The organism is Bradyrhizobium yuanmingense (assembly GCF_025200905.1).
GTDB lineage: Bacteria > Pseudomonadota > Alphaproteobacteria > Rhizobiales > Xanthobacteraceae > Bradyrhizobium > Bradyrhizobium yuanmingense.
In genome coordinates this window covers 1,706,211-1,818,989 of record NZ_CP104173.1, presented here as the reverse complement: position 1 = coordinate 1,818,989, position 112,779 = coordinate 1,706,211, and the positions used below count along the sequence as shown (strand labels likewise).

The following is a 112,779-nucleotide window of genomic DNA, read 5'->3' as shown; positions in this document are numbered from 1 at the left end:
AGCTCGCCTCCGCGCACAACATCGCGCTGGTGCCGCAGGGCGGCAACACCGGGCTCGTCGGCGGCCAGACGCCGCACAATGGCGAGGTGGTGGTGTCGCTGCGCCGGCTCGACAAGATCCGCGAGGTCGACACCGCGTCCAACACCATGACGGTGGAAGCCGGTGTGGTGCTGCAGATCGCGCAAGCCAAGGCCTCCGAGGTCGATCGGCTGTTTCCGCTGTCGCTCGGCGCGGAAGGCAGCTGCACCATCGGCGGCAATCTCTCGACCAATGCCGGCGGCACCGCGGCGCTCGCCTATGGCGTCGCGCGCGAGATGGCGCTGGGCCTCGAAGTGGTGCTCGCCGATGGGCGCGTGCTCAATTCGCTGTCAAAGCTGAAGAAGGACAACACCGGCTACAATCTACACAACCTCTTCATCGGCGCCGAAGGCACGCTCGGCATCATCACCGCGGCGACGCTGAAACTGTTTCCGAAGCCGCGGGCGATCGAGACCGCCTTCGTCGGGCTGAAATCGCCGGCGGCGGCGCTGAGGCTGCTCACCATCGCGCAAGGCGAAGCCGCCAATGCGCTGACGAGCTTCGAGCTGCTGTCGGAGCTGGCGGTGGATTTCTCGGTCCGCCACGGCATCGACGTGCGCGATCCGCTCGCAGAGAAGCATCCCTGGTACGTGCTGATGGAATTGTCATCGCCGAGCGAGGATGCCCGCACGCTGGAGACGATCCTCGGCCGTGCCATGGAGGAGGAGATCGTCGACGACGCCGTGATCGCGGCGAGCCTCGCCCAGCGCGGCGCGTTCTGGAAGCTGCGCGACGAGATGTCGGCGGCGCAGAAGCCGGAAGGCGGCTCGATCAAGCACGACATCTCCGTCCCGGTTGCGGCCGTGCCCGAATTCATCGCGGAAGCCGATGCGGCCGTGGTGAAGCTGATCCCCGGCGCCCGGCCGGTGCCGTTCGGCCATCTCGGCGACGGCAATCTGCATTACAACGTCAGCCAGCCGATCGGCGCCGACACCGCCGATTTCCTCGCGCGCTGGCATGATGTGAACGCGGTGGTGTTCGAGATCGTGCTGCGCATGGGCGGCTCGATCTCGGCCGAGCACGGCATCGGCGTGCTCAAGCGCGACGAGCTCCCCGAGGTGAAGGACAAAACCGCGATCGAGCTGATGCGCTCCATCAAGACGATGCTCGATCCGCTCGGCATCATGAATCCGGGGAAGGTGCTGTGAGCGCTTCCCTTGCGATCGATGCGATCACCGATGCCGACGTCGAGGGCGTGGTCGCGCTGTGGCAGCGCTGCGGCCTGACGCGCCCCTGGAACGACCCGCATGCCGACATCGCACTAGCGCGGCGGCGCGACAATTCCACCGTGCTGGTCGGCCGCGACAATGGCGCGATCGTCGCCACCGTGATGGTCGGCCATGACGGCCATCGCGGCTGGGTCTATTACGTCGCCGTCGATCCCAGCTGTCAGAAGCGCGGCTATGGCCGCATCATCATGGCGGCGGCCGAGGACTGGCTGCGAAGCGCCGGGATTTTGAAGCTGCAGCTCCTGGTCCGTCGCGAGAACGCGCAGGCCAACGCGTTCTATGGCTCGCTCGGCTTCGAGCTATCGACATCCCTGATGTTCCAGAAGTGGCTCGACGGCCGTGCGACCACGCCAAGCAATTGAGATCCAGCCATGACCCTTTCCGACCGCGTCCGCATCAAGGACGTCCGCGTGCTCTCGGACGGTTGGACCACGCTGAAGACCACGACCTTCGAATATCGGCGCGCGAGTGGCGAGTGGCAGACCCAGCATCGCGAGACCTATGAGCGCGACAACGCCGCCGCCGTGCTGCCATATAATCTCGCGCGGCGGACCGTGATCCTGGTGCGCCAGTTCCGCCTTCCGGCCTTCATCCGCGGTTACGACGACCTCTTGATCGAGGCCGCCGCCGGCGTGCTCGACAACGCCGAGCCCGAGGAGCGCATCCGCGCCGAGGCGGAGGAAGAGACCGGCTATCGCCTGCACCATGTCCACAAGGTGTTCGAGGCCTTCATGAGCCCCGGCGCCATCACCGAGAAGCTGCATTTCTTCGTCGCCGAATACGAGCCCGAGATGCGCGTCAGCGACGGCGGCGGCCTGGAGCACGAGGGCGAGGACATCGAGGTGCTGGAGCTCTCCATTGACGAAGCTCTCGCGATGATCGCCGACGGCCGCATCATCGACGCCAAGGCGATCATGCTGCTGCAGTATGTGGCGCTGCATGTGTTCAGGTGACCTTGCGGCTGTCCTTCCTTCTCCCCTTGTGGGAGAAGGTGGCGCGAAGCGCCGGATGAGGGGTTCTCTCCACTTGTGAGATCGTTCGTGAGGATGGATACCCCTCACCCGTCTCGCCGCTATGCGGCGATCCACCCTCTCCCACAAGGGGAGAGGGGAGGAGCGCAGCTCGCTCTATCAAGCCTGCAATTCAGACCTGCGCCGCCGCTCCCCCCCGGTTGAGCAACCGCAAAACTATCTCTAGTCTGTCGTCAACCAACAACCAGGAGACGCGCCATGTCCGCTCCGCGCGACGATGAATTCGGCTTTGCGCCCGACTACGATTCCCCCGTCCCCTACATGCAGCGCACCCGGGATTATTACGCGGCGATCGGCTACACCACGCCGTACCGCTGGGCGCATTACACCGAGGCACCGTTCCAGCCGCTGAAAAAAACGCTGGCCCAATCGCGCGTCACCATCATCACCACCGCGGCGCCCTACGATCCGGCCAAGGGCGACCAGGGGCCGGGCGCGGCGTATAATGGCAGCGCGAAGTTTTATCAGGTCTATGACGGCGACACGTCGAAAAAGCACGATCTGCGCATCTCGCACATCGGCTACGACCGTAAGCACACCTCAGCCACCGACAGCGGCACCTGGTTTCCGCTGCCGCAGTTATTGAAGGCATCCGCGGCCGGCCGCATCGGCGAGGTCGCGCCGCGCTTCTTCGGCGCGCCGACCAACCGCAGCCATCGCGTCACGCTCGACACCGACGCGCCGGAGATCCTGGCACGCTGCCTCGCGGACAAGGTCGACGTCGCGGTGCTGGTGCCGAACTGCCCGGTCTGCCACCAGACCACCGCGCTGGTGGCGCGGCACCTGGAGCGCAACGGCATCCCGACCGTGGTCATGGGTTGCGCCAAGGACATCATCGAGCACGCGGCCGTGCCGCGCTTCCTGTTCTCCGACTTCCCGCTCGGCAATTCCGCCGGCAAGCCGCACGACATCGCGTCGCAGGCCCAGACGCTCGAGCTCGCGCTCCGGCTGCTGGAGAGCGCGAGCGGTCCGCAGACCACGATGCAATCGCCGCTGCGCTGGAGCGAGGACGCCTCCTGGAAGCTCGACTACAACAACGTTGCGCAGCTCTCGCCCGAAGAGCTGGCTCGCCGCCGCGCCGAGTTCGACAAGCAGAAGGAGATCGCGCGCGGCAACCGCGCCGCCTGACGTCCTCCAACAACAATAAGCCGAGGGAGAGCGAGGTGACGCGACCGTTCGAGGGCGTGAAGATCCTGGATTTTACGCAAGTGCTGGCCGGCCCCTATGCGAGTTATCAGCTCGCGCTGCTCGGCGCCGACGTCATCAAGATCGAGCGGCGCGAGGGCGAGGACATGCGCCGCACGCCGCTCAGCCGCGAATGGGCCGAGCGCGGTCTGGCGCCGGCATTCCAGGCGGTCAACGGCAACAAGCGCAGCTTGACGCTCGATCTGCAGAACCCGGAGGCGATCGCGATCGTGAAGAAGCTCGCAGGCCGCGTCGACGTGGTCATGGAGAATTTCCGCCCCGGCGTGATGGACAAGCTCGGCATCGGCTATGAGGCGCTGTCCGCGATCAACCCAAAGCTGATCTATTGCGCGGTGTCGGGTTTCGGCCAGACCGGGCCGGATCGCCTGCGGCCCGGCTATGACGGCAAGATGCAGGCGCTGTCGGGGATCATGGCGATCACCGGCCACCCCGAGACGGGGCCGACGCGCGCGGGCTTTGCCGTGTGCGACGTGCTCTCGGGCGCCACCGCTGCGTTCGGCGTGTCCAGCGCGCTCTACCAGCGCGACCGCACCGGCAAGGGGCAGCTGATCGACGTCTCCATGCTGGAGGCGACGCTGGCGTTTCTCTCGGGCCAGATCGCCGACTGGTCGGTCGCCGGACATCGACAGCAGCTATCGGGCAATCAGGCGGTGAGCCGCCGGACCACGGCGAATTTGTTCAAGTGCGGCGACGGCCATATCCTGCTCGCCGTCAACAACGAGAAGCAGTACCGCGCGCTGATGGCTGCGCTCGGCCGCGAGGATACGCTGTCAGATCCGCGCTTTGCCGACTGGTTCTCGCGCAACGAGAACGAGGGCGCGCTGCGCGCCATCATCGAGCAGGCGCTAGCGAAACGGCCGGCACGCGAATGGGAGACGATCTTGGAGGACGCCGGCGCGCCCTGCGCCAGCATCTGGAAGGTCGAGGAGGTCATCGACCATCCCCAAATCAAGGCGCGCGGCGCGATCCAGGAGCTGGACACGGAATACGGCCGCCTGCGCTTTGCCGGCAGCGGCTTCAAGCTGGCCCATGGCGGCGGCAGGCTGGATCGCATGGCGCCGGAGCTGGGCGCGGATACGGACGCGGTGCTGGGCGAGCTGGGATTCGATGCGGCGGAGATCGCGGGCTTGAGGGCGCGGGAGATTGTGTGACGGCAGCGCCTCACACTCAGTCGTCGTCCCGGGGCGCGCGTAGCGCGAACCCGGGACCCATAACCACAGGATCGCGTTTGACGAGACTCGTGGTGAACAGTTTGCGCCATAACCTCATCCTGTGGCTATGGGTCCCGGATCGGCGCGCGCTTTGGGTGCGCTTGTCCGGGACGACAGCGGAGTGAGTGGCGGCACCGCACCTAGAACAACGACCCCTGCCCGTCATCTGATGACGCTGCCGCAGTCTTCCGCACCGCCTTCTTCGGCTTCGCCGCCTCGGCTTCCGCCTCGATCTCCTCCGCACTGATCGGCAGCACGAGCTGCTCGTCGTCATTGGCGACGCGGTTGACGCGGGTGGAGACCGGGTGCCAGGCGAATTCTCCGACGCGCGGGGCCCTCATCAGCGGCAGGATTGCATCGATCTCGTCGCCGTTGCTGTCGAGCCAGCGCTCGAAGTCGCGCGGGCTGATGGTGACGGGCACACGGTCATGCAGCGCGGCGAGATCCTCGCCTGCCCCGGCGGTGACGATCGCGACCGTGTCGAGTTCCTCGCCGTTCGGCCCGACCCAGGTCTCGAACACAGCGGCAAAACCGAGCGGCTCACCGTCGGCGCGGTGGATGAAGAAGGGCTGCTTGCGGCCGGCTTCCGTCTTCCATTCGTAATAACCATCGGCCGGGATCAGGCCGCGCCGGCGGCGAATCGCATTCTTGAAGGCGGGCTTCTCCAGCACCGTCTCGGAACGGGCATTGATCAGGAGCGTGAACCCGCGGGGGTCCTTGACCCAGCCGGGCAACAGGCCCCAGCGCATCAGACGGAAATGGCGCGCGCCGTTCTCGAGCAGCACCACCGGAATCGGTTGTGTCGGCGCGACATTGTACCGGGGCGGGAAATTCGGCTGCTCGACATAGCCGAACAGTTGCCGCAAAGCCGCGGGGGCCGAAGTTATGACGAAGCGTCCACACATCCTTGGAGGCCTATATAGGGTCCGTTCAGGTCCTTTTAACCCCGAACGTTAACACTGCGGCAGATGAGCTCAACGGCCTCCCAACCCGCGCGGACGCATGTACAGACGGGCCCTGAGGCGACCGCCTGGGCCGAACGGCTGCGCGTGGCCAACATCAATCCGCGCACCGGGCTTGCCACCGACTATCTCAACCATTTCAATGAAGCCGTGATGCTGCTCGAAATGGTGCCAGATATGCCGGAATGCGCCGAGGACTTCCTGACCTGGACGCCGCTGTCCTATGCCGAGCATTTCACGGCGTCGAATTTCAAGGCGCGGGATTTGGCGATCGAAGCCTATGAGAAAGCCGATCCCAACGTGCGTGCCCAGTTCGACCACTTGACGGATACCATGACCTCGATTCTGACCGCGGTCGGCTCGGCTATGCGCGAGGTCGAGAAGGACACGACGCGGGTCCGCCTCGCCGAGCAGGCCACGCTTTGGGTCAAGCCCCTGATCGCAGCCTGCGGCGGCATCATCAATGGCGGGGCGGAAGCCGACGTCGACACCATCATGGCGAACTCATCCGGATAGGTGACGCGATTGGCCGCAATCGTCCATCCTGCCCATCCCCAGCTTGCGGTCAGCGCGGCGATCTTCCGCGACGGCAAGGTGCTACTGGTCCGCCGCGCCCGCTCGCCGGCCAAGGGCTTCTATTCGCTGCCGGGTGGCCGGGTCGAGTTCGGCGAATCGCTGCATCAGGCCCTGAGCCGCGAGGTCGACGAGGAAACCGGCCTTTGCATCGAGATCATTGGCCTCGCCGGCTGGCGCGAGGTGCTGCCGGCCGCGGCCGGCGCCGGCCATTACCTGATCATGTCCTTTGCCGCGCGCTGGACGGCCCGGGAGCCGGCGCTGAACGACGAGCTCGACGATCACCGCTGGATCGCCCCTGGCGCCCTGGCAAGCCTCGGCGACCTCAAGCTGACCGGGGGGCTCGAGGAGGTCATCCTGTCCGCTCACCGGCTGCTTGGAGCCTGACCGCCCGCCTTGCGCCAGCCGTCCCGAGGGGGCATACAGCCGCCGATGTCGTCGCGATTTCTGGCCATTTTTGTCCTGATTCTCGCCTGCGCCTCCGTGCCTGCGAGGGCCCAGGACGTGGCGGCGCCGTTTGACGGCGAACTGCAGCGGCTGGCCGAGATCCTCGGCGGCCTGCACTATCTGCGCGGCATCTGCGGGGCCAACGAGGGTAACAAATGGCGCAATGAGATGCAGGCGCTGATCGATGCCGAGACCCCCTCCGGCGAGCGCCGCACCCGCATGATCGCCGGCTTCAACCGCGGCTATAACGGTTTTCAGCAGACCTATCGCAGCTGCACGCCGGCCGCGATGGTGGCGATCCGCCGCTACATCGAGGAAGGCTCGAAGATCTCGCGCGATCTCACGGCGCGCTACGCGAACTAGCTACCCCGTCATTCCGGGGCTCGCGCGCGAGAGCCCGGAATCCATTCATCCACCGTCTCTGATGCCCGATGGATTCCGGGCTCGCGCGAGGCGCGCCCCGGAATGACGGCGCGGTCGACGCATGTGCGGGCCGGGAACCCTGTCATCGACTTTGTTCACAGCCGTTAACCGTTCTTAAAGATGTGGCCTAGCGGTCGTTAACGCCCGTGCTACACCTCTCGCACAGCGCATCGCCGTGGATCGCGCCTCAGCCTGACCGAGTTTCATGAGCCAGCCGATTTCCTACGCCCCCGCCCGCGCGCCGCTGCCCGATCACGAGCAGAAACAGGCCGCACTGAGCTATCTCAACGAGGCCTGGGCCGAGGCGCGTCATGACGGCGTCGACGGCGACTGCCTGGCGCAGGCGAGCCTGTTCGCGGCCCTCGCCGAGCTCGTCGGCACCTATGGCGAGGACGCAGTGGCAAAGTTCGTCGAGGGCTTTCCCGGCCGCATTCGCAACGGCGAATTCTCGGTCGGCATCTGCAGGCAGTAAGCCGTCCTGAAGCAGTAAGCCGTCCTGAAAATGACCCCGCCACGCGGGCGGGGCCAGTTGACGGATGAATGACTCTGCGAAAGGCGTCGCGAAGTCTGCCGCTCTTATCGCACGGAAGCCGTTGCCGGCGGACAAGCATTAATCTCGCGATGACCGGGAGATGTTCCCGACAGAGCCGGGAACGCGCGCCTCAGTCCGTCTCGATCGGCAGCGCCGGATCCCTCGCCCATTCGCCCATCGAAGCGTCGTAGAGCGTCAGCTTGTCGTAGCCGAGCTGCGTCAGCAGCAGGAGGTCGATCGTCGCCGAGATGCCGCCGCCGCAATAAAGAATCACATTCTTGTCGCGCGTGACGCCCTGGGCGGCGAACTTCGCTTGCGCATCCGCAAGATCCGCCAGCGTCTTGTCGGCATTCACGAGTGTGGCTGCGGGAACGTTGACGCTGCCGGGAACGCGGCCCGGCCGGCCATAGCGGCTCGGCTCGAGGCCGCGGTGAAACTGCGGCCCGAGCGCGTTGACGATGATGGTCGCGGGATCGCCGATCCGCGCCAGCACGGCTTCCTTGTCGACGAAGCAGCCTGGGCGCGGCGCCGCCTTGAAGGCCGTCACCGGATAGCCTTTCGGTGCGCCCGTCTCGGTCGGCCGTCCCTCCTGCTGCCATTTGTCGAAGCCGCCGTCGAGCACGTGGGCATCGACGCCGAGCGCGCGCAACATCCACCAGAACCGCGTCGCCCACATTATCGTCCCTATGCTGTAGAGCACGATGGTCTTGCCAGCATCGAGGCCGTGGCGGCCGAAGGCGGCCTCCAGCTGGGCGACATCGGGCATCATGAAGAAGTGTTGCGACGAGGCGTCGGAGAACTCGCCTTGCAGGTCGAGGAAATCGGCGCCGGGGATGTGGCCGGCGGCGAACGTCTTGTCGCCGGGCACGGCGCGATAAGGCACGGCGCTGCCTTCCGGCGCGGGCTCAAGATAGGTCGTGCAGTCGTAGAGGCGAAGGTTGGGATCGCCGAGCATGGCGGCGAGCTGCTCGGTGGCGATGAGGGCGGCGGGTTGGGACATCAGGCTGCACTCCCGTTCGAGAGAAAGTGTAGACCGCCCCTCCCGTCATTGCGAGAGCAGCGAAGCAATCCAGAGTCTTTCCGCGGCGACAGACTGAATTGCTTCGCTGCGCTCGCAATGACGAATGGGGAAGCCCCGTGCGTCCCCCACATCACCCTACTGCTTCAGCGTCTCCAGGAACCGCACCGGCTCGCCCTGCGCGGCCGTCACCAGCTCGCCCTGCCACATCACGCGACGGCCGCGGATAAAGGTGCCGACCGGCCAGCCGGTGACGCGAACGCCGTCATAGGGCGTCCAGCCGGCCTTGGACGCCACCCATTTGTTGGTGATGGTCTCGCTGCGCTTGAGATCGACGATGGTGAAGTCGGCATCGTAGCCGGCGGCGATGCGGCCCTTGCAGGCCATGTTGTAGAGGCGCGCAGGGCCGGCGCTGGTGAGGTCGACGAAGCGCGCCAGCGAAAGCCGACCCGCATTAACGTGATCGAGCATAACAGGCACCAGCGTCTGCACGCCGGTCATGCCGGAAGGCGAAGCGGGATAGGTCTTCTGCTTCTCCTCCAGCGTATGCGGGGCGTGGTCGGAGCCGAGCACGTCGATGATGCCCTGTTCGATGCCGCGCCAAATGCCGGCACGATGATCGGCGCCGCGCACCGGCGGGTTCATCTGCGCCAGCGTGCCGAGCCGCTCGTAGCATTCCGGCGCGACCAGGGTGAGATGGTGCGGCGTCGCCTCGCAGGAGGCGACATCCTTGTGGTCGCGCAGGAACTCGATCTCCTCCTTGGTCGAGATGTGCAGCACGTGAATACGCTTGCCGGTCTCGTGCGCGAGCTTGACGAGGCGCTGCGTCGCCATCAGCGCCGCGGTCTCGTCGCGCCAGACCGGATGCGAGCGCGCATCGCCCTCGATGCGCAGCGATTTGCGCTCGTTGAGGCGGTATTCGTCCTCGGCGTGGAAGGCGGCGCGGCGGCGGATCACCTGGAAAATGCGGCGCAGGCTCTCGTCGTCCTCCACCAAAAGCGCGCCGGTGGACGAGCCGATAAACACCTTGACGCCGGCGCAGCCGGGTGCGCGCTCCAGCACAGGCAGGTCCTGCACGTTCTCGCGGGTGCCGCCGATGAAGAAGGCGAAATCGCAATGCATGCGGTGATGGGCGCGCTTCACCTTGTCGGTGAATTCGGCCTCCGTCACGGTCAGCGGCGAGGTGTTCGGCATCTCGAACACGGCGGTGACGCCGCCCATCACGGCGCTGCGCGAGCCGGTCTCGAGGTCTTCCTTGTGCGTCAGCCCGGGCTCGCGGAAATGCACCTGCGTGTCCATCACGCCGGGCAGGATGTGCAGGCCCTTGCAGTCGATCACCTCGGCGGCCGAGCCTTGCGACAGCGGACCGAGCTCGGCGATGCGGCCGCCCGTGATGCCGATATCCCGCACGCCCTCGCCGTCCTGGTTGAAGACGGTGCCACCCTTCAGGATCACATCGAAACGCTGGGTCATTGGGCCTCTCTCATCCTCAGGGCGCAGGGCTCGAGGTCTTGTCGTTTATGCGTTGCGGGCTTACGTTCCGGAGCAACATGTCGCAAGAGATTTTCGCATGAAATCGGCGTTTCTTCCCGACCGGGGCGTGATCAAAGTCGCGGGTGAGGATGCGCGCAACTTCCTCAATGGCCTCGTCACCACCGACCTGGACAGGCTGAAACCTGGTCTGGGGCGATTCGGCGCATTGCTGACGCCGCAGGGCAAGATCATCGTGGATTTCCTGATCACGGAAGCGTCCGCGGGCCACGGCGGCGGGTTCCTGATCGACTGCCCCAAGGCGCTGGCGGACACCCTCGCCACCAAGCTGAAATTCTACAAGCTGCGCGCCAAGGTCACCGTGGACAAGCTCGACCTCGGCGTGCTCGCGGCCTGGGACGGCGAGCCGACGGCGCAGCCCGACCTTGCCTTTGCCGATCCGCGGGCTGAGGGGCTCGGCTACCGCATCCTGGTCCAGGAAGATCTCAAGCAGAAACTGTCCGATCTCATCGGCGCCGAGCTGGTCGATGCAGCCGAGTACGAGGCGCACCGCATTGCGCTCGGCGTGCCGCGCGGCGGGCTCGATTTCATGTACAGCGATGCGTTCCCGCATGAGACCAACATGGATCGCCTCGCCGGCGTCGATTTCGACAAGGGCTGCTATGTCGGCCAGGAGGTCGTCTCGCGCATGCAGCATCGCGGCACCGCGCGCACGCGCAGCGTGAAGGTGCTGCTCGAGGACGCCTCGCCCGAGCCGGGCACGACCATTCTTGCCGGCGACAAGCCGGTCGGCACCATCGGCTCGACGGCTGGCGGCAAGGGAATCGCGCTGGTGCGCATCGACCGTGTCGCAGACGCGCTCGATGCGGGCCAGCCGCTCACCGCTGGGGGGCTGGCTTTGACACTCGCTGAACCAGACGTCGTTCGCATTCCAGCCAAGCAGCCGACCGCATGAGCCGCGCTGCCCGCTTGCATCCCGATGGTCTGACCCGCTGCCCCTGGCCGGGCGAAGATCCGCTTTATGTCGCCTATCACGACACCGAATGGGGCGTGCCGGAATACGACGACCGCGCGCTGTACGAGAAGCTGATGCTGGACGGCTTCCAGGCCGGCCTGTCCTGGATCACGATCCTGCGCAAGCGCGACAATTTCCGCAAAGCCTTCGACGATTTCCAGCCGGAGAAGATCGCGCGTTACACGCCCAAGAAGGTTCACGCGCTGATGAACGATGCGGGTATCGTGCGCAACAAGGCCAAGATCGAAGGCGCGATCCTGAGCGCAAAGTCCTATCTCGACATCATGGAGAAGGGCCCGGGCTTCTCGAAGCTGCTGTGGGACTTCATGGACGGACGGCCCAAGGTCAACCAGTTCAAGACCACGGCAAGCGTGCCGGCCTCGACGCCGCTGTCGGTACAGATCTCCAAGGAGCTGTCCTCGCGCGGCTTCAAATTCGTCGGCCCGACGATCGTCTACGCCTTCATGCAGGCGACCGGCATGGTCAACGACCACCTGGTCGACTGCCACTGTCATGCGACTTGCAGCAAGACCCAGCGCAAGCTGCGCCTCAAGGCCAAATGACGGCGAAGAAGGCAGCGCGCAACGAAGAGGTCCGCGCCTGGCAGCGCATGCTGTCGGGCCGGCGGCTCGACCTGCTCGATCCTTCCCCGCTCGACATCGAAATCGGCGACATCGCGCACGGGCTGGCGCGGGTGGCGCGCTGGAACGGGCAGACCCTCGGCGCGCACATCTTTTCGGTCGCACAGCATACGCTGCTGGTAGAGACCGTGCTGCGCCATGAGATACCCCGCGTCGACCAGCGCGTCCGGCTCGCGGCCCTGCTGCATGATGCGCCGGAATATGTGATCGGCGACATGATCTCGCCGTTCAAGGCGGTGCTCGACGGTCACTACAAGGCCGTCGAGAAGCGGCTGCTCGGCGCCATCCATATCCGCTTCGGTTTGCCGCCGGTATTGCCTGATGACATCACGCAGGCCATCAAGGCCGCCGATCGCGGCGCGGCCTATCTCGAGGCAACCGAGCTCGCCGGCTTCAGCGCGAGCGAAGCGCGGCGCCTGTTCGGCAAGGATCCGGGTCTCTCCGACAGCGTCCGACGCGACTATCTGACGCCTTGGACCGCGGCGCGGGCCGAGAAGCAGTTTCTGGAGCGGTTTGGCGCCGTGTTTGCGTAGCATTATTCCTTCGTAGGGTGGGCAAAGCGAAGCGTGCCCACCGAACCAAGCGACATGCGCGCAATTGCGAAATGGTGGGCACGGCGCGATGCGCCTTTGCCCACCCTACGAGCGCTCGCTATAATCGGGCGCAAAAAGGTTCGCCATGATCCACGTCTGTTCCCTCGCCGCGCTTCCCGAAACCGTCCGCCTCACCAAGGCCAGCCACGTGCTGACCGTGATGGCCAATGTCGAGCAGGTCGCGCGTCCCGTGTCGGTGCTCCCGGCCAACCATCTCAAGGTGTCGATGGACGACATCACCGAGGAAATGGACGGCTTCGTCGCGCCGTCGGAGACGCATATCGAGCAGGTGCTCAACTTCGTGCGCGGCTGGGACCGCAGCGCCCCGCTGGTGGTGCATTGCTATGCCGGGATCAGCCGCTCCACCGCCAGCGCGTTCGCGGCCGTTTGCGCGCTTAATCCGAATCGCGACGAGATCGAGATCGCCAGGAAGATTCGCGCGGCCTCGCCGATCGCCTCGCCGAACCGTCGCATCGTCAGCCTCGCCGATCATGCGCTCGGACGCAACGGCCGCATGCTGCGCGCGCTCGACGAGATGGGCCCCGGCGCGATGATGGTGGAAGGCCGCCCCTTCGCGATCGAGCTCGAATGAGGCGGGAGTCGAATAGCAGCTGCGACGGGACTGCACCCCCTCTCCCGCTTGCGGGAGAGGGTTTCTCCGCATTGGGACAACCCCCTAGAGGAGAAAGCCCTCACCCGGCGCTACGCGCCGACCTCTCCCGCAAGCGGGCGAGGTTACAGCGAGCCCGCGGCGAGATCTGTTCAACCAACGAAGATATTCTTTCCGCAACACCTGCGATCGTCATCACATGAGCGACACGCAGCTGACGCCAATCGAAATCGGCCTCACCGCCGCTATCGTCGCGATCGAGAACCACGAGCCGTTGATCCTCACTGCGCATAGCAGCGACGGGCTTGCCGGCCTGCCGTTCGGCCCGTTCGACGCGGTGAGCCATCGCACGTTCGAGATCGGCCTGCGCGCTTGGGTCGAGCAACAGGCGGGGCTGCGGCTCGGCTATGTCGAGCAGCTTTACACGTTCGGCGATCGCGGCCGTCATGCCGAGGCCGGCGACACCGGCGCCCACATCGTTTCGATCGGCTATCTCGCGCTGACGCGCCCGGCGGGCGGCGAGCTCGCGACAAACGCGGCGAGCTTCGCGCCCTGGTATCGCTTCTTCCCCTGGGAAGACTGGCGCGACCAGCCGCCGGCGATCATCGCCCGCGACATCATCCCTGCACTGACCGAATGGGCCGAGGAGGAGACGGCGGAGACGATTCGCGCACTGCCGCGGAAGGATCGCGTGCGGTTCTATTTCGGTCTCGACGGCGCACCCTGGGACGAGGAGCGCGTGCTCGACCGCTACGAGCTGCTCTACGAGGCCGGGCTGATCGAGGAGGCCCGCCGCGATGGCCGTCCTGCGGCATTGGCGCGCAAGACGCTTCCCCCGCTCGGGACCTCGATGCGGTTCGACCACCGCCGGATTCTCGCCACGGCAATCGCGCGGCTGCGCGCAAAGCTGAAGTATCGTCCTGTAGTCTTTGAACTTTTGCCGACCGAATTCACACTCACTGAACTGCAGCACACGGTGGAAGCGATCTCCGGCCGGCACCTGCACAAGCAGAATTTCCGCCGCCTGGTCGAGATGGAAGCCCTGGTCGAACCGACCGGGGTGATGTCGACACAGACGGGCGGACGGCCGGCAGCGCTCTACCGCTTCCGCCGCGAGGTGCTCCAGGAGCGGCCCGCGCCGGGCTTGCGCGTTCGCTCCCGGCGCTAGAGCATGATCCGGAAAAGTGCGTTGCGGTTTTCCAGTAAGATCATGCTCAAGAAATTAAGATCCTGATATCAGTGGTATCGGCCCCTGCCCGCCGATTGCCTGGAGGCTTCATGTTCGACGGCCCGTTTGACGTCTTTGCGCTGATCATTGCGATCATCGCCTTCCTGATCGCGATCAAGGCGTCCAGCCAGGCGACCGAGTTGCGCCGCCGGATCAGTTCGCTCGAAGATATGCTTTACGCGCAGCGGACGGTGCAGCCGCCCCCGCTGATGCCGGCGCAGGCCGAAGCCCCCGCGACGACTGCAGCCGCAGAGCCGCCGCCGCTGGCCCCGGAAGCCGAAACGACGCCGCCTCCGCTCGTCACCGAAGAGATTTCGCCGCCCCCGCTCGAGCCGAGCACGGGCGCCGCTGCGCCCCCTCCGGTGCCGGAGGCAGCACCCGGCTTCGAGGAGCGGCTCGGCACCCGCTGGGTGGTGTGGATCGGCGGGCTTGCGCTCGCGCTCGGCGGCTTCTTCATGGTGCGCTATTCGATCGAGGCCGGTCTGCTCGGCCCCGGCGTGCGCGTGTTCCTCGGCGGCCTGTTCGCCGCTGCGCTGCTTGGCGCCGGCGAATGGACGCGGCGCAAGGAGAGCATCTCAAGCATCGCGGCGCTGCCTATCGCCAACATTCCCGCGATCCTCACCGCGGCCGGCACGGCGGTGGCGTTCGCGACCATCTACGCGGCGTACGCACTCTACGACTTCCTCGTGCCTGCGACGGCCTTCGTGCTGCTCGGCATCGTTGCGATGGGCACGCTGGCCGCAGCGCTCCTGCACGGCCCTGCGCTCGCCGGGCTCGGCGTCGTCGGCGCCTTCGTGACGCCGATCCTCGTCTCCTCCGGCAAGCCGGATTATTGGGCGCTCTACATCTATCTTGCGGTCGTGACGGCCGCGAGTTTCGGGCTCGCCCGCATCAGGCTATGGCGCTGGCTTGCGGTCACGACCATTGCCTTCGCGGTGCTCTGGATCTTCCCGGGTCTCGATACCGAACAGGTGCAGGTCGCGCCGCACGCCTTCCATGCCATCGCCGGCTTCGTGCTCGCCGCACTGCTCGTCGTCTGCGGCTTCATGTTCGGGCCCAGCATGGAGGACGGCGAGATCGAGCCGGTCTCATCGGGCGCGCTTGGCGCCTATTTGTTCGGCGCGATGCTGGTCGTGCTGTCGAGCGCGCATGCGGATCTCGCGCTGATCGCCTTCACGCTCCTCGTCGGCGGCACGCTGTTCGTTGCCTGGCGCGCACCGGCGGCGACCGGCGCGCTAGGCGCGGCCGCGGCGGCCGTGTTCATCGTGTTCGCCGAATGGGCGGTGCGCGCCAACCCCGATATGCTGGTGCTGCCGGGCGGCCCGATGCCCGGCGTCGGCCCGGTCGCGATTGATAGCGCGGTGACGCTGCATCTGGTGACGGCCGCGATCTTCGCCGCCGGTTTCGGCGTCACGGGCTTTTTCGCGCAAGGCCGCTCGAACTCGGTGATCATTCCCGTGGTGTGGTCGGCGGCGGGCGTCGCGACGCCGATCGCCATCCTGGTTGCGCTCTATGCGCGCATTGCCCATCTCGACCGCTCGATCCCGTTTGCGATCCTCGCCGTGCTGCTCGCTGCGGCCTTTGGCGCCGCGACCGAAGCGCTGATGCGCCGCGAAGAACGGCCCGGCGTTGCAACCTCGGTCGCGCTGTTCGCGACCGGTACGCTCGGCGCGCTGGCGCTGGCGCTGACCTTCGCCCTGGAGAAGGGCTGGCTCACCATTGCGCTCGCGCTGATGTCACTCGGCACCGCCTGGATCTCGTTGCAGCGGCCGATTCCGGTGCTGCGCCGGCTGGCTGCCGTCTTCGCTGCGATCGTCACCGCGCGCATCGTCTATGATCCGAGCATCGTCGGCGATGCCGTCGGCACCACGCCGATCTTCAACTGGCTGTTGTGGGGCTATGGCCTGCCGGCCGCCTCGTTCTGGGGCGCGAGCATCTTCCTGCGCCGCCGCGCCGACGATCCGCCGCTGCGCGTGGTCGAGACGGCGGCGATCCTGTTCACCGCGCTGCTCGCCTTCATGGAGATCCGGCACTTTGCGACCGGCGGCCGCATGACCTCACCGCCCTCGCTGCTCGAGTTCGCGCTGCAAGTCTGTGTCATGCTAGCCATGGCAATCGGCCTGGAGCGCCTGCGGCTGCGCAGCCACAGCATCGTGCACAATGTCGGCGCGGTCGTGCTGACGGCGATCGCCGGCCTCATCAGCGTGTTTGGCCTCCTGATCCTGGAGAACCCGATGCTGCTCTCCAGCGTCAATGTCGGCAGCCTCGTGTTCAATCTGCTGCTGCTCGGCTATGCGTTGCCGGCCGTGCTGATGCTGCTGCTCTCCTACGCAGTGGCGGGACACCGCAGTGTCGCATATGCAAACACGATTGCGGGTGGCGCCCTGGTGTTCGCGCTCACCTATGTGACGCTGGAGATCCGCCGCTTCTATCACGGCCCGGTCCTGCTCTACGGTGGCACCACGAGCGCCGAGCAATATACCTATTCGATCGGCTGGCTCGCTTTTGGCGTGGCGCTGCTCGGCGTCGGCATCCTGGTCAATTCGGAGCGTGCGCGGCTGGCGTCCGCTGCCGTCATCGCGCTGACGATCTTCAAGGCCTTCGCCGTCGACGTGTGGACGCTGACCGGCGTCTATCGGGCGCTCTCGTTCATGTGCCTCGGCGTCGTGCTGGTCGCGATCGGCTGGCTCTACCAGCGTATCCTGTTCCGGCGGCAGATCGCACCGCCGCCGGCTGCGCCGCAGACGGGCAGCTAGACTGGATCGTCGGGCGGGCACTCCACCTCTCCCCAGCGGGGAGAGGTCAACAACGATCGAGCGGGTGCCTCTACGCCGCGCGGACCGATTCCAGGAACTGCGCGACCTCGACCTTCAGGCGGGTGCTGTCGGTCGCCAGCGACTTCGCCGCCGACAGCACTTCACTCGAGGCCGAGCCGGTCTCGATCGCACCGCGCTGCACGTTGGTGATGTTGGACGACACTTCCTGCGTGCCGAGCGAGGCCTGCTGAACGTTGCGCGAAATCTCCTGCGTGGCCGCGCCCTGCTCCTCGACGGCGGCGGCGATCGCGGCCGACACCTCGGACAGCCGCTCGATGGTGCCGCCGATCTCCTGGATGGCGTTGACGGATTCTTGCGTCGCCGCCTGGATGCCCGAGACCTGCGCCCCGATTTCGCCGGTCGCTTTCGCGGTCTGCTCGGCCAGTGCCTTGACCTCGGAGGCGACGACGGCAAAGCCGCGGCCGGCTTCGCCCGCGCGCGCCGCCTCGATGGTCGCGTTCAGCGCGAGCAGATTGGTCTGGCCCGCGATGGTGTTGATGAGCTCGACGACGTCGCCGATGCGGGCGGCCGCCTGCGACAGCGCGTTGACGCGCTCGTTGGTCCGCGCCGCCTGCTCGACCGCTTCCGCTGCCATCCGCGCCGAATCCTGCACGCGGCGGCTGATCTCGGTGATAGAGGACGACAGCTCCTCGGAGGCCGAGGCCACCGCCTGGACGTTGGTGGAAGCTTCTTCCGACGCCGCCGCAACGACGGTTGCGAGCTCCTGGCCGCGCTGCGCGGTGCCGCTCAGCGTCGCCGCGGAGGCCTCGAGCTCGGTCGAGGCCGACGACACGGTCTCGACGACCTCCCCAATCATGACCTCGAAATTGCGGGTGATGGCATCGACACGTCGGCCGCGTTCGATCTTGGCCTCGGCGTCGCGCGCCGCCGCAGCGTCGGCCGCCTTCTTGGCGATCAGCGCCTGCTTGAAGATCTGGAGCGCATCCGCCATCGAGCCGATCTCGGTCTTCTCGCCGCGATGCGGCACCTCCACCGCAAGGTCGCCCTCGCCGAGCGACTGCATCGGGCGGATGATCGAAGCGATGCCACGCGAGACGTCGCGCACGAGATAGTAGGCGGCGCCGATCGCGATCACAACGGAGGCCACGATGATCCCGACCAGCACACGGAAGATCGTAGCGTAGCTGTCGGCGGCCTGCTTCGTCTCCAGCTCGGCGCCCTGATTGTTCATTTCGATGCCCTTCTGGAGCAGCGGATCGGCGGCCTGAGCCATCTTCGCGACCTTGGTCTGCAACATCTCGTTGGCATCGGTCGGGAACCGGCCGACACTCTTGCGCGACAGCGCCATTACATCCTGCACGCCGTTCAGGTACTCGGCCCAGGCCTTGGTCCATTGCTCGTAGAGCGAGCGCTCCTCTGCGCGCGTGATCAGCGGCTCGTAGATCTTGCGGGTCTTCTCGATCCGTTCGCGCAAACCTGCCAGGCGCTTCTCGGCAGCCTCCTTGCCTTCGGCAGTATCCTGCATCAGGTGCAGACGCAGCGCGACGCGGAGCTCGTTGATGTCAGCACGCATCGAGCCGAGCGCACGCACGCTCGGCAACCAGCCCTGCGCGATCTCGACCGTATGGGCGTTGATGTTCTGCATCGTGCCGATCGCCATCACGCCGACGCCGGCGAGCGAGAGCACGAGGACCGACAGCACGGTCAGCAGCTTGAAGACGATCGACAATTTCGACATCACGACAATCCCGATGATTACCCGGCAACGCGCACATCATCTGCGCCGCAGACGTCACGACGGACGACCCGGGCGAAGGTCAGTTCAACAAATGCTGGCTGGTTCTTTTCCCGAAGGATTGCGCGCATAATCGCAAACAGGCGTTAACAGGAGGCTACGTAAAAATACGGCTCGTGCGCAGCGATCGTGGTTCGCTGCAACTCTCTGTTGCAGCCGCACCGGCATCTCCCGTTACGATGCGGACGCAAAGGCACGTGTCAGGCCGCGCGGACGGTATCGAGGAACTTTCCGACTTCGAGCTTCAGCCGGTTGCTGTCGCCGGACAGCGATTGCGCGGCGCCCAACACCTGCGAGGATGCCGAACCGGTCTCACTCGCGCCGCGCTGCACGTCGGTGATGTTGGATGACACCTGATGGGTGCCCGTCGCCGCCTGCTGCACGTTGCGGGAGATCTCCTGCGTTGCGGCCCCCTGCTCTTCCACCGCGGCTGCGATGGTCGAGGAGATCTCCGACAGCTTCTCGATGGTGTGGCTGATGTCCTTGATCGCGCCGACCGAATGCTCGGTGGCGGTCTGGATGCCGGCGATCTGCTGGCCGATCTCGCCGGTCGCCTTCGCCGTCTGCTCGGCAAGCGCCTTGACCTCCGAAGCGACGACGGCAAAGCCGCGGCCTGCCTCGCCGGCGCGCGCGGCCTCGATGGTTGCATTGAGCGCCAGGAGATTGGTCTGGCCGGCGATGGTGTTGATCAGTTCGACCACGTCGCCGATCCGCGCCGCAGCAGCGGAGAGCTCCCCGACGCGATCGGTCGTGGTGCGAGCCTGGTTCACCGCATCGCCGGCGACGCGGGCGGATTCCTGCACCTGCCGGCTGATCTCGGTGATCGACGACGACAGCTCTTCGGTCGCCGACGCGACCGACTGCACGTTGGTGGACGCTTCCTCGGAAGCGGCAGCAACCATGGTCGTGAGCTCCTGGCCGCGCGCCGCGGTCGCGGTCAGCGTCGAGGCGGAAGCTTCCAGCTCGGTCGCGGCCGAGGACACGGTATCGACGATCTCACCGATCGCGGCTTCGAAGCTGTCAGCCAGCTTGTGCATCTCGGCCTTGCGCTGCGCGGACGCAATCTGGTCCTGCCTGATCTTGGCTTCGGCGTCCTCGCGCGCCTTCTGCTCCGACACGACCTTGAACTTTTCAACGGCCGCCGCGACGCCGCCGACCTCGTCCTTGCGGCCGAGACCGGGCAGAACCACGGAGAAATCGCCGCCGGCGAGCTTGTCCATGGCGACCGTGAGCGCACGGATCGGCCGCGCGATGGTCAGGAACGACATCAGCCAGGAGCCGACGAGGACGAGCATGGCGAGTGCGCCGACCAGGATCGCAAGCTGCTCGCTCGATCTCATTTGGGCCGCGGCCGCGGAATTCTTCTCCTCGGATTTGTGCCTTGCGTAGTCGGCGATCTGGCCGATCAGCACGTCGAGCTCGCCGGCAATCGGCAGGGTCACCTCGCGTGCGATGCGAACGACGTCTTCATTGAGCTTCGCAGCGCGGGCCGCTCCGTCTGCACCGCTGGCGGCCAGGGCTTCGCCGCGCACGCCGGCGATCTGCTGCGCGGCCTTTTCGTAATTCGCAGCCAGCGATCTCAGTTTCTCCATCCGAGCGCGGTTCTCCGCCTCGTGAGAAAGCTTCAGCATTTCATCGACCAGCGCATTCGTCGATTTTTGCCGGTCGCCCAGATTCTGGACGGCCTTCTGAATGTCAGCCGGGCTATTGGCAAGACGAAGGTCTCGTACCGCAAGCTGCATGCCGCGAACCGCAGCCTCGGCCTTGACTGCGTCGCGCGCGATCTGCTGCTGCGCAAGCGCGCTCTGGCTGCTCTCGCGAATGCCCGCATTGCCGAGCATCTGGCTTGCAATCATGGCCCCAACCAGGAGCACACCGAGCGCCGACGCAATCGCCAGCTTGGTCCCGATCCTCAGATTCTGAACTAGGCTCAACATGGGCATGCTTCCCCCGAAGGAACGCGCAGCCGAGTCATTGTCGGCTTCCCCTGACTGCGCCATTGCCCAAAAAATGAGCTTCTCACATTCCGATTTGGTTAACGAAATCCCTCGCAGAAATACTGACTTTGCACGCTAAATGATTGAGCGCGAAAGGAAACGATCCCGTCATAGTTGTAAATTGCAGCTTCAAGTCGGAGCTAGGACGCTTTACATCCGATGGCCTCGCCGACGAGGCTGATTCGAAAGACCGGCTGCTTGTCCTCATCGAGCAGCTCCATGCACCACTCGGCGTTCGGCTTCAGGCCGCGCGCGATGCCGCTGAGCAGATTGGCGCACACCTCGGTCATCTCGGTCCAGGCGGCTGCGCGATCCTCGAACTCGTACGGCAGGTCGGCGGCGCCGGAATAACGGCCGGTGCTGATGCGGAAGAAATAGAGCGACATGGTTGAACCCTTGCGTGGGACCGCCCCCCGGCGCGCGCAAACTGCGGCCCGAACAGCTACCAAGGCATGAAAGCCGCCGTCCGTATGACTACGGCGCAGGCGGCTTGATGTTCGATGATGCCTTCGACGATCAATGGCGCGGGTTGTCTCGCGCAGGCGAGCTCACTGCGTGGAGCGGCGCAGCTCCAGCGGTCCCTCGTTCTTCGCCGGCTCGGACTTCACCGGCTCGAGCCGGCTGCCCTCGACACGCGGTGTCTCGACGCGCGCGGCTACCTCGGTGGTCGAGGCGGCAACCGTGCCGGTGTGCTCCGGCTTGTGCAGCGAGCGCGGCCGCGCCGCAGCGCGCGCCATCAGCATTTGGTTGCCGCCCTGGTGACGGAAGTCGCAATAGGCGAAGCCCATGCCCGACACCGAGCCGCGGAAGCTGCGATCGTCGGTCTTTTCGAGGTTGAAACAGGGCTCGAACGGAATGCCCTTGATCGAGGCGCAAACGTTCTGGCCGCGGATCTGGAGCGTATTGCCGGGAAGTCGGAGGTGCTTGACCGGGCCCGAGCCCGAGAATTGCACCGCACCGGCGGCGCCGAGATCGTCGAGGATGCGGCCTGCCCCGCGGGTGCCGTCGAAACAGGTGAAGGCGAACACCTTGCCGGCCACGAAGCGGCGCGCCTCGTCGGCGTTCATGCTTCCAGCGATGGCCGGCGCAAACGTCGCTGCCGCCGTGACAGCCCCCAACACAATACGCGCAAGCATGCTCAACTCCGAACCAACCCCCGCAGCGGGCGATGCCTTTATCTCTTTACCCGCTGCTTACCATACGAACCATGGCGAGATTGAAGCAGCTTGGTTGGTAAAGTCTGAACGCCGTCAGACAATTTTTACCACGACGCGGCCGCGAACCTGGCCGGCGAGGATTTTCGCGCCCCAGCCCTGAACCTCGTCGAGCGAAATTTCCTCAGTAATTTCAGAGAGTTTTGTTCTGTCCAGGTCGGAGGCCAAGCGCTGCCAGGCGGCCTTCCGGGGCTCGATTGGGCACATCACCGAATCGATGCCGAGAAGGCACACTCCGCGCAAAATAAACGGCGCCACCGAGGACGGCAGGTCCATGCCGGCGGCCAGGCCGCAGGCCGCGATCGCGCCGCCATATTTCGTCATCGAGAGCAGGTTGGCGAGGGTGGTCGAGCCGACGCTGTCGACGCCGCCGGCCCAGCGCTCCTTGGCGAGGGGCTTTGCCGGCGCCGACAATTCGTTGCGGTCGATGATCTCGGCAGCCCCCAGCTGCTTCAGGTAGTCGGCCTCGGAGGCCCGGCCGGTCGAAGCGATGACGTGGTAGCCGAGCTTCGAGAGCACGGCGATCGCGACCGAGCCGACGCCGCCGGCAGCGCCCGTCACCACGACCGGGCCGCTCTTCGGCGAGATGCCGTGCTTCTCCAGCGCCAGCACCGAGAGCATCGCGGTGAAGCCGGCGGTGCCGATCGCCATGGCGTCGCGCGCCGATAGCCCTTGCGGAAGAGCGACCAGCCAGTCGCCCTTCACCCGCGCCTTCTCGGCATAGGCGCCGAGATGGGTCTCGCCCATGCCCCAGCCGGTGCAGACGACCTTGTCGCCCGCCTTCCACTGCGGATGCGAGGAGGCTTCAACCGTGCCGGCGAAATCAATACCGGCGATCATGGGGAAGCGGCGCACCACCGGCGCCTTGCCGGTGAGCGCAAGGCCGTCCTTGTAGTTCAGCGTCGACCATTCGACACGGACGGTGACGTCGCCCTCCATCAGCTCGGTTTCGTCGAACTGCGCGAGCTGCGCGGTGGTGCCCTTGTCCGCCTTGTCGATCCTGACAGCCTTGAATGTGGCCACGACTGAACTCCCTGACTTTGTTTGTCGGGGATGTTTAGCCGATCAGGCGGGCTGCGCAACCGCCCGCTGAACGGGTTTTTCCACGATCGGAAGATTGATCAGCGCCGAGAGCACGCCGAACAGGATCGAGAGCCACCAGATCGGCGTGTAGGACCCGAACTTCTCGAACACGATGCCGCCGAGCCAGACGCCCAGGAAGCCACCTACCTGATGGCTGACGAAGGCAAAGCCGTAGAGCGTCGCGAGCCAGCGCGTTCCGAACATCAGCGCCACCAGCGCCGAGGTCGGCGGCACCGTCGACAGCCAGGTCAGGCCGGAGATTGCACCGAACGCGATCGCCGAGAACGGCGTGATCGGGAACGAGATGAAAGCGAGGATCGCCAGCGCGCGCGTGAAGTAGATGGCCGAGAGGATGTAGCGCTTGGGAAGGTAGTTCTGGAGATACCCCACGCTGAGCGATCCGATGATGTTGAACAGGCCGATCGCCGCGATCACCCAGCCGCCGGTTTGTGCGGTGATACCGCGATCGACCAGGAACGCCGGCAGATGCACGGTGATGAAGGCCAGCTGAAAGCCGCAGGTGAAGAAGCCCAGCACCAGGAGCACGTAGGAGCGATGACCGAAAGCTTCGGCAAGCGCCTTAGTGATGGTCTGGTCATCCGCGGGCGTTGCGCTGTTCACGCTTGTCACCGGCGGCGTCGAGAGCGCCAGCGAGAGCGGGATGATCAGCAGCATCAGGAAGCCGAACACGGAGAGCGCCTGCTGCCAGCCGAAATTGTCGATCAAGGCAACGCCGATCGGTGCGAACAGGAACTGCCCGAACGAACCCGCGGCCGTGCCGGCGCCGAGCGCGATGCCGCGCTTCTCCGCGGGCAAGAGCTTGGTGAAGGCCGACAGAACCAGATTGAACGAACAGCCGGCGAGGCCAAAGCCGATCATCACCCCGGCGCCGATGTTGAGCGACAGCGGCGTCGAGGAATAGCGCATCAACAGCAGCCCGCCGGCATAGAGCAGCGCGCCGACGCACATCACCCGGAACAGGCCGAAGCGATCCGCGACCGCACCGGCGAACGGCTGGCCCAGTCCCCACAACAGATTCTGCACGGCGATGGCGAGGCCGAACACGTCACGGCCCCAGCTGAATTCGTGACTCATCGGCTGCACGAAGAAGCCGAGCGCCGAGCGCGGACCGAAACCGAGCATGCCGATGGCACAACCACAGAGGATGATGACGGCCGGGGTACGCCAGTTGGAGGAACGCGAGGCCGGAGCGAGCTCGCCGATCTGTGTCGACATGGTTGTCCTCGTCTTGTCCTTGGCGGAGCCGCAAATCAGCAGCCGCGGGACAGCCCGTTTAATGCATATGCATGAAAATCCCAAGGCAAAAACGATTGCATTCCACGAAGAGCTGACGCGGGAGCATTGCGTTTCAATCCGACCTCGCCTGACAGGTGCGCGGTGACGGGAATGTGTGGGGCAGGCCCTAGCGATACTCGCGCGTGCGTGCTATGCCTGATTTACTCATATTGAGTATATATGGCTTCTGTCCGGCCTGCTCGGCCGGTTTTCTCGGGCCCACTATATTCTCAAACTGAGCATAATGCCACGCATAATGGCCACACTTGGGAGGCTTCAATGCCGATCACTGCAATTTACGGTCCCGACGACTTTGCCAACCGGCCGCAAGGCCAACCCACCGTCTCCCCGCGCCCCGTCCCGGTGCCTCCGGGACCGACATGGCCGATGCCGTCCCTGGAATGGTCGCCGGCGGTCGAACGCGCCACCGCGCCGCTCTATGACCGCGTCAAGCACGTGATCCCGCCGATCGAATGGCCGCTGATGGCCCCGACGATTCACGCAATCAACGAGCTCAAGCGCGCGCGGGGCGCAGTCATCCTCGCCCACAACTATCAGGCTCCGGAGATCTTTCACTGCGTCGCCGATATCGGCGGCGACTCGCTCCAGCTCGCGGTCGAAGCCACCAAGGTGAAGGCCGGCATCATCGTCCAATGCGGCGTGCACTTCATGGCGGAGACCTCGAAGCTGCTCAATCCGGACAAGACCGTCTTGATCCCGGATTCGCGCGCGGGCTGCTCGCTCGCCGCCAGCATCACCGGTGCGGACGTGCGGCTGCTGCGGGAGAAGTTCCCCGGCGTGCCTGTTGTCGCCTATGTCAACACCTCGGCGGAGGTGAAGGCCGAGGTCGACATCTGCTGCACGTCCTCGAACGCGGTGCAGGTGGTCGAGAGCCTGAACGCCCCGACCGTGATCTTCCTGCCCGACCGATACCTCGCCACTTACGTGGCGTCGAAGACCGACGTGAAGATCATCGCCTGGAAAGGCGCCTGCGAGGTGCACGAGCGCTTCACGGGCGAAGAGCTGCGGAGCTTTCGCGAGGCCGATCCGTCGGTGCAGATCATCGCGCATCCGGAATGCCCGCCGGACGTGCTGGCGGAAGCCGACTTCACCGGTTCGACCGCGCACATGATCAACTGGGTGCGGGCAAAGCGGCCGCGGCGGCTCGTCATGATCACGGAATGCTCGATGGCCGATAATGTCCGGGCCGAGCTGCCCGACGTGGAGATGCTTCGCCCCTGCAATCTCTGCTCGCACATGAAGCGCATCACGCTCGCCAACATCCTGGAAAGCCTGCTGACGCTTCGCGAGGAGGTGACGATCGACCCCGAGCTCGCGGAACGCGCGCGGCACTCGGTCGAGCGCATGATCAATCTGAGAAATTGAGGGCGAGTAACATGCAACACGGCATCCACGACCGCGCCCGCACCGACGACGTCGTCATCGTCGGCGGCGGCCTTGCCGGACTGTTCTGCGCGCTGAAGCTCGCGCCGCGGCCGGTGACATTGATCTCGGCGGCCCCGCTCGGGCACGGTGCATCCTCGGCATGGGCGCAAGGCGGCATCGCGGCGGCCGTCGCCGAAGGCGATACGCCGGAGGCACACGCTGCCGACACCGTCGCGGTCGGCGGCGGCCTCGTCGACGAAGCCGTTGCGCTCGGCATTGCGCGGGAGGCTGCGCCGCGCATCCACGATCTTCTCGCCTATGGCGTGCCGTTCGACCGCGATCTCGACGGCAGGCTTGCGGTCGGACGCGAAGCTGCGCATTCCGCGAGTCGCATCGTGCATGTGCGCGGCGATGGCGCCGGCGCCGCGATCATCGCGGCCTTGAGCGAGGCCGCGCGCCGCACGCCCTCGATTTGCCTGATGGAAGGCTTCGTCGCCGAAGCACTGCTGACCGAGGACGGCGCGGTCACTGGGCTTCAATTGCGCGAGGCCGGCAATCCTGCGGCACGGCCGCTCGTGCTCGCCTCACGCGCGGTCGTGCTTGCGACAGGTGGGCTCGGCCATCTCTACGCCGTCACCACCAACCCGTCGGAAGCGAGCGGCTCGGGCCTTGCGATCGCCGCCCGCGCCGGCGCCGTGATTGCCGATCCTGAATTCGTGCAGTTCCACCCAACCGCCATCATGGTCGGCCGCGACCCGGCACCGCTCGCCACCGAAGCGCTGCGCGGCGAAGGGGCAACGCTGATCAATGGCAACGGCGAGCGCTTCATGAGCGCCCGCCACCCGCTCGCGGAGCTCGCGCCCCGCGATATCGTGGCCCGCGGCGTGTTCGCCGAGATCGCGGCCGGGCGCGGCGCCTTCCTCGATGCGCGACAGGCGCTGGGCGCGCGTTTCGCGACGAGTTTTCCGACCGTGCATGCGAGCTGCATCGCCGCCGGCATCGATCCCGCGACGCAACCGATTCCGATCGCGCCAGCCGCGCATTACCACATGGGCGGCATCGCGGTGGACGCGCGCGGTCGCAGCTCGATCGAGGGCCTCTGGGCCGCCGGCGAAGTCTCCTCCACGGGCGCGCATGGCGCCAACCGGCTTGCCTCGAATTCGCTGCTCGAAGCCGTCGTCTATGCCGCCCGCATTGCCGATGACATCGCCGGCCGCACTGTGCCCCCGCCGGCACGCCTTCCCGAGTCTTTGGTGACACCACGCGCCGGCACGCCGGATGCTGCGGAGGTGAAGCGGCTGCGCGCAATGATGAGCGCGCATGTCGGCGTGATCCGCGACGGTGATGGGCTTGCGCAAGCCGTGCGCCATTTCGCCAGACTCGAGCGCGAGGCCGGACACGGCGTCCTCGGCAACATGGCGATCTCCGCTCTGCTCGTCGCCGTTGCGGCCTGGACGCGGCACGAAAGCCGCGGTGCGCATTACCGTTCCGATCACTCGGCCGAGAACCCAGCGCTGGCGCAGAGAACGATGACCACGCTCGCCGCGGCGCGCGAGGTCGCGGAGAGCCTCGACGAGCGCCCGCGGCCACGCCTTGTGCAATCCATGATCGCCTGAAGGAGGCCCCATGATCACCCCGACCTCACTGCTCTATCCCGATGCCTTCCTTTCGCCGCTGGCCATCGAGACCGCCGTTGAGCGCGCGCTCGACGAGGATCTCGGCCGCGCCGGCGACATCACCTCGCTGGCGACGATCCCGGAGGCGACGCGCGCGCAAGCCATCCTGGTCGCGCGCCAGTCCGGCGTGATCGCCGGATTGCCGCTGGCGCTCGCGACCTTGCAGAAGCTTTCGCCCGAGATCGAGGTGCGCGCACATGTCCGCGATGCCGCGCGGGTTGCGCGCGGCCAGCACGTGCTGACGATCTCGGGCCCGGCGCGCGCCATTCTCACGGCGGAGCGCACCGCGCTGAACTTCGTCGGCCGGCTGTCGGGCATCGCCACGCTCACCGCGGACTATGTCGCCCGCACCGAAGGCACCAGGATGCGCATCTGCTGCACGCGCAAGACCACGCCGGGATTGCGGGCGCTGGAGAAATACGCGGTGCGCTGCGGCGGCGGCTTCAACCACCGCTTCGGGCTCGACGATGCGATCCTGATCAAGGACAACCACATTGCGGTGGCCGGCGGCATCCGCCCGGTGCTGGAGCGCGCCCGCGCCCATGCCGGCCATCTCGTCAAGATCGAGATCGAGGTCGACACGCTGGCGCAGCTGCGCGAGGTGCTCGAGAGCGGGATGGCCGATGCGGTGCTGCTCGATAATATGGACCTTGCGGCGCTGCGCGAGGCGGTGAGGCTCAACGCGGGCCGCCTCGCGCTGGAGGCGTCCGGCGGCGTCACGCTGGATTCGATCGCCGCCATCGCGGCCACCGGCGTCGACTATGCGTCGGCCGGCGCCCTGACGCATTCTGCGCCGAATTTCGATTGTGCGCTGGACATCGAGGCGTGATGGCACTTCTCGCGTCATGGCCGGGCTTGTCCCGGCCATCAACGTCATGCGTTACGAAGAACGTGGATGCCCGGGACAAGCCCACGGCTGTCCGGTTTAAATTTGGCATAGTCTTAGGCTCATCTGGCGGTCATTTTTGATAATCGGGGGCGGTAGGTCGAGAAGGTGATCGATCCGGCGCCGCTGCATGAGATTTTGAGCGACCAGACGGGTGAAGATCAGAAGGTTCTCGACGCTTTGTTGCGCTTTGTGGGCCGAACGCAAGAGCAGGAAGGCGATCAGCGCGATGGCGATCTGGATGCGCACGGCATTCTCGGACGTGCCGAAGAAGTGACGGATTTTGAGAGTGTGCTTGACCCAGCGGAAGAACAGCTCGATCTGCCAGCGCCTCTTGTAGAGTTCAGCAATTTCGTCGGCCGGGGCATCGAGATCATTGGTCACGATGCGCAGGATCTTGCCAGTCTCGGTGCGAACCGTGATCTCGCGCACCGGATCCCTGAAGGGGTTTTTGCGGGACTTTGCCTGCCGTGCAGGCAACAGACCTATGCGGTCGGAGAGCGCGCAGGAGCCTTCAGGCAGCTTGTTCTCAACTATGTCGCTCAGGGGCGTGTTGACCTTGAGCCGGGTCACCAGGCGGCATCCCGCAGCGTCGAGCTCAGCCCACCAGCCATAGTCGTAGTAGCCGAGGTCGAAGATATAGGTGGCCCCGGGGCGGATCGGCATAGCCTTGGCGACGGTGATGTCGTTGACATTGGCGGGCGTCAGCTCGGCGAAGCTCGGACGCTCACTGTCCGGATTGTAGACGATATGCAGCTTGACCCCATGCACGCCGGAGCAAAACCGCGCCCAATCGGAACTCAGAGAGTTCAGCCGAAAGCCGGTCGAATCGACCAGATACACCGCTTCGGCCACTTTATCGGCAAGATCACGTTCGCAGCGGCCCATCAGCGCCGCCAACAGTTCGGCAAACACCGCGCTGGACCGCTTGGCGTTGGCGTCAGCCAAAGTCGATCGCGACAGCTCTTTGGTTCCGAGATGGTAAAGCCGTGCGGCATGGCTCTCGAAGGATGCTTCGATCGATCGTAGGCTTTGGGCGTCCGAAAGCTGCGCGTACAGCATCGCAACAAACTGATCCTGTGTGCTGAGCCGCCGCACCCGCTTATTGGCCTGGTACCTGTCCACAAGCCGATCCAGAACACCCCACGGCACCAAGTTCAGAATGCCGTGAAATACTGTATTGTGGTGGCGCATGGCGGGACTCTCCTGGCGTGTCTCGAACATTTGGCGATGCTCAAGACCGTAGAAGAATCCACGCCATGCGCCCTGTCCATGAAAATTAAACCGGACAGCCGTGGGACAAGCCCGGGCATGACGATCAACTTGTAGGCGCTACCGCCGCTCGCCCAACTCCGCGGAGCTCTTGGCTTCCTGCGCGAGCGCGGCGGAGAGCGCGGCGGTTTGCGCCGGCGTGCCCCAGCTCGGCAACTCGCTGCCGTCGCCCCAGTTGCGCGGCCGATAGAAGGTGTGCACGCCGGTCTTGTACAGCTTCTTCATCTCGGCGACCCAGGACGGGCGCACCCAGTAGGCGTGATAGTGCGTGGACTTGCCGACCTCGGGCAGCCAGATCTGTCCGTCGAGCATCGCCTTGGAGATCTTCTTGGCGCGCTCCCACATTTCGGGCTCGCGGATCACGTCGGCATTGTTGTCGCAGGCGAAGGTGAACTGGCAGGCCAGGTGACGGTGCTTGTTCTGGTAGACCGCGCCGCACACGGTGTCGGGATATTTGCCGGAGAAGACGCGGTTCATCACCACTTGCGCCACCGCAATCTGGCCGCGCACGGCTTCGCCGCGGGCCTCGAAATAGACGGCTTCGGCAAGACACTTTTCGGACTTGGCGCGCGACTTGTCGTCGAGCGCGAGTCGCTCCGCCGGCGACTTGCCGCGCTGGTTGTCGGCGTTGACCTCGCCCTTCGGCGCGACGCTCTCGCCGCTCTCGATGTCCTTGGCGATCTCCGCCGTCGGCGGGGTCAGCGAGGCCGTCACCTTCATGTCGGGGTCGGGCATCACGATCAGCGGCTCGGCGCCGGGCTGCCAGCTCTCGATGGTCTCGAGATTGCCGCCCAGCGAGGAGCTGCCGAAGAACAGGCTCGATGTCTTGACGCTGAAAGGATCGCGCGCGGGAACAGCCGGCGCCGTGGCGCGCTTCAGCGCTTCTAGCGGCTGCACCGCGAACGCGCGCGCAGCCTCGCTCGCCTGCGGCGGATTGGAATATTGCGGCAGCGGCGGCGCGCGCATCGCCTCCTGCAGCTCGGGATCGAGCGGGGCCGCGGATTCCGGCGACATCGCCGGCGGCAATGCGGCGGTCTTGGCGCCGAACACCGAGCTGTTCGAGGTCGCGGGATCTTCCTTGGCCGGTGCTGCAGCCGGCGCGGCCGTCTCAGGCGACTGCGTCGGCGTGACGATTGCGAGGCGATCGCCCTTCAGGGCGCGATCGACCTTGGGAAAGTCGGATGCGTGGTAGCGCGGCGGTGCCTGAAGCGCCGGATTGCGGCGGATTGCGCCGGTGACGTCGCCGCCGTCGAGGCTCGCGAGCCGAACCATCGCGCTCTGCGGAACCGAGGTGCCGATGGGGCGGGAAAAACTGTAGGTGGCAAGCTGGATCGAGGACGCAGCGGAGAACACCTGCTTCTGCCACCGCTCGGCGACGCCGGGTTGGCGCGCCAGCAACGAGGCAATGTCCTGATAGCCGGTCTCTCTCGGCATCAATGCGAAGATGCAGAGACCGATGCCGAAGGACGCGAACCGCGCGCCCTTCGGATGGTTACGCAACACAGACATCGATACGCTCACGCTACGCTTACGCTGGTTCGATCGAACTCAGTACATCCGTGCAATTCGATCTTTATTGTGAGTATCCAATTTAGGTTGCCGGGGCGTTAATCGGCGTTGCGCAGGCGGCACACTCAAGCGAATGCAGGTGTTTTCACGGGGCGACGTCGCGCATTGGTAAATGCGGCCTCACGTGAAGCGGTAAACATCGGGTCAACGCGAATGGTGAAGGAACTCTTGCGCCCCCGCGTACCATCACGGGAAGCTGTTGGGGGAGCGCCTGTGCGATGACGACGGTTGCGAGGGGCCAACGCGCCCCTCACTCGGCGATCAGCTTCAACCACTCGTCTTCGGTCAGCACCTTGACGCCGTGCTTGTTGGCGTCCGCGAGCTTCGAGCCGGCGCCGGGGCCCGCGACGACGAGATCGGTCTTTTTCGAAACCGAGCCCGACACCTTGGCCCCGAGCCGCTCGGCCGTCGCCTTGGCTTCATCCCGTGTCATCTTCTCCAGCGAGCCCGTGAACACCACGGTCTTGCCGGCGACGGCCGAATTGCTGTTCGGCTTCTCGGCGTCGACGATCTCGACCTCCTTGGTCAGGCGTTCGACAATGCCGCGATTGTGACTCTCGCCGAAATAATCGGCGATGCTCTTGATCACGGTGTCGCCGATCTGGTCGAGCGCGTCCATGTCCGCGATCGCCTCCTCGTCGCCCTTGGCAACCTTGAGGCAGGCATCATGGAAGGCGTCCCACGAGCCGTAGCCGCGCGCCAGCGCCAGCGCCGTGGTCTCGCCGACATGGCGCATGCCGAGCGCGAAGATGAAGCGCTCCAGCGCGATCCTGCGCCGGCTCTCGATGGCGCCGAACAGGTTGCGCACGGAGGTCGCGCCGTAGCCTTCGATCTCCTCGAGCTTGAGTTTTGCGTTGCGCTTCTCCAGCGTAAAGATGTCGGCGGGCTCCTTCACCCAGCCCTCGTCGAAGAAGTACTGGAGCTGCTTCTCGCCGAGGCCGTCGATGTCGAAGGCCCGCCGCGACACGAACAGCTTCAGATGCTCGATCTTCTGGTAGGGACAGGCGAACTCGCCGGTGCAGCGGGCGCGCGAGCCCTCCTCGCCCGTCGCCGTCTCCTCGCGCACGACGTCGGTGTGCAGCGGACACGGGCACTTCTTCGGGAAGTGGAATTCCCTGGCGGTCTTCGGCCGCTTGTCGAGGACGACGTCGACCACCTGCGGGATGACGTCGCCGGCGCGCTGGATCACCACGGTGTCGCCGATCCTGATGTCGCGCCCCTCGCGCAGCACCTCGCCCTTGTTGCCGATGCCCTTGATGTAATCCTCGTTGTGCAGCGTGACGTTCTGCACGATCACGCCGCCGACGCCGACCGGCTCGAGCTTGCCGACCGGCGTGAACGAGCCGGTGCGGCCGACCTGGATCTCGATGTCCCGCAGCACCGTCATGGCGCGCTCGGCCGGGAATTTGTGCGCGATGCCCCAGCGCGGCGTGCGCGAGACGAAGCCGAGCCGCTCCTGCCAGTCGATGCGGTCGATCTTGTAGACGACGCCGTCGATGTCGTAGTCGAGCCGCGCGCGCTGCTCCTCGATCGCATGATGAAAGGCGAGCAGTTCCTCGACCGAGTGACAGAGCTTGGTGAGCGGATTGGTCTTGAAGCCGCAGCGCTCGAACCAGCCGATCATGCCGCTCTGCGTGTCTTCCGGCATCGCGCTCATCTGACCCCAGGCATAGGCGAAGAAGCCGAGGGGACGGGAGGCGGTGATGGTCGGGTCCTTCTGGCGGAGCGAGCCGGCGGCCGAATTGCGCGGATTGGCGAAGATGGTATCGCCTGCCGCCTTCTGCCGTTCGTTGAGCGCCAGGAACGCCTTCTTGGTCATGTAAACTTCGCCGCGCACCTCGCAGATGTCGGGGATGTTGCGGCCCTTTAGCTTCTGCGGCACGTCTTCGAGCGTACGGATGTTGGCGGTGACGTCCTCGCCAACCGCACCGTCGCCGCGCGTCGCGGCGGTGAGGAGCTCGCCACCCTCGTAGCGCAGCGACATCGAAAGGCCGTCGATCTTCGGCTCGGCGGAGAAGTCGATCTTGTCGTCGTCGAGCTTCAGGAAGCGCACGATGCGGCCGACGAAGTCGCGCACGTCCTCCTCCGCAAAGGCGTTGTCGAGCGACAGCATGGGCACGGCATGCGGGACTTTCTTGAAGCGCCCTGACGGCGCGGCGCCGACCTTCTGCGAGGGCGAGTCCGCGGTGACGAACTCGGGAAAACGCGCCTCGATCGCGTTGAGGCGCTGGCGCAGCGCGTCATATTCGGCGTCGGTGACGGTGGGCGCGTCCTCCTGATAGTAGCGCTCGTTGTGCCCCTCGATCTCGAGGGCGAGCCGCTTATGCTCGACCTTGGCCTGCGCCTTGGTGAGCTCGGCGACGTCGCGTAGCGGTGTTGCTTTGGATTTTGCTGCTCTGGCCATGGCGCTTGGATACGACGGAGCGGGCGGGAGGGTAAAGGCTTGTGGAAATCTCGTGCCCCGGGCGCAGCGCAGCGCTCCTTCAGCGGTGCGCTGCAGAGCCGGGGCCCATGTCGCGGCAGGCATTCTGGGTCCCGGCTCGCGCTACGCGCGTCCGGGACACAAGCCTAAGCCGTCGCCGCCTTGAGCAGCCGTTCCGCCGCAGCCCTCGCCTCGGCCGTGATCTCGGCGCCGGCGAGCATGCGGGCGATCTCCTCGCGGCGGTGGTCGGCGGCGAGCGCATTGACGCGGGTGGCGACGCGCTTGCCCTTGTCGAGGGCGTCCTTGGAGATGAGCAGGTGCTGGTCGGCGCGGGCGGCGACCTGCGGGGCGTGGGTCACGGCCATGACCTGGACCTTGCCGGCAAGCCGCGCCAGGCGCCCGCCGATGGCGTCCGCGACCGCGCCGCCGACGCCGGTGTCGATCTCGTCGAAGACGAGCGTCGGCGCCGACCCGCGGTCGGACAGCACGACCTTGAGCGCGAGCAGGAAGCGCGACAGCTCGCCGCCGGAAGCGACCTTCATCAAGGGCCCCGGTCTGGTGCCCGGATTGGTCTGCACCCAGAACTCGACGCGATCGAAACCTTGCGGCCCGGGCGCAGCCTCGTCGGTCTCGACCTGGGTCATGAACCTCGCGCGTTCGAGCTTGAGCGGGGCAAGCTCGGCATTGACCGCCTTGTTGAGCTTCTCGGCCGACTTCTGCCGCGCCAGCGACAGCTTCTTGGCGGCCGCCGCATAGCGGCTGTCCGCCTCGATCGCGGCCTGCTCCAGCTTCTTCAAGCGCGAGGCGCCGGCATCGATCAGGACGACGTCGGCGGCGTATTTGGCGGCCAGCGCGGCGAGGCCGTCAACCGGGGTCGAATATTTGCGAGACGCCGCACGCAAAGCAAAAAGCCGTTCCTCGATGCGCTCGAGCTCGGCCGGATCGAAATCAGTTGCGGCCAGCGCCGCCTGGAGATGCTGATCGGCCTCCTCCAGCGCGTTGATCGCCGCGTCGATTGCCTTTACCGCGGGCTCGACCAGCGCCGGCGAGTTGACGCCGCGGCGCTCCAGCCGGCGCACCGCCGCCGAGAGCGCGGCAACCGGCGAATGATTGCCGCCGACCGCCTCCTGCGCCTCGCGCAGGTCGGAGGCGATCTTCTCGCCCTGCATCATGGTGGTGCGGCGGGAGGCCAGTGCGGTTTCCTCGCCATCTTTGGGCGCGAGCTGCTTCAGCTCGTCGGAGGCGTGACGCAGATAATCGGCCTCGCGCGCCGCGCGCTCCATGGCGGCGCGATGCTCCTCAAGCGCGGTGTTGGCGGTGCGGCGCGCATCCCAGAGCGCTTCGACGGCCGCGACGTCCTTCTCCAGGCCGGCAAAAGCGTCGAGCAGGCGGCGGTGGGTGGCGGCATCGACCAGCGCGCGCTCGTCGTGCTGGCCGTGGATCTCGACCAGGGCGGTGCCGACCGCCTTCAGCGTCTGCACGCTGATCGATTGGTCGTTGATGAAGGCGCGGGTGCGGCCGTCGGCGAGCTGCACGCGCCGGAGAATCATCTCGCCGGTGTCGTCGAGGCCATTCTCGGCCAGTATCTTCGTCGCAGGGTGATTCTTCGGGACATCGAACACGGCCGTGACCTGCCCCTGCTCCGCGCCGTGACGCACGAGGCCGGCGTCGCCGCGGCCGCCGAGCGCCAGCGCAAAGGCATCGAGCAGGATGGATTTGCCCGCACCGGTCTCGCCGGTCAAAACCGCGAGGCCGGAGGCGAATTCGATATCGAGCCGTTCGATCAGGACGATGTCACGGATCGACAGACGCGCCAGCATGGAACCAAATTTCCTAGCCGAGACCCATCTTCTTGAAGGTCCGGCTGATCCAGGACCCCTGATTCTCGCTCGGCTCGAGACCGCCGGATTTTACAAGATTATAGGCGTCCTTGTACCAGCGGCTGTCAGGAAAATTGTGCCCAAGCACCGCCGCCGCGGTCTGCGCTTCGCCAACGATGCCGATCGCCATATAGGCCTCGGTGAGCCGGAACAGCGCCTCCTCGACATGGCGAGTGGTCTGGTACTGGGTCACGACGGTCTTGTAACGATTGATGGCGGCCGTGTAGTCGCGCTTCTGGGCGTAGTAGCGGCCGACATTCATTTCCTTGCCGGCGAGCTGGTCGCGCGCGCCCTCGATCTTGGCCTTGGCCGAGGTCGCATATTCCGAGTTCGGATATTTGCGCACCACCTCTTCCAGCGCAGCGATCGCCTTTTCGGTGCGGGTCTGGTCGCGGCTGATGTCCGGGATCTGGTCGTAATGGGAGGCGGCGATCAGGTATTGCGCATAGGCCGCATCCGGGCTGCCGGGATGCAGCGTGACGTAGCGGGTGGCGGCACCGATGCAACCGTCATAATCGCCGCCCTGATAGGACGCATAGGCCGACATCAGCAGCGACTTGCGGGCCCAGTCGGAATAAGGATGCTGGCGGTCGACCTCTTCGAACTTCTTGTTCGCCGCCTTCATGTCCTTCTTCTCGTTCATGAGGTACAGGCCCTCATTGTAGATCTTGTCGGCGGGCTCCTCGACGAAGGTGTCATCCTTGGCGGTGAACTTGTCCCAGAGCGCGCCCGTGCCGCATCCGGCGAGCGGCAGCGCAAGAACGATGAAGGTGACGGCCTGAATCAGCCCGCGGGCTCGCGACGAGACCGAGAAATATCCGCGCGTCATACGCTGTGCCGACATGAGTTTAAGCCCTGACGCCCTGTGATGCGGTGTCCGCCAGCCCACGAACCCCTCATGGGCGCGAAATGTAACCGTGGTGCCTGCCATGCGACCACGCCGATGTATCCGAAAACGATCGTTAACGAACCGGATAGGGAGGCATTTCGCCCGGATTAAGGCGAACCTGCCGCAATGCTAGCCGATCATGGTTACCAGGAGTTTCCCGGGGGGCCGCCAACCGCGTTCTGAAGGCGGCAGGCCGCGTCAGGACACATCCGGTCCGAAGGCCGCAGCGACCCGGCCGCCGACGATGCCGCGACCGACCTCGCCCACGGCACGCGTGGTGCGGCGGGCAGCCTCGCCCTCGACCACCCGCCAGGCGGTCCGGTCGGCGAGCAGCGCCGTCAGGACGGCGTGGTTGAGCTTGTGGCCGCCACGCACCGAGCGGTAGGCGCCAAGCAGCGGCAGGCCGGCCAGCGAGAGGTCGCCGATCACGTCCAGCACCTTGTGACGGGCGCATTCATCGGCGTAGCGCAGGCCTTCGGTATTGAGCAGCCGCTCGTCATCGAACACGACGGTGTTGTCGAAGGAGGCGCCGAGGGCATAGCCCGCGCTCCACAGCCGCGCGACATCGTTCATCAGGCCGAAGGTCCGAGCCCGGCCGACTTCGCGGCGGAAACCTTCCGGATTGAGGTCGAAGGCGTAAGCCTGCTGGCCGATGACGGGATTGGTGAAATCGATCTCGACCTCGACGCGGAACCCGTTGGTGTGGGGCCTGATCTCGCCGAAGGAGTCGCCGATCTTGACCGAGATCGGCTTCAGAACCTGGATGAAGCGGCGCTGCGCCGGCTGGGTGACGATGCCGGCCTGGTCGATTGCCGCGATGAAGGCGGCGGCGCTGCCGTCCATGATCGGGACTTCGGGACCGTCGATCTCGATGGTAGCGTTGTCGACACCCATTCCCCGCAGTGCAGCAAGGACATGCTCGGCGGTGGACACCAGCGGACCGTTGCGGTCGCCGAGGACGGTGGCAAAGTCAGTCGCAATCACCTGCTCGGCGGTGGCCTGAACTTCGCGGTCACTTCCCTCAAGTCCGGTCCGGACAAAAATAAAACCCGCGTCGACAGGCGCAGGCCCAAGCGTGAGAGTGACAGGAAGACCGGAATGAACGCCCACGCCTGCCACAGAGGCTTGCGCACGAAGCGTTGTTTGCCGGCTAAATTTCATCAGGAACCCGCCCCACTAAGACCCACTGCGACTTATACGAGACCCGCTTGGCCGGCCAGAGCCGACGCTACCGAATCTCCGTATCCCCAAGTCACGGCAAACCATAGTTGCAGCCTCAAACAGCGCCAACTCACGCTTTTTTACCGATTGTTACCCCAAACCTGCCGTATTCGCGCCAAGGCTTAACCAAATTGCGCCGGGTTTCGGGACCGCTATCGGCAGTTCTACTGAACCACCGAAGCCGTAATTAATCATTTAAAATCAGTTGTTTGGCTGCTCAATCCGGACATGCCCGGGACAAAAGGAAAGGTCCCGGCGAGCTCCTCGCCGGGACCTTTTTTTGTCTGCCTTATTGTAACAATCCTCAGGTCGCCTGCCGCCGCAGGAAGGCCGGGATATCAAGATGGTCGTCACCCTGTGGCGCCGGCGCAACAGGCGCGGGGCGGCCATGGACGTCCAGACCCTGCGGCGCGGGACGGCGGGCATACTCCGATACCGGCTCGTTGGACGCGATCTGCTGCGCCACGGTCTTCTGCGGCCTGCGCTCGGGCAGCGGCGGCATGGCGGGACCGGCGGTGCGGGCCGCGACCGGTGGCTCGCTTTCCTCGTCGCGACGGCCGAGGCCGACATTGGCGAGGCGCTGCAGCAGCGACAGGCGGGTCTTCTGCGGGGTCTCCTCCTCAGCCTCGCCGCGGGCCTGCCGAATCTCGGCTTGCGCCGGCATCGGCAGCTCCTCGATTCGCGGCATGCGCGGCGCGCGGGCCGGACGCTCGGCCTGCGGCGGGATGAAGGTATCAGGCGTCATCGGCTCCTGCACCGCGACCGGGGCCATGTCGGCCTCCGGGAACAGGGTCGGCTTCTGCGCGATCGGGCGCACGGTGACGTCGCCATAAGTCTGTGGCGCGGGCGGCTGCGGCACCTCGGAAACGGCAGCGGCGATCGCGGCGAGCGCAGCACGCTCGACGTTCGGACGGGGCGCGGCGGCAGCCGGAGCCGGCGCGGCGGCCGGGGTCTGGGCTTCCAGCTTCTGAGCGCGCTCGGCCAGACGCTGATTGTCGGCACGCAGCCGGGCGGTCAGGTCGGCGAGACGGCTCTCGGCGGCGGCGGCCGGGGCGGCAGCCTGCTGCATCTGCGGTGCCGGGTTGGCGACGGGCGCAGAGGTGGCCTGGCTGTTGCGGGCGATCGCGGCCTGCTCGATGCCGGTGGCGACCACCGAGACGCGGATCAGACCGTCGAGCGCTTCGTCGAAGGTGGCGCCGACGATGATGTTGGCGTCCTGGTCGACTTCCTCGCGGATGCGGGTCGCGGCTTCGTCGACCTCGAACAAAGTGAGGTCCTTGCCGCCGGTGATGGAGATGAGGAGGCCCTTGGCGCCCTTCATCGACGAGTCGTCAATCAGCGGGTTGGCGATCGCGGCTTCCGCGGCGGTCAGCGCGCGCTTGTCGCCGGAGGCTTCGCCGGTGCCCATCATCGCCTTGCCCATCTCGCGCATGACGGCGCGGACGTCGGCGAAGTCGAGGTTGATCAGGCCTTCCTTGACCATCAGGTCGGTGATGCAGGCGACGCCCGAATAGAGCACCTGGTCGGCCATCGCGAAGGCGTCAGCGAAGGTGGTCTTCTCGTTGGCGACCCGGAACAGGTTCTGGTTCGGGATGATCAGGAGCGTATCCACGACCTTGTGCAGCTCGGAGATGCCGGCTTCGGCCGTGCGCATGCGGCGCTGGCCCTCGAAGTGGAACGGCTTGGTCACCACGCCGACGGTGAGGATGCCCATGTCGCGCGCGGTCTTGGCGATGACGGGAGCTGCACCCGTGCCGGTGCCGCCGCCCATGCCTGCGGTGACGAACACCATGTTGGCGCCCGAGAGATGGTCGCGCAGCTCGTCGATCACCTCTTCCGCTGCCGCGGCGCCGACGTTCGGCTGCGAGCCGGCGCCGAGGCCTTGCGTGACGGCCGTGCCCATCTGCACGATGCGCTGCGCTTTCGACATCGTCAGCGCCTGCGCGTCGGTGTTGGCGACCACGAAGTCGACGCCCTGCAGGCCCGCCGTGATCATGTTGTTGACGGCGTTGCCGCCGGCGCCGCCGACGCCGAACACGGTGATCCGGGGCTTCAGTTCGTGAATATCAGGAACATTGATGCTGATGGTCATGGTTGCCTCTCGATCACGCGCGCGTGGGTTCGCCCCGGCCGGTGGCCGCGGGAGTTGGTGAAAATCGAAGATTGCGGAAAGCGGTCATCAGAAGCCCTCGCGTAGCCATCGTCCGACCTTTCCGAAATATCCGCCGGTCCCTGTCTTGATCTGCTGCCGCGTATGCCGCGGTTCGACATGTTCGAGGTGAACATATTGCGGGTAGACCAGAAGTCCGGCCGGCACCGCGAACGCGGCGTTCTTCGCCTCGTTGGGAAGCCGGCCGAAACCGAGCGGACGACCGACCCGCACGGGCCGGCCGAGAATCCGGGTGCCAAGATCGACGAGGCCGGTCAGCTGGGAGGCCCCGCCCGAGAGCACGACGCGGCCGTTCGGCTCTGCGGCGAAGGGCGAATCCTTCAGCTTGTCCCGAACCATTTCGAAGACTTCCTCGGCACGGTGCTTGACGATGTTCGCGATGGTGGCGCGGGAGACGATCTGCGGCAGATCCTGCTCGTCACCGGCTGTCGGCACAGACATCAGCTCACGCGAGTCCGATCCGCCGGTGATGACGGTACCGTATAAGGTCTTGATTCGCTCGGCATCGGCAATGGTCGCCGAGAGTCCGCGCGCAAGATCCATCGTGATGTGTTGCCCGCCGACCGCAAAACCCGCCGCATGCACGAAGCGGCCGCCCGAATAAACGGCAATCGTGGTGGTGCCGGCGCCCATCTCGACGACAGCGGCGCCGAGATCGGCCTCGTCGTCGGTCAGCACCGACAGTCCGGCCACATAGGGGCTGGCTGCCATGGCTTCGACATTGATGTGGCAGCGCTCCACGGCCAGCATCAGGTTCCGCGCCACGGTGGCGTCGCAGGTGACGACGTTCATGTCGACGCCGAACTGGTGCGCGACCATGCCGCGGGGATCGCGGATTCCTTTGACACCATCGAGCGTGTAGCCGACCGGCAGGGCGTGCAGCACGGTCCGGCCTTCGCCGGTGGCGTGGCGCATGCCGGTGGAGGTGACGCGACTGACGTCGGCCGGCGTCACGGCGCCGCCACGAATGTCGGCGGCAGCCTCGACCAGCTGGCCGGCGAGCCGGCCGCCGGAGACCGACAACAGCACGGACTCGACCCGCACCTTGGCCATCTTCTCCGCGAGCCCGACGGCCTGGCGCACCGCCTGCTCGCATTCGCCGAGATCGATCACCGCGCCGGCCTTCATGCCGCGCGCCTGGATCTGGCTGTAGCCGATCAATTCCACCGCATGTGTGCGGCCGCGCAGCGCATCGCTCGGCGGCGACGGCTTCAGCCGCGCGATCATGCAGGCGATCTTGCTGGTGCCGATGTCGAGGCAGGCGACGATGCCGCCGCGCTTGTGCGGCATCGGGCGCGTCTTCGGCGTCTGGGTGCGATCGAGACCGGTCATGCGGAATCCCCGGCCTTCTTTTTCTTCTTGTCCTTGAACAGCTCCTCGCGCGCCTTGGCGGCGTCCTCGGAGAGCTGCACCACCAGCCGGTCCGGCAGGCGCATGTCGACGGCGACGATATCGCGCGAGAACAGCCTGTCCTCCTTGTCGAGCTTCGACAGCATCGCAAGCGCGTTGCCGACGTCCTGCTCGGGCAGGCGAATGTCGAGACCGTCCTTGAGCCGCAGGTTCCAGCGCCGCTCGCCGACGTAGATCGCGGCCTTGGTCACCGAATGGACCTGCGGGTAGCGCGCCAGCAGCGCCAGGAAATCGCGAGCCTGGGTCTCGGCGCCCTTGCCGACCACGAGCGGCAGCGACAGGAAGCGGCGCGAGACATAGGGCTCGAGCACGGCGCCGTCGTCGGCGATGACGGAGAGCCGGCCGGCCTCCTGCCACAGCGCGAACGCCTTGCGCTCGGTGAGCTCGATCATGAGCTGGCCCGGATAGAGCTTCAGCACGGTCGCATCCGCGATCCAGGGATTGGCCTTGAGCTTGTCGCGCACCGCCTCGGCATCGAGGAACAGCAGCGAGGAGCGACCGCTGACGCCGCCGATCGCGAGGATCTCGTCCTGGGTCAGCTGCTTGCGGCCGTTGATCACGACGGAGGTGATGCGGAAGCCGGCGGAATTGGCCAGCGCATTGCGGGCATCGCTGACCGCGGTGACGAAATCCTGGAGGTGGCCGCCCTTGACGATGCCGAAGCCGCAGCTGCCGATCAACAGCAGCACGGTCATGCTGAGGCCGACCCGGCGCGGCAGATAGCGCTCGACCAGCGCGACCAGGCGCGGCGGCGGCTCGCGCTCGACGGCGGCCTTGGCCTGGGCTTTGGCTTTGGCCTTGTCCCTGGCGGCAGCGCGCGCCGCTTCGTGCCTGTCCTGCACCCACTCGCGCAGAAGCACGACCGCTCCGATAGCGGCCGCCTTCAGGTCAGCTTGAGGCCTCAGCGATCTCAAAACCGATCGGGTGAGGCGTCCTGCACCATCCATTGCACGAGCTCGTCAACAGTTTGCCCGCGACATCGCGCGGATCCTGGCGAACATGACGTCTCGGACTTGCCGGGCCGGGTGCTGGTCTTCAGCAGAAGAAAACCTCTCCCCTTCAAAGCGTTCGCTGGAGGTGACATCACCCGCGACAGCTCACGCGCCGGCAGCCAAAGCGCCATATGCGCCGCCAGCGTTAACCTTCGGACGTCCTGGTAAACAAAAGGTAAAATTCGTTAACGACCTGCGCATTTTGCCTCGCGATATCTGGCATTTGCGCCGCCATGTCCGGCATTTTACCGGTTTTGGCCACCAAACCGGCCCGTTTCGCCGGTCCGGCCGTTAACCAGTCCTGACTATTTCCGCACGCGCTGGCAGGCGAGCTCGACCAGGCCGCGCAGGAAGTCGACGAACTCGATGCCTTCGGCTTTCAGCGCCTTGGGGTAGAGCGAGGACTTGGTCAGCCCGGGCAGCGTGTTGGTTTCGAGATAGACGAGGCCCTTGTCCGAGACGATGAAGTCAGAGCGGGAGTAGCCGGTGCAGGACATTGCGCAATGGGCCAGCATCGCCTGCTCCTTAAGCGCGGCGGTGATCTCGGGTGCGAAGCGGCCGGGGCAGATCTCCTGGGTCGATTTCAGAAGATATTTCGCCGCGTAGTCGAAATTGCCCTCGCCCGGAATGATCTCGATCGGCGGCAGCGAGATGATCGAGCCGTCGGTGCGCTCCAGCACACCGCAGGTCGCCTCCACGCCGACGATGTAGGGTTCGATGACGTACTCTTCATGCTTCGCTGCGTTGCGGACAGCGACGAGGTCCTGCTTGGCATTGACGAAGATCAGGCCGTAGCTCGACCCGTCGCGCGCGGGCTTTGCGATCAGCCTTCCATACTCGGCGAAAGCCTCGTCGATATCATCGAGCGCAAGATTTTCCGGCGGCGTCACGCCGCCGAGCGCGGCGAAGCGCTTGGCTGCGATCTTGTCGAAGGCCAGATGCGACGACGCCGAGCCCGAGCCGGTGAAGGGCACGCCGCGCGCCTCGCACATCACCTGCAATTCGCCGTTCTCGGCCCGCCCGCCGTGCAGGCCGAGCACCAGCACGCGATCCTCAGCCTTGGCCCGGTCGAGCGCCTGCGCGAGCGGGACGCCGCGCGTGCCCGGCTTGAATTCGTCCTCGAACGGGCGGGCATGCTCGAGCAGCTGCTTCGACTGCACGACGTGCACCTTGTCCTCGACGTCCCACCACCAGAGGTCAGCCTCGGGCAGCGCCTGATGCAGCGCCTGGGCTGTGGCAACCGAGACGAGACGCTCGCGGTTGGAGCCGCCGAAGAGGATGGTGATGCGCATGTTTCTGTCACCCATGTGTATCGTCATTCCGGGATGCGCCGAAAGGCGCAGGCCCGGAATCCATAACCACGATCGTGAGTATGGATACTCGGGTGCGCAATTGCGCACCATAGCTCGCGACTTCGTCGCGCTCCGGAACGACGGTGATCATGAAACCCCGATCCGCTTGATTTCCCAGTGTAGCTCGATTCCGGAATTCGCCTTCACGCGTGCACGTACCGTCTCGCCCAGCGTCTCGATGTCGTGCGCGGTGGCCTCGCCCGTGTTGATCAGGAAGTTGCAGTGCATCTCCGAGACCTGCGCGCCGCCGACGCGCAGGCCGCGGCAGCCGGCGGCGTCAATCAGCTTCCAGGCGGAATGGCCGGGCGGATTCTTGAAAGTCGAGCCGCCGGTTTTCTCGCGGATCGGCTGCGCGGTCTCGCGATGGCTCTGCACCTCCGCCATGCGCGCGCGGATCGCCTCCGCATCCCTGATCTCGCCGCGAAAGCGCGCGGAGGTGAAGATGATGGAGGGATCGACGCCGCTGGAGCGGTAGACGAACTTCATCTCGGCGTTGGAGAAGACGTGCTTGGTGCCGTCGCGCCCGATGCCCCTCGCCTCGATCAGCACGTCCTTGGTCTCGTCGCCATTGGCGCCGGCATTCATGCGCAACGCACCACCGATCGTGCCGGGAATGCCGAAATAGAATTCGAGCCCACTGATATTGGCGGAGGCCGCAACTTCGGCCACGCGCTTGTCGAGCGCAGCCGTGCCGGCCGTGACGATGTCGCCGCTCGCAGTCGCCTCGCCGAAGGCGCGCGGCGCGAGACGAATGACGACGCCGGCAATGCCGCCGTCGCGCACGATCAGATTGGAGCCGACCCCGATGACGTAGACGGGAATGGCGGAGGCGAGATGCGCCAGGAAGTAAGCGAGATCGTCCTCGTCCGCCGGCGTGAACAGCACCTGCGCGGGACCGCCGACGCGAAACCAGGTGAGCTCGGCCAGCGACTGGTTCGCCAACAGCCGCCCGCGAAGCTCGGGCATCGCGGCTTTGAGTGAAGGGGTGATGTCGGGAAATCCCACCGCGCTACCCCAGCGCCTTCAACTGGTCCGGCAGCGCATACGCCCATTGCGTGATGTTGCCGGCGCCGAGACACACAACGAGATCGCCGCTCTTGGCGATGCCATGAACGATTTTGGCTAGTTCGCCGGCATTGGGCAGCGGGATCACCTCGCGATGGCCGTGGGCGCGCAGGCCGGCGACGAAATGGTCGCGGTCGATGCCTTCGATCGGCGCCTCGCCGGCAGCATAGACGTCGGCGACGACGACCGCATCGGCATCGTTGAAGCAGGTGCAGAACTCCTCGAACAGCGATTGCAGGCGGGTGTAGCGATGCGGCTGCACCACCGCGATCACCTTGCCGGTGTAAGAATCGCGCGCGGCCTTCAGCACGGCTGCGATCTCCACGGGGTGATGGCCGTAATCATCGATCACGGTGACGCCGTTCCACTCGCCGGTCTTGGTGAAGCGCCGCTTGACGCCGCCGAAGCCCGCCAGCGCCTTGCGGATCGCCTCGTCAGACACGCCGAGTTCGTGCGCGACCGCGATCGCCGCCGTCGCGTTGGAAGCATTGTGCCGGCCCGGCATCGGCAGCGCGAGATCGGCGATCTCATGCGTGGTGCCGGTCTTGCGGTCACGGATCACGACCTTGAATTTCGAGCCGCCACCGCCGGCGGTGAGATCGACCAGCCGCGCATCGGCCTGCGGATTCTCGCCATAGGTGATGATGCGACGGTCCTCGATCTTGCCGACGAGGCTCTGCACCACGGGATGATCGATGCACATCACGGCAAAGCCGTAGAACGGCAGGTTCTCGACGAAGTGACGAAACGCGTCCTGCACGGCCTCGAAGGTCTTGAAGTGATCGAGGTGCTCGGGGTCGACATTGGTGACGATCGCGACATCGGTCGGCAGCTTCAGGAACGTGCCGTCGCTCTCGTCGGCCTCGACCACCATCCAGTCGCCGGCGCCAAGCCGCGCGTTGGAGCCGTAGGCGTTGATGATGCCGCCGTTGATCACGGTCGGGTCGAGCCCGCCGGCGTCGAGCAGCGTGGCGACCATCGTCGTCGTGGTGGTCTTGCCGTGGGTGCCGGCGATGGCGACGCAGCTCTTCAACCGCATCAGCTCGGCCAGCATCTCGGCGCGGCGCACCACGGGAATGCGCCTCTCGCGCGCCGCCATCAGTTCCGGATTGTCGCGCTTGATCGCGGAAGACACGACCACGACCTCGGCGCCGGCGATATTCTCGGCCTTGTGGCCGACCGACACTTTCGCGCCCTTCTTGCGCAGACGGTCGAGATTGTAATTGTCGGCGGCGTCCGAGCCCTGCACGGCATAGCCGAGATTGGCCAGCACCTCGGCGATGCCGCTCATGCCGATCCCGCCGATCCCGACGAAGTGGATGGGTCCGATCTCGCGCGGCAGTCTCATGTGGTTTCCTTGGGGTCATCGTCCGCGAAGGCGGACGATCCAGTACTCCGCGACGCCAGAGATTCAATTCAACTGCGTCGGATACTGGATGCCCCGCTTTCGCGGGGCATGACAAGTGGCTTTTTTGGCCATTCGGGCCGGAACAGGCGTCAGATTCCCGCGGTCTTCACCACGAGATCCGCCAGCCGCTCGGCCGCATCGAGCCGCCCCGCCCCCTTCGCCGCCGCCGCCATAGCGGCAAGCCGTGCCGGCTCGGCGGCGAAGCCAGAAAGTTCGGATGCCAGCCGGTCGGAGCTGAACTCGGTCTGCGGGATGCGGATCGCGCCGTCGACCTTGGCCAGCACGCCGGCATTGGCGAACTGGTCCTGGTCGATCGAGCCCGGCAACGGCACCAGGATGGAGGGCCGGCCGATCGCGGCGAGCTCGGCCACGGTCCCCGCACCGGAGCGCGATACCACGAGATGATTGGAGGCAAGCCGCGCCGGCAGATCCGTGAAGAACGGCGCGAGCTCGGCCTTGATCTTGAGCTTGTCGTAGACGGCGCGCACGCGGCTCATGTCCTCTTCGCGCACCTGCTGGGTGAGGACGAGACGGCTCCACAGCGCAGGCTCGAGCCGCTCGATCGCGCTAGGCACGATGTCGGCCATGATGCGCGCGCCCTGGCTGCCGCCGACGACGAGCAGACGCAGCGGACCGTTCGGCTCGGGCGCGGCATACTTCACCGCGGCGGCCGCGAGGATCGCCGGACGCATCGGCGTGCCGACGGTCGTCGTCTTGCCTGCCAGCGCAGGATCGCGATCGAGCACACCGGGCAAGGACGTCGCGATGGCGCGCACGCGGCTCGACAGGAACCGGTTGGCGCGGCCGAGCACGGCGTTGGCGTCGTGGATGATGCCGGGCACGCCGGCGAATTTCGCCGCGACCAGCGGCGGCAAGGTCGGATAGCCGCCGAAGCCGACGACGGCGACGGGCTTCAACCGCTTGATCAGCGCGTAGGCCGACAGCGTGCCGGCGGCAAGCGTGAGGCCGGCATAGGCCAGCTGAAGCGGATTGCGGCCGCGCGCGGTCTCGCTTCTGACCACGTCGATCATGTCCTTGCTGAACAGCCCGCTATAGCGCAGCGCGCGCTCGTCGGTGACGAGGCGGACGCGATAGCCGCGCCGGATCAATTCGACGCCGAGGGCCTCGGCCGGGAACAGATGGCCGCCGGTGCCGCCCGCGGCGAGAAGAATCAGGGGGGACGTGTCCATAATGAGGGAGTTTTACAGGGTCTTTCTCGTCATTGCGAGCGAAGCGAAGTAATCCAGACCACCTCCGCGGAGACAGCCTGGATTGCTTCGCCGCTTCGCTCCTCGCAATGACGGCTCACGCGTAACTGCGCATCGCCTCGGCGTGGCCGCTCGCCTCGACCTCGGTGCGCGGGCGCAGCCGCGTCAGCGCCAGCATCATGCCGACGCCATAGGCGAGCGAGACCATCGAGGAGCCGCCATAGGAGATGAAGGGCAGCGTCATGCCCTTGGCGGGGATGAGCTGCAGGTTCACCGACATGTTGATCGCCGCCTGCACGCCGAACAGGATCGCGAGCCCGGAGGCCGCAAAGCGCGAGAACATGTCCTCGTTGGCATAGGCGCGCGACAGCGTGCGCATGACCACGAAGGCGAACAGCGCCAGCATCGCAAGGCACAGGATGATGCCGAACTCTTCGCCCGCGACCGCGAAGACGAAGTCGGTGTGGCTGTCCGGCAGGCTGCGCTTGGCGATGCCCTCGCCCGGTCCGAGCCCGAACCAGCCGCCGTTGTAGAAGGCTTCCATGGCGGTATCGACCTGGAAGGTGTCGCCGGAGGCCGGGTTCATGAAGCGCTTGATGCGCCCCGCGACGTGCGGAACGAACAGATAGGCGCTGAACAGGCCGGCCGCGCCGAGACCTGCGAGGCCGAACACCCAGATCATCCGCATGCCCGCGATGAAGAACAGCGAGCCCCACACCATCAGGACCAGCATGGTCTGGCCGAAATCCGGCTCCATCACCAATAGCGCGACCAGCATCAGCAGCAGCACCACCGCCATCGAGGTCGCCGGCATCTCCGGGCGCCTCGTCGATTCCGCGAACAGCCAGGCCGCGATCACGACGAAGGACGGCTTTGCGATCTCGGAGGCCTGGATGTTGACGCCGAGCAGCGTGATCCAGCGGCGCGAGCCCTTCACCTCCGGGCCGAAGGCGAGCGTGAGCACGATCAGGACGATGCTCGCCGCGAAGATGATCAGCGCCGAGCGGCGGATCGCGCGCGGCGACAGGAAGGACACCCCGAGCAGCACGATGCAGGACGGCACCAGGAACAGCACGTGGCGGCTGAAGAAATGGAAGGCATCGAGCCCGATGCGGGTCGCAACCGGCGGGCTCGCCGCCAGCGACAGGATCACCCCGGTCAGCATCAGCCCCAGGATGGCGCCCATCAGCGGCTTGTCGACGGTCCACCACCACTCGGAAAAGGGGGTGCGTTCTTCACGGGAGAGCATGGGCGGCCGCTTTCGGACAGAGGTCCGTTCATTGGTCGCCGAGGTTGGTTACCGGGAGGTTAAAGGGACGGGTAACTTTTGAGCGAAGCGTTGGTGCCGGGCTACGAACCGGGAGCCCTGACGAATCGATAGGGTATGCCGCCAAACGCCAGAGTGAGAACGCCATCCTCGGCGAATGAGAACTGGGTTCGTTCAACTTGTGGAGCTGAGGGCTGGTCGGTGACAATCGTCGAGCCCTCCACCCGATATCGAAGATTGATGATTTGTCGCTTGTCGTGCTCACGAATTGTGTAGCGCAGCCCACCGCTCTCATCGAACTCGAGCAGGACATTTCCCAGGCGGGCTAGCGCCAGTTCATCGGTCTCATCTACAAGCCAGGCGCCTACCAGAGTCATTATGTCATTCAATGGTTGGTGTCGGTGTCCTCACACTACCGGCTGCACACCCGGCAGCGCTTGCACCAGCTCGCGGAACTTGGTGCCGCGGATCTCGAAGTTGCGGTACTGGTCGAAGGAGGCGCAGGCGGGGGACAGCAGCACGACGGCATCGGTGAGGCCCGACGCTTCCGCATCGCGGGCCGCGTGTTCGACCGCAACGTCCAGGGTCTGGCTGATCTCGTGCCCGACCTGTGTGCCCAGCGTGCCCGAAAACTCCTGCGCGGCTTCGCCGATCAGATAGGCCTTGCGGATGCGCGGGAAGAACCCGGTCAGGCCAGTGATGCCGCCCGCCTTCGGCTTGCCGCCGGCGATCCAGAAGATCTCCGAAAACGACGACAGCGCATGCGCGGTGGCGTCCGCGTTGGTGCCCTTGGAATCGTTGACGAACAACACGTTGCCGCGACGCCCGACCTGCTCCATGCGATGCGCCAGGCCCGGAAAGCTGCGCAGGCCGTTCTGCAGCACGTCCTGGCTGATGCCCATGGCGAGCGCGGCGGCGGCCGCGCAGGCCGCGTTCTGCGCGTTGTGCTGGCCGCGCAGCGAGCCGATGCCACCGAGCGCGGCGATCTCGCTGCGGGCGCCGCCCGCGGCGCGCACGATGGTGCCGTGCTCGACGTAAATGCCCGACGCGAGCGGGTTCTTGACCGAGATGCGCACCACGTTCTTGCCAGCGCGGTCGAGCCGGTCGGCGATGTCGCGGCAAAAGCCGTCATCGACACCGACAATCGAGGTGCCGCCGCCTTGCACGCCGGCCACGAGGCGCTCCTTCACCGCGGCGTAATGCTCGATCGTGCCGTGGCGATCGATATGGTCCTCACTGACATTGAGCAGGATGCCGACGGAGGGATCGAGCGAGGGCGCAAGGTCGATCTGGTAGGACGACATCTCGATGACGTGGACGCGGCCCGTGCGCGGCGGCTCCAGCGACAGGATCGCGGTGCCGATATTGCCGCCCATCTGGGTGTCGTAGCCGGCGACCTTGGTCAGATGCGCGATCAGCGCCGTCGTGGTCGACTTGCCGTTGGTGCCGGTGATGGCGACGAACGGCGCGTCCGGCGCATGGCGGCGCCGCTCGCGGCAGAACAGCTCGATGTCGCCGATCACCTCCACCCCTGCCTCGCGCGCCTTCAAGACGCTCCAGTGCGGCACCGGATGGGTGAGCGGCACGCCGGGCGCGAGCACGAGGGCTGCGAAATTCGCCCAGGAAACGTTGCGCAACTCCGCGGTGATGAAGCCGGCCTGCGTGGCCTTGGCGACGTTCTCGGCATTGTCGTCGGCCGCGATCACTTCGGCCCCGCCGGCCTTCAACGCATGGCAGGAGGCGAGCCCCGAGCCGCCGAGGCCGAACACCGCGACCGTCTTGCCGGCGAAGGACGTGACGGGGATCATCGATCGGTCACCGCAGCTTCAGCGTCGAGAGGCCGGCGAGCGCCAGCATCACCGAGATGATCCAGAATCGGATCACGATCTGCGGCTCGGTCCAGCCCTTCTGCTCGAAATGATGGTGGATCGGCGCCATCGCGAACACGCGCTTGCCCGTGAGCTTGAAGGACACGACCTGCACGATGACCGAAACCGCCTCGAGCACGAACAATCCGCCGATCACCGCGAGCACGATCTCGTGCTTCACCGCGACCGCAATCGCGCCGAGCATGCCGCCGAGCGCGAGCGAGCCGGTGTCGCCCATGAAGATCGAGGCCGGCGGCGCGTTGAACCAGAGGAAGCCGAGGCCAGCGCCGAGCAACGCGCCGCAGAGCACCGCGAGCTCGCCGGTGCCGGCGACATATTTGATCTGGAGGTAATCGGCGAACACCAAGTTGCCGGTGAGATAGGCGATCATCGCGAAGCTCGCGGTGGCGATCATCACCGGCACGATGGCGAGGCCGTCGAGGCCGTCGGTGAGGTTCACCGCATTGCCGGCGCCGACGATGACGAAGGCGCCGAAGACGACGAAGAACCAGCCGAAATGCAGCACGGTATCCTTCAGGAAGGGAATCGTCAGCGCGGTGGAGGCGGGATCGCGGTTGAGCCGCACCAGCGCATAGCAGGCGACCAGCGCAATCACGGCTTCGATCAGGAGGCGTAGCTTGCCGCCGAACCCGGTCGTGGTCTGCTTGGTCACCTTGAGGTAATCGTCATAGAAGCCGACGAAGCCGAAGCCGAGCGTCACCGCCAGCACGATCCAGACATAGGGGTTGAGCGGATTGGCCCACAGCACGGTGCCGACCGTGAGCCCGGACAGGATCATCAGCCCGCCCATGGTGGGCGTGCCCTTCTTGGAAAGATGCGATTGCGGACCGTCGGTGCGGATCGGCTGGCCCTTGCCCTGACGGATGCGCAAGTGATCGATGATCCAGGGGCCGAACAGGAACACGAACAGCGCGCCGGTCACGATGGCGCCACCGGTGCGGAAGGTGATGTAGCGGAAGACGTTCAGGAAGGTGCGAAAGGCACCGAAGCCCGGAAATGTGTTGGAAAGCTCGATCAGCCAGTAAAACATTCAGACGGTCCTATGGCGCCTTTGCACGTCCAGGTGCTTCACGCGCATTCGCTGGTCTTCGTCATGGGCCGCGCGTTTCGGGAAACGGACGGCTTCCGCCGCAAAGGGTGGGATTCGGGAACGGCGTCTTCCAAGCAGTTTACGCCTTTGCCTGCAAGGCGGCCACCAGCCCCGGCACAAACTTGTTGACCCAGAACATCTTCTTGCTGCCCTTGACAACCACGACGTCGCCTGCCTTCAGCAGATTTGCGACCTCGTCCGGCTTCAGCGTGGCGGGATCGTCGTGCCAGCCAAGACCCTTGCCCGAGGGCAATGCGTCGAACAGGTGGCGCATCAGCGGCCCGACGCAATAGACGCCATCGATGCCGTCGAGGTGGCTGGCAAGGCCGGTGTGATAGCTCGTTGCGTCCGCGCCGAGCTCGAGCATGTCGCCGAGAATCGCGATGCGACGGCCGCCGCTCATGTTGCGCGCCTGCAGACTTTGCAGCGCCGCGGCCACGCTGGCCGGATTGCCGTTGAAGCTGTCGTCGATCACGGTGACGTCGCCGACCGCCTGCTCGACGCCGCGGCCGGTCATGATGCCGACGCGGTCGAGCTTGACCGCGAGCGTCGCGACGTCGAGATGCGCGGCATGAACCGAGGCGAGCGCGGCCAGCGCATTGTGCACCCGGTGCGGCGCGCCAGGGGTGAGGCTGAAGGCGATCTCCTTCCTGCCGATCGCGGCCACGACCTGCCAGCTCTCGCCGTGCGGCGCGTGCGCGACCTCGTGCACCTCGGCATGCTCGCCGCCGAAGCGCACGACCTTGCCCTTCCACTCGGAAGCCTTGATTCCGGCGGGCAGCACCAGCACGCCGTTCTCGGGCAGTCCGAGCGCGATCGATACCTTCTCGCGCCGGATGGCTTCGAGCGAACCGAGCTTTTCCAGATGCACCGGCTGGACGTTGACGACGAGCGCGACGGTTGGCTGCGTGAGCTCGCTGAGACGGGCGATCTCGCCCTTCTGGTTCATGCCCATCTCGACGACCCAGAGGCTGGCGTCCCGCCTGGCATTGCACAGCGTCAGCGGCACGCCCCAGAAATTGTTGAAGCTCGAGGGGCTCGCATAGGCGTTCGGATAGGCGGCGAGAAATTCCTTGGTGCTGGTCTTGCCGGCGCTGCCGGTGAGCCCGATCACCGGGCCGCTGAAGCGCGCGCGTGCGGCGCGCGCGAGGGCCCAGAGGCCGTCGATCAGCGTGTCCTTGACGACGATCTGGGGAATGCGGATGCCCGCGATCTCGTGCGGCACGATCATCGCGACGGCGCCTGCGGCTTCCGCCTTGTCGGCGAACTCCCAGCCGTCGCGCGCGCTGGCGAAAGCCGAGATGAAGCCGCCGCTCGGCGTGCCGCTCAGCGCAACGAACAGGCTGCCCGGCTTCACCAGCCGACTGTCCTGGGTGACGAAGTCTATTGCCGTGTCCGGGAAAGATCCCGTAACACCAAGCGCGCGCGCGACCTCGGCAACCGTCCATATTGGCCCGCTCATGCAACCCTCGACGCTAGTGCGGCGGCGACCGCCTCGTGATCACTGAAAGGCAGCACCTCGCCGCCGACGATCTGCCCGGTCTCGTGGCCCTTGCCGGCGATGAGCAGCGCATCGCCCTCCTGCAAGCCCTCGATCGCGGCGCGGATCGCCTCGGCGCGGTCGCCGATCTCGCGGGCGCCCTTGGCGGCGGCGAGGATCGCGGCGCGGATCGCTTCCGGCTTCTCGCTGCGCGGATTGTCGTCGGTGACGATGACGGCGTCGGCGTTCGCCTCCGCGATCTCGCCCATGATCGGACGCTTGCCGGCATCGCGGTCGCCGCCGGCGCCGAACACGACGACCAGCTTGCGCTTCGCATAAGGCCGCAGCGCCTGCAGCGCCTTCGCGAGCGCATCGGGCTTGTGCGCATAATCGACGAAGATCGGCGCGCCGTTGCGCTCGCCGACGCGCTCGAGCCGGCCCTTGGCGCCTTCGAGATGTTCGAGGTTCGCAAACACGTTTTCAGCACCGCTGCCCGTGCCGATGGCGAGGCCGGCCGACACCAGCGCATTCTCGATCTGGAATTCGCCGACCAGCGGCAGCCGGATCGCGTAAGCCCTGCCGCGATGTTCGACCGTAAGCTTTTGCGAGAAGCCTTCGACTACGGCCTCCGTGAGGCGAATGCCCTCGCCGGCGCCATCGCCGTTGCGGCCGACCGCCATGACGCGCAGGCCGCGCGATGTTGCCGCATCGATCGCCTCCGCCGAGCAATCATGATCGGCCGAGATCACCGCAGCGCCATCAGGCGGGACCAACTCGCGGAACAGGCGGAGCTTGGCCGCGAGATAATGCGCAACGGTCGGATGGTAATCCATGTGGTCGCGCGAGAGATTGGTGAAGCCGCCGGCCGAGACGCGCACGCCGTCGAGGCGATATTGGTCGAGCCCGTGCGAAGACGCCTCGAAGGCGAGATGCGTGACGCCCTCGCGCGCGATCTCGTCCAACTGCCGGTGCAGCGCGACCGGATCCGGCGTAGTCAGCGAGCCATAGACGGTGCGCTTCTGCGATACGAGACCGATGGTGCCGATGCTGGCGGAGGCGTGCCCGAGCCGCTCCCAGATCTGGCGCGTGAACGCGGCGACCGAGGTCTTGCCGCTGGTTCCGGTCACCGCGGCAATCGTCGCGGGCTGTGCCGGGAAAAATCTGGCCGCGGCAAGTGCCAACGCGCGGCGTGGATTGGCGACAGCGATGAACGGCACCTTGCAGGCGTCCGGTGCATGGTTGCCGACGACGGCCACCGCGCCCGCCGCAATCGCGGCATCGACGAAGCGGGCGCCGTCGGTCTTGCTGCCTGCGAGCGCGAAGAAGAGATCGCCCGGCTTGACCACGCGGCTGTCGAGCGCAAGGCCGCTCACCTCGAGCGCCGCAGCGGCGGGCTCGATCGCGGCATCATTGCCCTTGACATCCTGACCCAAGAGGTCGCGCAGCTTCATGGTGTTCCAGTCGACATGCCGTGCCGGAAAGCCGAATCCTCCGGGGAAAATCCCGACTCAGCAGCGGCGATGGCCCACCCGGTTGATTACTGGGTTGTCCTGGATGCTGCAAGAATAAGGCGCTCCGCAGGCGGCAGCTCGAACCGCGGCTCGACCCCCAGAAGCGGCGCGATCCGCTCGATCACCTTGCCGCCGGTCGGCACCGCGTTCCAGCCCGAGGTGATGAAACCATGCGTTTCCGGCAGTGCCTGCGGCTCGTCCAGCATGATCAGGACGTGATATTTGGGATCATCGCAGGGCAGGATGGCGGTGAAGGAATTGAGCACGCGCTTCTTGGCGTAGCGGCCGTTGACGACCTTCTCGGACGTGCCGGTCTTGCCGCCGACGTAATAGCCCTTGACGTCCGCCTTTCTCGCCGAACCGACTTCGGCATTGAGCCGCATCAGGAACCGCATCTTGTCGCTTGTCTCCGGCTTGATAACGCGCTTGGCCATCGCCATGGCTTCGGATTCGCTGCGCTTCAGGAATGTCGGCGGAATCAGATAGCCGCCGTTCACCAGCGCGTTGATGCCCATCACCGCCTGCAGCGGCGCCACCGACAGGCCCTGGCCGAACGCGGCGGTGACCGTGTTCAGCTCGCTCCAGCGCCGCGGCAGCAGCGGCGCCGCACTCTCCGGCAATTCGGTGCGCAGCCGCGTCATCTGGCCCAGCTTGGCGAGGAACGCCTTGTGCGCCTCGACACCCTGGTTGAGCGCAATCCGTGCCGCCCCGATGTTGGAGGAATAGGTGAACACTTCCTTGGTGTTGATGAAGCGCCCGACCGGATGGCTGTCGTGGATGGTGAACTTGCCGTAGTGCAGGTTGCCGCGTGCGTCCCACATCGAGTTCAGATTGATCTTGCCGGAATCGAGCCCCATCGCCAGCGTGAACGCCTTGAAGGTCGAGCCCATCTCGTAGACGCCGGTGGTGAGGCGGTTGATGCGGTCGGGGTCGTGCGCTTCCTTCGGATTGTTGGGATCGAAGTCCGGCAGCGAGACCATCGCCACGATCTCGCCGGTCTTGACGTTGGAGACGATGCCTGAGGCGGCCTTGGCGCGGAACTTGTCCTTGGCCTTCAACAGCTCGTCGCGCAGCGCATGCTCGACCCGCAGATCGACCGCGAGCTCGATCGGCTTCTGCAACCGGTCGGTGGCAAAGCCGGCGCGGTGGAGGTCGGCGAGCCCTTGATTGTCGAGCCACTTCTCGAGGCCGGCGATGCCCTGGTTGTCGATATTGACGAGACCGATGAGGTGAGCGACCTCGTTGCCGGTCGGATAGACGCGCTTGTTCTCGCGCAGGAATCCGATACCAGGAATGCCGAGCTTGTGGACGGCCTGCTGCTGCGCCGGCGTGACCTCGCGCTTGAGCCAGACGAAGCCCTTGCGTGTCCTTAGGCGCTCGCGCACCTCGGCCTCGTCGAGGTCGGGAATGGTCGCGGTGAGGAGCTCGATCGCCTCGTCCTTGTCGATGATGCGGCGCGGCTCGCCGAACAGGCTCGCCGCCTTGACGTCGGTCGCAAGGATGGCGCCGTTGCGATCGACGATGTCGGGCCGCGCGGTCGCAACCACCTCTTGCGCTGCGGCGCGGCGCGCGCTGTGGGCGTCGGCGCCGATCGCGAACATCACGAGCCGCCCGCCGATCAGGGCATAGACCGAAGCGAAGGCGAGCATGGCGAGGCCGACACGCGCGCGCGCCTTCGCGGCGCGATCGACGTTGCGCCCGTAGAGCAGGCTACGGATCAGCCGCCGCCGCCAAGGCTCAGTCGACTTCTCGATGGGTTTTGCAGGCGTTGCCGGGCTCATTGCTTATCCTCGGGCTGAGGCACGGAGCCCGTCACCGCATCAGGGTCGCTCGCGGCTTCGATGGTCTTGAGCATGGCCCCGATCGGATCGGGCTCGCCCGGCCTGAACATCCGGGGCGGACGCTCCGGCAGGTTCTTCAGCGAATCATATTGCGTGCCATTGACCGGCTTGAGGTGCAGATGCCGGTCGGACAGCCCTTGCAGGCGGTGAGGCGCGTCGAGCTTGGCCCATTCGGCCCGCAGCGCCGCGATCGCATCGCGCTGCTCGCGGATCTCCGCGCGCAGCCGCAGCACCTTCTCGGTGCGCGCCGTGGAGTCCATCTTGATCCGGTAGACATGGGCGGCTGCGAAGATCAGCGCACCGATGACGAGGAGGTGGATGATGCGCATGCGCTAGCCGCCCCTCATCACGTCGGCGAGCTTCGGCCAGGACGATGCCTCATCGGTCTCATGCGCCGGCGCCGCGGTGCGCTCGGCCGCGCGCAGCTTTGCCGAGCGCGCGCGCGGATTGTGCGCAACTTCGTCCTCGCCGGCGACGACCGGCCGCCGCGTCAGCAGCTGGAAGCTCGGCGCAATCTGCGCGACCTCCGGCAGATGCCGCGAGCCGCCGCCGGTCTTGGAGCGCTCGGCGAGGAAATTCTTGACGATGCGGTCTTCCAGCGAATGGAACGAGACGACGACGAGGCGGCCGCCGGCCTTGAGCACGCGCTCGGCCGCAGCGAGCGCGGTCTGGAGCTCCTCGAGCTCTTCGTTGACGAAGATGCGCAGCGCCTGGAACGTCCGTGTCGCCGGGTGAATGTCGCCGGGCTTGGATCGCACCACCCTGCCGACGAGATCGGCGAGCGCGCGGGTGGTCGTGAACGGGGTTTCCTGCCGGTCCGCGACGATGGCGCGGGCGATGCGGCGCGAATGCCGCTCCTCGCCAAAGAGATAGATGATGTCGGCGAGATCGCCTTCCGAGGCGCGCGCGACGATTTCGGCCGCGGTCGGACCTGTCTGGCCCATCCGCATGTCGAGCGGACCGTCGAGGCGGAAGGAGAAGCCACGGCCGGCCTGGTCGAGCTGCATCGAGGATACCCCGACATCCATCACGACGCCCTCGACGTCATCGACGCCCTGCGCGTCGCAAACTTCGGCGAGATTGGAGAAGCGGTCCTCGACCAGCGTCAGCCGGCCCGCGGCGCGTTCGACCAGCTCGGCACCGCCGGCAATCGCGGTGCGGTCGCGATCGATGGCAATCAATCGGGTTCCCGGCACGTCCAGGATCGCGCGGCTATAGCCGCCGGCGCCAAAAGTGGCATCGACGTAGACGCCGCCCTCGCGCGGGGCGAGATGCGCGATGGCCTCACGGCCAAGAACGGGGATGTGCGGAACCGAACTCATGCGCGACGCCTGCCGGCCGCCGGCCGAGATACCCAAGCGGAATCGAGGCCGAACAAGCCCATAACGCCTCGAATCATTGCGCGTCGCGGCGGTTCCACGACAAAGCCCCCGTCCAGCATGGTTACCAAGCCCGATCGTCCCGGGCCACAAACCCAGTGTTCCCAGCGGAATTTGTCGGGCAGCCATGGGATTTCGAGCCAAAATACGCTTTGGCCGCCTCCGGACGCGGGTCGGCTCTTCATCCCTCAGTAACGGCCCTTAGCGTTAAGAAAGCGTTGCTCGGTTCGTGACAAGTGGAAAAGGTGACGATGGAGTGATGCGTCATCCACACACATTGCCAAAATGAATCCGTTAACCGCGCCGCGCAATTGCGCGCGATGGAGGGTAAAGGAATAGTAAAGAGAAGGGCTTGCCCCACTCTCCGTCCATTGAGCTGCTCATGCCCTCGGGTTCGTCCACGCCTGGATCTGATTCGAAGCGTCACCGCGTTCTCCCGGTTCCCAAGACCGTGGCGGGCCTGCGCACCTTCGAGCCCGATTCCTCGATCGTCTCCGACATCATCCCCTCCCCGAACCATGGCGAGCGCAGCAAGGGACGGCAGCCGGACATGATCGTGCTGCACTACACCGGCATGCCCGATGTCGAAGGCGCGCTGGCGCGCCTCTGCACCGCCGGCACCGAAGTGTCGGCGCATTATGTCGTGCTGGAGGACGGCCGCATCGTGCAATGCGTGCCTGAGGCCAAGCGTGCCTGGCACGCGGGCGTCTCCTCCTGGGCCGGCGAGGACGACATCAACTCCTGTTCGATCGGCATCGAGATCATCAATCGCGGCCATGACTGGGGCTATCCTGAGTTTCCGCTGCGCCAGATTGCCGCCGTGATCGCGCTGTGCCGCGGCATCATGCTCCGCCGCAAGGTGCCGGCGCACCGGGTGCTCGGCCATTCCGACGTCGCGCCCGCCCGCAAGAAGGATCCCGGCGAGAAATTTCCGTGGCATTCGCTGGCCAATTCCGGCGTCGGCCACTGGGTGACGCCCGCGCCGATTGTCCGCGGCGAGACTCTCATGCTCGGCACCATCAGCGACGCGGTGCTGAGCATGCAGCAGGCGCTGGCAAGATACGGCTATGGCGTGCCCCTGAACGGCAAGTACGACGCTGCGACGATGGAAGTCGTCACCGCCTTCCAGCGCCATTTCCGCCCGGCGCGGCTGGACGGCGTCGCCGATCACTCGACGCTGTCGACCTTACAGGCGCTGCTGTCGAGCCTGCCGGCGGAAGGAACGCCGGTGGCGTCGACATAGCAGACGTCTTCCGAGAATGTGACCTCTTGCTCCGTCATGCCCGGGCTTGTCCCGGGCATCCACGTCCTGCCTCCACGCATGACGAACGTGGATGGCCGGGACAAGCCCGGCCATGACGGAAACTCAATCCATCTCCCTCATCCTTCGCGCATAGAGCCTTCGCAACGGCTCGAGCTGCGTCGCCACCGTCGCCGCACGATAGGCCTCGCGCGCCTCCTCCGTCCTGCCGAGCCGCCGCAACAGATCCGCGCGCACGGCGGGCAACAGCTCATAGCCGCGAAGCCCGCCGCGCGCGGCGATCGCATCGACGAGATCGAGCGCTCGTGCCGGCCCATCGACCATCGACAGCGCCGCGGCGTGATTGAGCTCGATCACGGGCGACGGATTGATGCGCAGCAGCACCTCGTACAGCCCCGCAATCTGCGGCCAGTCGGTTTCCTCGAAGCTCGGCGCACGCGCATGCAGCGCCGCGATCGCGGCCTGCACCGCATAGGGTTGTGGCCGGCCCGGCACGCGCAGCGCGTGCTCCACCAGCCGCAGCCCCTCGTCGATCTGCGCGCGGTGCCACAGCGAGCGGTCCTGCTCTTCGAGCAGGACGATGTCGCCGGCCGGCGTCTGTCGCCCGGCGCGGCGCGCGTCGTGCAGCAGCATCAGGGCCAGCAGGCCCTTGATGCCGGCGCGGTCGGGCATCAGCCGGTTCAGCAGGCGGCCAAGCCGGATGGCTTCGCTCGCCAGATCAGGCCGCATCAAGTCCGCGCCCTCGGTTGCGACATAGCCTTCGGTGAAGACGAGATAGACCACGGCGAGCACGCCATCGAGCCGCGGCGCCAGCATCTCGCGTTCCGGCACCTCATAGGGGATGCCGGCAAGCCTGATCTTCTGCTTGGCACGGACGAGCCGCTGCGCCATCGCCTCCTCGCCGACGAGGAAGGCGCGTGCCACCTGCGCCGTCGACAGTCCGCACACGGTGCGCAGCGTCAGTGCGACCTGGACCTCGGGCGCGAACGCGGGATGGCAGCAGGTGAAGATCAGCCGCAGCATGTCGTCGTCGAGCGTTGCGGTCGGCTCGTCCGGGCCCAGCGCGTTGAGCTCGAGCTCGTGCACCAGCGCCTGCTGCTTGCCGCGGAAGACAGCCTGACGGCGGATGCGATCGATCGCCTTATGCTTGGCGACGTTGACGAGCCAGGCGCGCGGATTGTCGGGGACCTCACACGCCCAGCGTTCCAGCGCGACCGCGAACGCATCCTGCAGCGCGTCCTCGGCGAGATCGAAATCGCCGACGAGACGGATCAGCGTGGCTAGCGCCCGCCCCGCCTCGTCGCGGAAGATTTTGTCGATCTCGCCAGGGGTCATGTCACGCGATCACCCCCTCTCGTCATTCCGGGGCGCGGCAAAGCCGCGAGCCCGGAATCCATAACCACGATTCGGGGATATGGATTCCGGGCCTGCGCCTTGCGGCGCATCCCGGAATGACGAAGGTGAGAGAGCCGTCACTTCTCATAGACCCAGATCGGCCGCACCTCGATCGAGCCGATGCGTGCGCTCGGAATCCGCGCCGCGATCTCGATGGCGGCGTTGAGATCCTTGGCTTCGATCAGGTAATAGCCGCCGAGCTGCTCGCGCGTTTCCGCGAACGGACCATCGGTCGTCAGCGTCTTTCCGTCGCGCACGCGCACCGTTGTCGCGGTCGTGGTCGGCTGCAAGCGGTCGCCGGCCTTGAAATTGCCGTTCTGGATGATGTCTTGCGTGAAGGATTGATACTCGGCCAGGATCTTCTGGCTGGTCGCCGCGTCGATCTTCGCGTACTCGACCTCGTTCTGGTAGATCATCAGCAGATATTGCATCGGTTCACTCCTGTTGCTCGGCTCCATCGCCGACATCCAGTCGAACGGGGCACGCGCCAAACGACATCTTCAGGATAAATTATTTCTGGGCGAGCGTGCCTCGCGATATCGGCTTGACGAAACCGTCACAAATGCCCATGCCTAAAGCCGTCAGTCGGCCGGACGGCCGCTCCGGCAGGTGCCGAAAGGCCGCCGGGGAGGAAAGTCCGGGCTCCCTTGACATGCGGTGCCGGATAACGTCCGGCGGGGGTGACCCCAGGGAAAGTGCCACAGAGAACGAACCGCCCGCCTTCGCCCTCCGGGGCTTCGGCGCGGCAAGGGTGAAAAGGTGCGGTAAGAGCGCACCGCGGGTCCGGCAACGGAGCCGGCATGGCAAACCCCACCGGGAGCAAAACCGAATAGGGACGGCTTAAGCGGGCTGTTCGCGAAAGCGATAACGCCGCGGGGCGATGTCAGGCCCGCCGTCCGGGTAGGTTGCTCGAGGCCATGTGCAAACATGGTCCCAGAGGAATGGCCGTCACGTATCGCGCGCGCAAGCGGGCGGTGCCCTACAGAACCCGGCTTACAGGCCGGCTGATGTGCGACGAGGGGTTCGGTGCCAACGCATCGGACCCCTCACCATTTTGGCCGATCACCTCGCCAGCCAACCGCCGTCATTCCGGGGCTCGCGAAGCGAGAGCCCGGAATCCATCGGGCGGCAGAGACTGCAGAGAAATGGATTCTCAGATGCGCAATTGCGCATCGTAGCTCGTGCTGCGCACGCCCCGGAATGACGGCGAGAGTTACGCCACGATCTCGCTCAACGCTTTCATCAACGCCTCCGGCGCCGTCACATTCGGCGCGTGGCTGGCGTCGAGCTCGACATAGCGCCAGCCCTGCTCGCTCTTCGTGCGCTGGGCAAACTGCCCGAACACATCGCCGGGCGGAAGGCGCGTGCAGTAGATGTAGCTGCGCGGCACCGCCGGCTCGCCATGTTCGACCCTCAGGCGCGTCTCGAAGCATTTGATCGGCATCGGGACGCGGCGCGCATTGAGCCAGTCGAGATCGGCCTGCGCCGTGTCCGGCGGCGGCGGGTTCGGCGGGATGCGATAGCCGTCGCCCGAGCTGACTGCCCTGCGCATCTGCTCGCGCCCGCCCTCGTTGAGGTCGAACAGCGACTGGCCGTCACGCGGCACGAAGGCGTCGAGGTAGATCAGCTGCGTCACGCGCTCGCGCGCGCGGTCGGCGACCCCGGTCGCAACCATGCCGCCATAGCTGTGGCCGAGCAGCACGATGTCGCTGAGGTCCTCGAAAGCGATGACGTTGAGGATGTCCTGGATATGGGTGTCGAGACCGATCGATGGATTGGCCAGATGCGCGCGCTCGCCGAGCCCGGTGTAGGTCGGCGCCACCAGGCGGTGGCCGGCCTGCGCCATCAGCGGGTGCATCTTCTTCCAGGCCCATCCGCCGGACCATGCGCCGTGACAGAGCAGGAAGGTCTTCGCGCGCGGGGCCATCGGCGTTTCCATCGTTCTTGCTTGATACGATGGAGTGTAGCGGCATGCCGCGCGATGTAAACGCCGCCTCAGGCGGCGCGCGTGTCCTTCACCAGCACCGGCGCAAGCTCGCCGGCCTCGCGCCGCAGCTTGCCCGCCTCGAAACCGTGCATGCCGAGCTGCCATTGCAGGCCGACGATGGCGCCCTTGGTCGGTTGCAGCAGCGCGAGGGAGGCGAACAGCGTCACCGGCAGCCACACCGCGAGCTGCAGCCATTCCGGCGGCGCGTAGGCGGTCTCGACCGCGAGGATTGCCGGCACCACGAGATGGCCGACCACCACCATCACGAGATAGGCGGGAAAATCGTCGGCGCGCTGGTGGAACAGCTCCTCGCCGCAATGGTCGCAAGCCTGCGTCACTTTCAGGAAGCGGCCGAACATGTGCCCTTCCCCGCAATTCGGACATCTGCCGCCGAAGCCGCGCCACATGGCCTTGGCCAGAGAGACCGTCGCCAGAGAGACAGACATGACCACACCTCTTCCTTTTCGATGATCCATGCAATAATATCTTGCATCCATACATTCAAAGGTTATGGGCCTAAATTGCATGGAATGGATCCCTACAATCTCGGAGCTTTCGGGCCCGCGCTACCAGCGCATCGTCGACGCCATGGAGGCCGACATTGCCGCCGGCAGGCTGGTGCGTGGTCAGCAGCTGCCGACGCAGCGCGCCCTGGCAAAGGCCCTCGGCATCGACCTCACCACGGTGACGCGCGCCTACACCGAGGCGCGGCGCCGCGGCATCATGGAAGCCAGGGTCGGACAGGGCTCGTTCGTCTCGGAGACCAGCGCGCGGCGCGCGGTTGACCTGCCGCACCCGGTCGCGATCGACCTGTCGATGAACGTGCCGCCGCACCCGCTGGAGGCGCAGCTCGACGAGCGCATCATCGCCGGGCTCGAAGCCCTCCACGCGCAATCGGGCCTGACGGCGTATCTCAACTACCAGCCGCCCGGCGGCAGCGCGCATGAGCGCGAGGTCGCGACGCGCTGGATGCGCGCCCGCGTTCCGCATGCACAGGCCGACCGGCTGGTGATCTTTCCCGGCGCTCAGACGATCCTCTTCAACCTGCTCGCCCATCTTGCGCGACCCGGCGACACCGTACTGACCGAAGCGCTCACCTTCCCCGGCATCAAGGCCGCCGCGGCACTGTTCGGTGTCAAGCTCGTCGGTGTCCCCATGGATGAGGACGGCATCCTGCCGGATGCGCTGGCAAAGGCGTGCCGCGTGCATACGCCGAAAGCCGTCTATCTCATTCCGACGCTGCACAACCCGACCACGGCGACGCTTTCCGCCGAGCGGCGCGGCACTATTGCGAAGATCATCCGCGATGCCGGCACCATCCTGATCGAGGACGACGCCTACGGGCTGCTCGACCGCTCGGCCTCGCCGATCGCGAACCTCATTCCGGAGCGGACTTATCTTGCAACGACGCTGTCAAAATGCATCGCGCCGGCGCTGCGTGTTGCCTATCTGGTGACGCCCGACAGCGGCGCCCAGCGGGACATGCGCACCTCCCTGCAGGCGACCGTGCAAATGCCGGCGCCCTTGATGGTCGCGCTGGTGACGCATTGGATCGAAAACGGCATCGCCGATCGCATCATCAGCGCCATCCGCAACGAAGCGGTCGGGCGCCAGCAGCTCGCGCAACGCGCGCTGAAAGGCTTTCAGTTCCTCGCCAGGCCCGCGGCGCATCATCTCTGGCTGCGGCTGCCGGAAGGACGCCCCGACGTCGCGGCACATCTGCTGCGGAACGGGCTTGCGGTCGTCGCCGGCGATGCCTTCACCGTCGACGGGGCACCGCCGCATGCGGCACGCGTCTCGCTCGGCGCGGCCCGAAACAGATCGGAATTGACGGAAGCGCTGCGTATCCTGGTCGGCGCGCTGCACAAGCCTGCCGATACGAGGCAGATCGTCTAAAGCGGAAATGGTTTCCTTCACCTCTCCCGCTTGCGAGAGAGGTCGCGCCGAAGGCGCGGGTGAGGGCTTTCTCCTCTTGGGGATTGTCCCGTTGTGGAGACACCCTCTCCCAACCCTCTCCCGCAAGCGGGAGAGGGAGCGCACCTCCCTCGTAGCAATCGAGCTATATTCATCGCACTTTAGATCACCGACGGTGAAGCGCCCGCAGAGCACGCTTGCATGCGGCATGGATTGACCTCGATGGCGGCAGGCATGTTATGCGAGCCGTGCGATCAACCGTTCGGGGTCGCCGCTTGCGACAAGGACAATCCGTTGGAAACGCTCACCTACGTCCTGCTGCTGCTCGGCGCGCTCGCCGGCGGCTTCGTCTCGGGACTGGCCGGCTTCGGCACGGCGCTGATGGCACTCGGCATCTGGCTCTACGTGCTGCCGCCCTCGCTCGCGGTGCCCCTGGTGCTGATCTGCTCGGTCATCGCGCAGACCTCGACGCTGCCCTCGATGTGGAAGAATTTCGATCTCTCGCTGGTCTGGCCGTTCCTGATCGGTGGACTGATTGGCGTGCCGCTCGGGACCATGATGGTCGCCTCCGCGGACCCGGAGGTGTTCAGGCTGAGCGTCGGCGTGCTGATCCTGATCTTTTCGAGCGCACTGTATCTGAACAAGAGGCCGCTCGCGATCAAGATCGGCGGCCGGATCGCAGACGGTGCGATCGGCTTTGCCGGCGGCATTCTGGGCGGACTTGCCGGATTGTCCGGCCCGCTGCCGATCCTGTGGGCCAACATCCGCGGCTGGAACAAGCACGAGCGGCGCGGCATCTTCCAACTCTTTAACTTCACGGTGCTCGCCACCGCGCTGGTGTTGCAGACGGCATCAGGTCTCGTCGCCCTCAAGGTGGTCTGGCTCGCGGCCGTCGCGTTTCCGGGCACGCTGATCGGCGCATGGGCGGGCGCGCGCGTCTACCATGCGCTGAACGACAAGCATTTCGGCGATGTCGTGCTCGGCCTCTTGTTTCTGTCGGGCCTGACGCTCGTCTGGAACAGCCTTGGCGCGCATTAAAGCGCCGCGAACTCGCGGGAGGTCACTTTCGCTACGCGGGAGCACGGGCGGAAGGCGCGACCGGCTTGGCTTCCACCGTCTCCGCGGCCTGGTCCCGCGGCGCGAAGCGCTTGCCGAACTCGCGGCGCAGCAGCCACAAGCTCAAGCCGGCCTGCAGCGTCGTCGCCGCGATCGAAAGATACCAGACGTGCTCGATGCGGAATCCGGGTCGCGTCGACAGCCAGAGCACCGGCAGCGAATAGGTGAGCACGCGCGTCATCGAGCTCAGCAGCACAGGCTTGGTGTTGCCGAGGCGTTGGAACATGCTCGAGCAGGTGAAGATGAGCCCCTGTGCCACCATGTTGAGCGAGATGATCCGCAGGAACAGGTAGGCGACCTCCATCGTCGCCCGATCGTTCGAGAATCCGGCCAGCAGCAGCTCCGGCTTCAGCTGCGCGAGGATCATGAAGCCGACCGCCACGATGGAGGTGATCAGCGCCGATTTGACGAAAGTCTCTCGCACCCGCGCGGCGTCGCCAGCGCCGAAATTCTGGCCGGCGATCGGCCCGGCCGCCAGTGCAACCGCGAGCGCCGGCATCTGGATGAGGGCGAGGACGCGCTGGCCGATACCGAAGCCTGCCTGTGCCGCCGCGCCGAAGTCGCGCAGCACGTAGTAGACTACCGCCATGAAGATAAACATCATTGCGAACTCGCCGCCGGCCGGCAGACCGACATTGAGGATGCGCTTGAAGTGGCGTGGTTGCGGACGCCACTGCACCGGATTGAATGCAACGTAGCGCTCGACCTTGCGAAAATACGCCAGCAGCATCAGGACGCCGGCGCCCACCGCGATCGTGCTCGCCAGTCCGGCGCCGGCGACACCGAGCGGATAACCGGTGCCCCAGCCGGAGATCAGGACCGGCGCCAGTGCAATGTTGATGATGACGGCAAGGACCCGCACCAACATGGCGGGGCGCACGATGCCGGTCGCGCTGAGCGCGGAGGCAATGACTTGCATGACGAATTCCAGCGCGAGCGCCGGCATGAACCACAACAGATAAGTGGTCCCCGCCTCGATCGTGGCCTGGTCAGCGGCGATCGAACGCATGTAAAGACGCGACAGCACCGCTCCCGTGACCAGGGTCAGCAGGCCGAACAGCACCGACAGCGCGACCGCCTGATTGAAGATCAGATTGGCGTCCCGCCGGTCCTTGCGTCCCACCGCATGCGCAATCAGCGCCACTGTCCCGACGCCGAGCACCTGTATCAGGCCGTTGACGAGAAAGCCGGCATTTCCCGCGGCGGCCACGCCTGCCACTGCGGCATCACCTAGCCCCGACACGAAGTAGAGATCGACCAGCTGGCAGATCATGATCGAGATCATGCCGGCCATGATCGGAGGCGCCATGCTCAGGATGTGGCTAGCGATGGAGCCGCGCGTCAGGTCTTTCATCTCATTCCATCCCTCGACGCCGTGACGGCGGGACTTCGCCCCGCCGCCGCGCGCCTCACTCCGCTGCTGCGATCTGTCCGAGCTCCACCACCTGACGCTCGAACAGGCCGCGATAGATGCCCCCTTGCTTGGCTGCGAGCACCGTATGCGTGCCCTGCTCGACGATCTCGCCGCGGTCGAACACCAGGATGCGATCGAGGCTCCTCACCGTCGACAGCCGGTGCGCGATCACGATCGAGGTGCGCCCCTTCATCAGCCGCTCCATCGCCTCCTGGATCAGCGCCTCCGATTCCGAATCGAGGCTCGAGGTCGCCTCGTCCAGGATCAGCACCGGCGCATCCGCCAGGAAGGCGCGCGCCAGCGCGACGCGCTGCCGCTCGCCGCCCGACAGCTTGACGCCGCGCTCGCCGACCAGCGTGCCGTAGCCCTTCGGCAGGCGCAGGATGAAGTCATGCGCGTTGGCGAGGCGGGCCGCCTGCTCGATCGCTTCAAGGCTGGCACCGGGCCGGCCATAGGCGATGTTCTCGGCGAGCGTGCGGTGAAACAGGATCGGCTCCTGCTGCACGATCGCGATCTGGCTGCGCAGCGATTGCTGCGTGGCGAGCGCGATATCCTGCCCGTCGATCAGCACGCGGCCGCCGGTGACGTCGTAGAGCCGCTGCACCAGCTTGACGAAGGTGGTCTTGCCGGAGCCGGAGCGGCCGACCAGGCCGACCCGCTCGCCGGCGCGGATCCTGACCGACAAGCCGTCGTACAGCGGCACGCGATGGCCGCCATAGTGGAACGTGACGTCGTCGAACACGATCTCGCCGCCCTCGATCGCGATCGGCCGCGCGTCGGCCGCATCGGCAATGCCGATCGGCTCGTCATGGATCGCCACCAGCTCGTCCATGTCGTTGACCGAGCGCTGGAGGTTGTTGATGTGCATGCCGACGTCGCGCAAATAGGCGTGGATGATGTAGTAGCTGGTCAGCACATAAGTGACGTCGCCGGGCGAGGCGTGACCTGACATCCACAGCAGCACCGATCCGCCGATCACGGACGCGCGCAGGCACAGCAGCAGCGAGAGCTGCGACATCGCCGTGTAATTATAGCGGTACCAGGTCCGCCGCACGCGCACGCGCCAGCGGTTGATGACACCGGCGAGCCGCGTGTCCTCGCGCGACTCCGCGCCGAAGGATTTCACCACGGCATTGCAGGTCAGCGCATCCGCCAACGTGCCGCCGACCTTGGTGTCCCAGGCATTGGAGACGCGGGCCGCCGGCGCGATGTAGCGGGTCGAGAGCACCACCGTGATCGTGACGTAGAAGATCGCCCCGATCGCGATCACCACGCCAAGCGAGGCCCAGTGCATCCCGATCAGGATCATCGAGCCCACCAGCACCAGCAGCGAGGGCGCCAGCGCCATCAGGATGGTGTCGTTGAGCAGGTCGAGCGCCCACATGCCGCGAGTGATCTTCCGCACCGTGGAGCCGGCAAAGGAGTTCGCATGCCAGTCGGTCGAGAAGCGCTGCACGCGGGTGAATGCCTCTTGTGCGACGTCCGACATGGTTTTGAGCGTGAACGGCACGATCGCCTGCAACCCTGCGAGCCGCAGCACCACCGAGGCCGCGCCCAGCGCCACGATGGCGCCGAACGCGACCAGCGCGGCATGGCGCGCATCGGGATCGGACGGTCCGCGGGTCAACGCATCGACCAGATGTCCGGAGAAGACCGGCATGAACAGGTCGGCGACGGTTGCGCCCAACAGGCCGCCGGCCACGACGAGGCCGCGCACCGGCTGCTTCAGCCAGTGCCGGAAGACGAAGGGCAGCACCACGCGAATGGCGGCGGGCTTCTTTGACAGAGCGGTCATGGCATCATCCGGCCGCTTCGCGCGGGCCGGCTCCATCGATGGACGCGAGTCGGCCCAAAGGCCGCGACGGCGTCACGTAAGACTGACTTTGACTTGGGAAACGAAGCGATCGGGACGCTTGGCCAAAACCTTGGCCCAATCGAAGCTGGCGGAAGAGGCCTCTAACAGGCCGCGTACATACCGAGCCAGAACGTGATCGAGGTCATCATCGAGCGCGGGCGTACGATCTGCGATTGCGACGACATCATGCAAATCTCTCCCCGGTTCGAATGAATGAGGTGCGCTTTATAGATGTGTCGCCAGCCGATTGCAACGGGGCTCGCGCGAGATCACGCACGAGTGTTGCAAATTAGTGCGCGTCGCCGGCCGCGCCGAACGGGGAAGCCGGCTTGTTCAGCAGCGCGACCAGCAGGCTGAGACCGAGATAGAACAGCGCCAGCATGAGGAAGACATCGCCGAAGCTCATCACCACGGCCTGACGATGCACGATCTGGCTGAGCTGCTTCATCGCCATCAGCGCGGAATCGCCGAGCCCCTGGAACTTCTGCATCAACATGGTCAGGGTTTCAGTCGCGGTCGTGTTGCCCCAGGTCACCCGCTCCTGCAGGCGGACGATGTGCAGGTCGGTGCGTTCGTTGAGCACGGTGTTGATGACGGCGAGGCCGACCGCGCCGCCGAGATTGCGCATCAGGTTGAACAGTCCGCTCGCGTTCTTCACCTTCTCGGGCGCGAGCGTGCCGAGCGCGATGTTGTTGGTCGGCACCATCGCGAACATCATGCCGATGCCGCGCAGGATTTGCGGCACCAGCAGCTCGTAGAAATCGTATTCGCGCGTGATAAAGGTCATCTGGTAGGAGCCGATCGCGAACACGATGAGGCCGAATGCGATCATGTAGCGCATGTCGACCTTCGCCATGAGCCGGCCGACCAGCGGCGCGACCAGGAACATGGTGATGCCGGAGACGAACATGGTCTCGCCGATCATCAGCGCGCTGTAGCCGCGCACTTCGGCGAGATAGCGCGGGTAGATGTAGGTCAGGCCGTAGAGGCCGATGCCGATGCAGAATTGCAGCGTGCATCCGACGGCGAAATTGCGGTCGGAGAAGGTGCGCAGATTGACGATCGGCTCGGCCGCCGTGAACACGCGCCAGAAGAAGGCGATGGCCGAGAGACCGCTGATCCAGGCGCAGATCGCGACCGACGTGTCCTGCATCCATTGATGTTGCGATCCTTCCTCCAGCACGTATTCCAGCGTGCCGAGGAAGCTCGCCATGAACAGCAGGCCCCACCAGTCGAAGCGGTCGAGCAATTCGAAATGCGGCTCGTCGAAATCGACCAGCGCCAGCACACCTAATGTAATGCCGATGCCGGGCACGACGTTGATGAAGAACAGCCAGTTCCACGACATCAGGTCGGTGATGTAGCCGCCGACCGTCGGCCCGATGGTCGGGGCCAGCGTCGCGACGAGGCCGATGATGGGTCCGACGATGTGGAATTTGGTGCGCGGGAAGACGGTGTAGGCCGAAGCGAACACGGTCGGGATCATGCCGGCGCCGAGAAAGCCCTGCAGCGCACGCCAGAGGATCATCTCCTCGATCGTCGTGGCGAAGCCGCAAAGCAGGCTTGCGGCGGTGAAGCCCGCCGCCGAGATCGCGAACAGCAGCCGCGTGCCGAAGGCGCGCGACAGGAAACCCGACAGCGGGATCGCGATCACCTCGGCGATCAGATAGGCGGTCTGAACCCAGGACACCTCGCTGGAGCTCGCCGACAGCCCGGCCTGGATTTCGCTCAACGAGGCCGAGACGATCTGGATGTCCAGGATCGACATGAACATCCCGAACACCATGATGATGAACGCGAACAGCCGCTTCGGCGCAATGCGCTCCGAAGCGGGATCCGCCATCATGGCAGGTGAAGCGGTGGTGGCGGTGGCCATGTGTCAGCTCGGACTCATCTCACCTCTCCCGCAAGCGGGAGAGGGAGCGCACCTGCATTCGGGGCAGCGGCGCGGCTCATGTCATCGTTCCTACTGCGGATGAACCGCGGTGGGATGGTCGAGGTCGACCTCGCTGTCGGCGTCGGCGGCGCCCTTGTTGGTGTCGACGGTGGCGTAGACCGACATGCCGGCGCGGAGCAGGTTCTGCTTCGCCACCGATTTGGGCACGCGAATGCGGACCGGCACGCGCTGCACGATCTTGGTGAAATTGCCGGTGGCGTTGTCAGGCGGCAGCAGCGTGAATACCGAACCCGCGCCGGCCGCGATGCTGTCGACCACGCCGGAAAACTTGCGCATGCCATAGGCATCGACCTTGATCGTCACCGGCTGTCCCGGGCGGATGCGCTTGAGCTGCGTCTCCTTGAAATTCGCGTCGATATAGACCTCGTCCAGCGGCACGATGTTGCCGAGGCGCTGGCCGACCGCGACGAAGTCGCCGGTGTTGACCAGGCGGTTCGAGAACGTGCCGTTGACCGGCGCGCGCACCGCGGTGAAGCCGAGGTCGCGCTCGGCCTTGGCCAGCGTGGTCTTGAGCTCGGCGAGCTGGGCCTGCGCTTCGGCTTGCTGCGCCTTGGCGACGTCGACATTGCTGACGGCAACCTCATAGGCGGCCTTCGCGGCCTTGACCGCGGCGGCGCCCTGGTCGCGTCCGGCCTCCGAGCTTTCGAAGGTGGCGCGCGAGGCAAAGCCCTTGCTGCTCAGCGCCTGCTGGCGCTCGTAATCGAGGTCGGCGCGCTTGAGGCCCGCTTCCGCGGAGACGAGCTGCGCCTTGGCCTGGGCGACCTGGCTATCGAGTGCGGCGACCTGGCGGCCGATGCGATCGATGGTGGTCTGCTGGGTCGCGATCTTGGTCGCGGCGGCTTGGACCGCGATCCTGTAATCGCCGTCGTCGATGCGGAAGATGATGTCGCCGGCCTGGACGGGCGTGTTGTCGCCGGCGAGGATCGCGGAGATATGGCCGGCAACGCGCGCGCCGAGCATGGTGTTGTTGGCGCGGACATAGGCATCGTCGGTCGAGATGTAGAAGCGGCCGACCAGCGTGTAATAGCCGGCATAGCCCGCAACGGCGAACGCGAGCGCGAGGCCGAGGCCGGTCAGGACGAATTTGCGCTTGCCGGATTTGGGCGCAGCGGCGGCGGGCGCTTCCGCCCCGGGTGCCGGCGGCTTGTCGGTCACCGGACTCTCCGGCGCCTCGCGGGTCGGACGCTTCGCCTCCTCGGCGACATGAGGGCGCAGTTGCTCGGCAGGGAGTGCGGATGCCTCGGAGCCAGGATCGCCGCCCGCCTGGCCCTCCACCGCTTCCTGGCGAAGGACGCGAGCCGTCTGGTCTCTCGATGCGGCCATCCAGGCCTCCCCACAAACGCAACCGAGGGCGCCCGCTGTTGCGGGCGGTCTCCTCGCTACATCTCAAATACCATTGACCGAACGGTTCGGTCAATATAGAGATTATGTCCTGCAGACCTTAATGCCGCGAATCCTTCGTTGGCGTTTCATGGCCCTGATCCGAACCAAAAAGCTTCCGAGACCCTAAACCAATGGTTGTAGCTGGCGGCGAACAATTGCACGTCGTCCCGGACGAGGACAATTCCAAGCGCCGCCAGATTCTGGACGGCGCCCGCAAGGTGTTCATGGATCTTGGCTTCGACGGCGCCAGCATGGGCGAGATCGCCCGCGCCGCGCAGGTCTCCAAGGGCACGCTCTACGTCTATTTCGCCGACAAATTCGCGCTGTTCGAAGCCATCGTCGAACAGGAGGCGCTCCAGCATGGCCAGGTCGTGTTCAGTTTCGATCCCGAGCGCGAGGCCGAGACCACGCTGAAGGAGTTCGGCCTCGCCTATCTTCACCTGGTCTGCCGCCCCGGTGGCGGATCGGCGATCCGCACCGTGATGGCGATCGCCGAGCGCATGCCGGATGTCGGCCGCCGTTACTATGCGCGCGTGCTGGACAAGAGCATCAACCGCCTCTCCAACTATCTCAAGGCCCGTGTCGCCTCGGGCGATCTCGCGATCGACGATTGCGATCTCGCCGCCTCGCAGTTCATGGAGCTCAGCAAGGCCTCGCTGTTCCTGCCCTTCGTGTTCCAGGCGGCGCCCGCGCCGTCGGAACAGCGCATGAGTGCGGTGGTCGAGAGCGCGACGCGGATGTTCCTGGCGGCGTACAAGGCGAAGTAACAGCGCGTTGCACGTGCGAGCCGAGCCGCCCTATATTGCGGCCATGTCTCGAGATCTTCGCCCGCCGGTCGACATCCTCCACTACGAGATCGTCCAGGAACAGGCCTCGGCTCTGGGACGGATGGGCCGCGCCCTCGAACAAAGCCTGTCGCGTTTGCGCGAGTTCGACGCCGCCCACGCCGCGGCCGAATTGCCGGAAGCGATGCAACCGGCTAGGCGCAAGCTGGTGCTGGAAGCCGGCCAGGCGCTTTGGATGTTCGTGGTGCAACGCGAGGCGTCCGGCTTACGCGACAGCCGCCACATCATGCGCACCTACAACGTCCCGGGTGAGGTGCAGCGCTGCATGGGGCTGGCACCCGCGCCGCGGAAGCCGGCCGCGGGGTGAACTCCGGCTCCGCTGAGATCAAATTTCGATTTTTTCCATTGCGCGCCATCCGTGCAGGACACGCCGCCCCTCCCGCGCGAACGCAAAGCAATTGCCGCCGCCGGCGGGCTGATCGTGGATGCGGGCGATCGCATGGCCCGCAATGTGGCAGAACAGCAGCGTGCCGACCGCGCCGTGGCCGACGAACAACACGTCGCCGGGACGATGTCGCGCCAGCACCGCCTCAGCCTCGCGCACGATCCGCGCCTGTGCATCCGCGGCACGCTCCCAGCCGCGCACGCTGAGATGAGGCGCGGCGAAGAACTGGTCGGCGACGGCTTCGAACTCGGCCGGCTTCAGGAAGCCGGTCGCCGAACGGTCGTTCTCGTGCATGGCCTCGCGGATCTCGATCATGAGTCCGAGCCGAGCGGCAACGATCTCGGCGGTCTCGATCGCCTTCCGCTCGCCGCTGGAGACGATCTGCGTCGTGCTTGCGAGCCAGCCTGCATTCGCCAAAGCTTCGGTGCGCGCGCGACCCACCGCGCTCAGGCCCCATTGCGGCACCGGCACATCGGGATCGATTTGCACCTGCGGGTGGGTGAGATAGCGGACGATAGACATTGCCTTTGACGCGATCGTAGCCCGCATGGAGCGAAGCGGAATGCGGGGACAGTTTTTCCCGGATTGCGCTTCGCTCCATCCGGGCTACTGGCAAATCGGGCTATTCGTCGATGTAGTCGTCGTCTTCCCGCTTGTGCATCGTGCTCTTGCGAGCACCGAGCGAACCGGTCACCGACGGCTCGCGCCCGCTCGCATAGGGTCTGCGCGATTGCGCGCGCGAGGCGACCTCTTCGCCCGACACCGCGGCCGGCTGGCAGATCAGGCGGCGGCTGGCGCGGCGCATCAGATCGACATGGATGTGATCGTAGTGAAAGACGTTGGAGCCCGGCGCCAGCACGGTCGTGAAGTGCGCGCAGGCCCCAGCCTGCACGTCGCGCAGGAAGCCCTGCTCTTCCGGCATGCCGCGCCAGCCGTCCTTGATGGTGATGCGGCGGCCGTCGGCGAGCACGAAGGCGGAAATGTCGAGGGCGTTGCCGAAGGCGTGCTCCGAAATATGGGCCCGCGAATTGCCGTTCATCCCGCGGCAGGAATAGGCGGAGATCTGCTTGATCTCGGCGACGCGCACGCCGAACCAGCGCATCGCCGACGGCTGCACCGTGTCGGCGAGCCAGCGGTCGAGCTCGGACACGATCGGACAGGCGAGCGTCGCGGTCGGCTTGATCGCGACGGGACCGACGCTCGTGACGGGATTACCCTGCGCAGGACCAAGACGCGGCAGCGGCTGCTGCGCCGGCGCCTGCGAGTAAGGCGCCGGACGAGCCGGATAGCTCGGTGTGTTCATGTAGCGCGCCGCCCCCGCGGCATCGGTGCCCTCGGGCGGCAGGTCGATCTCGTCTTCCTGCGCGGCCACGCCGGGGGCGTTGAGCGACATCGGTCCGGTCGAGGTGCCGTAGCCGGTGGGCTGGCGCACCGCGCTCTCGGGATAGTTCGAGGGCTGCGGATAGGACGATGCGGGATATCCCCGGCTCTGCGGATAATTCGACTGCGGCTGCACCGGCCAACGCGGCTGGTTGCCGATGCTGCCGGGCGGGCGCAGCGCCTCGTCGGCAAAGCCATAGGTGCCGGAAGCTTCGCCGATGGCGGCTACCTTGAGCGGAAACTCGGCGCCGCAGCTGCCAGGCCCGGAGATCGGGTCGATGCGGACGATGTCCGCACTTTCCTTGACTGCGCCCGATTTCAGGCATGCGGCTTCTGCCTCGGCCCGCCACGGTTCGCGTTCGGCCTGGAAGAAGCCGCGACCGCAACCCGCTAGCGAAACAAGGACGATGGAGCCGACGAGATACAAACGAACTCCGCGCGTCATGAACGCACGTTCGGTGAATTTACTTAAAGACTCTTCAACGTGTTGATTTCAGTGTTCTTTAACCCTACCGGGCGCGGCGGCACCGGTTGCTGCCGATGACGAGCGACAGCGAGCCTGACTTTTTCGAAAAGAGACTTTCTGTTAACCATGACGGCCGCGGCAATGCGCGCGACCGCGGGAGCGACCTCATGACGTTCGCCGGCAGACTGAGCGTTATCACCGCCTACCTCGCCATGGCCTTCGTCGGCGCCATCGTGCTCGGGATGATTTAGACTCAAAGCACACAGTGACTCTCTTCCCTTCTCCCCTTGTGGGAGAAGGTGGCGCGCGAAAGCGCGACGGATGAGGGGTTCTATCCTCGCGGCACAGTGCTTGTGGAGACAACCCCTCACCCAAGTGAATTCGTGTCGACCAGCGGAGCTGCCCTCTCCCACAAGGGGCGAGGGCACAACAATGCGCATCGCCGCGAGCTACGACCGCGCGCTCCATTGAGGTGACGTCGTGATCAGCTCCTCCCGCGGCGCTTCGACCCGTGTCCAGTCGTTGCCGGAGCACCAGAAGCGGCCGAGCGCGCAGGCTTCGACGTGCAGCTTGCCGGAGCTCTTCAGCGTCATCGTGGCGTAGTAGGTGTTGCCGCTGGAGCGGCTGTAGATGCTGCCGGTCCAGACATTGTGCTTCTTCGGCTTCATGTTGACGAGCACGCTCTCGCCCCGGCTCGTCGCTTCGCTGAGCGCGTAGCCGCACAGCGTAGCTCCACAGCGCTCTATGCGGACCGTGCCCTTGGCGCCGGCGCTCTCCCATTCGCCGAGCGGCGCATGGCCTTCGTCAGCGCCGATCTGCGCCACCGCTGCGGTCTGATTGATCTCGGCGCCCGGGACGATGACCGGCGGCTCGATGCGCGGCGGTTCGAGCGCGGCGGTCTTCGGCTGATCGATGCGCTCCAGATCAACCCGCGGCGGACCGTCGCTCAGCGCCTCCATTCTCGAAATCTCCAAGCTTGGCGCCGGCGGCGGTGCAACGGGCTGCGACGTCGCCGCGGCAAGCACGGGAGGCGCCGGTGCCGGCACCACCACAGCCGCTTGGGGCGGCTTGACCGCTGCCGTCGGACAAGCCGGCTGCGGCGCCTGGACCACCGGCGCGGGCGCCGGCTGCGCGGCTCGTGCCATGCCGACATCGTCCGTCGACCTGAGGCTGCGCCTGGAAGCCACCGTGATACAGGACGCAGATCGGCAATTGCGCGGCGCCTCGACATGGAACCGGTTGCCGCCGATCGAGAACGTGTAGGCGCCGGCCTGCGCCGTCGGCGCGATCGCCAGCAACGTGATCGATGTGGCAAGACAGGTGGCAAGCCAGGTCGCAAGCCGCTGCATCTGCGTTTCCCTCGGTGTCGCGACGACGTTACGCAGCGCAGGCGCGGCTGAATGTGCGCTGCATCACCCAGGCGTTGTTCGCTCGTTGTGACGCCCATCACAGAACGCCCGACCGCCGCGGCTTAGGGTCGAACCACGCTTCATTCACCAGCGACACCAGTCCATATCGGGACCGCGCTATTTTCGGAGGTTGTCATGAACAAGCTCTCCATCGCCGCCACCGCCCTCTTCCTGGCTTCGACCGCCGCCGCGCATGCCGGCAATTCGATCTCGTTCCAGATCGAGGGCCAGCACATCCGCATCGAGACGCCGCGCAACTGCGCTTCGCTCAATTGCGTGACCATCGTCGCGCCGGGCCTGTCGGACAAGCCGATCAAGCTGAACAACATCAACCTCAAGGGTCTTGGCGGCTCCAAGGACGATGACGACGACACCACGCCGGCTCCGGCGCCCACGACGGCGCAACCCACGCCGGCTCCCGTGCAGCAGCAGCCCGTGCCGCAAGCGACTGCGCCGGCACCGCCAGCCGCGCCCGCTGCCCCAGCCGCGACCGCTGCCGCCGCTCCTTCTGTCGGCTTCGACAGCTCGCAGCCTGCTCCTGTTGCTGCGCCTGCCCCTGTTGCCGCTCCCGTCGCCGCGGCTCCCGCGCCGGCTCCGGTGGCTGCCGCGCCCGTGGCCGCAGCGAACTCGCCGATCGGCATCTGGGCGACCGAAGAGAACAAGGGCAATGTCCGCGTCGAGCAGTGTGGCGCCAATCTCTGCGGCTATGCCGAGAAGACCAATGAGCGCATCCTGATCAACATGAAGCCCGAAGGATCGAAGTGGAGCGGCCGCATTCGCGATCCCAACTCCGGCCGCAACTACGACTCCACGATCTCGATGAAAGGTCCGAATACGATGCGCGTGCAAGGCTGCGCCTTCGGCGGCATGTTCTGCGGCGGCCAGACCTGGAAGCGCGTGAGCTGACCCGCGGAGCGCATCGCGAAAAGTAGACAACTCTTCGTCATGCCCGGGCTTGTCCCGGGCATCCACGTTCTTCGTACCGCAATCAAGACGTGGATGGCCGTGCCTTCGCCGCGCCGTAGCGGCTTCGTCCGTGCAGGCGGGACAAGCCCGGCCATGACGGAAGGATAGCTAGCCCCTGCCCCGACGACAGACGTTCATCAACCATTCAGCCACACCCCGTTGAAATCGCCCGATCTCGCCTCACGCTCTCACCGGGACTCCTTCGTGACATCAATGCTGGCTTGGCGCCGCCTCGTATTCGCGCTCGCCCTGCTGGCCTTGCCGCTGGCAGGCGCTGGTGTAGCGTGCGCATCCGAGACGATCGAGTTCGCACAGGCGCAACCGCAAGCCCAGCCAACGCCCGCGCCTTCGCCGACGGCGACGCCGGCACCGTCTGCAGACGCACAGCCCCCCGCCGTCGAGCCGATCGGCAACGTCGCGACCGTGACGGGGATCGCGACCGTGATCCGCGACAAGAATGCCTATCCGCTGCGCGTGCGCGACGATATCTATCTCAACGACATCGTGCAGACCTCGTCGAACTCCGCGCTCGGCATCACCTTCAACGACGCCACCACGTTCAACCTCTCGGCCAGCGCGAAGATCACCATCGACAATTACGTCTATGACGACGGCGGCAAGCAAAATTCGGCGATCTTCGACGTCGGCAAGGGCACGGTTGCCTTCGTGGCGGCCGCGGTGGCGAAGACGGGCGACATGAAGATCACGACGCCGACGGCAACGCTCGGCATCCGCGGCACCACCGGGGTCGTCGACGTGCCCGAAGGGGCGGCGGCGAACCGGGCGCGCAACGTCAACATCAAGCTCTATCCCGACGCCGACGGCCGGGTCGGCCACATCGATGTCGAGGAACGCGCGAGCGGCGCGCGGCTCGGCGCGCTGACGCAAGCCGCGAGCGGCTTTGCGATCCGAGCGGGCGCAGCCACGGCCGGCGGCATGCGCTTTGCTGCCGTGCCGATCATAATTCCCGCGCAGCAGATCGCGCGCGACCGCGGCTTCGTCGGCCAGGTGCATCTGGCGCAGACTGCGGGCCGGCAGATCGTCATCGAGCAGCGCGACTTCCGTCGCGCCAATCCGGCTGCGCTCAGCCGCATTCCGCGGCCGGCACAACCGCCGCAGCAGCAACAATTGCGGCCGACGACAACCCCAGGCCGGCAGCCGCAACGACCGAACGTCCAGCCGCGACAGGACAATCGTCCGGGTCAGCAGCAGCCGGGCACGCCGAGCCGGCAGGGACTACAGCAAGGCATGCAGCCGCAGCCCGGCCAGCCGCAAGGTGCCGGCCGTCCACGCGTACCGCAGACCCTGCCGCAGCGTGGTGGACAGATTCAGCCCGGAGGAATCGTGCCGCCGCAACCGGGCGGGACACAGCAAACAGGTCCGCAGCAGCCATTGCCGCGCACAGGATTGCAACCGGGCCAGCCTCCGGCTCAACAACCAGGTATGCAGCGCCCCGGCGGCTTCCAGCCACGCCTCCCCGCCGCGCAACGTCCCGCAGCGCCGCACAGACCCGCGCCCGCTCCGAAGGAGAAGGAGCGGCGGTAGTCTTCCTTCTCCCCGTGCGGGAGAAGGTGGCGCGAAGCGCCGGATGAGGGGTCTATCCACTCGCCGGACCCGCTCGTGAGGATAGAGACCCCTCACCCGTCTCGCCGCTATTGCGGCGAGCCACCCTCTCCCACAAGGGGAGAGGGTGCACCTTCAATGCCGCACTGAAATTGCGCGTAAGTAACTCACGCTTCGCCGCGCAGCCAAGCTTTCACCTTCCGCAACAGGCCGTGCCGCAATTCATCGACGGATGCTGCTTCCGCTTGTGTCAGCGTCTGCAAAGATGCATGGATGTCGTCTTTCGCCAACGGCGACACCGGCTCGGAAACCTGCTCCGGGGCGAACAGAGGCGCCAGCCCTGCCGCCGCGAGCGCGATCGGTCCGATCTGAGTCAGGAAGACGCGTTCGTATTCGCGCGACAGACGGGCGATCGCGTCGTCCAGCGTCAGCCAGTCGACCGCCTTGATGTCGTTCATCAGCTTGCGGACCGGTCCGCCGTCGGCCTCCATCCGCCAGTAATGCACGACCTTGGAGCGCCCGCCGGACTGATAGACCAGCGTGCCCAGAAATTCGTGCACGGCCACGTCGTGGCCGGTCTCCTCCAACACCTCGCGGTGCGCGGCTTCCCTCGGCGTCTCGCCGTCGTCGAGCTTGCCCTTGGGCAGGACCCATTCGTTGCGCTTGCGCTGACGCACGACTGCAACCAGCGGCACCGGCGCGCGCCGCAACACAATACCACCCGCCGCCATGACCGGCGCCCGCGCCATCGTCACATCCGTATCGATCGAACCGTCCCCGCCCGACGATATAGGCGGCGGGGGCGGCGGATTGAAGGCTACTTTCTCCTGAGCAGCGCTTGACCGGCGCGAATGCGCGTGCCCTCGGCAATGCCGTCGCAGAAGGAGAAATCGCCGGGCGCGAGGATGATGATGGTCGAGCCGTGCTCGAACCAGCCGAGCTCCTCGCCTTTGCTCACGTTGACGTCGCCGGGAAAATTGACCGGGCCGCGGGTCTGCGCGCTCAGCACCATGTCGAGAAAATGCAGGCGGATGCTCGCGACCAGGATCGCCGCAACCGGCACCAGCGTCACGGCTTCGCCGGTCGACAGATGCGTGCGGATCACCGCGCGCTCGTTCTTGCAGAACAGACGCTCGACGCGTTTGAGCGCGATCGGGTTGACGTTCCAGACGTCGCCGTGGATCAACGTGACCCGCTCGATGTGCGCGTCATAGGGCGCATGGAAGCGGTGATACATGCTCGAGGTCAGCCGCAGCGTGACGAAAGAGCCGTTGCGGTGCTGCTCGACCAGCGCGGAATCGCCGACGAGATCGAGCAGCGAATAGGGCGCGCCCTTGACTTGGAACAGTTCGGTGTCCGCGATTTTCCCGTGAGCGCCGACGATGCCGTCCGAAGGGCTCGCCACCACCGCAGGATCGGGATCGAACGGCCGCAGGCCCGGCTTCAGCTCCCGGGTGAAGCAGTCGTGCAGGCTGCTGAACTGCGTCTTGCGCGCCTCCGACAGATCGAGGTCGGAGAACAGCTTCCACAGCGCGATCGAGAAATCCCGCACCAGGGGATTCTCGATCTTGGAGAACCAGCCCATGAAGCGGGTCAGCGCCGCGCGGGGGATGCGGTTGGTCAACAGGAAGTTGAGGTCTTCCTGCTGGGTGAAAGAGGCGATGAGGGCTTTGACTGTCATGAATCTGTCAGCTCGCAGGTTTAGCGCTTGTTGTCATGGAAACGACACTCCCGATTCTCTCGATGTCCGTGGCCGCCGCAGCGTCCGCTGCCGCCGTCCTCCCGAAGATCAAGGCGCGGGTCGAGCTCTCCCGCGCCAAGCACCGCTCGCTGGCCGGGCACTCGAAGATGTCGCGCCGGGTGGCGCGGCTGCTGCCGTTCTACGAGTTCGAGGGTGATCAATACTTCGCCTGCGACGGCGCGCCGGCGAACATCGCAGCGCAACGCAAGGACGCCTTCTTCCGTCTCGCCAGGCTTTACGCCGAGCGCTACCCCCGGGGTCGCGCGATGACGAAGGAAGCGGCGGAGACGATCTCCGACCTGAACTTCACCGAAAGCTACCGCGTGCCGTTCCAGTTCTCGCGTCTCGTCCGCGAGCATCTGGGCACCTCGACCTTCATGGAATCCTCGCGCGGCGTCACCGTCACCGACGTCGACGGCAACACCGCTTACGACCTCACGGGCTCCTACGGCGTCAACATCTTCGGCAACGACTTCTACAAGGAGTGCATCGAGGGCGCCGAGAAGCGCGCGCATGCGCTCGGCCCCGTGCTCGGCCCCTACCATCCCGTCATCCTCGAGAATGTGCAGCGGCTCTGCCAAATCTCCGGCCTCGACGAAGTCTCGTTCCACATGTCCGGCACCGAAGCCGTGATGCAGGCGGTGCGGCTGGCGCGCTACCACACCAAGCGCACGCATCTGGTTCGTTTCGCCGGCGCCTATCACGGCTGGTGGGGCGACGTGCAGCCGGGCGTCGGCAATCCCATTCCTGCGCATGAGACCTATACCCTCGCCGAGATGTCGGAGAAGACGCTGCATGTCCTGCGCACGCGCAAGGACATCGCCTGCGTGCTGGTCAACCCGCTGCAGGGGCTGCATCCTAACGCAAACGCGCCCGGGGATTCCTCGCTCGTCGATTCCTCGCGCGGAGGCCATTTCGATCGCGCGGCTTACACCGAATGGCTGAAGAAGTTGCGCGAGGTCTGCGACCAGCGCGGCATCGTCCTGATCTTCGACGAGGTCTTCGTCGGCTTCCGCCTCGCTGCCGGCGGTGCCCAGGAGTATTTCGGCGTGCGCGCCGACATGGTGACCTACGGCAAGAGCCTCGCCGGCGGCCTGCCGGTCGGCGTGGTCTGCGGCAAGCGCGAACTGATGCGCCGCTTCCGCGACGACCGCCCCGCCGACATCTGCTTCGCCCGCGGCACCTTCAACTCGCACCCCTACGTCATGACGGCGATGGACGAGTTTCTGAGCCGCCTCGCCAGCCCGAACTTCCGCGCCGTCTATGACGGGCTGGAAGAGACCTGGAACGGGCGCGTGAAGAAGCTCAACCAGATGATGCAGGATGCCGACCTGCCGGTGCGCTTCGCCAACTTCTCCTCGATCTGGACGGTGAAATACACCACGCCGTCCCGCTACAATTGGATGCTGCAATATTACCTGCGCGCCGAAGGCCTGGCGTTGAGCTGGGTCGGCACCGGACGGCTGATCTTCAGCCTCAACTACACCGACGCCGACTTCACCGAAGTCGCCGACCGCTTCGTCCGCGCTGCGCAGAAGATGAAGGCCGACGGCTTCTGGTGGCACGATGGCGTGCTCACCAACAAGCAGATCAAGCGCCAGATCCTGAAAGAGATGCTGGCCAAGCGCTTCGGGCGCTGAGGCTTTCTGACACTTGGCCCCGATCACCGCTCGCCCTTCTCCCTCGCCCCGCTTGCGGGGAGAGGGTCGGGGTGAGGGGGACTCTCCGCGCGTGCGGTGAGCATTGACGCACGACCATCTGGCAGCATCCCCGCGGAGAGTCCCCCTCACCCGAATTTGCGCTCCGCGCAAATTCGACCTCTCCCCGCACGCGGGGAGAGGTGAAGGAAGCACCGCGTTCGCAGCCCCGAACACGTGGATGCCCGGCACAAGGCCGGGCATGACGTAGCCATCAGACATCGGAGCGTGTCGCGTGCGCCGCGCGCTTCAAGCGTGCTGCTCTTCGAGCACGGGCTCGTCGATGAAGCCCAGCGTGTGCTCGGGATTGAGGTGCAGGCCGGGATCCATCAGCTCGCCGCGCATCAGGGCGAGCGGAGCACCGCGATAGAGCATCAAATCGTGGAACGGATCGGTCAGGATCTTGGTCATCCAGACGAGGCCGGTCTCGACGTCGCGGATGAAGAACAGGTGCACGGTGCGGAACAGCAGGCCGCCGCCGCCGACCACGAGCCAGATCTTCGCCACCTGCCGCATGAAGTCGGTCGCGCTCTGCCAGGGCGTGAAGATGCCGAACAGGGTGGGATCGACGACCAGCACCAGCGGCGACAGCGCCCAGATCGCCATCAGCACCACCTTGCGCTGCAAATTGTAGCCGACCTTGATCTCTTCCTTGTACTCGTGCGTCGCCTGATTGATGTGGTCGTAGGTGTGCGGCTCGAAGAAGAAGTGACCAGCCTGGCGCGAGGTCATCGACACCAGCCAGCCGACCAGTGCCGAGACGACGGGATCGATGAACAGCCAGACATAGGCAAAGAGGAAGCTCAGCGCGCTGACGAAGTGCAGGCTCTGATTGATGCGGCTGTGGTGATAGTAGCGATGGTCGTCCCAGCGCTGGATCCGCAGCTGCTCGAGATAGTTCTTGATCATGCTCATCCCCAAAATGCTTTCGGGTTCAGGATTTACAGAGATTCGATGTAGGCCGTGTGACATCATCATTTTGTCATGTGACGATGTGCAGCGGCGCGATGACGCACGAAAGACGCGTAAGCTCACGCCGCCTTGGCGACGTCGACCTTGCGGAAGCGCACCAGCGAGAAGTGTCCCAGCGGCGGAATCAAGCGGCGCTCGGCAAGCTCGATGCCGTGCGCGCCGGCGAGCCATTTGGCGTAGCGCGACCAGGCGAACTCGGCGGTGCGGAAGCCGAGCGGACGCACCACCGGCTGCAGCTTCTGCTCGATGAAGCGGCGCATGCCGGTGTCGGCGCTGACGCGGGTGAGGATGATCAATTCGCCGCCCGGACGCAGCACGCGGGCGAATTCGTCGAGCGCCTTCTCCGGGTTCGGCACGGCGGTGACGACGTATTGCGCCATCACGACGTCGAAGGAATTATCGGGGAATTCGAGCTTCTCGGCGTCCATCACCGCGAGGCCCTCGACGTTCTTCAGCTTCTGCTCCGTCACGCGGCGCCGCGCCTTGTCCAGCATCGCTTCCGAGATGTCGGTGCCGAAGATGCGCAGGTTCGGCGCGTAGAGCGGCAGCGAGATGCCGGTGCCGACGCCGACCTCGAGCACGCGGCCGCCGATCTTGTTGGTGGCCGCGATCGCGGCCTGCCGGCCCTTGGCGAACACGCCGCCGAACACGAGATCGTAGACCGGCGCCCAGCGGTCATAGGCCTGCTCGACCGTGCCGCGCGTGAGGTCGAGCTGCTGGGTGCCGTCAAGGTTCATGATCTTAGCCATCGATGAGGTTCTCGCTGTGGTTCGAATAAACGGTCAGCCGCGCACCGGCCGCCGCGCCATGCGAGGCGAGGCGCGCAAGGAGCGGCTGGGCTGCAGTGAGGTGAGGTTGCCGACGAACTGGCGCGCGCTGTTCTCCCAGGAGCGCTCCAGCGCGAAATTGCGGCACGTCTCGCGCGACATCGTGAGCGCGCGCAGGCAGGCGGTGCGCAGATCGTGGTCGATCGCGCCGATCGGGTGATCGGCAATGACGTCCTTCGGGCCCGTGACCGGAAACGCCGCAACCGGCGTGCCGCAGGCGAGCGCCTCGAGCTGCACCACGCCGAAGGTGTCGGTCAGGCTCGGAAACACGAATACGTCGGCCGCGGCGAGATGCGCGGTGAGATCCGCCCCCTTCTTCTCGCCGAGGAAGACTGCGTCCGGATATTTCTTCTCCAGCGCCGCCTTCTGCGGGCCGTCGCCGACCACGACCTTGGTGCCGGGCAGGTCGAGCGAGAGGAACGCTTCGAGATTCTTCTCCACCGCCACGCGCCCCATCGTCATGAAGATCGGGCGCGGCAGGTCGAGCTGTGCCGGAGCGTCGGGATGAAACAGCCCGGTGTCGACGCCGCGCGTCCAGAAGCCGAGCCGCTTGAAGCCGCGCTCGGACAGCTCCTGCCGCAGCGAGGGCGTCGCAACCATGGTCATGGCGGCGGCATCGTGGAAGTGGCGCAGCACCGCATAGCCGACGCCCGCCGGGATGCCGGTCCGCACCGAGACGTATTCCGGAAAGCGCGTCGTGTAGGAGGTGGTGAAGGCGAGCCGGTTGCGGCGGCAATAGGCGCGCGCCGCCCAGCCGATCGGGCCCTCGGTCGCGATATGCAGCGCCTCCGGCGCGGCCTTCTCGATCCGCCGCGCGATCTCCTTCGCCGAAGGCAGCGCAAAGCGCAGGCCCGGATAGGTCGGCAGCGGCCAGGACGGAAAGCCGTCGGGGGTGAGGAAGTCGATCTCGACGTCGAGGGTCTTGGCCGCATTCGCCAGGGAGGTCAGGGTGCGGACCACACCGTTGACCTGGGGATGCCAGGCGTCCGTCGCGATTAATACCCGCATGGGAAAATCCCGAGAGTTTGATGATTCTCAGGCATCGACCATCAACGAAGGATATTTCAGGCGTGTGACGTCACAGAAGTGTCGGCGCGCTGTTTTGTTCGTTAACGAGCCGGCGGGGCCACGAAACTGTCATGAAACAATTCTTGCCGCCGTGAAACCGTTTTCGGTTTTCCGCGCAAATGTCCCGAAACGTTTTGCCGTTAGGAATTCAGGCAACGGAGCACCGCAACGGTGCCGCGGTGAGCAAAACACCGAGCAAACAGGGGCGATCACATGTTCAATCTGGACACGTTCAAGACGTTTTCGCGCGCCGTTGCACTCAGTGCCGTCGCGGTCTCCGCAATCACGTTCGCTGGTGCAGCCAAGGCCGCGCCGGTGCAGATCTTCCCGTTCTTCCAGCCGCTGCCGCCGATGACCGCGCCGCAGCCGCTGCAGCCGTATCAGCCGTCGTATCAGCCCTATCAGGCGCCGACCTACCAGACCGAGCCCGAGGATCAGGACGCGGTCGAGCTGCCGGCCCGCTTCCGCCGCCAGACCGTCTCTTACGCGACGCGCGAAGCGCCGGGCACGATCATCATCGATACGCCCAACACCTATCTCTATTACGTGCTCGGCAATGGCCAGGCGTTGCGCTACGGCATCGGCGTCGGCCGCGACGGCTTCACCTGGTCCGGAATCCAGTCGGTGAGCCGCAAGGCCGAGTGGCCGGCCTGGACGCCGCCGCCGGAAATGATCGCCCGCCAGCCCTATCTGCCGCGCCACATGGCCGGCGGCCCCGGCAATCCGCTTGGCGCGCGCGCCATGTATCTCGGCGGCACCATCTACCGTATCCACGGCACCAACGCCCCCGAAACGATCGGCAAGCGCGTGTCCTCCGGCTGCATCCGCATGACCAACGAGGACGTCACCGACCTCTATTCCCGCGTCAACGTCGGCACCAAGGTGATCGTGCTGCCGATGACCGAGCGCCGCGCAGACCTCGGCGCCGCGAGCCGCTGAAGCGACAGGACAACGTAACGCGAACGGCCCCGGAACCCACCGGGGCCGTTTTCGTTTGCCCTGACATCCCGTTGCGCCTGTTGCGGCGCAATCCCCGATGGAGGCGCAAATGCGACCACGAAGGCAACCCTCGCCAAGCCCATGGCTGCACGCCCTCGCCGGCGCCGGAGCACTGACGCTGCTCGTGTCCGCGCCCGCCTCGCTCGCGCAGCAACCCGCGCCTGACGACGCCGGCAAGCAGGCTTTCAACAATTCCTGCCGCACCTGCCATTCCATGAAGGAAGGCGACAATCGCCTCGGTCCCAATCTCAACAAGATCGTCGGACGCAAGGCCGGCTCGCTGCCGGACTACAATTACTCCTCGTCCATGAAAGAAGCCGGCTTCGCCTGGGACCAGGACAAGCTCACCCGCTTCATGGTCAAGCCGGACGAGGTCGTGTCCGGCCACAAGATGCAGCCCTATGGCGGCATCTCGAAGGACGAAGCGGGTAAGGTGGTTGCGTATCTGCAAGCGGCGGGCGGAACGCAATAGAAGGCGCCACCGTGGGGCAATTGGCTTGCGAGGTGCGGCCATCCTTCGAGACGCCCGCCTCCGGCGGGCTCCTCAGGATGAGGGCTGCGTGCGCGGCCTCATCCTTGCAGCAAGCCTGGAACGTCAGTTAGCCTCTTCCTGAGGAGACCGCGAAGCGGTCGTCTCGAAGGACGAGGCGTTCACGATGACAGACGGCGCATACCTCTACATTCTCCAATGCGCGGACGGCAGTTACTACATCGGCACGACCCGCACCGAGCTCGAGATCAGAGTCGCGCAGCACAACGCCGGCACGTTCGAGGGCTACACAAAGTCTCGTCGACCCGTCACTCTGGTCTTCTCTCAATGGTTCGATCGCATCACCGACGCAATCGAATGCGAGCGCAAGCTCAAGAAATGGAGCCGCGCGAAGAAGGAAGCATTTATGCGCGGCGACTTCGCCAGGCTGCATGAGCTGGCAAAGCGAGGATCACATCATCCTTCGAGACGCCCGCCTCCGGCGGGCCCTCAGGATGAGGCCTGAGTGCGGGGCAGCTCTCTAGCCGCGGCTCCGATGTCGATTAGCCTCATCCTGAGGAGACCGCGGAGCGGTCGTCTCGAAGGACGAGGCGTTCACACCGGCGGCGCGCTTACCGGCTGACCGCGCCCCGCCATCAGCCTCAGCCACGCCGCGGCGTGGAACGCGCTCATCAAGAGATACATCGGCACCATCCCGCCGAGCAGAGAGCCCTGCCCGGCGCCGCACAGCATCTCCGCGGGCCCACCCCCGGGCAAAGCCGTCAGCACGGCCATGATGGCGAAGGTCGGCGTGGCCGCCAGCCCCAGCCATCTGGCGAGGTGGCGCGCGGCCGCGACGCCGTCGGGGCTGGCGCTGGGGACCGCGCTGACCGGACCGGTCATTTCCGCTCTCCCGCGGCCTCCTCGCGGAAGGCTTTCTCGCCGGCGTCCGAGATCTCCACCCATCGCTTGTCGGGCGCGGCGCCTTCGGTGTAGCTGTCGTGCCAATTCCACCATTTGTAGGTCGGGGTCTGGGGGTAACCTTCCGGCGAATCTTCCCACACCTCCTGGCGGCCGAGCGGGGTGATGTCGAGATAGTTCCAGGTCCCGCCCATCTGCTCGTCACCGCGGCTCTTGACGAAATAGGTGCGGAAGATGCGCGTCCCGTCGCGGTAGAACACATTCGTCCCGTGCCATTCGTCGACGCCGAAATCGGCATCGAAGCTGTCGGTGATGGTGACCCAGGGCATGATCCAGCCCATCCGCTGCTTCAGCCTGACGATGTCGGCTTGCGGCGCGCGCGAGGCGAACACCAGCGTGGTGTCGCGGGCATTCAAGTGCGAGACATGGGCGACCTGGTCGGCCACCATGGAGCAGCCGCGGCAGGCCTGATCGGGCCAGCCGAACACGCCGGGCTCGAAGAAGGCGCGATAGACGATCAGTTGCCGCCGGCCCTGGAACAGGTCGTGCAGACTGAGCTTGCCGCCGGGCCCCTCGAACGCATAGGTTTTGTCGACAGCCATCCACGGCATGCGGCGCCGCTCGGCGGCCAGGGCGTCGCGGGCACGGGTATGCGCCTTCTCCTTCACGAGCAGCTGCAGACGGGCCGCCTCCCAGTCCTGCGGCGACACCACCGGCGGTGTCTGCATGGCGGTGTGTCCGTTGGTTCCTGCTTTTTCTGCTGATGTCATCATGACTCTCCAAAGCTTTTGCTCGACGTCCTGCCAACGACTTCTGGCACCAAGCGGTTGCGCGGTGGGAGTAACAAGTGTGGCGGGATTGACATGGAATCGCTGATCACTGCCGCTGCGCGCGCCTTAGAGGCCGGTGATCCGCTCGGCGCCCTGAACCGCGTCGCGCTGCGCAACGATGCGCCGTCGCTGGCGCTGCGCGGCATCGCAATGGCGCAGCTGGGCGATCTCGCCAAGGCCAAGTTGCTGCTGCGCACCGCCGCGCGCGCCTTCGGTCCGCGCGAGGCGGTGGCACGCGCAAGATGCCTGGTGGCCGAAGCCGAGATCGCGCTGGTCTCGCGCGATCTGAACTGGCCGGTGAAGACGCTCGCCGCGGCACGCGCGACGCTCGAACAGCACGGCGATCTCGTCAATGCCGCCCATGCGGGCCATGTCGAGGCGCGCCGCCTGCTTCTGGTCGGGCGCCTCGACGAGGCCGAGCGCACCCTCGCCGAAGTCCGTCCCGCGATGCTCCCGCCCGCGTCGCAGGTCGTCCGCGAGCTCGTGCTCGCCGGCATCGCCATCAGGCGGCTCAGAACGAACGACGCGCGCACGGCGCTCGGCCGCGCGGCTCACGCGGCGCGCCTTGCAGCCATTCCGGCGCTCGTGGCCGAGGTCGACAGCGCGAGCCTGATCCTCGACACGCCGGCAGCACGCCTGATCGCCCGCGGCAGCGAACATCCGCTGTTGCTGGGAGAGGTCGAACGTCTGGCGACCTCGACGGCGCTCGTCGTCGATACCTTCCATCACGTCGTGCGGAGGCAAGGCGTCGCGGTGTCGCTTGGAACGCGTCCCGTGCTGTTCGCGCTCGCGCGTCTCCTGGCGCAGGCATGGCCTGCGGATGTCTCGCGCGAGACGCTGATATCCGGCGCCTTTCAAGCCAGGCACGCCGACGAATCGCACCGCGCGCGCCTGCGCGTCGAGATCGGACGACTCCGCACCAAGCTCGCGCCGCTGGCCGATATCAGCGCGACGAAGCAGGGCTTCGTGCTGGCGCCGCGGAAGACGCGCGACGTCCTCGTGCTGGCGCGGCCCGTTGAGGAGAAGCACGCCGCCGTCCTCGCCTTTCTTACCGACGGCGAGCCATGGTCGAGCTCGGCGCTCGCGCTTGCGCTTCGCATCAGTCCGCGCACCGTGCAGCGCGCGCTCGAGGAGCTGGCGCGGTCGGGCAAGGTGCAGTCGTTCGGACACGGACGGGCGCGCCGCTGGATGACGCCGCCCGTTCCGGGTTTCCCGACAGGCTTGTTACTCCCCACGCCGCTCCTGAAGACGTAGGATGCGCGTTAAGCACAGGGAGCAAGCACATGAAACGTTCAGCCGCCGAGATCGTCACGGAGTATGGACCCTTTCCAGGCGTCGAGGCCGTGCATGGCGTCACCTATGACGGCACGCGCGTCTGGTTCGCTTCCGGCGACAAGTTGAACGCGCTCGATCCGGCCGACGGCAGGATCGACCGCTCCATCGACGTCGCCGCGCATGCGGGAACGGCGTTCGACGGACGGCACCTGTTCCAGATCGCCGAGGACCGCATCCAGAAGATCGATGCGGCTTCGGGCAAGGTGCTCGGCACCATTCCGGCGCCGGGCGGCGGCGGCGATTCCGGCCTCGCCTGGGCCGAGGGCTCGCTCTGGGTCGGGCAGTATCGCGACCGCAAGATCCATCAGATCGATCCCGAAACGGGGAAGATCCTCCGCACCATCGAGAGCAAGCGCTTCGTGACCGGGGTGACCTGGGTGGACGGCGAGCTCTGGCACGGCACCTGGGAGAACGAACAGAGCGATTTGCGTCGGATCGACCCGGAAACGGGACAAGTGATCGAGCAGATCGACATGCCCGCCGGCACGATCGTGTCAGGCCTGGAATCGGACGGCGGTGACCGTTTCTTCTGCGGCGGAGGCAATCGCGGCAAGGTGAGAGCGGTCCGGCGCCCGCGGCAAAGCTAGAGCATGATCCGGAAAAGTGCGAAGCGGTTTTCCGAAAAGATCATGCTCAAACAACAACCTAAAGCGCGATGACGATTCATCCTAATCGCATCGCGCTTTAGTCCTTGGGTCTGGCGTGACGGCACGCCGACGGCGCGTTCACAATCCGTAACCTGTTCGCCCCAATTCCACCCAACGGGTGCGCTCTAGCGCCCTCCTCGCCCGCCCTGTAGAATCCCCGTCGGGGCGACTTGGGGGATTGATGCGTCTGACGTGGAATCTGAAGACTATCCTGATCGGTGTCGCGGTGCTCGCGGCGTCGTTCTTCATCAGCCTGAAGGCGATGGACTTGCTGGCGCCACGCGCGACGGATTCGGCGCCGCCGGTCGCTCAGCTGCAGCCGCTGCCGCCGGCCTCGAAGAGCTCCATCGTGATCGCGCCGGTCGCCATCGCGCTGTCGGCTATCCGCGAGCAGGCCGAAAAGGCCGCGCCGCGCAATTTCGCCGGCAAGGCCGACAACCCGATCTCGCAGATCCTGGAGAATGCCGATATCGGCTGGTCCGCCGCCCGGGGCCCGATGGCGGCAGCCGGCGACAAGGACGTGCTGACGATCTCGACCCCGCTCACCGGCAAGCTCAACGTGACCGGCTCTCTGTCGTCGAAGGCCACAGGCGCGCTTGGCGATGCGCTTGGCAGCGTGCTCGGCGGCGACGCCGCGAAGCGGATCGGCGCGGTCAACATCAAGAACCTGAACGCGAGCGCGGAGATCAAGGGCAACGTCGTCGTCACCTCGCGCCCGAAGCTCGCCGCCGCCTGGTATCTGGAGCCCAATCTCGGCGCCCAGGTCAATCTCGGCGACACCAACCTCAACGTCGCCGGCGCCAAGGTCAACGTGCCCGCGCAGGTCAAGCCGCTGATCGACAAGACCGTCGGCGAGCAGATCAACGCCGTCTCCGAGCGCATCCGCAACGATCCCAGCCTGCGCGAGAATGCCAAGGCGCAATGGATCAAGGCCTGCCGCTCGATCCCGCTGCAAGGCTCGGGTTCCTCGCTGCCGCCGCTCTGGCTCGAGATGAAGCCGGTGCGCGCGATCGCGGCGCAGCCGCGCGTCGATGCGCAGGCCGTGACCTTATTGCTCGGCCTCGAAGCCGAGACACGCGTGACCTCGACGCCGACCAAGCCGGACTGTCCGTTCCCCGACAAGATCTCGATCGTGCCGCCGACCGGCACAGGCGTGAGTATCGGCGTGCCGATCGACGTGCCTTTCACCGAGATCAACAAGCTGATCGCAGCGCAGATGGTCGGCCGCACCTATCCGGAGGACGGCTCCGGCCCGGTCGACGTCACCGTCAAGAGCGCCAACGTCATCCCGTCGGGCGACCAACTGCTGATCTCGCTTCTGGTGCGCGCCAAGGAGAAGAAGAGCTGGTTCGGCCTCGGCGCCGAGGCGAATGTGCACATCTGGGGCCGGCCGGTGCTCGACCAGGCGCAACAGACGCTGCGGCTCACCGACATCCAGCTCGCGCTGGAATCCGAGGCCGCCTTCGGCCTATTGGGTGCCGCCGCCCGCGCCGTCGTCCCGCAGATGCAGCAGGCGCTGCTGCAGAGGGCAACCCTGGATCTGAAGCCGATCGCCGCCAACGCCCGCGAGAAGATCGCCGCCGCGATCGCCGATTACCAGAAGAGCGAGGACGGCCTCAAGGTCGAGGCCAGGATCGACAGCCTCACTCTCGCCGACATCGCCTTCGATTCCAAGACCCTGCGCGTGGTCGCGGAAGCCGGCGGCTCGCTGAACGTATTCGTGACGAAGCTGTCGGGGATGTAGCGCGTCCCTGCGCATCGCAGGGCCGTCGCATGTGAGAGCTCTTCCCTGCGGCCATCCTTCGAGACGCCCGCTTGGGCGGGCTCCTCAGGATGAGGGCGGAGTGCGCGGCAGCTGTTGCAACGAGCACGGACGCCGATGAGCCTCATCCTGAGGAGGCGCGCAAGCGCCGTCTCGAAGGACGAGGCGTGCGTGCAGGCGCCGCCACCCGTCAGAGGCGGTTGTCCCGCCACTCGCCGGACCCGCACAATTCCTCGTCGCTTGCGCCGCTGGCATTCTCGCTGCAGGATGCTAATCTCGCACGCGCATTGTAGGGGACAACGCGAGGACAACATGGAAGCCGGCATGGTCACGCCTGCGCCGGCGCTGGTGCGTTTTTCCGGCATTCAAAAGACCTATGATGGCGAGCATCTCGTGGTGAAGAACCTCGACCTCGACATCAGGAAGGGCGAATTCATCACCCTGCTCGGCCCGTCGGGATCGGGCAAGACGACCACGCTGATGATGCTGGCCGGCTTCGAGGTGCCGACCCATGGCGAGATCTACCTCAGCGAGCGGCCGATCAAGAACGTGCCGCCGCACAGGCGCGACATCGGCATGGTGTTCCAGAACTACGCGCTGTTTCCGCACCTGACGATCGCGGAAAACATCGCCTTCCCGCTCTCGGTTCGCAAGTCGAGCAAGGCGGAGACGCAAGAGCGCGTCAGCGCGGCGCTGCGCATGATCAAGATGGAAACTTTTGCGCACCGGCGGCCCGGGCAATTGTCCGGCGGTCAGCAGCAACGCGTGGCGCTGGCCCGCGCGCTGGTGTTCAATCCGCAGCTCGTGCTGATGGACGAGCCCCTGGGCGCACTGGACAAGCGGCTGCGGGAGCAGATGCAGCTGGAGATCAAGCAGCTGCACGAGACGATGGGCATCACGATCGTCTATGTCACCCACGACCAGAGCGAAGCGCTCACGATGTCGGACCGCATCGCCGTATTCAACGACGGCATCGTGCAACAGATCGACCGCCCCGACGCGCTGTATGAGCATCCCGTGAACAGCTTCGTCGCCCACTTCATCGGTGAGAACAATGTGCTCGCCGGCACCGTGGAAACCGTGGAGAGGGATTATTGCCGCGTCGCGCTGGCCGGTGGCAGCACAGTCGCCGCACGGGCGGTCAACGTGTCAGGCGCAGGCGCATCGACCTCTCTGTCGGTGCGGCCGGAGCGTGTCGCAATAATTCCCAATGGCAATTCCAGTGAGGGACCGAACCGGCTGCCGGCAAAAGTGCAGAACACCATCTATCTCGGCGACCACGCGCTGGCCGTGCTGGATGTGGCCGGCAACGCCGAGTTCATGGTCAAGCTTCAGCCGGCAGCGCATCACGGCCTAAGACACGGCGAAAGCGTGTTCATCACTTTCCGCCCGGAGGACTGCCTCGCCCTCGATCCCGTCTGATCCGTCGGCGGCAAAGCTGAACACTCGATGTCAACGCAACTCACATGAAGAAGGAACGAAGACCATGCTGAAGCGCAAGATTGCTCTGGGTTTCGCCGCGGCACTGGGCGCCGGTGTCGCGCTGACCAATGTCGCAGAAGCGCGTGACCTCACTGTCGTCTCGTGGGGCGGCGCGTATCAGGAGGCCCAGAAGAAGGTCTATTTCGAGCCGTTCAAGAAAGCATCCGGCATCGCGATGAACGACGAATCCTGGGACGGCGGCGTCGGCGTGCTGCGCGCCAAGGTGCAGGGAGGCGCCGCCACCTGGGACGTCGTCCAGGTCGAGAGCGATGAGCTCGCGGTCGGCTGCGAGGAAGGCCTGTTCGAGAAACTGGACTATTCCAAGATCGGCGGCGAGGCCGCCTACATCCCGCCGTCGGTCAATCCTTGCGGGGTCGGCGCCATCCTCTACGATTTCGTCCTCGGCTACGACAAGGACAAGCTGAAGGAGGCCCCGAAAGGCTGGGCCGACTTCTTCGACACCAAGAAGATTCCGGGCAAGCGCGCGCTGCGCCAGGGCCCGAAGACCACGCTGGAGATCGCCCTCATGGCCGACGGCGTCGCACCGAAGGACGTCTACAAGGTGCTGGCGACCGACGAAGGCATCGAGCGCGCCTTCAAGAAGCTCGACACCATCAAGGGCGACCTCGTCTGGTGGAAGGCCGGCGCGCAGCCGCCGCAATTGCTCGCCTCCGGCGAGGTGGCGATGACCTCGGTCTACAATGGCCGCATCGACACCGCGAACAAGAACGAGAAGAAGAACTTCGGCATGGTGTGGGACGGCGCGCTCTTCACCCTCGACAGCTGGGTCATCCTGAAGGGGAGCCCGAACAAGGATGCGGCCTACAAGTTCCTGGACTTCGTCGGAAAGGCGGAGAACCAGTCCAAGCTGTCGGAGAACATTGCCTATGGCACTTCGAACAAGGATGCCGCCGGCCGGCTCGCGCCCGCCGTCCTGAAGGACCTGCCGACGGCGCCTGACAACATCAAGAACGCGGTCGAGATCAACGTGGCCTTCTGGCTCGAGAACATCGACCGCCTGACCGAGCGCTTCAACAAATGGGCCGCGAAATAGCGGGAGCAGCTAGAGGTGCGCGCGGACAACTCGCCCGTGGCGCATCCTTCGAGACGCCCGCCTACGGCGGGCCCTCAGGATGAAGGTCTGAGTCTGTGGCAGCGACGTTACTGGCACCAATGTCAATGAGCCTCATCCTGAGGAGACCGCGAAGCGGTCGTCTCGAAGGACGAGGCGCTTGCTCAGGCTGCTCCAAGAGGCTTTCTCCATGACAGCAGCGCCCGCGCTCGGCGCCGATAACAAGACTGAGGTGCCGCTCAAACGCCGATTGAGGCGTGCGGAGCGGACACGCCAGGTCAAGGCATTGGCGCTGGTCCTGCCGCTTCTGCTGTTTCTGCTCTTCACCTTCGCAGGTCCCATCGCCGGCATGCTGTGGCGCTCGGTCGAGGACTGGGAGGTGCGTCAGGTCCTGCCGCAAACGGTCGCTGCTCTTGCCAGTTGGGACGGCAAGGACTTGCCGGATGAAAACGCCTATGCGGCGCTTGCAAGCGACATCCTGGCGGCGCGCGCCGCCGGCACCCTTGCGATTGCGGCCAAACGGCTCAACTACGCGCTGAACGGCTTCCGCACGATCCTGACCAGCACAGGACGCAATCTGAAGGCGGTGCCTGAGCCCGGTACGGCCAGGGAGACGCTGGGCAGGATCAACCCCGCCTGGCGCGAACGCGCCACCTGGACCACGATCAAGGACGCCGGCGGCCCGATCACCGGCTTCTACCTGCTCGCCGCGCTCGACCTGACGCGAAACGCCGACGGCGCGATCGTCGCCGCACCACCGGATCAGGCCATCTACCGCGACATTTTCCTCCGCACCTTCCTCATCAGCCTCGCTGTCACGGCCCTCTGCCTGATTCTCGGCTTTCCGGTCGCCTACCTCCTGGCGACGCTGCCGCCCGGCCGGTCGAACCTCTTGATGATCTTCGTGCTGCTGCCGTTCTGGACGTCGCTCCTGGTTCGCACCTGCGCCTGGATCGTCCTGTTGCAGAGCAAGGGCGTCGTGAACGATAGTCTGCTCTGGCTCGGCATCATCGACGCACCCTTGCGCCTGATCTACAACCGCTTCGGCGTCTGCGTTGCCATGACCCACGTTCTGCTGCCGTTCATGATCCTGCCGCTGTACAGCAGCATGAAGGCGATCTCGCCCGCCTACATGCGTGCCGCCGCTTCGCTCGGTGCACCGCCCCTCACCGCCTTCCTACGGATCTACCTGCCGCAGACCCTGCCTGGCATCGGCGCGGGAAGCCTGCTCGTCTTCATCCTGGCGCTCGGCTACTACATCACGCCGGCCCTCGTCGGCGGCGCCGCCGACCAGATGATCAGCTACTTCATCGCCCTCTACACGACCGAGACGGCCAATTGGGGCCTTGCTTCGGCGCTGGGCGCGGTGCTGCTGCTCGCCACCGTTCTGCTCGCTCTCGTCTACGGCAAGCTGGTGCAGGGCCAGCAGGTCACGGGAGGGATGAAGAATTGAGCGACAATTCCTCCTTGCGCACCCCCAGCCAGCGCATCGCGTGGACCGCGACTATCGTTGTCTCCACGCTGGTGTTCATCTTCCTGATCGCGCCCATCCTTGCGATCATGCCGCTGTCGTTCAGTTCCAGCTCGTACCTCACCTATCCGCTGCCGGGCCTTTCCTTGCGCTGGTACGACGACTTCGTCAATTCGCCGCGCTGGATGAACTCGCTCAAGAACAGCGTGATCATCGGCGTCGCCTCGACGCTGTTGTCCATGGTCCTCGGCACGCTGGCCGCGCTGGGGCTGGCGCAGTGGAAGAGCCGGTTCAAGCCGCTCGTGCTGGCCTTCGTGCTGTCGCCGGTGGTTGTGCCCGGGGTCATCACCGCGGTCGGCCTGTACTTCTTCTTCGCGCCGATCGGGCTGACCGGCAGCTATCTCGGCCTGATCCTGGCTCACACCGCGCTGGCGACGCCCTTCGTAGTGATCACGGTCGGGGCGACGCTGCAGAGCTTCGACACTAATCTGGCACGCGCGGCCGCCTCGCTCGGCGCCTCGCCAATCTACGCGTTCCGTCGCGTGATCCTGCCGCTGATCCTGCCGGGTCTGGCATCAGGCGCGCTGTTCGCGTTCGCAACCAGCTTCGACGAGGTGGTGATCGTGCTGTTCATGGCGGGTCCCGAGCAGCGCACCCTGCCGCGCGAGATGTTCAGCGGCATCCGCGAGAACATCAGCCCGACCATCACGGCAGCGGCCGTGATCTTGACGACCGTCTCGGTCATCTTGCTCGCCACCCTGGAAGCCCTGCGCCGACGCAATGAACGGCTCAAGGGCAGCGGGGGTTGAGGAAGTTAAAGACATGACAGCGCGCCCGGTGAAAACCAGGCGCGCTTCGTTCAGGCAGTTACGCGAGCCGCATTACTCCGCGTACTTGAACTGCGGCATGTTCTTCAGCTCGTCCTTGCTGGCATTGAACACGGCGTGGTCCGGGTACCATTTTGACGCGGACGACGTCGATGCGGTCGCGGCAGGCCTGTCGGTACCGGTCGCAGCGCCGGTCGTCGTGCCGGCGGGCCGGGCGCCGGTGTTCGCGCCGGTGCCGGTATAGGCGACGGGCTCGTTGACGAACTTCAGCTTCTCGTAGGGCACGGCGACCAGATGCTCGCCCATGCCGAGGAAGCCGCCGACTCCGATCACGGCGATCTTGATGTCACCGTTCTTGTCCATCAGCAGGTCGTTGATCGTGCCGATGTTCTCGTTGGCCTCGTTGTAGACCTTCAGGCCATCCATTTTCGAGGTACGCCACTGGCCGGAAGCCGTCGTGGTCGTTGCGGTGGCCGCAGGGGCCGCCTTGTCGGTGGTGGCGGCGGGCGGCGTTTGCGCGATTGCGACGGTCGCAAGTAGCGCGGTACCGGCGAGGCCGGTGACGATCGATTTCATCAACATTGTTGTCCTCTCCTTCACAGAAAACTCGTGCGGAGAAAACCGCTCTGATCGGGCGCAGTTCCGTGCGCGCCGCAATTTCGTCGCGCCATGCGCGAACTGTTCCTGCGTCACTCAGGAACATTTTGCGGTGCACGGTTCCCCGCCGAGGATCATGCGCATTGGGGCAAGGCAGGACCGCGGCGAGGACCTCGCTGACCCGGCGTCGCCGAGGTCAGCTCTTGTAGTCGATCAGGAGCGCGGCGAGGCTCGAATTGCCGGTTGAGCGCCATTGGCACCGTAGGAGGAGGCTGACGATTGCGATTGCTGCAGCGCCTGGAGGAATTGCTGGAGGATCTCGGCGGTGGTCTGGTCCGTCGAGCTACTGCTCGTCGAATCCGTCGTCGTCGAATCCGAAGAGCCGTCGTCCGGCGGCGGACCGCCTAGTCCACGCGCGAAGGCGGACTGAAACACGCTTTTCAGCTCCTCGGCCTCTTCGGAGATCAGCGTCCCGTTCGACACTTCGCTCGAGAGGAGGTCCTCGATCTTCGACTGCATCTCGTCCTTGGAGGGAGGCGCGCCGCTCGACTGGCCGCTCGATCGGCTCTGCTGGAGCGCCGTGTCGATATCCGTCAGCGCCGTCGAGAGCGCGGACTGGTCCGACGACGAGATCGTGCCGGCGGAGACTTGCGACTGCAATTCCTGCTGAAGCCGTTGCAGTGGCGATTGATAGCTGCCGGCGGAGGCCGCCGAGATCGAGGTCATGATGGCTCCCTTCGTTTTGCGGGTTTCGCCGCGGACCACGCCACGGTATGGTTAACGGCCTTAACGAGAGCTTGCCGCTCGGCGGTGGGGCGATTGCCGTCCGTTGCTGACCGCCCGGTAGAAACAATTCGAAACAAAAATCTTCGCCTTTTGGCCGGAATTTTGGACAAACAAGGTCCATGGCCATTCCCAATCCCAACATCCTGGTCGTCGAGGACGACCGCGAAACCCGGACGCTGATTGCGAAATATCTGCGCAACAACGCCTGCAACGTCACCGCCGTCGCCGACGGCCGCGAGATGTCGCGCGCTATGGCCGACCACCGCGTCGATCTCATCATCCTCGACGTCATGCTGCCTGGCGAGGACGGCCTCAGCCTGTGCCGCAAGGTGCGCGCCGAAAACCAGACGCCGATCATCATGCTGACCGCGCGCGGCGAGGACGTCGACCGCATCGTCGGCCTCGAGATGGGCGCGGACGATTATCTGCCGAAGCCGTTCAACCCGCGCGAGCTGCTCGCCCGCATCAACGCGGTGCTGCGTCGCCAGGCGGCCGCGCAAGCGGCGAGCTCGGTCGAAGGTGCCTCCGCGCTCACCTTCGAAGGCTGGCGCATCGATCTGCGCTTGCGCGAGCTCCGCAATCCCGCAGGCGCGCGCGTCGCGGTGACCAGCGCCGAGTTCGACCTGCTGCGCACGTTCTGCGAGCGGCCCGGCCGCGTGCTGTCGCGCGACAGCCTGCTCGACCTCACGCAGGGGCGCAGCACCGGCTCGTTCGAGCGCTCCATCGACGTGCTGGTCAGCCGCATCCGCCGCAAGATCGAGCCCAATCCGGCCGATCCCACCCTGATCAAGACGGTGCGCTCCGGCGGCTATCTGTTCACGCCCGCGGCCGTTGTTCTCTGGCGCGCCCTGGCTGATGGCACTGATGAGCGCCTTCATCTGCGTCACCGTGCTCGGCCTGTGGGCGGCGCGCGCGCTGACGAGACCGCTGTCGTCCTTCGCCGCGGCGGCGGAGAATTTCAGCCTCGAGGGCGCCGCCGAGCCGCTGCCCGAGCGCGGCCCGGAGGAGATCCGCGCGGTGGCGCGCGCGCTCAACCGCATGCACGAGTGGATCGTGCGGCTGATGTCGGACCGCACGCGGATGCTGGCCGCGATCAGCCACGATTTGCGCACGCCGATCACGCGGCTGCGCCTGCGCGCCGAGTTCATCGAGGACGAAGCCAACCGCAAGCGCATGCTGATGGATCTCGACCAGATGCGCGCGATGCTGGAATCGGTGCTGTCGCTCTTGCGCGACGACCGCAAGGTCGAGGCGGTGACGCTGGTCGACATCGCCAGCACGCTCCAGCTCGTCGCCGATCAGTTCGGCGACATGGGCCATGTCGTGCACTATGTCGGGCCGGCGTCCGCGACCGCCGCCGCGCGGCCCGACGATCTGCATCGCGGCGTCACCAACCTGGTCGAGAACGCGGTGCGCTTCGGCGCCGAGGTGACGATCCGCCTCGACGTCTCGGACACCATGCTCGTCATCGACGTCGAGGACGACGGCCCCGGCATTTCGGATGCGCGCAAGCAGGAGATGCTGGAGCCGTTCGTGCGCGGCGACGACGCGCGCACCATGGACTACTCCACCGGCTTCGGGCTCGGCCTGTCGATCGCGCGCGCAATCGCGCTCGGCCACGGCGGCGAGCTGTCGCTGCATGACCGCGCCCCGCGCGGCCTGATCGTGCGGATGCGATTGCCGGTCTCGCAGGCACCGCGCCTTGCCGCCTGATCAAGCCGCGAGCGGCGGGTGCTCGATCGCCTCGTGCGGGAAGATCGCCACCGCCTCGAAGCGGTAATTGCAGGCGTGGCAGGTCCAGAGATAGGAGACGCGGCCTTCGCCCGGCTCGATCCAGTCAGGGAACGGGATCGGTGTGCCACATTGTGCACAAGGGTTCTGCTTGGGAATGTCGTCGATGTCTGCAGGGGTCATGGACGTCTCCCGAGTGCTGGCTTTGACTAGCGATTGTTGGGCGAATGCGCGAAATGGACAGACCCGCTGTCGCGTAAGGCGCTCCACCAGCTCCGAGCTTAACCCAGGTTTAAGTCGCAAAAGCGACGAGCCGGCGAAAATCGCCGTTGGTGACATTTCGCCACATCATCGCCGTGTTCCCACGGCCTAACGCGCTCGGGCGCGGGTCCGTTATGCCGAGGAATATTTCGATGAAAATCTTACGAACTGTCGCGTTGCTCGCGGCCGGATTGACGTTGCCGCAGGCCGCTTTCGCCGGGCAAGCCGAGTATGCCGAGATGGTGGCCGCCCATGCCCGCGCCAACGGCGTGCCGGAAGCGCTGGTGCATCGCGTCATCATGCGCGAAAGCCGCTATCAACCGCATGTGGTCGGCCGCGGCGGCACTATCGGGCTGATGCAGATCAAGCTCGCGACCGCGCGCGGGGTCGGCTACACCGGCGATGCCGCCGGCCTGCGCGATCCCAACACCAACCTCACCTACGCTGTGAAATACCTCGCCGGCGCCTACCGCGCCGCCAATGGCGATCACGCGCGAGCCGTGCGTTATTTCGCGGGCGGCTATTACTACGCTGCAAAGCGCCAGCGGCAGGAGGCCGTCCAGGTCGCCAATGCCGGCGAGACCATGGGTCAGGGCACTATGGGCCAACCTTGGCTCGAGCCGAACGGCAACCCGCAGCCGATGTTCGCCGCTCCGACCCACAGGAAGCTCGCCCAGCGCGTCCGTAACGCGCGGGCGCAGGTTCCCGCTCATTGATCTCCGTTATGGCCGGGCTTGACCCGGCCATCCACGTCTTGCATCTGCGCCAAGAACGTGGATGCCCGGGCCTTCGCCTCGCCGAAGCGGCTTTGGCCGCGCAGGCGGGACAAGCCCGGGCATGACGACTGTTACCGCGTTGACCACCCCATCCTGCTGGCATACATTACCACCGTTCCGAGGGGTGCTCCGAGGAGGAGCTGAGATACCGCTAAATGGGCAATACCGCCCAGGACCGCGGTGACCCTTTGAACCTGATCCGGGTCATGCCGGCGAAGGGACAGGGATGTTGCAGACCATCAAGCGACCGGATTCACCGGTATCCATCATCGGCGCAGGCATCGCGGGCGCCTGGCAGGCGTTGCTGTTCGCGCAGGCCGGTCATGCCGTCACCTTGCACGAGCGCGGTGACGAGGCGATGACGGATGCCACCAGCCATTGGGCCGGCGGCATGCTCGCGCCCTATTGCGAGGCCGAGATCGCCGAGCCCATCATCAGCCGCCTGGGCTTGCGCTCGCTCGATCTCTGGCGGCGCGAGCTGCCCGACACACCGTTCAATGGCTCGCTGGTCGTCGCCCACCCGCGCGAGCGCAACGATTTCGAGCGGTTTGCGCGCATGACCGCGGATCACCGCCGGCTCGATGCCGCCGGCCTTGCCGCGCTCGAGCCGTCGCTGGAGGGCCGCTTCCGCGACGCGCTGTTCTTCCCCGCCGAGGGCCATGTCGAGCCGCGCCGCGTGCTGCCGCAGCTGCACGAGCGCATCAAGGCTGCCGGCGGCACCATCAAGTTCTGCAGCGACGTCACCGCGAACGAGCTAGACGGCATCGTCATCGACTGCCGCGGCCTTGGTGCCCGCGACGAGCAGAGCGAGCTTCGCGGCGTCAAGGGCGAGATGATCCTGATCGAGACGGACGAGGTGCAGCTGGCGCGCCCGGTGCGGCTGATCCATCCGCGTTGGCCGCTCTACGTGATCCCGCGTGAGAACGGCCTGTTCATGCTGGGCGCGACCTCGATCGAGGCCGAAGACACCGGCGTCAGCGTGCGCTCCGCGCTGGAGCTCTTGGGCGCGGCCTATACGGTGCACCCGGCGTTCGGCGAGGCCCGCATCGTCGAGTTCGGTTCGGGGCTTCGTCCCGCCTTTCCCGACAATTTGCCGCGCATCGGCATTCGCGATCGCAAGATCAGCGTCAACGGCCTCTACCGCCACGGCTTCCTGATCGCGCCTGCGCTCGCCGAGCTGACGCTCGCCTATGTCGAGCGCGGCCAGATCGACAACGAGGTAATGCAATGCTCCTGATCGTCAACGGCGAGCCGCGCGAGGTCAGCGCAGCCAGCGTGGACGCGCTGCTCGCCGAGCTCGACTACGAAGGCAGCCATTTCGCCATCGCGCTCAATTACGACGTCGTGCCGAAGAGCCGCTGGGCGGAGACGCTGCTGAAAGCCGGCGACGAGATCGAGATCATCACGCCGCGGCAGGGAGGGTGAGCCGAATGACGGAGCGCGCCTTCCATCTGCCGCCCGTTCAGGGTTCTTTCCGTCATTGCGAGGAGCGCAGCGACGAAGCAATCCAGAGTGTCTCCGCGGATGAATCTCTGGATTGCTTCGCTTCGCTCGCAATGACGGCGGAGAGAGCCTGAATCGAGGAAACACCCACATGGTGACCTTCTACGGCAAAACCTTCGCCTCCCGCCTGCTGATCGGCAGCGCGCTCTATCCCTCGCCTGCGATCATGCAAGAGGCGATCCGCGCCTCCGGTGCCAACATCGTCACGGTCTCGCTGCGGCGCGAATCTGCCGGCGGCAAGACCGGCGATGCGTTCTGGAAGCTGATCCGCGAGCTCGACGTCACCGTGCTGCCGAACACCGCCGGCTGCCGCACCGTGCGCGAGGCGGTGACGACGGCCAAGCTCGCCCGCGAATTGTTCGGCACAAGCTGGATCAAGCTGGAGGTCATCGCCGACAACGACACGCTGCAGCCTGACGTCGTCGGCCTGGTCGAAGCCGCCGGCATCCTGATCAAGGACGGTTTTGAAGTGTTCCCCTATTGCACCGAGGACCTCTCGGTCGCGAGCCGCCTGGTCGAAACGGGGTGCAAGGTGGTGATGCCGTGGGCCGCGCCGATTGGCAGCGCCAAGGGCATCACCAACCGCGATGCGCTAAAACTGTTGCGCGAGCGGCTGCCCGACATCACGCTGGTGGTCGACGCCGGCTTAGGGGCGCCCTCCCACGCCGCGCAGGCGTTCGAGCTCGGCTATGACGCCGTGCTGCTCAACACCGCCATCGCCAAGGCCGCCGATCCCGTCGCGATGGCGAACGCCTTCCGCCTCGGCTGCGAGGCCGGCCGCACCGCTTACGAGGCCGGGCTGATGAACGCCCGCGACTTCGCCTCGCCCTCCACCCCTGTCGTTGGGACCCCGTTCTGGCATGCCGTATCCTGATCGCTTCTATCCCGTGGTCGACAGCCTGGCCTGGGTCGAACGCCTGACCAAGCTCGGCGTCGGCACCATCCAGCTGCGCGCCAAAGAGCTGAACGACGCCGACGCGCTGCAGATCGTCACCGACGCGCTGGCCATCACCAAGGACACGCAGGCCAAGCTGGTGGTGAACGATTATTGGCGCGCAGCGATCGTTGCTGGTGCACAATACCTGCATCTCGGCCAGGAGGATCTTGCAGACGCAGATCTCGGCGCTATCCGCGAGGCCGGCCTCAAGCTCGGCATCTCCACCCATGACGACGCCGAGCTTGAGACCGCGCTGGCGGCGAAGCCCGACTACGTCGCGCTCGGCCCGATCTTCTTCACGACCCTGAAATCGATGCGCTTCGAGCCGCAGGGCATTCCCAAGATCACCGAATGGAAGCAGCGCATCGGCACCATCCCGCTGGTTGCCATCGGCGGCATCAAGTTCGAGCACGCCGCCGAGATCTTTGCCGCAGGCGCGGATTCGATTGCTGTTGTCTCCGACGTCACCCAAAACCCCGACCCCGATGCCCGCGTGCGGCAATGGCTCGACGGTTCGAAGGAGGCGGCGTGATGATCGCCCCGCTCCCTCCACTCGTCATTGCGAGGAGCCCTTGCGACGAAGCAATCCAGACTGCTTCCGCGGATGCATTTCTGGATTGCTTCGCTGCGCTCGCAATGACGGAGCAAGAATTCACCAGCGTCGTCTCGGCGCCAATGCAAACGAATTAAACCGGAGGATCCCATGAACATCCGCTCCAACCCCGACAAAACCGTCCCCGCCGTCACCACCGGCCCCCTGCCCTCCTCGCGAAAAATCTTCGCGACACCCGACGCCGCGCCGGATATCCGCGTGCCCTTGCGCGAGATCATCCTGTCCGAAGGCGCGGGCGAGCCGAACCTGCCGGTCTATGACACGTCGGGGCCCTACACCGACCCCTCCGTCACCATCGACGTCAATGCCGGCTTGGCGCGCAACCGCAAGCAATGGGTACTGGAGCGCGGCGGCGTCGAGGAATATGAGGGCCGGCAGATCAAGCCGGAGGACAATGGCAGCGTCTCCACCGACAAGGCCGCGCGCGCCTTCTCGGCCTATCACAAGCCGCTGCGCGGGCTCGACGGCCACAAGGTGACCCAGCTCGAATTCGCCCGCGCCGGCATCATCACCAAGGAGATGATCTACGTCGCGGAGCGCGAAAACCTCGGGCGCAAGCAGCAACTCGAGCGCGCCGAAGCCGCGCTCGCCGACGGCGAAAGTTTTGGCGCCTCGGTGCCCGCCTTCATCACCCCGGAGTTCGTGCGCTCGGAGATCGCGCGCGGCCGCGCCATCATCCCCTCCAACATCAACCACTCAGAGCTCGAGCCGATGATCATCGGCCGCAACTTCCTCACCAAGATCAACGCCAATATCGGCAACTCGGCGGTGACGTCCTCGGTCGAGGAAGAGGTCGAGAAGATGGTGTGGGCGATCCGCTGGGGCGCCGACACCGTGATGGACCTCTCGACCGGGCGCAACATCCACACCACGCGGGAATGGATCCTGCGCAACTCGCCGGTGCCGATCGGCACCGTGCCGATCTACCAGGCGCTGGAGAAGTGCAACGGCGATCCGGTCAAGCTGACCTGGGAGCTCTACAAGGACACCTTGATCGAGCAGTGCGAGCAGGGCGTCGACTATTTCACCATCCACGCCGGCGTGCGCCTGCAATACATCCACCTCACCGCCAGCCGCGTCACCGGCATCGTCAGCCGCGGCGGCTCCATCATGGCGAAGTGGTGCCTGGCGCATCACAAGGAAAGCTTCCTCTACACCCATTTCGACGAGATCTGCGACCTCATGCGCAAGTATGACGTCTCGTTCTCGCTCGGCGACGGCCTGCGTCCAGGCTCGATCGCGGATGCCAACGATCGCGCGCAGTTCGCGGAGCTGGAGACGCTCGGCGAACTGACGAAGATCGCATGGGACAAGGGCTGCCAGGTCATGATCGAAGGCCCCGGCCACGTGCCGATGCACAAGATCAAGATCAACATGGACAAGCAGCTCAAGGAATGTGGCGAGGCGCCGTTCTACACGTTGGGGCCGCTGACCACCGACATCGCGCCGGGCTACGACCACATCACCTCGGGCATTGGCGCCGCCATGATCGGCTGGTTCGGCTGCGCCATGCTCTGCTACGTCACGCCGAAGGAGCATCTCGGCCTGCCCGATCGCAACGACGTCAAGACCGGCGTCATCACCTACAAGATCGCCGCCCACGCCGCCGACCTCGCCAAGGGCCACCCCGCCGCGCAACTGCGCGACGACGCCCTCTCCCGCGCGCGGTTCGAATTCCGCTGGACCGACCAGTTCAACCTCGGCCTCGACCCGGACACGGCGAAGAACTTTCACGACGAGACCCTACCGAAGGAAGCCCACAAGGTCGCCCATTTCTGCTCGATGTGCGGCCCAAAATTCTGCTCGATGAAGATCACGCAGGACGTGCGCGACTACGCGGCGACGCTAAACGATCCGAACAGCGTGGGGATGTCGATGAGCGGCACGGCCGAGGACGGCATGGCGAAGATGAGCGCCAAGTTCAAGGAGATGGGCGAGAGCTTGTATCTGGATGCGGAGAAGGTGAAGGAGAGTAATCGGGTGTTGTGAGAGAGTTCTCCTCGTCATGCCCGGGTTTGACCCGGGCATCCATCCGAAAAAAGAGGAGCCGGGCCGACAGCCCGGCTTTTTCTTCGAAACTCGCTTTAAGAAATCCTCTTCTTCAATAACGGCTGGTCCTCTTTGACCGCGGGCAAACATTCCACTTCCCAAGGGAAGCGCCGATTGACGTCCTGCCAGATGACCTGCAGACAGGGGAATGCACGCCGCGATTTCCAGTAGAACCAGATCGCCGTGCCGAGATATTCGGGATAGGCCACGAACGGCACTTCCCAGAAGCCGAGCTTGTAGCCGTTCTCCAGCAAATCATCGGAGACATCGCCGTCGACGAATTTATGGCCGGATTGCACTCGGTCACGGACAAGGTTGATGATGGCCTGCGCCGTTTCGGCTCTCTGGCCGAAAATGATGAGTTCGGGATGACCATAGTTCAGATGCAGACCAATTGAAAATGCAAACGGTGGATTTGCATCTGGTATGCCCGTGATATGGCAGCCGTGATTGCGGACGTTGCGCAAAATGACTTTATCGGCTTCGTGCTCGGGCTCGGGCCATTCGAACTGATCTTGCATTTTCAACCCAGATGAAACAAGCGCAGCCAGGACGAGCGTAGCGACATCCGGGGTCTTTGTCGCTAGCATATCGCTGACGCTCCTGCCGGCTACAACTCCACGGATAAGTGATTTTGTCCGATAGCAAGCTCCACCGCCTCCCCGATCAGCTCCGTCCCCACCTCCGCCTCGTTTTCGTCGGCACCGCCGCCTCGACGCGCTCGGCGGAGGTCGGACACTATTACGCCCATCCCGGCAACCGCTTCTGGCGTGCGATCCATGAGGCCGGCATCACGCCACGGCGCTATCAGCCGAGCGAGTTCGCGTCGCTGATCGAGCTCGGGATCGGCTTCACCGATCTCTGCAAGACGGGCGCCGGAATGGATCACCAGATCGCGGCGGAGACGATCGACGTGCCGGGCTTCAGGGCGAAGATGGACAAGTACCGACCGGGGACGATTGCGTTCACGAGCAAGAGGGCGGCGAGCTTGTTTTACGGCAGGCCGTCGGCTGCGATTGCGCTGGGGCGCCAGCCGTCGGATGGGAGCTGGCCGGAGACATTCGTGCTGCCCTCGCCATCAGGAGCTGCGTCCGGGCATTGGACGCTGGAGCCGTGGCGGGAGTTAGCCAAGTGGATCGCTGCGTAGGGTGGGTTAGACGTGCGGATGCGCGAAGCGCAGTCCGCCGGTCGTAACCCACCACTTCTGTCGCCGCGGACGCAGACGTGGTGGGTTACGCCTTGCCCCGTCCCGTGGGGATGGACCGCGTATGGAAACGGCTAACCCACCCTACAAGACGAGTGTCGGAATCCGTCTCCGCCAATCGTCCTCCGGACCAAGCGCGACGCACATGGAGTCCCCCATGCCCACCATCACCGCCTTCGAATCCTCCCCCGACCGCGGCAAGGGCCACGCGCGCGACATGCGGGTGCGCTGGGCGCTGGAAGAGGTCGGGCAGCCCTACGACGTCCGCCTCGTCTCGTTCGCCGCGATGAAACAGCCGGCGCATCGCGCGCTGCATCCGTTCGGACAGATCCCGACCTATGAGGATGGCGACCTCGCCCTGTTCGAATCCGGCGCGATCGTGCTCCATATCGCCGAACGCCATGATGGCTTGCTGCCAATGGATGCCAACGCGCGCAGCCGCGCCATCGCATGGATGTTCGCCGCGCTGAGCACAATGGAGCCGCCGATCGTCGATCTCACCATGGCCATGCTGTTCGAGCGCGACAGGAGCTGGCACGCCGAGCGCCTGCCGAGCTTGCAGGAGCGCGTGCGCATCAGGCTCAGTGAACTGTCCCGCCGCCTTGGTAAAGCCGACTGGCTCGATGGCGCCTTCAGCGCCGGCGATCTCATGATGGTGACGGTGCTGCGGCGGCTGAATACGTCAGGCCTGCTCGACGAATATCCTGATATCGCCGCCTATGTCGCGCGCGGCGAGGCGCGGCCGGCATTCAGGCGGGCGTTCGAGGCGCAGCGGGCGGTGTTCACGGCCGCGTCGCGTTCGTAGCCCGGTTAGCCGCTTCAGCTCAGTTGGGCCAGCTCGCGGGCGAGGTTGGCACGGGCCTGGCGGTCAAAGGTCGCGGCGAAGGCCGGATCGGGAAAGATGACCTCGCGTGCCGCGAAGCGGCGTAGCACGCGGGCGCGGCCTGGGCGATACTCGCCCTCGGCGACATGGCTGAACTCCCGGCGGATCGCGGCGGCATAGGCGTCGTAGCGGGCCGGATCGGCGCCGAGAATGCTGAGGTCGATCGAGATCAGGATCGCGCCGAGGCGATCGTCGGCGGGAACGTCGTGCGTTTTCGTCAGGCGGATCAGGCGGCCGACCTCCTGGCGAAGCTCGGCGCGGACGTGCTGCTCGGCAAGCTCCGCGCTGCGCTCCTCGTTGTCCGTCCGCGTCGGATCGTAGACCGCATCGTGCCACCAGATCGCTTCCGACAACGTCTCGCGCTCGGCGACCGAGAGACCATCGATCCGCGCGAGCGCCGCCAGGCAATCCTCGATATGCGCGAGATTGTGATAGTGGCGGCCGGGCGCCGCATAGGCAGCGACCAATTCGTCGCGGGTCATGGGCGAAGTCTCGCGTCGTCGATCTTGTCCTTGTTGATGGCCATCGTCATCTCCCGGACCAGAGGATCGCGGTCATCCTATTGCGCAAAAGGCAATTCGCAAATGGCGCTCTGACGTAGCCCGGATGAGCGCAAGCGATATCCGGGGACCCCATTCCCGCATGTCGCTGCGCTCATGCGGGCCACGAGGATTGCATCCGTTTCCACTCCCTAGCATGCTGGCCTCCGTCACCCCGGAGGAGCCCGCCCATGCTGACCCTCTACTCCTACCCAGAACTCTTCGGCGTCGCCGACAACAACGGCTACGGCCTCAAGGTCTATGCGTTTCTCAAGCTCGCGGGCGTGCCGTTCGTGCATGAGCACGTCTTCGATGCCTCGGCCGCGCCGCGCGGGCAGCTGCCTTACATCGTCGACGACAGCGAGATCATCGGCGACAGCGACACCATCATCGCGCACGCGACTAAGAAATACCGCCTCACGATCGACGCCGGCTTGTCATCGGAACAGCGCCGCACCGACCATCTCGTCACGCGCATGCTGGACGATCTCTACTGGGTGATGTCCTATTCGCGCTGGAAGGACGAGCGCTTCTATCCGGCGTTCCGCGACGCCTTCATCGCGCAGCATCCGCAGATCGACCCTACCGGCTTCGAGAAGGCCAAGGCCTACAACGCGCAGCGCTATCACTTCCAGGGCATCGGTCGCTACACGCCCGAGCAGGCCTACGCGCGGGGGCTCGCTGACTTGCAGGTGCTGGCGGACATCGCGCCGGCGCAAGGCTTCGTACACGGCGCGGCGCCGACGAGCGTTGATGCCGGCATCTACGGCTTCATCGCCAACATCTATTACTTTCCGATCCCGACGCCGCTGAAGGCCTTCGTCGATGCGCACGCCAACATCGTCGCGCATTGCGAGCGGGTGCATGCGAGGGTCGAGAAATCGTAGGGTGGGTCAGCTTCGGGCGGCGCGAAGCGCTGTCCGAAGCGTAACCCACCACTGTTCGTCTCCGGAGACGCCAAAGAGGTGGGTTACGCCCCGCGGATTCGCTGCGCGGATCCGCAGGGCTAACCCACCCTACGGCACCGTCTTCTACCGCATCGTGATCGCAAGCCCGCTGAGATCCGCATTCGCCATCAACCCCACCTGCGTGCCCGACAGCTCCAGCACTGCGCCCTTCTGGTTGGTCAGCACGATGGCGCGGGCGCCGGAGCCGACGGCGATGCCGGCACCGGCGGCGCCGTAGACGCCGGCAACGTCGGAGGGACGGTTGATGTTGGAGACGCGGCCGCGCAGCACGGTCTTGGATCCCCCGAACACGAGGCCGTAGTCGAGGCCACCCGTGGAAAGCCCGTAAGAGCGGCCGCGGAAGTTGAGCACGCCCGAGCCGCCGGAGCCGCCGATGATCCAGCCCGCCTTGTAGATCGTCAGCGTCACGAAGCCGCTGTCGGCCTGCGCCGTCGTCGAGAGGCCAGCCAGGGCGACGATGGCGACGCACGCGGCGCGGAGGGTGGATGCGAGCTTCATGGGGGTCTCCGGGGGCTGTTTTTTAAAGGAGGGTTCGAATCAGACGGAGCGAATGTACCTGATCGATCGGGGCGGCAACATGATCGGCGGGCGTTTCCGCAAGCAAGGCGGCGGCGAGACTCGCGGAAGTCCTCATGCTCCGTCATTGCGAGCCAACGGGTCCGCGCGAAGCGCGGCCCGATGACAGGCTCCGCGAAGCAATCCAGAATCGCTCCGCGGCGGCAGTCTGGATTGCTTCGTCGCAAGGGCTCCTCGCAATGACGGGTGAATGGCCTGCTCTCTCGCCACGCGCAGGCCGCACGCGGGGAGAGGCGAAGACCACCAACCGCCAGCATGCCATAATGCCCCTGTTTTGCCCGACGGAGCAACCGAATGCTTCGCGTTTGGCGAATTCTGGAAAACATCAATGATTTCCGTGCGGCGCCTACTGTGCATGGGGTTGTTTTCGCACTTTTGTTTTGAGCATCCCCGCGCCAGCCGCTACGCTCCTGCGTCCGCCCCCGTCCTGAGGTGATCCCATGCCGATCCAGCATTTCGCGCCCCCGCCGCACGTCAAGGCGCCGCCGCTGTCCTTTGCGACGCGGGTTGGCGACCTCCTGTTCGTCTCCGGCATTCCCGGCTTCGATGTATCAGGCGCGCTGCCCGACGGCTTCGAGGCGCAGTTCGCCAATGTCGTCATCAACATCAAGCGCGTGCTGGGCGAGGCCGGCGCCGGGATGCATGATCTCGTCAAGGTCAACGTGCTCCTGACCCGCGCCTCGGACGTCGCCGCGATGAACGCGCTCTATGCCGGCGCCTTCGGCCCGCCGCCTTACCCGGCGCGCACGACTTGCGTGGTGCAGGCGCTGCCCGATCCGAAGATGCTGATCGAGATCGAGGCGGTCGCTTCGCTGGCCAAGTAGGAGCGGATTAAGCTGCGTGTGACCTATCGGGCACGCGTCCAAACCAAATGCGTTGGGCACAGCTGACATGTCCGTGAATGGCGGCCCCCCGGCTTGCAAAGGACCTGCTTTTACCGCACGAATTTTTTCGGTCCCATGTCCCACCACCCATGTCCCACCAGGAGATACTTCATGCGTCGCCTTCTCGCGCTCAGTGCCGTTGCCGGCATCGCTAGTTCCGTGTTCGCCGTGCCCGCCTCCGCGAAGGTCGGCTATTACGTGATCCGCTGGGACAACACCGGCATCTGCCAAGTCTGGAACGAGGACCTGCAGTACAAGCCGTTCCAGTTCGGGGTCTCTACCTACAAGGTCGTCAGCAAGCCGTTCCCGACCTTCCAGCAGGCCTCGGACTTGCAGATCAAGATGCGCACCGAGCGGAAGTGCACGCTCTGAGCCGGGCGCGAGAGTAGCGTTTGGAGGGCGGGTCGCGCGGGCGATCCGCCCTTTTGCTTTGCGTGGCCTGAAGCGCTTCCCCGGCCGCCATCAGACCTGTCCCACGCACATTTTTTGAACCTCGGCGGCGGGTGGAACTACTCACATCTTGTCCGGGGCGCGTGCCAAGCGCGTCCCGCACCACCCCTCCCCGTCATTGTCGGGAGGCGCATCACATCATTCATTTGAGGAGCTGATCATGCGTCGTATTTCCATGCTGTGCGCTGCCGCCGGTCTTGCCGTCACCGCGTTCGTCGCCGCGAGCCCGGCCGAAGCCAGCTATCATCTGATCCGCTGGCAGGACACCGGCTTCTGCCAGATCTGGGACGAGAGCATCCCGACCACGCCGTGGCCGGCCGGCTATCACCGCGCCAGCGCCAGCGTGCCGACCTTCGTCGATGCACTCATGGTCAAGGACGCCGCGCTCAAGAGCGGCAGCTGCAAGTGGTAAGATAATCGATCGGCGGACGAAGAACCGGGCAAGGACGAGGGCGTCCTTGCCCGGTTTGCTTTTCGAAGGCCTGAGACGCTCACGCGTCCTTGTACGCGCCGGGATGGATCAGGATGTCGCGCGCGGCGGCGAGGTCGATGAAGGCTTCGGCGCTGCCGCCCTGGTCGGGATGCAGGCCCTTGGCGGCGCGGCGATAGGCCTGGTTGATGTCCTCGCAAGTGAGCTGCACCGCGAGCGGCAGGCCGAGCACCTTGCGCGCGCGGTCCTCGCTGGAGAGCTTCTTCGGCGCGGCGTTACGGCGGCCGAAGCGCGGCGCGGTCAGATCGTGCACGACCTCGAGCACCACACTGATACGGCGCTGGGCCGCCAGCGTCACGCTGTGATCGTCGTTGTCGACGGCCTGGCGCAGCACCGGCAGCGCCTGCTCGGCAGCCTGGCGCAGCGTGACGTCGCTGCTCATCCGCGCGATCTCGGCCACCAG

The 112,779-nt window shown here is 65.8% G+C and carries 104 protein-coding genes, 1 other RNA gene, 3 pseudogenes and 1 riboswitch (2 of these 109 running past the window's edge); of the genes and pseudogenes, 52 read left to right on the top strand and 56 right to left on the bottom strand.

The window, feature by feature from the left end; all coding sequences use genetic code 11:
* The 5 genes from N2605_RS08500 to N2605_RS08480 all read left to right on the top strand — a co-directional run.
* Window positions 1–1,226: the 3' portion of an FAD-binding oxidoreductase gene (locus tag N2605_RS08500; protein WP_225155388.1), read on the top strand. It extends 199 nt beyond the left edge of the window; 1,226 of the gene's 1,425 nt are visible here — the last part of the coding sequence; the start codon falls outside the window, past its left edge; its stop codon occupies window positions 1,224–1,226.
* Complete coding sequence (locus N2605_RS08495; protein ID WP_225155387.1) at window positions 1,223–1,669, top strand: GNAT family acetyltransferase; 447 nt, start codon at window positions 1,223–1,225, stop codon at window positions 1,667–1,669. The genes N2605_RS08500 and N2605_RS08495 overlap by 4 nt, the downstream gene beginning before the upstream one ends.
* Before the next feature lie 9 nt (window positions 1,670–1,678).
* Window positions 1,679–2,260, top strand: coding sequence for an NUDIX hydrolase (locus N2605_RS08490; RefSeq protein ID WP_036028286.1), 582 nt, complete (start codon window positions 1,679–1,681; stop codon window positions 2,258–2,260).
* A gap of 276 nt (window positions 2,261–2,536) precedes the next feature.
* Window positions 2,537–3,466, top strand: coding sequence for a glycine/sarcosine/betaine reductase selenoprotein B family protein (locus N2605_RS08485; protein WP_225155386.1), 930 nt, complete (start codon window positions 2,537–2,539; stop codon window positions 3,464–3,466).
* Between the two features lie 35 nt (window positions 3,467–3,501).
* The gene (locus N2605_RS08480) at window positions 3,502–4,695 is read left to right on the top strand and encodes a CaiB/BaiF CoA transferase family protein (RefSeq protein ID WP_225155385.1); all 1,194 of its coding nucleotides are present in this window, start codon (window positions 3,502–3,504) and stop codon (window positions 4,693–4,695) included.
* A 200-nt stretch (window positions 4,696–4,895) separates the two neighbouring features.
* Here the strand turns inward: N2605_RS08480 and N2605_RS08475 are convergent, their stop codons facing one another.
* Window positions 4,896–5,660, bottom strand: coding sequence for an SOS response-associated peptidase (locus tag N2605_RS08475; protein ID WP_225155384.1), 765 nt, complete (start codon window positions 5,658–5,660; stop codon window positions 4,896–4,898).
* A gap of 63 nt (window positions 5,661–5,723) precedes the next feature.
* Here N2605_RS08475 and N2605_RS08470 point away from each other — a divergent pair, with 63 nt between their 5' ends.
* From N2605_RS08470 to N2605_RS08455, 4 genes are all read left to right on the top strand, one after another.
* The gene (locus N2605_RS08470; protein ID WP_036003651.1) at window positions 5,724–6,233 is read left to right on the top strand and encodes a hypothetical protein; all 510 of its coding nucleotides are present in this window, start codon (window positions 5,724–5,726) and stop codon (window positions 6,231–6,233) included.
* A 9-nt stretch (window positions 6,234–6,242) separates the two neighbouring features.
* Complete coding sequence (locus N2605_RS08465) at window positions 6,243–6,677, top strand: NUDIX hydrolase (RefSeq protein ID WP_036003648.1); 435 nt, start codon at window positions 6,243–6,245, stop codon at window positions 6,675–6,677.
* A gap of 45 nt (window positions 6,678–6,722) precedes the next feature.
* Complete coding sequence (locus N2605_RS08460; protein ID WP_036003646.1) at window positions 6,723–7,100, top strand: TIGR02301 family protein; 378 nt, start codon at window positions 6,723–6,725, stop codon at window positions 7,098–7,100.
* Window positions 7,101–7,365: 265 nt separating this feature from the next.
* Window positions 7,366–7,632 (top strand): hypothetical protein, encoded by a 267-nt coding sequence (locus N2605_RS08455; RefSeq protein WP_036003643.1) that lies wholly within the window; start codon window positions 7,366–7,368, stop codon window positions 7,630–7,632.
* 190 nt (window positions 7,633–7,822) lie between these two features.
* Here the strand turns inward: N2605_RS08455 and N2605_RS08450 are convergent, their stop codons facing one another.
* Both N2605_RS08450 and N2605_RS08445 read right to left on the bottom strand, forming a co-directional pair.
* Entirely contained in the window at window positions 7,823–8,692 is an 870-nt protein-coding gene (locus tag N2605_RS08450) for a sulfurtransferase (RefSeq protein WP_260346283.1), read from the bottom strand.
* Between the two features lie 156 nt (window positions 8,693–8,848).
* The gene (locus N2605_RS08445) at window positions 8,849–10,183 is read right to left on the bottom strand and encodes a dihydroorotase (RefSeq protein ID WP_225139069.1); all 1,335 of its coding nucleotides are present in this window, start codon (window positions 10,181–10,183) and stop codon (window positions 8,849–8,851) included.
* Window positions 10,184–10,280: 97 nt separating this feature from the next.
* On the opposite strand from N2605_RS08445, the gene ygfZ reads away from it, so the two are divergent.
* From ygfZ to N2605_RS08415, 6 genes are all read left to right on the top strand, one after another.
* Complete coding sequence (ygfZ, locus tag N2605_RS08440; protein WP_225142366.1) at window positions 10,281–11,156, top strand: CAF17-like 4Fe-4S cluster assembly/insertion protein YgfZ; 876 nt, start codon at window positions 10,281–10,283, stop codon at window positions 11,154–11,156.
* The gene (locus N2605_RS08435) at window positions 11,153–11,779 is read left to right on the top strand and encodes a DNA-3-methyladenine glycosylase I (protein ID WP_036003631.1); all 627 of its coding nucleotides are present in this window, start codon (window positions 11,153–11,155) and stop codon (window positions 11,777–11,779) included. Before ygfZ ends, N2605_RS08435 begins: the two co-directional genes overlap by 4 nt.
* Window positions 11,776–12,390 carry a YfbR-like 5'-deoxynucleotidase gene (locus N2605_RS08430; RefSeq protein ID WP_036028303.1) on the top strand — a complete coding sequence of 205 codons (615 nt, stop codon included), beginning with the start codon at window positions 11,776–11,778 and terminating at the stop codon, window positions 12,388–12,390. The genes N2605_RS08435 and N2605_RS08430 overlap by 4 nt, the downstream gene beginning before the upstream one ends.
* 145 nt (window positions 12,391–12,535) lie before the next feature.
* Window positions 12,536–13,042, top strand: coding sequence for a tyrosine phosphatase family protein (locus N2605_RS08425; RefSeq protein ID WP_036038271.1), 507 nt, complete (start codon window positions 12,536–12,538; stop codon window positions 13,040–13,042).
* 217 nt (window positions 13,043–13,259) lie between these two features.
* Window positions 13,260–14,228, top strand: a complete 969-nt coding sequence (locus N2605_RS08420) for an NUDIX hydrolase (RefSeq protein ID WP_225112591.1) — start codon at window positions 13,260–13,262, stop codon at window positions 14,226–14,228.
* 110 nt (window positions 14,229–14,338) lie between these two features.
* Entirely contained in the window at window positions 14,339–17,044 is a 2,706-nt protein-coding gene (locus tag N2605_RS08415; RefSeq protein ID WP_225112590.1) for a DUF2339 domain-containing protein, read from the top strand.
* A 70-nt stretch (window positions 17,045–17,114) separates the two neighbouring features.
* Here the strand turns inward: N2605_RS08415 and N2605_RS08410 are convergent, their stop codons facing one another.
* The 6 genes from N2605_RS08410 to N2605_RS08385 all read right to left on the bottom strand — a co-directional run bounded on the left by N2605_RS08410 (window position 17,115) and on the right by N2605_RS08385 (window position 24,390).
* The gene (locus N2605_RS08410) at window positions 17,115–18,803 is read right to left on the bottom strand and encodes a methyl-accepting chemotaxis protein (RefSeq protein WP_260346281.1); all 1,689 of its coding nucleotides are present in this window, start codon (window positions 18,801–18,803) and stop codon (window positions 17,115–17,117) included.
* 257 nt (window positions 18,804–19,060) lie between these two features.
* Window positions 19,061–20,797, bottom strand: coding sequence for a methyl-accepting chemotaxis protein (locus N2605_RS08405; RefSeq protein WP_260346280.1), 1,737 nt, complete (start codon window positions 20,795–20,797; stop codon window positions 19,061–19,063).
* 200 nt (window positions 20,798–20,997) lie between these two features.
* Window positions 20,998–21,243 (bottom strand): DUF6894 family protein, encoded by a 246-nt coding sequence (locus N2605_RS08400; RefSeq protein WP_036003604.1) that lies wholly within the window; start codon window positions 21,241–21,243, stop codon window positions 20,998–21,000.
* A gap of 162 nt (window positions 21,244–21,405) precedes the next feature.
* A complete protein-coding gene (locus N2605_RS08395) occupies window positions 21,406–21,993 on the bottom strand; it encodes a hypothetical protein (RefSeq protein WP_036028315.1) in 588 nt (195 codons plus the stop codon).
* Window positions 21,994–22,107: 114 nt separating this feature from the next.
* A complete protein-coding gene (gene acuI / locus N2605_RS08390; RefSeq protein ID WP_128263697.1) occupies window positions 22,108–23,094 on the bottom strand; it encodes an acrylyl-CoA reductase (NADPH) in 987 nt (328 codons plus the stop codon).
* A gap of 42 nt (window positions 23,095–23,136) precedes the next feature.
* Window positions 23,137–24,390, bottom strand: a complete 1,254-nt coding sequence (locus N2605_RS08385) for an MFS transporter (RefSeq protein ID WP_036028320.1) — start codon at window positions 24,388–24,390, stop codon at window positions 23,137–23,139.
* Window positions 24,391–24,729: 339 nt separating this feature from the next.
* Between N2605_RS08385 and nadA the strand changes: the two genes are divergently transcribed.
* From nadA to nadC, 3 genes are read left to right on the top strand one after another with little or no spacing between them, the layout of a single operon-like run.
* Window positions 24,730–25,836 (top strand): quinolinate synthase NadA, encoded by a 1,107-nt coding sequence (gene nadA, locus N2605_RS08380; protein ID WP_260346279.1) that lies wholly within the window; start codon window positions 24,730–24,732, stop codon window positions 25,834–25,836.
* Window positions 25,837–25,847: 11 nt separating this feature from the next.
* Window positions 25,848–27,452, top strand: a complete 1,605-nt coding sequence (locus N2605_RS08375; RefSeq protein WP_260346278.1) for an L-aspartate oxidase — start codon at window positions 25,848–25,850, stop codon at window positions 27,450–27,452.
* Between the two features lie 10 nt (window positions 27,453–27,462).
* Window positions 27,463–28,341, top strand: coding sequence for a carboxylating nicotinate-nucleotide diphosphorylase (gene nadC, locus N2605_RS08370; protein WP_260346277.1), 879 nt, complete (start codon window positions 27,463–27,465; stop codon window positions 28,339–28,341).
* Window positions 28,342–28,437: 96 nt separating this feature from the next.
* Here nadC and N2605_RS08365 read toward each other — a convergent pair whose 3' ends face one another.
* The 22 genes from N2605_RS08365 to rsmH form a co-directional block, all read right to left on the bottom strand.
* Window positions 28,438–29,592 (bottom strand): IS4 family transposase, encoded by a 1,155-nt coding sequence (locus N2605_RS08365; RefSeq protein ID WP_036046927.1) that lies wholly within the window; start codon window positions 29,590–29,592, stop codon window positions 28,438–28,440.
* Window positions 29,593–29,730: 138 nt separating this feature from the next.
* Complete coding sequence (locus tag N2605_RS08360; protein ID WP_260346276.1) at window positions 29,731–31,179, bottom strand: cell wall hydrolase; 1,449 nt, start codon at window positions 31,177–31,179, stop codon at window positions 29,731–29,733.
* 310 nt (window positions 31,180–31,489) lie between these two features.
* The gene (ligA, locus tag N2605_RS08355; protein WP_260346275.1) at window positions 31,490–33,643 is read right to left on the bottom strand and encodes an NAD-dependent DNA ligase LigA; all 2,154 of its coding nucleotides are present in this window, start codon (window positions 33,641–33,643) and stop codon (window positions 31,490–31,492) included.
* Between the two features lie 164 nt (window positions 33,644–33,807).
* On the bottom strand, window positions 33,808–35,481 hold the full coding sequence (gene recN, locus N2605_RS08350) for a DNA repair protein RecN (protein ID WP_036003579.1): 1,674 nt from the start codon (window positions 35,479–35,481) through the stop codon (window positions 33,808–33,810).
* 13 nt (window positions 35,482–35,494) lie between these two features.
* Entirely contained in the window at window positions 35,495–36,385 is an 891-nt protein-coding gene (locus N2605_RS08345) for an outer membrane protein assembly factor BamD (RefSeq protein ID WP_036028334.1), read from the bottom strand.
* A gap of 243 nt (window positions 36,386–36,628) precedes the next feature.
* On the bottom strand, window positions 36,629–37,591 hold the full coding sequence (gene lpxC, locus N2605_RS08340; RefSeq protein ID WP_036028336.1) for a UDP-3-O-acyl-N-acetylglucosamine deacetylase: 963 nt from the start codon (window positions 37,589–37,591) through the stop codon (window positions 36,629–36,631).
* A 364-nt stretch (window positions 37,592–37,955) separates the two neighbouring features.
* The gene (gene ftsZ, locus N2605_RS08335) at window positions 37,956–39,743 is read right to left on the bottom strand and encodes a cell division protein FtsZ (RefSeq protein WP_074447532.1); all 1,788 of its coding nucleotides are present in this window, start codon (window positions 39,741–39,743) and stop codon (window positions 37,956–37,958) included.
* A gap of 87 nt (window positions 39,744–39,830) precedes the next feature.
* Entirely contained in the window at window positions 39,831–41,153 is a 1,323-nt protein-coding gene (gene ftsA / locus N2605_RS08330; protein WP_036003557.1) for a cell division protein FtsA, read from the bottom strand.
* Window positions 41,150–42,178: a cell division protein FtsQ/DivIB gene (locus N2605_RS08325; RefSeq protein WP_057026921.1), complete on the bottom strand. Its 1,029-nt coding sequence runs from the start codon at window positions 42,176–42,178 to the stop codon at window positions 41,150–41,152. The genes ftsA and N2605_RS08325 overlap by 4 nt, the downstream gene beginning before the upstream one ends.
* 350 nt (window positions 42,179–42,528) lie before the next feature.
* Complete coding sequence (locus tag N2605_RS08320; protein ID WP_225155735.1) at window positions 42,529–43,515, bottom strand: D-alanine--D-alanine ligase family protein; 987 nt, start codon at window positions 43,513–43,515, stop codon at window positions 42,529–42,531.
* A gap of 147 nt (window positions 43,516–43,662) precedes the next feature.
* On the bottom strand, window positions 43,663–44,580 hold the full coding sequence (gene murB, locus N2605_RS08315) for a UDP-N-acetylmuramate dehydrogenase (protein ID WP_225112586.1): 918 nt from the start codon (window positions 44,578–44,580) through the stop codon (window positions 43,663–43,665).
* Between the two features lie 4 nt (window positions 44,581–44,584).
* A complete protein-coding gene (gene murC / locus N2605_RS08310) occupies window positions 44,585–45,988 on the bottom strand; it encodes a UDP-N-acetylmuramate--L-alanine ligase (protein ID WP_260346274.1) in 1,404 nt (467 codons plus the stop codon).
* A gap of 149 nt (window positions 45,989–46,137) precedes the next feature.
* On the bottom strand, window positions 46,138–47,238 hold the full coding sequence (gene murG / locus N2605_RS08305; RefSeq protein WP_425248838.1) for an undecaprenyldiphospho-muramoylpentapeptide beta-N-acetylglucosaminyltransferase: 1,101 nt from the start codon (window positions 47,236–47,238) through the stop codon (window positions 46,138–46,140).
* 115 nt (window positions 47,239–47,353) lie between these two features.
* Window positions 47,354–48,505, bottom strand: coding sequence for a putative lipid II flippase FtsW (gene ftsW, locus N2605_RS08300; protein ID WP_057026925.1), 1,152 nt, complete (start codon window positions 48,503–48,505; stop codon window positions 47,354–47,356).
* A 101-nt stretch (window positions 48,506–48,606) separates the two neighbouring features.
* A complete protein-coding gene (locus N2605_RS08295; protein WP_036003531.1) occupies window positions 48,607–48,900 on the bottom strand; it encodes a hypothetical protein in 294 nt (97 codons plus the stop codon).
* Window positions 48,901–48,930: 30 nt separating this feature from the next.
* Window positions 48,931–50,331 (bottom strand): UDP-N-acetylmuramoyl-L-alanine--D-glutamate ligase, encoded by a 1,401-nt coding sequence (gene murD / locus N2605_RS08290; RefSeq protein ID WP_260346273.1) that lies wholly within the window; start codon window positions 50,329–50,331, stop codon window positions 48,931–48,933.
* Between the two features lie 7 nt (window positions 50,332–50,338).
* Window positions 50,339–51,442 (bottom strand): phospho-N-acetylmuramoyl-pentapeptide-transferase, encoded by a 1,104-nt coding sequence (mraY, locus tag N2605_RS08285; protein ID WP_036003524.1) that lies wholly within the window; start codon window positions 51,440–51,442, stop codon window positions 50,339–50,341.
* A gap of 139 nt (window positions 51,443–51,581) precedes the next feature.
* Complete coding sequence (locus N2605_RS08280; RefSeq protein ID WP_260346272.1) at window positions 51,582–52,964, bottom strand: UDP-N-acetylmuramoyl-tripeptide--D-alanyl-D-alanine ligase; 1,383 nt, start codon at window positions 52,962–52,964, stop codon at window positions 51,582–51,584.
* Entirely contained in the window at window positions 52,961–54,433 is a 1,473-nt protein-coding gene (locus tag N2605_RS08275) for a UDP-N-acetylmuramoyl-L-alanyl-D-glutamate--2,6-diaminopimelate ligase (protein ID WP_260346271.1), read from the bottom strand. The genes N2605_RS08280 and N2605_RS08275 overlap by 4 nt, the downstream gene beginning before the upstream one ends.
* Window positions 54,434–54,519: 86 nt before the next feature.
* Window positions 54,520–56,274: a peptidoglycan D,D-transpeptidase FtsI family protein gene (locus tag N2605_RS08270; protein WP_260346270.1), complete on the bottom strand. Its 1,755-nt coding sequence runs from the start codon at window positions 56,272–56,274 to the stop codon at window positions 54,520–54,522.
* A complete protein-coding gene (gene ftsL, locus N2605_RS08265; protein WP_260346269.1) occupies window positions 56,271–56,663 on the bottom strand; it encodes a cell division protein FtsL in 393 nt (130 codons plus the stop codon). The genes N2605_RS08270 and ftsL overlap by 4 nt, the downstream gene beginning before the upstream one ends.
* Window positions 56,664–56,666: 3 nt before the next feature.
* Complete coding sequence (gene rsmH, locus N2605_RS08260; protein WP_260346268.1) at window positions 56,667–57,656, bottom strand: 16S rRNA (cytosine(1402)-N(4))-methyltransferase RsmH; 990 nt, start codon at window positions 57,654–57,656, stop codon at window positions 56,667–56,669.
* 517 nt (window positions 57,657–58,173) lie between these two features.
* Between rsmH and N2605_RS08255 the strand changes: the two genes are divergently transcribed.
* Window positions 58,174–58,956: an N-acetylmuramoyl-L-alanine amidase gene (locus N2605_RS08255; RefSeq protein WP_425248852.1), complete on the top strand. Its 783-nt coding sequence runs from the start codon at window positions 58,174–58,176 to the stop codon at window positions 58,954–58,956.
* 123 nt (window positions 58,957–59,079) lie between these two features.
* Here the strand turns inward: N2605_RS08255 and N2605_RS08250 are convergent, their stop codons facing one another.
* Entirely contained in the window at window positions 59,080–60,309 is a 1,230-nt protein-coding gene (locus N2605_RS08250; RefSeq protein WP_225188363.1) for an RNA polymerase sigma factor, read from the bottom strand.
* A 137-nt stretch (window positions 60,310–60,446) separates the two neighbouring features.
* A complete protein-coding gene (locus tag N2605_RS08245; RefSeq protein WP_074447535.1) occupies window positions 60,447–60,800 on the bottom strand; it encodes a YciI family protein in 354 nt (117 codons plus the stop codon).
* Window positions 60,801–60,950: 150 nt separating this feature from the next.
* On the opposite strand from N2605_RS08245, the gene rnpB reads away from it, so the two are divergent.
* An RNA gene (gene rnpB, locus N2605_RS08240) (RNase P RNA component class A) lies at window positions 60,951–61,381 on the top strand.
* Between the two features lie 201 nt (window positions 61,382–61,582).
* On the opposite strand, the gene N2605_RS08235 is transcribed toward rnpB, so the two are convergent.
* Window positions 61,583–62,296, bottom strand: coding sequence for an alpha/beta fold hydrolase (locus tag N2605_RS08235; RefSeq protein WP_260346266.1), 714 nt, complete (start codon window positions 62,294–62,296; stop codon window positions 61,583–61,585).
* A gap of 68 nt (window positions 62,297–62,364) precedes the next feature.
* Window positions 62,365–62,802, bottom strand: coding sequence for a DUF983 domain-containing protein (locus N2605_RS08230; RefSeq protein ID WP_225151439.1), 438 nt, complete (start codon window positions 62,800–62,802; stop codon window positions 62,365–62,367).
* Window positions 62,803–62,881: 79 nt separating this feature from the next.
* On the opposite strand from N2605_RS08230, the gene N2605_RS08225 reads away from it, so the two are divergent.
* Complete coding sequence (locus N2605_RS08225; protein WP_260346265.1) at window positions 62,882–64,252, top strand: aminotransferase-like domain-containing protein; 1,371 nt, start codon at window positions 62,882–62,884, stop codon at window positions 64,250–64,252.
* A gap of 312 nt (window positions 64,253–64,564) precedes the next feature.
* Window positions 64,565–65,308, top strand: a complete 744-nt coding sequence (locus N2605_RS08220) for a sulfite exporter TauE/SafE family protein (protein WP_036038352.1) — start codon at window positions 64,565–64,567, stop codon at window positions 65,306–65,308.
* A 31-nt stretch (window positions 65,309–65,339) separates the two neighbouring features.
* Here the strand turns inward: N2605_RS08220 and N2605_RS08215 are convergent, their stop codons facing one another.
* The 4 genes from N2605_RS08215 to N2605_RS08200 form a co-directional block, all read right to left on the bottom strand.
* Window positions 65,340–66,740, bottom strand: coding sequence for an MATE family efflux transporter (locus N2605_RS08215; protein WP_260346264.1), 1,401 nt, complete (start codon window positions 66,738–66,740; stop codon window positions 65,340–65,342).
* A 55-nt stretch (window positions 66,741–66,795) separates the two neighbouring features.
* Window positions 66,796–68,595, bottom strand: coding sequence for an ABC transporter ATP-binding protein (locus tag N2605_RS08210; RefSeq protein WP_036003502.1), 1,800 nt, complete (start codon window positions 68,593–68,595; stop codon window positions 66,796–66,798).
* A 349-nt stretch (window positions 68,596–68,944) separates the two neighbouring features.
* A complete protein-coding gene (locus tag N2605_RS08205; RefSeq protein WP_260346263.1) occupies window positions 68,945–70,531 on the bottom strand; it encodes a DHA2 family efflux MFS transporter permease subunit in 1,587 nt (528 codons plus the stop codon).
* A 90-nt stretch (window positions 70,532–70,621) separates the two neighbouring features.
* On the bottom strand, window positions 70,622–71,935 hold the full coding sequence (locus tag N2605_RS08200; protein WP_036028410.1) for an HlyD family secretion protein: 1,314 nt from the start codon (window positions 71,933–71,935) through the stop codon (window positions 70,622–70,624).
* A 191-nt stretch (window positions 71,936–72,126) separates the two neighbouring features.
* Here N2605_RS08200 and N2605_RS08195 point away from each other — a divergent pair, with 191 nt between their 5' ends.
* A complete protein-coding gene (locus tag N2605_RS08195; RefSeq protein WP_036028412.1) occupies window positions 72,127–72,762 on the top strand; it encodes a TetR/AcrR family transcriptional regulator in 636 nt (211 codons plus the stop codon).
* A gap of 43 nt (window positions 72,763–72,805) precedes the next feature.
* Window positions 72,806–73,147: a DUF6665 family protein gene (locus tag N2605_RS08190; RefSeq protein ID WP_036028416.1), complete on the top strand. Its 342-nt coding sequence runs from the start codon at window positions 72,806–72,808 to the stop codon at window positions 73,145–73,147.
* A gap of 18 nt (window positions 73,148–73,165) precedes the next feature.
* Here N2605_RS08190 and N2605_RS08185 read toward each other — a convergent pair whose 3' ends face one another.
* A complete protein-coding gene (locus N2605_RS08185) occupies window positions 73,166–73,747 on the bottom strand; it encodes a histidine phosphatase family protein (RefSeq protein ID WP_260346260.1) in 582 nt (193 codons plus the stop codon).
* Between the two features lie 100 nt (window positions 73,748–73,847).
* Window positions 73,848–75,050, bottom strand: a complete 1,203-nt coding sequence (locus N2605_RS08180) for an extensin family protein (protein WP_260346259.1) — start codon at window positions 75,048–75,050, stop codon at window positions 73,848–73,850.
* Window positions 75,051–75,145: 95 nt separating this feature from the next.
* Here N2605_RS08180 and N2605_RS08175 point away from each other — a divergent pair, with 95 nt between their 5' ends.
* On the top strand, window positions 75,146–75,322 hold the full coding sequence (locus tag N2605_RS08175; protein ID WP_157783985.1) for a hypothetical protein: 177 nt from the start codon (window positions 75,146–75,148) through the stop codon (window positions 75,320–75,322).
* A 198-nt stretch (window positions 75,323–75,520) separates the two neighbouring features.
* Here the strand turns inward: N2605_RS08175 and N2605_RS08170 are convergent, their stop codons facing one another.
* Complete coding sequence (locus tag N2605_RS08170; RefSeq protein ID WP_036028423.1) at window positions 75,521–76,420, bottom strand: DUF2147 domain-containing protein; 900 nt, start codon at window positions 76,418–76,420, stop codon at window positions 75,521–75,523.
* Window positions 76,421–76,615: 195 nt separating this feature from the next.
* Between N2605_RS08170 and N2605_RS08165 the strand changes: the two genes are divergently transcribed.
* On the top strand, window positions 76,616–77,386 hold the full coding sequence (locus N2605_RS08165) for a DUF2147 domain-containing protein (protein ID WP_036028424.1): 771 nt from the start codon (window positions 76,616–76,618) through the stop codon (window positions 77,384–77,386).
* 273 nt (window positions 77,387–77,659) lie between these two features.
* On the top strand, window positions 77,660–78,991 hold the full coding sequence (locus N2605_RS08160; protein ID WP_260347428.1) for a FecR family protein: 1,332 nt from the start codon (window positions 77,660–77,662) through the stop codon (window positions 78,989–78,991).
* A 185-nt stretch (window positions 78,992–79,176) separates the two neighbouring features.
* Here the strand turns inward: N2605_RS08160 and N2605_RS08155 are convergent, their stop codons facing one another.
* Complete coding sequence (locus N2605_RS08155; RefSeq protein WP_036028428.1) at window positions 79,177–79,758, bottom strand: NUDIX hydrolase; 582 nt, start codon at window positions 79,756–79,758, stop codon at window positions 79,177–79,179.
* A 68-nt stretch (window positions 79,759–79,826) separates the two neighbouring features.
* Window positions 79,827–80,690 (bottom strand): archaetidylserine decarboxylase, encoded by an 864-nt coding sequence (asd, locus tag N2605_RS08150; RefSeq protein ID WP_260346258.1) that lies wholly within the window; start codon window positions 80,688–80,690, stop codon window positions 79,827–79,829.
* A 35-nt stretch (window positions 80,691–80,725) separates the two neighbouring features.
* On the opposite strand from asd, the gene N2605_RS08145 reads away from it, so the two are divergent.
* Window positions 80,726–82,390: an aminotransferase class III-fold pyridoxal phosphate-dependent enzyme gene (locus N2605_RS08145; RefSeq protein ID WP_260346257.1), complete on the top strand. Its 1,665-nt coding sequence runs from the start codon at window positions 80,726–80,728 to the stop codon at window positions 82,388–82,390.
* Between the two features lie 306 nt (window positions 82,391–82,696).
* On the opposite strand, the gene N2605_RS08140 is transcribed toward N2605_RS08145, so the two are convergent.
* The 3 genes from N2605_RS08140 to N2605_RS08130 all read right to left on the bottom strand — a co-directional run bounded on the left by N2605_RS08140 (window position 82,697) and on the right by N2605_RS08130 (window position 85,254).
* Window positions 82,697–83,356: a membrane protein gene (locus N2605_RS08140; protein ID WP_025034507.1), complete on the bottom strand. Its 660-nt coding sequence runs from the start codon at window positions 83,354–83,356 to the stop codon at window positions 82,697–82,699.
* A gap of 122 nt (window positions 83,357–83,478) precedes the next feature.
* Window positions 83,479–84,168, bottom strand: coding sequence for a class I SAM-dependent methyltransferase (locus tag N2605_RS08135; protein ID WP_036003432.1), 690 nt, complete (start codon window positions 84,166–84,168; stop codon window positions 83,479–83,481).
* Window positions 84,169–84,201: 33 nt separating this feature from the next.
* Window positions 84,202–85,254, bottom strand: a complete 1,053-nt coding sequence (locus tag N2605_RS08130; RefSeq protein WP_057026948.1) for a glycosyltransferase family 4 protein — start codon at window positions 85,252–85,254, stop codon at window positions 84,202–84,204.
* 273 nt (window positions 85,255–85,527) lie between these two features.
* Between N2605_RS08130 and N2605_RS08125 the strand changes: the two genes are divergently transcribed.
* The 3 genes from N2605_RS08125 (at window position 85,528) to N2605_RS08115 (ending at window position 87,308) form a co-directional block, all read left to right on the top strand.
* Window positions 85,528–86,253 (top strand): L,D-transpeptidase, encoded by a 726-nt coding sequence (locus N2605_RS08125; protein WP_109144693.1) that lies wholly within the window; start codon window positions 85,528–85,530, stop codon window positions 86,251–86,253.
* A gap of 97 nt (window positions 86,254–86,350) precedes the next feature.
* Window positions 86,351–86,785 carry a c-type cytochrome gene (locus N2605_RS08120; protein ID WP_036028446.1) on the top strand — a complete coding sequence of 145 codons (435 nt, stop codon included), beginning with the start codon at window positions 86,351–86,353 and terminating at the stop codon, window positions 86,783–86,785.
* 184 nt (window positions 86,786–86,969) lie between these two features.
* Window positions 86,970–87,308 carry a GIY-YIG nuclease family protein gene (locus tag N2605_RS08115; protein WP_225112559.1) on the top strand — a complete coding sequence of 113 codons (339 nt, stop codon included), beginning with the start codon at window positions 86,970–86,972 and terminating at the stop codon, window positions 87,306–87,308.
* 89 nt (window positions 87,309–87,397) lie between these two features.
* On the opposite strand, the gene N2605_RS08110 is transcribed toward N2605_RS08115, so the two are convergent.
* Together N2605_RS08110 and N2605_RS08105 are read right to left on the bottom strand one after the other, a co-directional pair.
* Window positions 87,398–87,685 carry a hypothetical protein gene (locus N2605_RS08110; RefSeq protein WP_036028447.1) on the bottom strand — a complete coding sequence of 96 codons (288 nt, stop codon included), beginning with the start codon at window positions 87,683–87,685 and terminating at the stop codon, window positions 87,398–87,400.
* Window positions 87,682–88,476 carry a DUF899 domain-containing protein gene (locus tag N2605_RS08105; protein ID WP_260346256.1) on the bottom strand — a complete coding sequence of 265 codons (795 nt, stop codon included), beginning with the start codon at window positions 88,474–88,476 and terminating at the stop codon, window positions 87,682–87,684. The genes N2605_RS08110 and N2605_RS08105 overlap by 4 nt, the downstream gene beginning before the upstream one ends.
* Window positions 88,477–88,566: 90 nt before the next feature.
* Between N2605_RS08105 and N2605_RS08100 the strand changes: the two genes are divergently transcribed.
* The 7 genes from N2605_RS08100 (at window position 88,567) to N2605_RS08070 (ending at window position 97,111) form a co-directional block, all read left to right on the top strand.
* Complete coding sequence (locus N2605_RS08100; RefSeq protein WP_260347427.1) at window positions 88,567–89,787, top strand: helix-turn-helix domain-containing protein; 1,221 nt, start codon at window positions 88,567–88,569, stop codon at window positions 89,785–89,787.
* A 29-nt stretch (window positions 89,788–89,816) separates the two neighbouring features.
* A complete protein-coding gene (locus N2605_RS08095) occupies window positions 89,817–90,455 on the top strand; it encodes a Vgb family protein (RefSeq protein WP_036003402.1) in 639 nt (212 codons plus the stop codon).
* Window positions 90,456–90,696: 241 nt separating this feature from the next.
* On the top strand, window positions 90,697–92,259 hold the full coding sequence (locus tag N2605_RS08090) for a DUF4403 family protein (RefSeq protein WP_036003399.1): 1,563 nt from the start codon (window positions 90,697–90,699) through the stop codon (window positions 92,257–92,259).
* A gap of 330 nt (window positions 92,260–92,589) precedes the next feature.
* On the top strand, window positions 92,590–93,699 hold the full coding sequence (locus N2605_RS08085) for an ABC transporter ATP-binding protein (protein WP_036013299.1): 1,110 nt from the start codon (window positions 92,590–92,592) through the stop codon (window positions 93,697–93,699).
* A 64-nt stretch (window positions 93,700–93,763) separates the two neighbouring features.
* Window positions 93,764–94,813, top strand: coding sequence for an ABC transporter substrate-binding protein (locus tag N2605_RS08080; RefSeq protein WP_036013275.1), 1,050 nt, complete (start codon window positions 93,764–93,766; stop codon window positions 94,811–94,813).
* Between the two features lie 208 nt (window positions 94,814–95,021).
* Complete coding sequence (locus N2605_RS08075; RefSeq protein ID WP_036013273.1) at window positions 95,022–96,284, top strand: ABC transporter permease; 1,263 nt, start codon at window positions 95,022–95,024, stop codon at window positions 96,282–96,284.
* Window positions 96,281–97,111, top strand: a complete 831-nt coding sequence (locus N2605_RS08070) for an ABC transporter permease (RefSeq protein ID WP_036013270.1) — start codon at window positions 96,281–96,283, stop codon at window positions 97,109–97,111. The genes N2605_RS08075 and N2605_RS08070 overlap by 4 nt, the downstream gene beginning before the upstream one ends.
* Before the next feature lie 72 nt (window positions 97,112–97,183).
* Here the strand turns inward: N2605_RS08070 and N2605_RS08065 are convergent, their stop codons facing one another.
* Entirely contained in the window at window positions 97,184–97,711 is a 528-nt protein-coding gene (locus N2605_RS08065; protein ID WP_036013268.1) for a PRC-barrel domain-containing protein, read from the bottom strand.
* Between the two features lie 211 nt (window positions 97,712–97,922).
* A pseudogene (locus tag N2605_RS08060) lies at window positions 97,923–98,452 on the bottom strand (hypothetical protein).
* 179 nt (window positions 98,453–98,631) lie between these two features.
* On the opposite strand from N2605_RS08060, the pseudogene N2605_RS08055 reads away from it, so the two are divergent.
* Both N2605_RS08055 and N2605_RS08050 read left to right on the top strand, forming a co-directional pair.
* Window positions 98,632–99,351, top strand: a pseudogene (locus N2605_RS08055) (response regulator); the annotation flags it as partial.
* Window positions 99,335–100,225, top strand: a pseudogene (locus N2605_RS08050) (ATP-binding protein); the annotation flags it as partial. The pseudogenes N2605_RS08055 and N2605_RS08050, both read left to right, overlap by 17 nt.
* On the opposite strand, the gene N2605_RS08045 reads toward N2605_RS08050, so the two are convergent.
* Entirely contained in the window at window positions 100,226–100,426 is a 201-nt protein-coding gene (locus tag N2605_RS08045) for a hypothetical protein (RefSeq protein ID WP_036013259.1), read from the bottom strand. It abuts the pseudogene before it with no gap.
* Between the two features lie 230 nt (window positions 100,427–100,656).
* Here N2605_RS08045 and N2605_RS08040 point away from each other — a divergent pair, with 230 nt between their 5' ends.
* The 6 genes from N2605_RS08040 to thiC all read left to right on the top strand — a co-directional run bounded on the left by N2605_RS08040 (window position 100,657) and on the right by thiC (window position 106,322).
* Window positions 100,657–101,220, top strand: coding sequence for a lytic transglycosylase domain-containing protein (locus N2605_RS08040; protein WP_260346255.1), 564 nt, complete (start codon window positions 100,657–100,659; stop codon window positions 101,218–101,220).
* Between the two features lie 170 nt (window positions 101,221–101,390).
* Window positions 101,391–101,519: riboswitch (TPP riboswitch) on the top strand.
* Entirely contained in the window at window positions 101,507–102,517 is a 1,011-nt protein-coding gene (locus tag N2605_RS08035) for an FAD-dependent oxidoreductase (protein WP_260346254.1), read from the top strand. Its footprint overlaps the riboswitch before it by 13 nt.
* On the top strand, window positions 102,508–102,705 hold the full coding sequence (gene thiS, locus N2605_RS08030) for a sulfur carrier protein ThiS (protein ID WP_260346253.1): 198 nt from the start codon (window positions 102,508–102,510) through the stop codon (window positions 102,703–102,705). The genes N2605_RS08035 and thiS overlap by 10 nt, the downstream gene beginning before the upstream one ends.
* A gap of 169 nt (window positions 102,706–102,874) precedes the next feature.
* On the top strand, window positions 102,875–103,657 hold the full coding sequence (locus tag N2605_RS08025; protein WP_057026960.1) for a thiazole synthase: 783 nt from the start codon (window positions 102,875–102,877) through the stop codon (window positions 103,655–103,657).
* Window positions 103,644–104,252, top strand: coding sequence for a thiamine phosphate synthase (locus tag N2605_RS08020; protein ID WP_036013245.1), 609 nt, complete (start codon window positions 103,644–103,646; stop codon window positions 104,250–104,252). Before N2605_RS08025 ends, N2605_RS08020 begins: the two co-directional genes overlap by 14 nt.
* A gap of 171 nt (window positions 104,253–104,423) precedes the next feature.
* Window positions 104,424–106,322, top strand: a complete 1,899-nt coding sequence (thiC, locus tag N2605_RS08015; RefSeq protein ID WP_225146906.1) for a phosphomethylpyrimidine synthase ThiC — start codon at window positions 104,424–104,426, stop codon at window positions 106,320–106,322.
* Window positions 106,323–106,417: 95 nt separating this feature from the next.
* Here the strand turns inward: thiC and N2605_RS08010 are convergent, their stop codons facing one another.
* On the bottom strand, window positions 106,418–106,972 hold the full coding sequence (locus N2605_RS08010) for a DUF4262 domain-containing protein (protein WP_109144706.1): 555 nt from the start codon (window positions 106,970–106,972) through the stop codon (window positions 106,418–106,420).
* A 44-nt stretch (window positions 106,973–107,016) separates the two neighbouring features.
* On the opposite strand from N2605_RS08010, the gene N2605_RS08005 reads away from it, so the two are divergent.
* Together N2605_RS08005 and N2605_RS08000 are read left to right on the top strand one after the other, a co-directional pair.
* Window positions 107,017–107,529 (top strand): mismatch-specific DNA-glycosylase, encoded by a 513-nt coding sequence (locus N2605_RS08005; protein ID WP_225115098.1) that lies wholly within the window; start codon window positions 107,017–107,019, stop codon window positions 107,527–107,529.
* A gap of 214 nt (window positions 107,530–107,743) precedes the next feature.
* A complete protein-coding gene (locus N2605_RS08000) occupies window positions 107,744–108,391 on the top strand; it encodes a glutathione S-transferase family protein (RefSeq protein WP_260346252.1) in 648 nt (215 codons plus the stop codon).
* Between the two features lie 14 nt (window positions 108,392–108,405).
* Here the strand turns inward: N2605_RS08000 and N2605_RS07995 are convergent, their stop codons facing one another.
* On the bottom strand, window positions 108,406–108,951 hold the full coding sequence (locus tag N2605_RS07995; protein WP_260346250.1) for an HD domain-containing protein: 546 nt from the start codon (window positions 108,949–108,951) through the stop codon (window positions 108,406–108,408).
* Between the two features lie 248 nt (window positions 108,952–109,199).
* Here N2605_RS07995 and N2605_RS07990 point away from each other — a divergent pair, with 248 nt between their 5' ends.
* Window positions 109,200–109,895, top strand: coding sequence for a glutathione S-transferase family protein (locus N2605_RS07990; protein ID WP_260346249.1), 696 nt, complete (start codon window positions 109,200–109,202; stop codon window positions 109,893–109,895).
* Between the two features lie 144 nt (window positions 109,896–110,039).
* Here the strand turns inward: N2605_RS07990 and N2605_RS07985 are convergent, their stop codons facing one another.
* The gene (locus N2605_RS07985) at window positions 110,040–110,474 is read right to left on the bottom strand and encodes a hypothetical protein (RefSeq protein WP_036013234.1); all 435 of its coding nucleotides are present in this window, start codon (window positions 110,472–110,474) and stop codon (window positions 110,040–110,042) included.
* Window positions 110,475–110,992: 518 nt separating this feature from the next.
* Here N2605_RS07985 and N2605_RS07980 point away from each other — a divergent pair.
* The 3 genes from N2605_RS07980 to N2605_RS07970 all read left to right on the top strand — a co-directional run bounded on the left by N2605_RS07980 (window position 110,993) and on the right by N2605_RS07970 (window position 112,298).
* Complete coding sequence (locus tag N2605_RS07980) at window positions 110,993–111,376, top strand: RidA family protein (RefSeq protein WP_225182699.1); 384 nt, start codon at window positions 110,993–110,995, stop codon at window positions 111,374–111,376.
* Window positions 111,377–111,547: 171 nt separating this feature from the next.
* Complete coding sequence (locus N2605_RS07975) at window positions 111,548–111,808, top strand: hypothetical protein (RefSeq protein WP_036013227.1); 261 nt, start codon at window positions 111,548–111,550, stop codon at window positions 111,806–111,808.
* A gap of 238 nt (window positions 111,809–112,046) precedes the next feature.
* Window positions 112,047–112,298, top strand: coding sequence for a hypothetical protein (locus tag N2605_RS07970; protein ID WP_036013225.1), 252 nt, complete (start codon window positions 112,047–112,049; stop codon window positions 112,296–112,298).
* A gap of 79 nt (window positions 112,299–112,377) precedes the next feature.
* Here the strand turns inward: N2605_RS07970 and N2605_RS07965 are convergent, their stop codons facing one another.
* Window positions 112,378–112,779, bottom strand: the 3' portion of a protein-coding gene (locus tag N2605_RS07965) for a J domain-containing protein (protein WP_225126034.1). The gene runs 84 nt beyond the window's last position; 402 of the gene's 486 nt are visible here — the last part of the coding sequence; the start codon falls outside the window, past its right edge; the stop codon is at window positions 112,378–112,380.

Excerpts from the sequence above, each read along its gene's own strand:
- N2605_RS08490 (WP_036028286.1), top strand. The coding sequence starts at position 1,679 with ATGACCCTTTCCGACCGCGTCCGCATCAAGGACGTCCGCGTGCTCTCG.
- N2605_RS08485 (WP_225155386.1), top strand. The coding sequence starts at position 2,537 with ATGTCCGCTCCGCGCGACGATGAATTCGGCTTTGCGCCCGACTACGAT.
- N2605_RS08475 (WP_225155384.1), bottom strand. The coding sequence starts at position 5,660 with ATGTGTGGACGCTTCGTCATAACTTCGGCCCCCGCGGCTTTGCGGCAA.
- N2605_RS08470 (WP_036003651.1), top strand. The coding sequence starts at position 5,724 with ATGAGCTCAACGGCCTCCCAACCCGCGCGGACGCATGTACAGACGGGC.
- N2605_RS08460 (WP_036003646.1), top strand. The coding sequence starts at position 6,723 with ATGTCGTCGCGATTTCTGGCCATTTTTGTCCTGATTCTCGCCTGCGCC.
- N2605_RS08455 (WP_036003643.1), top strand. The coding sequence starts at position 7,366 with ATGAGCCAGCCGATTTCCTACGCCCCCGCCCGCGCGCCGCTGCCCGAT.
- N2605_RS08450 (WP_260346283.1), bottom strand. The coding sequence starts at position 8,692 with ATGTCCCAACCCGCCGCCCTCATCGCCACCGAGCAGCTCGCCGCCATG.
- N2605_RS08445 (WP_225139069.1), bottom strand. The coding sequence starts at position 10,183 with ATGACCCAGCGTTTCGATGTGATCCTGAAGGGTGGCACCGTCTTCAAC.
- ygfZ (WP_225142366.1), top strand. The coding sequence starts at position 10,281 with ATGAAATCGGCGTTTCTTCCCGACCGGGGCGTGATCAAAGTCGCGGGT.
- N2605_RS08435 (WP_036003631.1), top strand. The coding sequence starts at position 11,153 with ATGAGCCGCGCTGCCCGCTTGCATCCCGATGGTCTGACCCGCTGCCCC.
- N2605_RS08430 (WP_036028303.1), top strand. The coding sequence starts at position 11,776 with ATGACGGCGAAGAAGGCAGCGCGCAACGAAGAGGTCCGCGCCTGGCAG.
- N2605_RS08425 (WP_036038271.1), top strand. The coding sequence starts at position 12,536 with ATGATCCACGTCTGTTCCCTCGCCGCGCTTCCCGAAACCGTCCGCCTC.
- N2605_RS08420 (WP_225112591.1), top strand. The coding sequence starts at position 13,260 with ATGAGCGACACGCAGCTGACGCCAATCGAAATCGGCCTCACCGCCGCT.
- N2605_RS08415 (WP_225112590.1), top strand. The coding sequence starts at position 14,339 with ATGTTCGACGGCCCGTTTGACGTCTTTGCGCTGATCATTGCGATCATC.
- N2605_RS08410 (WP_260346281.1), bottom strand. The coding sequence starts at position 18,803 with ATGTCGAAATTGTCGATCGTCTTCAAGCTGCTGACCGTGCTGTCGGTC.
- N2605_RS08405 (WP_260346280.1), bottom strand. The coding sequence starts at position 20,797 with ATGTTGAGCCTAGTTCAGAATCTGAGGATCGGGACCAAGCTGGCGATT.
- N2605_RS08400 (WP_036003604.1), bottom strand. The coding sequence starts at position 21,243 with ATGTCGCTCTATTTCTTCCGCATCAGCACCGGCCGTTATTCCGGCGCC.
- N2605_RS08395 (WP_036028315.1), bottom strand. The coding sequence starts at position 21,993 with ATGCTTGCGCGTATTGTGTTGGGGGCTGTCACGGCGGCAGCGACGTTT.
- N2605_RS08385 (WP_036028320.1), bottom strand. The coding sequence starts at position 24,390 with ATGTCGACACAGATCGGCGAGCTCGCTCCGGCCTCGCGTTCCTCCAAC.
- nadA (WP_260346279.1), top strand. The coding sequence starts at position 24,730 with ATGCCGATCACTGCAATTTACGGTCCCGACGACTTTGCCAACCGGCCG.
- N2605_RS08375 (WP_260346278.1), top strand. The coding sequence starts at position 25,848 with ATGCAACACGGCATCCACGACCGCGCCCGCACCGACGACGTCGTCATC.
- nadC (WP_260346277.1), top strand. The coding sequence starts at position 27,463 with ATGATCACCCCGACCTCACTGCTCTATCCCGATGCCTTCCTTTCGCCG.
- N2605_RS08365 (WP_036046927.1), bottom strand. The coding sequence starts at position 29,592 with ATGCGCCACCACAATACAGTATTTCACGGCATTCTGAACTTGGTGCCG.
- N2605_RS08360 (WP_260346276.1), bottom strand. The coding sequence starts at position 31,179 with ATGTCTGTGTTGCGTAACCATCCGAAGGGCGCGCGGTTCGCGTCCTTC.
- ligA (WP_260346275.1), bottom strand. The coding sequence starts at position 33,643 with ATGGCCAGAGCAGCAAAATCCAAAGCAACACCGCTACGCGACGTCGCC.
- recN (WP_036003579.1), bottom strand. The coding sequence starts at position 35,481 with ATGCTGGCGCGTCTGTCGATCCGTGACATCGTCCTGATCGAACGGCTC.
- N2605_RS08345 (WP_036028334.1), bottom strand. The coding sequence starts at position 36,385 with ATGTCGGCACAGCGTATGACGCGCGGATATTTCTCGGTCTCGTCGCGA.
- lpxC (WP_036028336.1), bottom strand. The coding sequence starts at position 37,591 with ATGAAATTTAGCCGGCAAACAACGCTTCGTGCGCAAGCCTCTGTGGCA.
- ftsZ (WP_074447532.1), bottom strand. The coding sequence starts at position 39,743 with ATGACCATCAGCATCAATGTTCCTGATATTCACGAACTGAAGCCCCGG.
- ftsA (WP_036003557.1), bottom strand. The coding sequence starts at position 41,153 with ATGACCGGTCTCGATCGCACCCAGACGCCGAAGACGCGCCCGATGCCG.
- N2605_RS08325 (WP_057026921.1), bottom strand. The coding sequence starts at position 42,178 with ATGGATGGTGCAGGACGCCTCACCCGATCGGTTTTGAGATCGCTGAGG.
- N2605_RS08320 (WP_225155735.1), bottom strand. The coding sequence starts at position 43,515 with ATGCGCATCACCATCCTCTTCGGCGGCTCCAACCGCGAGCGTCTCGTC.
- murC (WP_260346274.1), bottom strand. The coding sequence starts at position 45,988 with ATGAGACTGCCGCGCGAGATCGGACCCATCCACTTCGTCGGGATCGGC.
- murG (WP_425248838.1), bottom strand. The coding sequence starts at position 47,238 with ATGGACACGTCCCCCCTGATTCTTCTCGCCGCGGGCGGCACCGGCGGC.
- ftsW (WP_057026925.1), bottom strand. The coding sequence starts at position 48,505 with ATGCTCTCCCGTGAAGAACGCACCCCCTTTTCCGAGTGGTGGTGGACC.
- N2605_RS08295 (WP_036003531.1), bottom strand. The coding sequence starts at position 48,900 with ATGACTCTGGTAGGCGCCTGGCTTGTAGATGAGACCGATGAACTGGCG.
- murD (WP_260346273.1), bottom strand. The coding sequence starts at position 50,331 with ATGATCCCCGTCACGTCCTTCGCCGGCAAGACGGTCGCGGTGTTCGGC.
- mraY (WP_036003524.1), bottom strand. The coding sequence starts at position 51,442 with ATGTTTTACTGGCTGATCGAGCTTTCCAACACATTTCCGGGCTTCGGT.
- N2605_RS08280 (WP_260346272.1), bottom strand. The coding sequence starts at position 52,964 with ATGAGCGGGCCAATATGGACGGTTGCCGAGGTCGCGCGCGCGCTTGGT.
- N2605_RS08275 (WP_260346271.1), bottom strand. The coding sequence starts at position 54,433 with ATGAAGCTGCGCGACCTCTTGGGTCAGGATGTCAAGGGCAATGATGCC.
- N2605_RS08270 (WP_260346270.1), bottom strand. The coding sequence starts at position 56,274 with ATGAGCCCGGCAACGCCTGCAAAACCCATCGAGAAGTCGACTGAGCCT.
- ftsL (WP_260346269.1), bottom strand. The coding sequence starts at position 56,663 with ATGCGCATCATCCACCTCCTCGTCATCGGTGCGCTGATCTTCGCAGCC.
- rsmH (WP_260346268.1), bottom strand. The coding sequence starts at position 57,656 with ATGAGTTCGGTTCCGCACATCCCCGTTCTTGGCCGTGAGGCCATCGCG.
- N2605_RS08250 (WP_225188363.1), bottom strand. The coding sequence starts at position 60,309 with ATGACCCCTGGCGAGATCGACAAAATCTTCCGCGACGAGGCGGGGCGG.
- N2605_RS08245 (WP_074447535.1), bottom strand. The coding sequence starts at position 60,800 with ATGCAATATCTGCTGATGATCTACCAGAACGAGGTCGAGTACGCGAAG.
- N2605_RS08235 (WP_260346266.1), bottom strand. The coding sequence starts at position 62,296 with ATGGCCCCGCGCGCGAAGACCTTCCTGCTCTGTCACGGCGCATGGTCC.
- N2605_RS08230 (WP_225151439.1), bottom strand. The coding sequence starts at position 62,802 with ATGTCTGTCTCTCTGGCGACGGTCTCTCTGGCCAAGGCCATGTGGCGC.
- N2605_RS08225 (WP_260346265.1), top strand. The coding sequence starts at position 62,882 with ATGGAATGGATCCCTACAATCTCGGAGCTTTCGGGCCCGCGCTACCAG.
- N2605_RS08215 (WP_260346264.1), bottom strand. The coding sequence starts at position 66,740 with ATGAAAGACCTGACGCGCGGCTCCATCGCTAGCCACATCCTGAGCATG.
- N2605_RS08210 (WP_036003502.1), bottom strand. The coding sequence starts at position 68,595 with ATGACCGCTCTGTCAAAGAAGCCCGCCGCCATTCGCGTGGTGCTGCCC.
- N2605_RS08205 (WP_260346263.1), bottom strand. The coding sequence starts at position 70,531 with ATGGCCACCGCCACCACCGCTTCACCTGCCATGATGGCGGATCCCGCT.
- N2605_RS08200 (WP_036028410.1), bottom strand. The coding sequence starts at position 71,935 with ATGGCCGCATCGAGAGACCAGACGGCTCGCGTCCTTCGCCAGGAAGCG.
- N2605_RS08195 (WP_036028412.1), top strand. The coding sequence starts at position 72,127 with ATGGTTGTAGCTGGCGGCGAACAATTGCACGTCGTCCCGGACGAGGAC.
- N2605_RS08190 (WP_036028416.1), top strand. The coding sequence starts at position 72,806 with ATGTCTCGAGATCTTCGCCCGCCGGTCGACATCCTCCACTACGAGATC.
- N2605_RS08185 (WP_260346260.1), bottom strand. The coding sequence starts at position 73,747 with ATGTCTATCGTCCGCTATCTCACCCACCCGCAGGTGCAAATCGATCCC.
- N2605_RS08180 (WP_260346259.1), bottom strand. The coding sequence starts at position 75,050 with ATGACGCGCGGAGTTCGTTTGTATCTCGTCGGCTCCATCGTCCTTGTT.
- N2605_RS08175 (WP_157783985.1), top strand. The coding sequence starts at position 75,146 with ATGACGAGCGACAGCGAGCCTGACTTTTTCGAAAAGAGACTTTCTGTT.
- N2605_RS08170 (WP_036028423.1), bottom strand. The coding sequence starts at position 76,420 with ATGCAGCGGCTTGCGACCTGGCTTGCCACCTGTCTTGCCACATCGATC.
- N2605_RS08165 (WP_036028424.1), top strand. The coding sequence starts at position 76,616 with ATGAACAAGCTCTCCATCGCCGCCACCGCCCTCTTCCTGGCTTCGACC.
- N2605_RS08160 (WP_260347428.1), top strand. The coding sequence starts at position 77,660 with ATGCTGGCTTGGCGCCGCCTCGTATTCGCGCTCGCCCTGCTGGCCTTG.
- N2605_RS08155 (WP_036028428.1), bottom strand. The coding sequence starts at position 79,758 with ATGGCGCGGGCGCCGGTCATGGCGGCGGGTGGTATTGTGTTGCGGCGC.
- asd (WP_260346258.1), bottom strand. The coding sequence starts at position 80,690 with ATGACAGTCAAAGCCCTCATCGCCTCTTTCACCCAGCAGGAAGACCTC.
- N2605_RS08145 (WP_260346257.1), top strand. The coding sequence starts at position 80,726 with ATGGAAACGACACTCCCGATTCTCTCGATGTCCGTGGCCGCCGCAGCG.
- N2605_RS08140 (WP_025034507.1), bottom strand. The coding sequence starts at position 83,356 with ATGATCAAGAACTATCTCGAGCAGCTGCGGATCCAGCGCTGGGACGAC.
- N2605_RS08135 (WP_036003432.1), bottom strand. The coding sequence starts at position 84,168 with ATGGCTAAGATCATGAACCTTGACGGCACCCAGCAGCTCGACCTCACG.
- N2605_RS08130 (WP_057026948.1), bottom strand. The coding sequence starts at position 85,254 with ATGCGGGTATTAATCGCGACGGACGCCTGGCATCCCCAGGTCAACGGT.
- N2605_RS08125 (WP_109144693.1), top strand. The coding sequence starts at position 85,528 with ATGTTCAATCTGGACACGTTCAAGACGTTTTCGCGCGCCGTTGCACTC.
- N2605_RS08120 (WP_036028446.1), top strand. The coding sequence starts at position 86,351 with ATGGAGGCGCAAATGCGACCACGAAGGCAACCCTCGCCAAGCCCATGG.
- N2605_RS08115 (WP_225112559.1), top strand. The coding sequence starts at position 86,970 with ATGACAGACGGCGCATACCTCTACATTCTCCAATGCGCGGACGGCAGT.
- N2605_RS08110 (WP_036028447.1), bottom strand. The coding sequence starts at position 87,685 with ATGACCGGTCCGGTCAGCGCGGTCCCCAGCGCCAGCCCCGACGGCGTC.
- N2605_RS08105 (WP_260346256.1), bottom strand. The coding sequence starts at position 88,476 with ATGATGACATCAGCAGAAAAAGCAGGAACCAACGGACACACCGCCATG.
- N2605_RS08100 (WP_260347427.1), top strand. The coding sequence starts at position 88,567 with ATGGAATCGCTGATCACTGCCGCTGCGCGCGCCTTAGAGGCCGGTGAT.
- N2605_RS08095 (WP_036003402.1), top strand. The coding sequence starts at position 89,817 with ATGAAACGTTCAGCCGCCGAGATCGTCACGGAGTATGGACCCTTTCCA.
- N2605_RS08090 (WP_036003399.1), top strand. The coding sequence starts at position 90,697 with ATGCGTCTGACGTGGAATCTGAAGACTATCCTGATCGGTGTCGCGGTG.
- N2605_RS08085 (WP_036013299.1), top strand. The coding sequence starts at position 92,590 with ATGGAAGCCGGCATGGTCACGCCTGCGCCGGCGCTGGTGCGTTTTTCC.
- N2605_RS08080 (WP_036013275.1), top strand. The coding sequence starts at position 93,764 with ATGCTGAAGCGCAAGATTGCTCTGGGTTTCGCCGCGGCACTGGGCGCC.
- N2605_RS08075 (WP_036013273.1), top strand. The coding sequence starts at position 95,022 with ATGACAGCAGCGCCCGCGCTCGGCGCCGATAACAAGACTGAGGTGCCG.
- N2605_RS08065 (WP_036013268.1), bottom strand. The coding sequence starts at position 97,711 with ATGTTGATGAAATCGATCGTCACCGGCCTCGCCGGTACCGCGCTACTT.
- N2605_RS08045 (WP_036013259.1), bottom strand. The coding sequence starts at position 100,426 with ATGACCCCTGCAGACATCGACGACATTCCCAAGCAGAACCCTTGTGCA.
- N2605_RS08040 (WP_260346255.1), top strand. The coding sequence starts at position 100,657 with ATGAAAATCTTACGAACTGTCGCGTTGCTCGCGGCCGGATTGACGTTG.
- N2605_RS08035 (WP_260346254.1), top strand. The coding sequence starts at position 101,507 with ATGTTGCAGACCATCAAGCGACCGGATTCACCGGTATCCATCATCGGC.
- thiS (WP_260346253.1), top strand. The coding sequence starts at position 102,508 with ATGCTCCTGATCGTCAACGGCGAGCCGCGCGAGGTCAGCGCAGCCAGC.
- N2605_RS08025 (WP_057026960.1), top strand. The coding sequence starts at position 102,875 with ATGGTGACCTTCTACGGCAAAACCTTCGCCTCCCGCCTGCTGATCGGC.
- N2605_RS08020 (WP_036013245.1), top strand. The coding sequence starts at position 103,644 with ATGCCGTATCCTGATCGCTTCTATCCCGTGGTCGACAGCCTGGCCTGG.
- thiC (WP_225146906.1), top strand. The coding sequence starts at position 104,424 with ATGAACATCCGCTCCAACCCCGACAAAACCGTCCCCGCCGTCACCACC.
- N2605_RS08010 (WP_109144706.1), bottom strand. The coding sequence starts at position 106,972 with ATGCTAGCGACAAAGACCCCGGATGTCGCTACGCTCGTCCTGGCTGCG.
- N2605_RS08000 (WP_260346252.1), top strand. The coding sequence starts at position 107,744 with ATGCCCACCATCACCGCCTTCGAATCCTCCCCCGACCGCGGCAAGGGC.
- N2605_RS07995 (WP_260346250.1), bottom strand. The coding sequence starts at position 108,951 with ATGACCCGCGACGAATTGGTCGCTGCCTATGCGGCGCCCGGCCGCCAC.
- N2605_RS07990 (WP_260346249.1), top strand. The coding sequence starts at position 109,200 with ATGCTGACCCTCTACTCCTACCCAGAACTCTTCGGCGTCGCCGACAAC.
- N2605_RS07985 (WP_036013234.1), bottom strand. The coding sequence starts at position 110,474 with ATGAAGCTCGCATCCACCCTCCGCGCCGCGTGCGTCGCCATCGTCGCC.
- N2605_RS07980 (WP_225182699.1), top strand. The coding sequence starts at position 110,993 with ATGCCGATCCAGCATTTCGCGCCCCCGCCGCACGTCAAGGCGCCGCCG.
- N2605_RS07975 (WP_036013227.1), top strand. The coding sequence starts at position 111,548 with ATGCGTCGCCTTCTCGCGCTCAGTGCCGTTGCCGGCATCGCTAGTTCC.
- N2605_RS07970 (WP_036013225.1), top strand. The coding sequence starts at position 112,047 with ATGCGTCGTATTTCCATGCTGTGCGCTGCCGCCGGTCTTGCCGTCACC.